This window comes from Proteus columbae (assembly GCF_009914335.1).
Taxonomy (GTDB): domain Bacteria; phylum Pseudomonadota; class Gammaproteobacteria; order Enterobacterales; family Enterobacteriaceae; genus Proteus.
In genome coordinates, this window is the sequence record NZ_CP043925.1 from 1,268,772 (window position 1) to 1,384,114 (window position 115,343).

At 37.8% G+C, this 115,343-nt stretch carries 102 protein-coding genes, 1 tRNA gene and 1 pseudogene (1 of these 104 only partly in view); 57 read left to right on the top strand and 47 right to left on the bottom strand.

Annotation, left to right across the window (positions count from 1 at the left end; all coding sequences use genetic code 11):
- Positions 1-687 carry the 5' portion of a lysine exporter LysO family protein gene (locus F1325_RS05855; protein ID WP_109373501.1) on the bottom strand. The gene continues 216 nt to the left of window position 1, outside the view, so the window shows 687 of its 903 coding nt (coding positions 1-687); it begins with the start codon at positions 685-687; its stop codon lies off the left edge, out of view.
- 343 nt (positions 688-1,030) lie between these two features.
- Here F1325_RS05855 and F1325_RS05860 point away from each other — a divergent pair, with 343 nt between their 5' ends.
- The 3 genes from F1325_RS05860 (at position 1,031) to macB (ending at position 5,883) form a co-directional block, all read left to right on the top strand.
- The gene (locus F1325_RS05860; RefSeq protein ID WP_109373502.1) at positions 1,031-2,707 is read left to right on the top strand and encodes an ATP-dependent nuclease; all 1,677 of its coding nucleotides are present in this window, start codon (positions 1,031-1,033) and stop codon (positions 2,705-2,707) included.
- 120 nt (positions 2,708-2,827) lie between these two features.
- Entirely contained in the window at positions 2,828-3,937 is a 1,110-nt protein-coding gene (macA, locus tag F1325_RS05865) for a macrolide transporter subunit MacA (RefSeq protein ID WP_160230110.1), read from the top strand.
- Positions 3,937-5,883, top strand: coding sequence for a macrolide ABC transporter ATP-binding protein/permease MacB (gene macB / locus F1325_RS05870; RefSeq protein ID WP_160230111.1), 1,947 nt, complete (start codon positions 3,937-3,939; stop codon positions 5,881-5,883). The genes macA and macB overlap by 1 nt, the downstream gene beginning before the upstream one ends.
- 137 nt (positions 5,884-6,020) lie before the next feature.
- On the opposite strand, the gene cspD is transcribed toward macB, so the two are convergent.
- Positions 6,021-6,230 (bottom strand): cold shock domain-containing protein CspD, encoded by a 210-nt coding sequence (gene cspD / locus F1325_RS05875; protein WP_109373505.1) that lies wholly within the window; start codon positions 6,228-6,230, stop codon positions 6,021-6,023.
- 288 nt (positions 6,231-6,518) lie between these two features.
- On the opposite strand from cspD, the gene clpS reads away from it, so the two are divergent.
- Positions 6,519-6,833 (top strand): ATP-dependent Clp protease adapter ClpS, encoded by a 315-nt coding sequence (gene clpS / locus F1325_RS05880; RefSeq protein ID WP_109373506.1) that lies wholly within the window; start codon positions 6,519-6,521, stop codon positions 6,831-6,833.
- 30 nt (positions 6,834-6,863) lie between these two features.
- Entirely contained in the window at positions 6,864-9,155 is a 2,292-nt protein-coding gene (clpA, locus tag F1325_RS05885) for an ATP-dependent Clp protease ATP-binding subunit ClpA (RefSeq protein ID WP_102949390.1), read from the top strand.
- Between the two features lie 122 nt (positions 9,156-9,277).
- Here clpA and infA read toward each other — a convergent pair whose 3' ends face one another.
- From infA to trxB, 5 genes are all read right to left on the bottom strand, one after another.
- Positions 9,278-9,496, bottom strand: coding sequence for a translation initiation factor IF-1 (gene infA / locus F1325_RS05890; protein ID WP_004244560.1), 219 nt, complete (start codon positions 9,494-9,496; stop codon positions 9,278-9,280).
- A 339-nt stretch (positions 9,497-9,835) separates the two neighbouring features.
- On the bottom strand, positions 9,836-10,528 hold the full coding sequence (gene aat / locus F1325_RS05895; protein WP_109373507.1) for a leucyl/phenylalanyl-tRNA--protein transferase: 693 nt from the start codon (positions 10,526-10,528) through the stop codon (positions 9,836-9,838).
- Position 10,529: 1 nt separating this feature from the next.
- Entirely contained in the window at positions 10,530-12,281 is a 1,752-nt protein-coding gene (cydC, locus tag F1325_RS05900; protein WP_109373508.1) for a heme ABC transporter ATP-binding protein/permease CydC, read from the bottom strand.
- Between the two features lie 2 nt (positions 12,282-12,283).
- Positions 12,284-14,053: a heme ABC transporter permease/ATP-binding protein CydD gene (gene cydD / locus F1325_RS05905; RefSeq protein WP_160230112.1), complete on the bottom strand. Its 1,770-nt coding sequence runs from the start codon at positions 14,051-14,053 to the stop codon at positions 12,284-12,286.
- 140 nt (positions 14,054-14,193) lie between these two features.
- Positions 14,194-15,153, bottom strand: coding sequence for a thioredoxin-disulfide reductase (trxB, locus tag F1325_RS05910; RefSeq protein ID WP_109373510.1), 960 nt, complete (start codon positions 15,151-15,153; stop codon positions 14,194-14,196).
- Positions 15,154-15,697: 544 nt separating this feature from the next.
- Here trxB and lrp point away from each other — a divergent pair.
- The 10 genes from lrp (at position 15,698) to F1325_RS05960 (ending at position 30,077) form a co-directional block, all read left to right on the top strand.
- Positions 15,698-16,192 carry a leucine-responsive transcriptional regulator Lrp gene (gene lrp / locus F1325_RS05915; RefSeq protein ID WP_004244566.1) on the top strand — a complete coding sequence of 165 codons (495 nt, stop codon included), beginning with the start codon at positions 15,698-15,700 and terminating at the stop codon, positions 16,190-16,192.
- 243 nt (positions 16,193-16,435) lie between these two features.
- Positions 16,436-20,053: a DNA translocase FtsK 4TM domain-containing protein gene (locus F1325_RS05920; RefSeq protein WP_432277995.1), complete on the top strand. Its 3,618-nt coding sequence runs from the start codon at positions 16,436-16,438 to the stop codon at positions 20,051-20,053.
- Positions 20,054-20,166: 113 nt separating this feature from the next.
- A complete protein-coding gene (lolA, locus tag F1325_RS05925; RefSeq protein WP_109373511.1) occupies positions 20,167-20,775 on the top strand; it encodes an outer membrane lipoprotein chaperone LolA in 609 nt (202 codons plus the stop codon).
- Positions 20,776-20,782: 7 nt separating this feature from the next.
- The gene (locus tag F1325_RS05930) at positions 20,783-22,132 is read left to right on the top strand and encodes a replication-associated recombination protein A (protein ID WP_109373565.1); all 1,350 of its coding nucleotides are present in this window, start codon (positions 20,783-20,785) and stop codon (positions 22,130-22,132) included.
- A gap of 118 nt (positions 22,133-22,250) precedes the next feature.
- Positions 22,251-23,540, top strand: a complete 1,290-nt coding sequence (serS, locus tag F1325_RS05935) for a serine--tRNA ligase (protein ID WP_109373512.1) — start codon at positions 22,251-22,253, stop codon at positions 23,538-23,540.
- Positions 23,541-23,798: 258 nt separating this feature from the next.
- Positions 23,799-24,830: a methionine ABC transporter ATP-binding protein gene (locus F1325_RS05940; RefSeq protein ID WP_244185061.1), complete on the top strand. Its 1,032-nt coding sequence runs from the start codon at positions 23,799-23,801 to the stop codon at positions 24,828-24,830.
- A 1-nt stretch (position 24,831) separates the two neighbouring features.
- The gene (locus F1325_RS05945) at positions 24,832-25,518 is read left to right on the top strand and encodes a methionine ABC transporter permease (protein ID WP_109373513.1); all 687 of its coding nucleotides are present in this window, start codon (positions 24,832-24,834) and stop codon (positions 25,516-25,518) included.
- Between the two features lie 52 nt (positions 25,519-25,570).
- Entirely contained in the window at positions 25,571-26,395 is an 825-nt protein-coding gene (locus F1325_RS05950; RefSeq protein ID WP_109373514.1) for a MetQ/NlpA family ABC transporter substrate-binding protein, read from the top strand.
- A gap of 256 nt (positions 26,396-26,651) precedes the next feature.
- Positions 26,652-27,701 (top strand): ureidoglycolate dehydrogenase, encoded by a 1,050-nt coding sequence (allD, locus tag F1325_RS05955; protein WP_160230114.1) that lies wholly within the window; start codon positions 26,652-26,654, stop codon positions 27,699-27,701.
- Between the two features lie 252 nt (positions 27,702-27,953).
- Positions 27,954-30,077: a pentapeptide repeat-containing protein gene (locus F1325_RS05960; RefSeq protein WP_160230115.1), complete on the top strand. Its 2,124-nt coding sequence runs from the start codon at positions 27,954-27,956 to the stop codon at positions 30,075-30,077.
- A 107-nt stretch (positions 30,078-30,184) separates the two neighbouring features.
- Here F1325_RS05960 and F1325_RS05965 read toward each other — a convergent pair whose 3' ends face one another.
- The 5 genes from F1325_RS05965 to ycaO all read right to left on the bottom strand — a co-directional run bounded on the left by F1325_RS05965 (position 30,185) and on the right by ycaO (position 37,849).
- Positions 30,185-31,081, bottom strand: a complete 897-nt coding sequence (locus tag F1325_RS05965) for a BPSS1780 family membrane protein (RefSeq protein ID WP_109373517.1) — start codon at positions 31,079-31,081, stop codon at positions 30,185-30,187.
- 298 nt (positions 31,082-31,379) lie between these two features.
- Entirely contained in the window at positions 31,380-32,120 is a 741-nt protein-coding gene (gene pflA / locus F1325_RS05970; protein WP_160230116.1) for a pyruvate formate lyase 1-activating protein, read from the bottom strand.
- 107 nt (positions 32,121-32,227) lie between these two features.
- Positions 32,228-34,510: a formate C-acetyltransferase gene (gene pflB / locus F1325_RS05975; protein ID WP_160230117.1), complete on the bottom strand. Its 2,283-nt coding sequence runs from the start codon at positions 34,508-34,510 to the stop codon at positions 32,228-32,230.
- 54 nt (positions 34,511-34,564) lie between these two features.
- Positions 34,565-35,419, bottom strand: a complete 855-nt coding sequence (gene focA / locus F1325_RS05980; protein WP_100159566.1) for a formate transporter FocA — start codon at positions 35,417-35,419, stop codon at positions 34,565-34,567.
- A 672-nt stretch (positions 35,420-36,091) separates the two neighbouring features.
- Positions 36,092-37,849, bottom strand: coding sequence for a 30S ribosomal protein S12 methylthiotransferase accessory factor YcaO (gene ycaO, locus F1325_RS05985; RefSeq protein ID WP_109373519.1), 1,758 nt, complete (start codon positions 37,847-37,849; stop codon positions 36,092-36,094).
- A 230-nt stretch (positions 37,850-38,079) separates the two neighbouring features.
- Here ycaO and ansB point away from each other — a divergent pair, with 230 nt between their 5' ends.
- Positions 38,080-39,117 carry an L-asparaginase 2 gene (gene ansB / locus F1325_RS05990; protein ID WP_109373520.1) on the top strand — a complete coding sequence of 346 codons (1,038 nt, stop codon included), beginning with the start codon at positions 38,080-38,082 and terminating at the stop codon, positions 39,115-39,117.
- A gap of 70 nt (positions 39,118-39,187) precedes the next feature.
- Here the strand turns inward: ansB and F1325_RS05995 are convergent, their stop codons facing one another.
- Complete coding sequence (locus F1325_RS05995) at positions 39,188-40,621, bottom strand: MFS transporter (RefSeq protein ID WP_160230118.1); 1,434 nt, start codon at positions 40,619-40,621, stop codon at positions 39,188-39,190.
- A gap of 136 nt (positions 40,622-40,757) precedes the next feature.
- Between F1325_RS05995 and serC the strand changes: the two genes are divergently transcribed.
- The 11 genes from serC to kdsB all read left to right on the top strand — a co-directional run bounded on the left by serC (position 40,758) and on the right by kdsB (position 54,168).
- On the top strand, positions 40,758-41,846 hold the full coding sequence (gene serC / locus F1325_RS06000) for a 3-phosphoserine/phosphohydroxythreonine transaminase (protein ID WP_109373522.1): 1,089 nt from the start codon (positions 40,758-40,760) through the stop codon (positions 41,844-41,846).
- Positions 41,847-42,042: 196 nt separating this feature from the next.
- Positions 42,043-43,329: a 3-phosphoshikimate 1-carboxyvinyltransferase gene (gene aroA, locus F1325_RS06005; protein WP_109373523.1), complete on the top strand. Its 1,287-nt coding sequence runs from the start codon at positions 42,043-42,045 to the stop codon at positions 43,327-43,329.
- Between the two features lie 312 nt (positions 43,330-43,641).
- Positions 43,642-44,328 carry a (d)CMP kinase gene (cmk, locus tag F1325_RS06010; protein ID WP_098943727.1) on the top strand — a complete coding sequence of 229 codons (687 nt, stop codon included), beginning with the start codon at positions 43,642-43,644 and terminating at the stop codon, positions 44,326-44,328.
- 173 nt (positions 44,329-44,501) lie between these two features.
- Complete coding sequence (gene rpsA, locus F1325_RS06015; protein WP_006537421.1) at positions 44,502-46,175, top strand: 30S ribosomal protein S1; 1,674 nt, start codon at positions 44,502-44,504, stop codon at positions 46,173-46,175.
- A 64-nt stretch (positions 46,176-46,239) separates the two neighbouring features.
- On the top strand, positions 46,240-46,527 hold the full coding sequence (gene ihfB / locus F1325_RS06020) for an integration host factor subunit beta (protein WP_006537420.1): 288 nt from the start codon (positions 46,240-46,242) through the stop codon (positions 46,525-46,527).
- A 430-nt stretch (positions 46,528-46,957) separates the two neighbouring features.
- Entirely contained in the window at positions 46,958-49,309 is a 2,352-nt protein-coding gene (locus F1325_RS06025; RefSeq protein ID WP_348272621.1) for a DNA internalization-related competence protein ComEC/Rec2, read from the top strand.
- Positions 49,310-49,345: 36 nt separating this feature from the next.
- Positions 49,346-51,091 (top strand): lipid A ABC transporter ATP-binding protein/permease MsbA, encoded by a 1,746-nt coding sequence (msbA, locus tag F1325_RS06030; RefSeq protein ID WP_109373525.1) that lies wholly within the window; start codon positions 49,346-49,348, stop codon positions 51,089-51,091.
- Positions 51,088-52,077, top strand: a complete 990-nt coding sequence (gene lpxK, locus F1325_RS06035; RefSeq protein ID WP_109373526.1) for a tetraacyldisaccharide 4'-kinase — start codon at positions 51,088-51,090, stop codon at positions 52,075-52,077. Before msbA ends, lpxK begins: the two co-directional genes overlap by 4 nt.
- A gap of 514 nt (positions 52,078-52,591) precedes the next feature.
- Complete coding sequence (locus F1325_RS06040; protein WP_023581324.1) at positions 52,592-52,807, top strand: cold-shock protein; 216 nt, start codon at positions 52,592-52,594, stop codon at positions 52,805-52,807.
- A 415-nt stretch (positions 52,808-53,222) separates the two neighbouring features.
- Complete coding sequence (locus F1325_RS06045) at positions 53,223-53,402, top strand: Trm112 family protein (protein WP_004244593.1); 180 nt, start codon at positions 53,223-53,225, stop codon at positions 53,400-53,402.
- A gap of 4 nt (positions 53,403-53,406) precedes the next feature.
- On the top strand, positions 53,407-54,168 hold the full coding sequence (gene kdsB, locus F1325_RS06050; RefSeq protein WP_109373527.1) for a 3-deoxy-manno-octulosonate cytidylyltransferase: 762 nt from the start codon (positions 53,407-53,409) through the stop codon (positions 54,166-54,168).
- Between the two features lie 84 nt (positions 54,169-54,252).
- Here kdsB and elyC read toward each other — a convergent pair whose 3' ends face one another.
- Positions 54,253-55,083: an envelope biogenesis factor ElyC gene (elyC, locus tag F1325_RS06055; protein WP_109373528.1), complete on the bottom strand. Its 831-nt coding sequence runs from the start codon at positions 55,081-55,083 to the stop codon at positions 54,253-54,255.
- Between the two features lie 375 nt (positions 55,084-55,458).
- Between elyC and cmoM the strand changes: the two genes are divergently transcribed.
- The 8 genes from cmoM (at position 55,459) to F1325_RS06095 (ending at position 67,334) form a co-directional block, all read left to right on the top strand.
- A complete protein-coding gene (gene cmoM, locus F1325_RS06060; protein ID WP_109373529.1) occupies positions 55,459-56,232 on the top strand; it encodes a tRNA uridine 5-oxyacetic acid(34) methyltransferase CmoM in 774 nt (257 codons plus the stop codon).
- Between the two features lie 9 nt (positions 56,233-56,241).
- Positions 56,242-57,564, top strand: a complete 1,323-nt coding sequence (mukF, locus tag F1325_RS06065; RefSeq protein WP_109373530.1) for a chromosome partition protein MukF — start codon at positions 56,242-56,244, stop codon at positions 57,562-57,564.
- Positions 57,545-58,276, top strand: a complete 732-nt coding sequence (gene mukE, locus F1325_RS06070) for a chromosome partition protein MukE (RefSeq protein ID WP_109373531.1) — start codon at positions 57,545-57,547, stop codon at positions 58,274-58,276. The genes mukF and mukE overlap by 20 nt, the downstream gene beginning before the upstream one ends.
- Positions 58,273-62,733: a chromosome partition protein MukB gene (gene mukB / locus F1325_RS06075; protein WP_109373532.1), complete on the top strand. Its 4,461-nt coding sequence runs from the start codon at positions 58,273-58,275 to the stop codon at positions 62,731-62,733. Before mukE ends, mukB begins: the two co-directional genes overlap by 4 nt.
- Before the next feature lie 226 nt (positions 62,734-62,959).
- Positions 62,960-63,673 carry an acid phosphatase AphA gene (gene aphA / locus F1325_RS06080; protein WP_109373533.1) on the top strand — a complete coding sequence of 238 codons (714 nt, stop codon included), beginning with the start codon at positions 62,960-62,962 and terminating at the stop codon, positions 63,671-63,673.
- A 353-nt stretch (positions 63,674-64,026) separates the two neighbouring features.
- Entirely contained in the window at positions 64,027-65,754 is a 1,728-nt protein-coding gene (ldtD, locus tag F1325_RS06085; protein ID WP_109373534.1) for a L,D-transpeptidase, read from the top strand.
- 343 nt (positions 65,755-66,097) lie between these two features.
- A complete protein-coding gene (locus F1325_RS06090; protein ID WP_099074987.1) occupies positions 66,098-66,646 on the top strand; it encodes a YcbK family protein in 549 nt (182 codons plus the stop codon).
- 37 nt (positions 66,647-66,683) lie between these two features.
- Positions 66,684-67,334 (top strand): MBL fold metallo-hydrolase, encoded by a 651-nt coding sequence (locus F1325_RS06095; protein WP_109373535.1) that lies wholly within the window; start codon positions 66,684-66,686, stop codon positions 67,332-67,334.
- A gap of 152 nt (positions 67,335-67,486) precedes the next feature.
- Here F1325_RS06095 and F1325_RS06100 read toward each other — a convergent pair whose 3' ends face one another.
- The 4 genes from F1325_RS06100 to pncB all read right to left on the bottom strand — a co-directional run bounded on the left by F1325_RS06100 (position 67,487) and on the right by pncB (position 73,355).
- Positions 67,487-68,677, bottom strand: coding sequence for an amino acid aminotransferase (locus tag F1325_RS06100; RefSeq protein WP_109373536.1), 1,191 nt, complete (start codon positions 68,675-68,677; stop codon positions 67,487-67,489).
- A 377-nt stretch (positions 68,678-69,054) separates the two neighbouring features.
- A complete protein-coding gene (locus F1325_RS06105; protein ID WP_280115821.1) occupies positions 69,055-70,143 on the bottom strand; it encodes a porin in 1,089 nt (362 codons plus the stop codon).
- A gap of 340 nt (positions 70,144-70,483) precedes the next feature.
- Positions 70,484-71,884 (bottom strand): asparagine--tRNA ligase, encoded by a 1,401-nt coding sequence (gene asnS, locus F1325_RS06110; RefSeq protein WP_160230120.1) that lies wholly within the window; start codon positions 71,882-71,884, stop codon positions 70,484-70,486.
- 256 nt (positions 71,885-72,140) lie between these two features.
- Positions 72,141-73,355 (bottom strand): nicotinate phosphoribosyltransferase, encoded by a 1,215-nt coding sequence (gene pncB, locus F1325_RS06115; RefSeq protein ID WP_109373539.1) that lies wholly within the window; start codon positions 73,353-73,355, stop codon positions 72,141-72,143.
- A 340-nt stretch (positions 73,356-73,695) separates the two neighbouring features.
- Between pncB and pepN the strand changes: the two genes are divergently transcribed.
- The 5 genes from pepN (at position 73,696) to F1325_RS06140 (ending at position 80,269) form a co-directional block, all read left to right on the top strand.
- Entirely contained in the window at positions 73,696-76,311 is a 2,616-nt protein-coding gene (gene pepN, locus F1325_RS06120; protein ID WP_160230121.1) for an aminopeptidase N, read from the top strand.
- Positions 76,312-76,515: 204 nt separating this feature from the next.
- Complete coding sequence (gene pyrD / locus F1325_RS06125; RefSeq protein ID WP_099074980.1) at positions 76,516-77,526, top strand: quinone-dependent dihydroorotate dehydrogenase; 1,011 nt, start codon at positions 76,516-76,518, stop codon at positions 77,524-77,526.
- Between the two features lie 218 nt (positions 77,527-77,744).
- The gene (locus F1325_RS06130) at positions 77,745-78,296 is read left to right on the top strand and encodes a cell division protein ZapC (RefSeq protein WP_109373541.1); all 552 of its coding nucleotides are present in this window, start codon (positions 77,745-77,747) and stop codon (positions 78,294-78,296) included.
- A gap of 376 nt (positions 78,297-78,672) precedes the next feature.
- Positions 78,673-79,998 carry a colicin E3/pyocin S6 family cytotoxin gene (locus F1325_RS06135; RefSeq protein WP_160230122.1) on the top strand — a complete coding sequence of 442 codons (1,326 nt, stop codon included), beginning with the start codon at positions 78,673-78,675 and terminating at the stop codon, positions 79,996-79,998.
- Positions 79,999-80,011: 13 nt separating this feature from the next.
- A complete protein-coding gene (locus F1325_RS06140) occupies positions 80,012-80,269 on the top strand; it encodes a colicin E3-like toxin immunity protein (protein WP_160230123.1) in 258 nt (85 codons plus the stop codon).
- Positions 80,270-80,577: 308 nt separating this feature from the next.
- Here the strand turns inward: F1325_RS06140 and F1325_RS06145 are convergent, their stop codons facing one another.
- A complete protein-coding gene (locus F1325_RS06145) occupies positions 80,578-81,735 on the bottom strand; it encodes a YcbX family protein (RefSeq protein WP_109373543.1) in 1,158 nt (385 codons plus the stop codon).
- Positions 81,736-81,843: 108 nt separating this feature from the next.
- Here F1325_RS06145 and rlmKL point away from each other — a divergent pair, with 108 nt between their 5' ends.
- From rlmKL to F1325_RS06180, 7 genes and pseudogenes are all read left to right on the top strand, one after another.
- A complete protein-coding gene (gene rlmKL / locus F1325_RS06150) occupies positions 81,844-83,958 on the top strand; it encodes a bifunctional 23S rRNA (guanine(2069)-N(7))-methyltransferase RlmK/23S rRNA (guanine(2445)-N(2))-methyltransferase RlmL (protein ID WP_160230124.1) in 2,115 nt (704 codons plus the stop codon).
- A 6-nt stretch (positions 83,959-83,964) separates the two neighbouring features.
- Positions 83,965-85,893 carry an ABC transporter ATP-binding protein gene (locus F1325_RS06155; protein ID WP_109373545.1) on the top strand — a complete coding sequence of 643 codons (1,929 nt, stop codon included), beginning with the start codon at positions 83,965-83,967 and terminating at the stop codon, positions 85,891-85,893.
- A gap of 85 nt (positions 85,894-85,978) precedes the next feature.
- Positions 85,979-87,268, top strand: coding sequence for a membrane integrity-associated transporter subunit PqiA (gene pqiA / locus F1325_RS06160; RefSeq protein WP_109373546.1), 1,290 nt, complete (start codon positions 85,979-85,981; stop codon positions 87,266-87,268).
- Entirely contained in the window at positions 87,261-88,913 is a 1,653-nt protein-coding gene (pqiB, locus tag F1325_RS06165; RefSeq protein WP_160230125.1) for an intermembrane transport protein PqiB, read from the top strand. Before pqiA ends, pqiB begins: the two co-directional genes overlap by 8 nt.
- Positions 88,913-89,485, top strand: coding sequence for a membrane integrity-associated transporter subunit PqiC (gene pqiC / locus F1325_RS06170; RefSeq protein ID WP_109373548.1), 573 nt, complete (start codon positions 88,913-88,915; stop codon positions 89,483-89,485). Before pqiB ends, pqiC begins: the two co-directional genes overlap by 1 nt.
- A gap of 670 nt (positions 89,486-90,155) precedes the next feature.
- On the top strand, positions 90,156-90,326 hold the full coding sequence (gene rmf, locus F1325_RS06175) for a ribosome modulation factor (protein WP_023581348.1): 171 nt from the start codon (positions 90,156-90,158) through the stop codon (positions 90,324-90,326).
- A 283-nt stretch (positions 90,327-90,609) separates the two neighbouring features.
- Positions 90,610-90,813 (top strand): annotated as a pseudogene (locus F1325_RS06180) (zinc ribbon domain-containing protein); the annotation flags it as partial.
- A gap of 266 nt (positions 90,814-91,079) precedes the next feature.
- Here the strand turns inward: F1325_RS06180 and fabA are convergent.
- Together fabA and F1325_RS06190 are read right to left on the bottom strand one after the other, a co-directional pair.
- Positions 91,080-91,598, bottom strand: coding sequence for a bifunctional 3-hydroxydecanoyl-ACP dehydratase/trans-2-decenoyl-ACP isomerase (fabA, locus tag F1325_RS06185; protein WP_023581351.1), 519 nt, complete (start codon positions 91,596-91,598; stop codon positions 91,080-91,082).
- An 83-nt stretch (positions 91,599-91,681) separates the two neighbouring features.
- Positions 91,682-93,424 carry an AAA family ATPase gene (locus F1325_RS06190; protein ID WP_109373550.1) on the bottom strand — a complete coding sequence of 581 codons (1,743 nt, stop codon included), beginning with the start codon at positions 93,422-93,424 and terminating at the stop codon, positions 91,682-91,684.
- Positions 93,425-93,785: 361 nt separating this feature from the next.
- Between F1325_RS06190 and matP the strand changes: the two genes are divergently transcribed.
- Entirely contained in the window at positions 93,786-94,247 is a 462-nt protein-coding gene (gene matP, locus F1325_RS06195) for a macrodomain Ter protein MatP (RefSeq protein ID WP_160230126.1), read from the top strand.
- 179 nt (positions 94,248-94,426) lie between these two features.
- Here matP and ompA read toward each other — a convergent pair whose 3' ends face one another.
- Positions 94,427-95,518, bottom strand: a complete 1,092-nt coding sequence (gene ompA, locus F1325_RS06200; RefSeq protein ID WP_109373551.1) for a porin OmpA — start codon at positions 95,516-95,518, stop codon at positions 94,427-94,429.
- A 349-nt stretch (positions 95,519-95,867) separates the two neighbouring features.
- Complete coding sequence (gene sulA / locus F1325_RS06205; RefSeq protein ID WP_109373552.1) at positions 95,868-96,419, bottom strand: SOS-induced cell division inhibitor SulA; 552 nt, start codon at positions 96,417-96,419, stop codon at positions 95,868-95,870.
- A 229-nt stretch (positions 96,420-96,648) separates the two neighbouring features.
- Here sulA and F1325_RS06210 point away from each other — a divergent pair, with 229 nt between their 5' ends.
- The gene (locus F1325_RS06210) at positions 96,649-97,257 is read left to right on the top strand and encodes a TfoX/Sxy family DNA transformation protein (RefSeq protein ID WP_109373553.1); all 609 of its coding nucleotides are present in this window, start codon (positions 96,649-96,651) and stop codon (positions 97,255-97,257) included.
- A 70-nt stretch (positions 97,258-97,327) separates the two neighbouring features.
- On the opposite strand, the gene yccS is transcribed toward F1325_RS06210, so the two are convergent.
- Positions 97,328-99,496, bottom strand: coding sequence for a YccS family putative transporter (yccS, locus tag F1325_RS06215; protein WP_109373554.1), 2,169 nt, complete (start codon positions 99,494-99,496; stop codon positions 97,328-97,330).
- Between the two features lie 114 nt (positions 99,497-99,610).
- Between yccS and helD the strand changes: the two genes are divergently transcribed.
- Entirely contained in the window at positions 99,611-101,662 is a 2,052-nt protein-coding gene (gene helD / locus F1325_RS06220; RefSeq protein ID WP_160230127.1) for a DNA helicase IV, read from the top strand.
- 2 nt (positions 101,663-101,664) lie between these two features.
- Here the strand turns inward: helD and F1325_RS06225 are convergent, their stop codons facing one another.
- Positions 101,665-102,123: a methylglyoxal synthase gene (locus tag F1325_RS06225; RefSeq protein WP_075673145.1), complete on the bottom strand. Its 459-nt coding sequence runs from the start codon at positions 102,121-102,123 to the stop codon at positions 101,665-101,667.
- 137 nt (positions 102,124-102,260) lie between these two features.
- Here F1325_RS06225 and F1325_RS06230 point away from each other — a divergent pair, with 137 nt between their 5' ends.
- On the top strand, positions 102,261-102,674 hold the full coding sequence (locus tag F1325_RS06230; protein WP_109373556.1) for a CoA-binding protein: 414 nt from the start codon (positions 102,261-102,263) through the stop codon (positions 102,672-102,674).
- Positions 102,675-102,753: 79 nt separating this feature from the next.
- Here the strand turns inward: F1325_RS06230 and hspQ are convergent, their stop codons facing one another.
- Positions 102,754-103,074 carry a heat shock protein HspQ gene (gene hspQ / locus F1325_RS06235; RefSeq protein WP_006537351.1) on the bottom strand — a complete coding sequence of 107 codons (321 nt, stop codon included), beginning with the start codon at positions 103,072-103,074 and terminating at the stop codon, positions 102,754-102,756.
- Positions 103,075-103,271: 197 nt separating this feature from the next.
- On the opposite strand from hspQ, the gene F1325_RS06240 reads away from it, so the two are divergent.
- Positions 103,272-103,553, top strand: coding sequence for an acylphosphatase (locus F1325_RS06240; protein ID WP_109373557.1), 282 nt, complete (start codon positions 103,272-103,274; stop codon positions 103,551-103,553).
- A gap of 34 nt (positions 103,554-103,587) precedes the next feature.
- On the opposite strand, the gene tusE is transcribed toward F1325_RS06240, so the two are convergent.
- On the bottom strand, positions 103,588-103,917 hold the full coding sequence (gene tusE / locus F1325_RS06245) for a sulfurtransferase TusE (RefSeq protein WP_023581360.1): 330 nt from the start codon (positions 103,915-103,917) through the stop codon (positions 103,588-103,590).
- Positions 103,918-104,099: 182 nt separating this feature from the next.
- Between tusE and F1325_RS06250 the strand changes: the two genes are divergently transcribed.
- Both F1325_RS06250 and F1325_RS06255 read left to right on the top strand, forming a co-directional pair.
- A tRNA-Ser gene (locus F1325_RS06250) sits at positions 104,100-104,187 on the top strand.
- Positions 104,188-104,352: 165 nt separating this feature from the next.
- Entirely contained in the window at positions 104,353-105,537 is a 1,185-nt protein-coding gene (locus tag F1325_RS06255) for a tyrosine-type recombinase/integrase (protein ID WP_109849951.1), read from the top strand.
- Positions 105,538-105,540: 3 nt separating this feature from the next.
- On the opposite strand, the gene F1325_RS06260 is transcribed toward F1325_RS06255, so the two are convergent.
- From F1325_RS06260 to F1325_RS06335, 17 genes are all read right to left on the bottom strand, one after another.
- Positions 105,541-105,747 (bottom strand): helix-turn-helix transcriptional regulator, encoded by a 207-nt coding sequence (locus tag F1325_RS06260; RefSeq protein ID WP_063693452.1) that lies wholly within the window; start codon positions 105,745-105,747, stop codon positions 105,541-105,543.
- 29 nt (positions 105,748-105,776) lie between these two features.
- Positions 105,777-105,971: a hypothetical protein gene (locus F1325_RS06265; protein WP_098943689.1), complete on the bottom strand. Its 195-nt coding sequence runs from the start codon at positions 105,969-105,971 to the stop codon at positions 105,777-105,779.
- Positions 105,972-106,055: 84 nt separating this feature from the next.
- Positions 106,056-106,658, bottom strand: coding sequence for an MT-A70 family methyltransferase (locus F1325_RS06270; protein WP_160230128.1), 603 nt, complete (start codon positions 106,656-106,658; stop codon positions 106,056-106,058).
- Complete coding sequence (locus tag F1325_RS06275; protein ID WP_109849925.1) at positions 106,645-106,956, bottom strand: DUF2591 family protein; 312 nt, start codon at positions 106,954-106,956, stop codon at positions 106,645-106,647. The genes F1325_RS06270 and F1325_RS06275 overlap by 14 nt, the downstream gene beginning before the upstream one ends.
- On the bottom strand, positions 106,949-107,134 hold the full coding sequence (locus tag F1325_RS06280; RefSeq protein WP_109849926.1) for a hypothetical protein: 186 nt from the start codon (positions 107,132-107,134) through the stop codon (positions 106,949-106,951). Before F1325_RS06280 ends, F1325_RS06275 begins: the two co-directional genes overlap by 8 nt.
- Before the next feature lie 92 nt (positions 107,135-107,226).
- Entirely contained in the window at positions 107,227-108,501 is a 1,275-nt protein-coding gene (gene dcm, locus F1325_RS06285) for a DNA (cytosine-5-)-methyltransferase (RefSeq protein ID WP_109849927.1), read from the bottom strand.
- Positions 108,502-108,573: 72 nt separating this feature from the next.
- A complete protein-coding gene (locus F1325_RS06290) occupies positions 108,574-108,849 on the bottom strand; it encodes a hypothetical protein (protein ID WP_109849928.1) in 276 nt (91 codons plus the stop codon).
- Positions 108,842-109,102 (bottom strand): hypothetical protein, encoded by a 261-nt coding sequence (locus F1325_RS06295; RefSeq protein ID WP_109849929.1) that lies wholly within the window; start codon positions 109,100-109,102, stop codon positions 108,842-108,844. The genes F1325_RS06290 and F1325_RS06295 overlap by 8 nt, the downstream gene beginning before the upstream one ends.
- Positions 109,102-109,383: a hypothetical protein gene (locus F1325_RS06300; RefSeq protein WP_109849930.1), complete on the bottom strand. Its 282-nt coding sequence runs from the start codon at positions 109,381-109,383 to the stop codon at positions 109,102-109,104. The genes F1325_RS06295 and F1325_RS06300 overlap by 1 nt, the downstream gene beginning before the upstream one ends.
- 72 nt (positions 109,384-109,455) lie before the next feature.
- Complete coding sequence (ssb, locus tag F1325_RS06305; protein WP_160230129.1) at positions 109,456-109,983, bottom strand: single-stranded DNA-binding protein; 528 nt, start codon at positions 109,981-109,983, stop codon at positions 109,456-109,458.
- Positions 109,983-110,594 carry an ERF family protein gene (locus F1325_RS06310; protein ID WP_109849932.1) on the bottom strand — a complete coding sequence of 204 codons (612 nt, stop codon included), beginning with the start codon at positions 110,592-110,594 and terminating at the stop codon, positions 109,983-109,985. The genes ssb and F1325_RS06310 overlap by 1 nt, the downstream gene beginning before the upstream one ends.
- 1 nt (position 110,595) lies before the next feature.
- Entirely contained in the window at positions 110,596-110,916 is a 321-nt protein-coding gene (locus F1325_RS06315) for a hypothetical protein (protein ID WP_109373564.1), read from the bottom strand.
- On the bottom strand, positions 110,913-111,065 hold the full coding sequence (locus tag F1325_RS19120; RefSeq protein ID WP_164530398.1) for a hypothetical protein: 153 nt from the start codon (positions 111,063-111,065) through the stop codon (positions 110,913-110,915). The genes F1325_RS06315 and F1325_RS19120 overlap by 4 nt, the downstream gene beginning before the upstream one ends.
- A complete protein-coding gene (locus tag F1325_RS06320) occupies positions 111,062-111,337 on the bottom strand; it encodes a hypothetical protein (RefSeq protein ID WP_098943682.1) in 276 nt (91 codons plus the stop codon). The genes F1325_RS19120 and F1325_RS06320 overlap by 4 nt, the downstream gene beginning before the upstream one ends.
- The gene (locus F1325_RS06325; protein WP_160230130.1) at positions 111,328-111,504 is read right to left on the bottom strand and encodes a hypothetical protein; all 177 of its coding nucleotides are present in this window, start codon (positions 111,502-111,504) and stop codon (positions 111,328-111,330) included. The genes F1325_RS06320 and F1325_RS06325 overlap by 10 nt, the downstream gene beginning before the upstream one ends.
- A gap of 88 nt (positions 111,505-111,592) precedes the next feature.
- Positions 111,593-111,820 carry a hypothetical protein gene (locus tag F1325_RS06330; RefSeq protein ID WP_098943681.1) on the bottom strand — a complete coding sequence of 76 codons (228 nt, stop codon included), beginning with the start codon at positions 111,818-111,820 and terminating at the stop codon, positions 111,593-111,595.
- A gap of 88 nt (positions 111,821-111,908) precedes the next feature.
- Positions 111,909-112,133, bottom strand: coding sequence for a hypothetical protein (locus tag F1325_RS06335; RefSeq protein WP_138158020.1), 225 nt, complete (start codon positions 112,131-112,133; stop codon positions 111,909-111,911).
- 80 nt (positions 112,134-112,213) lie between these two features.
- On the opposite strand from F1325_RS06335, the gene F1325_RS06340 reads away from it, so the two are divergent.
- Positions 112,214-112,588, top strand: a complete 375-nt coding sequence (locus F1325_RS06340; protein ID WP_098943679.1) for a hypothetical protein — start codon at positions 112,214-112,216, stop codon at positions 112,586-112,588.
- A gap of 199 nt (positions 112,589-112,787) precedes the next feature.
- On the opposite strand, the gene F1325_RS06345 is transcribed toward F1325_RS06340, so the two are convergent.
- The gene (locus tag F1325_RS06345; protein WP_420094321.1) at positions 112,788-113,015 is read right to left on the bottom strand and encodes a hypothetical protein; all 228 of its coding nucleotides are present in this window, start codon (positions 113,013-113,015) and stop codon (positions 112,788-112,790) included.
- 520 nt (positions 113,016-113,535) lie between these two features.
- Here F1325_RS06345 and F1325_RS06350 point away from each other — a divergent pair.
- Positions 113,536-113,730: a DUF2767 family protein gene (locus tag F1325_RS06350; RefSeq protein ID WP_098943677.1), complete on the top strand. Its 195-nt coding sequence runs from the start codon at positions 113,536-113,538 to the stop codon at positions 113,728-113,730.
- A gap of 155 nt (positions 113,731-113,885) precedes the next feature.
- Here the strand turns inward: F1325_RS06350 and F1325_RS06355 are convergent, their stop codons facing one another.
- The gene (locus F1325_RS06355; protein WP_231039483.1) at positions 113,886-114,173 is read right to left on the bottom strand and encodes a DUF3024 domain-containing protein; all 288 of its coding nucleotides are present in this window, start codon (positions 114,171-114,173) and stop codon (positions 113,886-113,888) included.
- A gap of 62 nt (positions 114,174-114,235) precedes the next feature.
- Entirely contained in the window at positions 114,236-114,946 is a 711-nt protein-coding gene (locus tag F1325_RS06360) for a LexA family protein (protein ID WP_098943676.1), read from the bottom strand.
- Between the two features lie 95 nt (positions 114,947-115,041).
- Between F1325_RS06360 and F1325_RS06365 the strand changes: the two genes are divergently transcribed.
- Positions 115,042-115,227 carry a Cro/CI family transcriptional regulator gene (locus tag F1325_RS06365; protein ID WP_088495874.1) on the top strand — a complete coding sequence of 62 codons (186 nt, stop codon included), beginning with the start codon at positions 115,042-115,044 and terminating at the stop codon, positions 115,225-115,227.
- Positions 115,228-115,343: the final 116 nt, after the last annotated feature.

Here is a 115,343-nt window from a genome sequence, read left to right on the forward strand (position 1 = left end):
ATTAAAGAAAGCGGTACTCCCGATAACGGGACCAAATGCATCTGTTAAGACAATGCCTGATAAAGAATACCAGCCATAACCAGATGCTATTGCTAACCCCATTTTCAAAGGTAATCCCAGAAAATAAGCGGCTAAAGCTCCACCTGCAAGGGCGCTAACGCCCATTACTACCGCTACTGTTGTGCCTCGACGGTTAATTAAAATTTGTTTTGGGCTCATTCCGCTATTACGCAATTGTAACCCTACTAACCAAAGTAAGAAGATAAGCGCGCCTTGGCTGGCATGAGAGGCGTAATGAAAAATTGACCAGCCAGTTAATCCCACAAAAAAACCCACAACGACAACACCGCATAGTTGCAGTGATTCGAGCACCATTTTGATGCGTGATGGAGGCTTGGATTGCTTATGAGCAGGCACATGCCAAGGATCTTTTTTATCGAGTAACCATAAGAACACTAAGTTTGCGCCAAAGGTACATAAAAAGAAAACACTGGCATAAGCAAGAATGGAGACTAAGTTTTCACCAATATTATCTAGCATGGCTAAACTAACGCCCATTAGAAATAGGATAACGTAAACCATCGCGCTAAGTAGGCGGTTTGCTAGATGAAGCAATGGGCGATTGTTTAACTTAATCAAATACCCTACAAAAAGTGGAAGTAGGATAATCAATAACCCTGACAGCATTTCTATTCCTTACTGAGTGTGCTCAAATTATAAAATAAACTAATAACGTGAATTGGATTATAACATTTACTTATGATGTTGTGGATACAGAAATTAAGATAAGTCTAAAATATTTATTAAGGGTAATGAGCCTACCACGTTTAGGTGTAAGAGGCTTTAATTGTTTGAAATGCGAACGATTTGGGTATATATCGAATAGTTGAGTAAATTTTATTACGGCGCGCTTTAACTGTGATATTAATGAAAACATCCATTAAGTGAAATTATTAGCTGATTAAGCATAAAATTAAGATAGAAAGCATAAAATAAAACCAGAGCTTAGTCATAACTTGCGAGGGAATTTATGTATTTAGAAAGAGTGGAAATAGTTGGATTCCGTGGACTTAATCGTCTCTCATTACCTCTTGATATGAATACAGTCTTAGTGGGTGAAAATGCGTGGGGTAAAAGCTCATTACTTGATGCATTAACACTCAGTTTAGGTATTGAAACCTATCAATATGCATTTACACCTGAAGATTTCCATCGTTTGCCGAATGAACCTGAAGAAAACGGCAAAAAAAGCCTACAAATTATTTTAACTTTTACCGAATCTCGCCCTGGACGTCATCGTTCTTATCGTTTCCATAAAATAGCGCCTGTATGGGTTGAAAATGGTGATGACCTTAAACATATTTATTACCGTATTAGTGCTGAATTAGATGAGCAAAAGAATGTAAAAACATTCCGCTATTTTCTTGATAAAGAAGGAAAGCAAATTCGCTTACCTAATGGACAAACTCAAGAAATCATTGCAGAGATCGTGAGGCTTTATCCTGTTCTTCGCTTACAAGATGCGCGTTTTGTTCGCGATCTTGCCTCTGACGTTATCGATTCTCACAACAGCCCTCATCGAGAAGCGTTTAATAATAAAATGAGTGAGTTAACCAAAGCGTTAGTCAAAAATCCTGACGAGTTGTCAGATGAGGATTTACGTGAAGGTCTTGATGCAATGCAACAACTGTTAGGGCACTATTTTGCAGATCACGGCTCGTTGCTGTTTAAATCTCGCTCTCGCCATAGCAAAGTCAACGAGCCTCATGTACGCGGCTGGCATGCGTTAGAAAATATCAATAAAGTGTTGGCAAAACCCAATCAGAGAAGTATTCGATTAATTATCTTGGGGATGTTTTCTTCTATTTTACAGTCTCGTGGTAGTGTTGCGCTGGATCCGTATGCAAGACCTATCGTGATTGTTGAAAACCCAGAAACGCGTTTACATCCTATTATGCTTTCGGTGGCTTGGGGATTACTCAACCTTTTCTCATTACAACGGATCACAACCACAAACTCAGGTGAACTGCTTTCACTAGCACCGTTGCAGAGCGTTTGCCGTTTAGTGCGTGATACCGATAAAGTTGCTGCTTACCGTGTTGGAGGTCAGCAACTACATTCTGATGAAGAGCGGCGTATCTCATTTCATATTCGTTATAACCGACCCTCTGCGTTATTTGCGCGTTGTTGGTTATTGGTAGAAGGTGAAACAGAGATTTGGTTAATGAACGAATTGGCAAGGCAATGTAATTATTTCTTTGAAGCGGAAGGAATAAAAGTCATTGAGTTTGCTCAATGTGGGCTTAAGCCATTATTAAAGTACGCAACTTATATGGGGATAGAATGGCATACCTTAGTGGATGGTGATGAAGCGGGTAAGAAATATGCCGCTACCGTTAAGGATTTTGCGTTAAAAAGCAATGATGCAGAGCGTGATAGATTAACGAAGCTTCCTGCGTTAGATATGGAACACTTTTTATACAAAGAAGGCTTTCGCAATGTATATCATGATGTCGCTGGTGTGCCAGATAATGAAAAATGGCCAACTCGACGCGTGATCATTAAAGCAATTCAACGTTCATCCAAGCCTGATCTCGCACTAATGGTGGCTAACAATGCGGCTCAACGTGGAGTAGATTCCATCCCTTCAATACTGAAAAGTATGTTTTCTCGTGTTGCATGGCTTGCCCGAGGCAAAGCGAATTAATTAAGTTCGCCAATGAGTGAATTATTGCGTATTTACTGATCTTAATATTGAGTTGTGGCATTAAGTTGCAACTCAATCTCACGGCTTTTATTTAGTCTTATTGTATTAGAAGGATATTTTATGGCTTTTTTATCTTTAAAAAAGCAAGGGAAAGTGATCACCCTTATTTTGATTATTGTGGCAATTGCGATGTATTTTTTCTGGCCGAAAGAAAACACACCTACCTATCAAACTCAAACAATTACACGCGGTGATCTGGCAAAAGAAGTGACCGCAACAGGTAAGCTTGATGCTGTGCGTAAAGTTGATGTAGGTGCGCAGGTTAGTGGTCAGCTACAAACTTTATATGTAAAAGAAGGGGATGTCGTTAAAAAAGGTGATTTATTGGCGATTATTGATCCTAAAAAAGCGCAAAATGACGTCATTGAATCTCAAGAAACAAACAATGAATTAAAAGCCAACCTTCAACAAGCACAGGCTGAATTGCGCTTGGCACAATTGACATATCACCGACAATTAAAGTTGATTGCTACCCATGTGATTGCACAAGAAGAGCTTGATCGCACTAAAACCGATGTTGAAGTGAAAAAAGCACGCATCATCACTTATGAAGCGCAAATTAAAAAGAACCAAGCGACCTTAGATACAGCAAAAACAAATCTGCAATATACGCGTATTACTGCACCTATGGATGGTGTTGTCACGTTTATTAAAACCCTTGAAGGTCAAACGGTGATTGCAGCGCAAGAAGCGCCGACTATTTTAACTTTAGCTGACTTAGACACAATGCTAGTAAAAGCAGAAGTATCAGAGGCAGATGTTATCTATTTAAAACCTGATCTCAGCGCCTCTTTTACCGTTCTAGGTGCGCCAGATAAAGCCTTTAGCGGTAAGTTAAAAGATATTTTACCCACACCTGAAAAAATTAATGATGCCATTTTTTACTATGCGCGTTTCGAAGTGCCTAATGACCAACACTTATTACGTTTACAAATGACGGCACAAGTTAAAATTCTTATTGAAAATAAGAAAGATGTGCTTCTCGTCCCGCTTTCTGTATTAGGTGATGATGCTGGAATTAATGAATATTATGTTGATGTATTGGTTAATGGTCAGCCAGAAAGGCGCACAGTAAAAATAGGAATGCGTACTGATGTTTATGCAGAAGTTCTCAGCGGATTGAAAGAAAACGATGAGGTTATTCTGGGTGAAACCTCAGGAGAAGCATAATGCCTGCATTATTAGAGCTCAATGAGGTTAGCCGTTTATATACTAATGGTGAAGAAGAGACCGTTGTTCTCAATAAAGTCTCATTAACGATTAATGCAGGAGAAATGGTGGCGATTATTGGCGCTTCTGGCTCCGGTAAATCGACTTTAATGAATATTTTAGGCTGCTTAGATAAACCAAGTAGCGGTGAATATAAAGTTGCAGGTCAAAGTGTTGCGAAAATGGAAGGAGATCAGCTTGCGGCATTACGCCGTGAGCATTTTGGTTTTATCTTCCAACGCTACCATTTAATATCGCATTTAAGTGCAGAACAGAATGTTGAAATTCCTGCAATTTATGCAGATAAAAATGCTTCTCAAAGAAAAGAAAGGGCTCGTGAATTATTAACGCGCTTAGGATTAGGTGATCGCGTTGATTATCGCCCTAATCAACTCTCTGGCGGTCAGCAACAACGTGTAAGTATCGCTAGAGCATTAATGAATGGTGGGGAAGTCATTCTTGCCGATGAGCCGACAGGAGCATTGGATAGCCATTCTGGTAAAGAGGTGATGTCTATTCTTAAGCAATTAAATGAACAAGGGCATACGGTTATTATCGTAACCCATGATCCTTTAATTGCGGCACAGGCTGAGCGAATTATAGAAATAAAAGATGGTAAGATTATTAATGATAATTACCATCAAATAACAGCAAATAAAGTTAAAAAAGAGACAACCGCTGTTTTAGCTTCTTCGTATTTAGGGCAAATATTTGGGCGTTTTACACAAGCACTAGATATGGCTTGGCGTGCAATGGTTGTGAATAAAGTACGCACTTTGCTAACGATGCTCGGCATTATTATTGGTATAGCCTCTGTCGTCACTATTATTGTGATTGGTGATGCAGCTAAAAGCATGGTGCTGGCAGATATAAAAGCTATTGGCTCTAATACTATTGATATCTATCCTGGGAAAGATTTCGGCAGTGATTCGCCTGAAGATAGGCAATCATTAACTATCCAAGATGTCTATGCACTTAAGCAACAATCCTACATACAAGCGGTGACACCACAGGTGCAATTTAGTACGCGATTACGTCGTGGAAATCAAGACTCACCTGCCACTGTTGCGGGTGTCAGTGATGATTATTTTTCTGTCTATGCCATGAAATTCGCTCAAGGACATTCATTTACACCTGATATGATCCAACGGCAAGCTCAAGTTGTAGTGATTGATCAAAATACATTACGCCGATTTTTTCCTACTAAAAAAGAGGTGATTGGTGAGCAAATTATTATCCGTAATATTCCCTCTACGATTATAGGGGTGGTTGCTGAACAAAAATCGAATTTTGGTGATAATAAGTCATTACGAGTATGGGTACCTTACAGCACATTAAATAGCCGAATTTTAAATCGGGCTTACCTTGATAACATCACAGTAAGGGCGAAAGAGGGCTATGATGCGAGTGTGGCAGAGCAGCAAATACTTCGCTTATTAACGATTAGACATGGTAAGAAAGATATTTTCACCTATAACATCGACAGCTTGTTGAAAGCTGCTGAAAAAACCACACAGACAATGCAACTGTTTCTGACATTAGTTGCTGTTATTTCGTTGGTGGTTGGCGGGATTGGTGTAATGAATATTATGTTGGTTTCCGTGACTGAAAGAACACGAGAAATAGGAATTAGAATGGCGGTTGGTGCCAGAGCGAGTGATGTGATGCAACAATTCCTGATCGAATCGGTTTTAGTTTGTTTAGTGGGTGGATTATTAGGCATTGGTCTTTCATTTGGCATCGCAATGGTTGCCAGTGTGATGTTGCCTGATTGGCATTTTGTTTTCCAACCTATTGCCTTAGTCAGTGCGTTTATCTGTTCAACTGCTATTGGAATTATTTTCGGATTTTTACCTGCAAGAAGTGCGGCAAAAATGAATCCAATAGATGCTCTCGCGAGAGAATAACGCAAGCCATAAGATAAAAGCCCTTAATATAAAGGGCTTTTATTTGAATGAATTAGGCATTCTTTTAAATTAAAAGTATCGAACTGCATTGTGTAAAAGGTATTTTTATTAGGTTTATCTATACTGTCAATTATCCTCTATTCAATAATAGGAATGATAAGGTCAGCATGATCACCTTTAGGTCCTTTTATCGTGCTATAATTAACTTTCTGTCCCGCTTTAAGTGTGCGGTAGCCTTCCATTCTAATTGTTGAATAGTGGGCAAAAATATCTTCTCCACCATTTGCTGGGGTAATAAAACCAAAACCCTTAGCATTATTGAACCACTTTACTGTACCTGTCTCCATACTTAGCTTCTCTCATATACTTGTATTTATTTGTTTAACATCACTTTCAGTATATTTACTGAGCTGTTCATAAAACATACTCTATTTTATTGTTTAAGTCGTCAAGAGGTGAAGGGGATAGAAAGTGTTTCAATGAGGCGAAATTTTGATGTAGCTAACGCTTTGTTATTTTTTGGATGTAAAAAGAGGGAATAAAAAAGCGTTGATAGGCAGACTTTCCTGTGAGATGGTAAACTAAATGTCATAATTGAAAGTGACGTTTAACAAAACTATGAGTAATGCAAAACAATGGGTCAGTTTGATTTTTTAACAGAAACCACGTTAAGGGATGATGTTCATCAGCTAAATGAGCCACCAGCAATGTATAAGGTGATCTTGAATAATGATGATTACACCCCCATGGATTTTGTTGTAGAAGTGCTTACGATGTATTTTTTCCTTAGCGAGGAAAAAGCAACGCAAATTATGTTGGACGTTCATCATAAAGGAAAAGGAGTTTGTGGGGTTTATAGTGCGGATATTGCCGAAACAAAAGTGGCTCAAGTTAATCTGTATGCGAGAGAAAACGAATACCCACTTTTGTGTACTCTTGAACAGGCATAATCCGGTTAGTCTTTTAAGGAGGAGGTGCTTATGCTTAATCACGAATTAGAGCTGAGTCTTAATGTTGCATTCGCGAAAGCCCGTGATAACAGACACGAATTTATGACTGTAGAGCACCTGTTGTTGGCGCTATTAAGTAATAAATCGGCACGCGAAGCATTGGAAGCTTGTAAAGTCGATCTAGCAGTCTTACGCGAAGAACTTGAAGTCTTTATTCGTAAAACAACCCCAATTCTGCCTGAAAATGTGGACAGAGAAACACAGCCAACGCTGAGTTTTCAGCGTGTATTACAGCGCGCTGTTTTTCATGTTCAATCATCAGGCAAAAATGAAGTCTCTGGCGCTAATGTGCTGGTGGCTATTTTTAGTGAACAAGAGTCTCACGCAGCTTACTTATTACGTAAACACGACGTTAGTCGCCTTGATGTCGTTAACTTTATTTCTCATGGCATTTCAAAAGAAGATCAACAAAACGAAGATCTTTCTGACATGAATGATATGAACGCACAATCTCAACAAGAGATGCCTCAAGGTGACGATCATATGGATAATTTTACCACTAACCTTAATCAGTTAGCGCGCCAAGGTAAAATTGATCCCCTAATTGGGCGCCAAGCTGAATTAGAAAGAACAATCCAAGTGTTATGCCGCCGTCGCAAGAATAACCCATTATTAGTGGGCGAATCGGGTGTCGGTAAAACAGCTATCGCAGAAGGGCTTGCATGGCGTATTGAGCAAGATGATGTGCCTGATGTGATGAAAGGTTACACGATTTACTCACTCGATATTGGTTCGCTATTAGCGGGAACAAAATATCGTGGCGATTTCGAAAAACGGTTTAAAGCATTACTGAAAACCCTAGAAAAAGATGAAAAAAGCATCTTATTCATTGATGAGATCCACACCATTATTGGTGCAGGAGCAGCATCGGGGGGACAAGTTGATGCTGCAAATTTAATTAAGCCTTTACTGTCAGGTGGTCGAATTCGCGTTATAGGCTCTACGACTTATCAAGAATTTAGCAATATCTTTGAAAAAGACAGAGCACTTGCGCGTCGTTTCCAAAAAATTGATGTGACTGAGCCATCTCCAGATGAGACGGTTTTGATCATCAAAGGATTGCGCCAAAAATACGAAGCGCACCATGATGTACGTTATACCAATAAAGCGATTCAGGCCGCGGTGGACTTATCAGTTAAATACATCACCGATAGACATCTACCTGATAAAGCTATTGATGTCATCGACGAAGCAGGTGCAAAAACACGTTTAGTTGCACCAAGCAAACGTAAGAAAACCATTAATGTCTCTGATATTGAGTCGGTCGTGGCTAAAATTGCACGAATTCCTGAAAAAACAGTTTCTAGCAGTGATAAATCAATGCTGAAAAATCTCGATAACCAATTAAAAATGTTGGTATTCGGTCAGGATCAAGCAATCCATGCCTTATCTGAATCGATTAAGATGAGCCGTGCAGGATTAAGCCAAGATAATAAACCCGTGGGGTCGTTCTTATTTGCTGGCCCTACGGGGGTAGGTAAAACGGAAGTCACTGTACAGTTAGCAAAAGCATTAAATGTAAAACTGTTACGTTTTGATATGTCGGAATATATGGAAAGACATACGGTCAGTCGTTTAATTGGTGCTCCTCCTGGTTATGTTGGTTTTGATCAAGGTGGATTATTAACAGACGCTGTCATTAAAAACCCATATTCTGTTGTGTTACTTGATGAAATTGAGAAAGCACACCCTGATGTATTCAATATCCTGTTACAGGTAATGGATAACGGTACATTAACTGATAACAATGGACGTAAAGCAGATTTTCGTAATGTTATTTTAGTGATGACAACCAATGCGGGTGTACGTGAAACTCAACGTAAATCGATTGGGTTTACAGAGCAAGATAACAGTACTGATGCGATGGTTGAAATCAAAAAAGCCTTCTCACCAGAGTTCCGTAACCGTTTAGATAGTATTATTTGGTTTAATGCCTTATCACCAGAAATTATATCTATGGTGGTGGATAAATTTATTGTCGAACTGCAAGTGCAGTTAGATGATAAAGGGGTATCGCTAGAAGTTAGCCAAGAAGCACGTCAATGGTTATGTGATAAAGGTTATGACAGAGCGATGGGCGCAAGGCCAATGGCGCGTGTTATTCAAGAAAACTTGAAAAAACCATTAGCTAACGAGATTTTATTTGGTTCTCTTGTTAATGGTGGTTCAGTTTCTGTAACACTAGATAAGCTGGCAGGCAAATTGAATTATGAGTTTGTTAGCCAAGAAAAACTAGCCAAGAATGAAGATACCGTTATCTAAGGATAGCGGTTAATCTCACTAAGCTATAAAAGCATACACCACAGGTGAGCATCAATAAATGCCTTGCCTGTGGTGTTTTTTTCACCCGTTATATGACCATAGCGGGAGAGAACAGATTGGGATCAACGGCTACGGAAGATGATACGGCCTTTGCTCAGGTCATATGGGGTCAGCTCAACGGTAACCTTGTCGCCTGTCAGGATACGAATATAGTTTTTACGCATTTTTCCTGAGATATGAGCGGTAACGACGTGTCCGTTTTCTAATTCAACGCGGAACATCGTGTTTGGCAGAGTATCCAGTACAGTGCCTTGCATTTCAATGTTGTCTTCTTTGGCCATCTAATCCTCTAAGTTTTAATAACCATATTTTTTAAACGGCAAGATAATGCCGAAAATATTGTCCTATGTAAAGGAATGTTATTGGATAGCAATGGTGTTCACCTTGCTATTGCACTTAACATCCTTACCGCAACTTGCGTTTTACTTTGCTAAAGTAAAAGTAATAACAGAAGTCGTAATTCTTTATTTTGTGGTATTTGTAGCAATAAAATAACAGCACCCAAACCACATAATGGGTGTGTAAGATAAAATTTTTGTATAAACCTTTTTGCATAAATAACAGAATGGCATTCTCGATTCTGTCTTAAATAAGAAGGGCTTTACAAAAACAAGCAGTGATTATAATTCCAACGATTGCTGATACCAACACTTTTTATCAATAATCACTTTTTTCCAACGAGATAACGCAACTAAATAATGTTCACGAGAGATCTCAGTGGCACCTAACGAGGCAGTATGAGAGTTTAGCACCTGACAATCAAATAGTTGACCCCCATAACGAAGAAAATGGTTATAAAAAGCAATAAAGGCACATTTAGATGCGTTATCTCTACGGCTAAACATAGATTCGCCACAAAAAACGGCACCCATGTTTACACCATATAATCCTCCAACGAGTTCATCACCTTCCCAAACCTCAACAGAGTGAGCCTCACCTAGTTGATGAAGCCCTTCATAGCCTGTTTTTATATCAGGGCCTATCCACGTACCTTCTTCACGTACAGAACAAGCCTCAATAACTGAAGCAAAGGCATGATTTAACGTGATTTTATAAGGCTGGTGCCGAATAAATTTACGTAAACTGCGCCCAATATGCAAATCACCAGCCGGTAAAACGGCCCTTGGATCAGGTGACCACCAAAGTGGTTCTTCATAAGGAAAGTACCAAGGGAAAATACCTGATTGATACGCAACACGTAATCGTGAAAGGGAGATTTCTCCCCCTATCGCTAATAAACCATTAGGCTCTTTTAAAGCTAAGTGAGGCTCTGGAAAATCTAAATCATTATCATCCAATTGAAACAACGGCATATTATGCCTCGTGCGTTGGTGTTAATAGAGCCTGTCTTTGATGAAATTTAGCATAATGCCCTTGTTGTTGTAACAACGAAGCATGAGTGCCTGTTTCAACGATTTTTCCGCCATCCATAACGCAGATTTTATCCATTTTATCTAAACCGTGAAGTCTGTGTGTGATCATTAATACAGCTTTACCTTGGCAATGCTGATGCAAGAGCGCAAGGATCTGTTGTTCTGTATCGGCATCAAGGCCTTCTGTTGGCTCATCAAGCAATACAAGAGGTGCATTATGGAGTAGGGCTCTTGCAAGTCCTAAACGTCGCTGTTCGCCACCAGAGAGCTGTCTACCACCATCACCCATCCATGCATTTAAGCCTTCATCATTTTCAAGTAACTGCCCAAGACCAACTTGCTGAAGAACATGTTTAAGTTCTTCATCTGTTGCCTGTTCTTTGGCCATCAATAGATTTTCTCTTAATGTGTGGCTAAAGACATGAACGCGTTGAGGGACAACGGACATCATTGAACGTAATGTCGCTTCATCATAATCAGCAATAGGCAAATTATTTAAACTGATAGTACCGTGAGTCGGATCAAAAGCCCGATTGATCAACTGCAACAGAGTCGATTTACCACACCCTGTTTTTCCTAGTAATGCAATGTGTTGTCCTGCTTCAATCGTTAAATCAACGTGATTGATGACTTGCATTGGTTGGGCTGGATAAGTAAAGCAAATATCGCGCATTGTAAGTGTGGCACGATTGTTTGTTTCTCCTCCTTTTTCAGGAAAAGTGACATCCGGTTTTTGCTCAATTAAATGAGAAATACGAGTTGCTGATGTCATTACTTGACCTAAATGCTGGAAAGCAACAGTAACAGGCGCTAAAGACTCAAATGCTGCCAATGCACAGAACGTAAATAAGGCAATTAACGCTTCTGGCATAAAACTATTGTCGATACCATCAGCCGCAAGCCATAAAATTAATGTTGCTGTTAGACCTGATGCGAGGATCATCAATGATTGCGATAAACCAGTTAAGTTTGCTTGTTGTGCTTGTCTACGCAGCCATTTAGCTTCAAGTTGCGCCAGATTTTGTCTAAAACGAGGTAATGCGCCAAAAACAGTTAGTTCGGCTTGTCCTTGCAACATGCTGGTTAATACTGTGCGGTATTGACCTCGTAAATCGGTGAGATCACGACCAATAGGTTTACCCGCGTAGTAGAATACGAAAGGCAAAACAATCAGCAAGGTAAGCATAATGCCACCTAGCGTATTGGCTAAACGTGCATCGATTAAACCAAGGCCAAACATAATTGTCATAATGACAACAAAAGCGGCAATGATAGGGGAAATAACGCGAATATAAAGATGATCGAGCGTTTCAACATCAGCAACTAAGCGGTTTAGTAACTCACCTTGACGAAAACGTGCAATTCCACCTGGTGAAAGAGGGAGGATCTTTTTAAAGGTGAATACACGTAGGTGCGATAATACGCGAAACGTTGCGTCATGGCTGACAAGCCTTTCAAAATAACGACCCGCAGTACGAAAAATTGCAGCACCTCGAACACCCGCAGCGGGTAGCATATAATTAAAACTATAAATACCCGCAAAACCCGCAAGAGACGTACCTGCTAAAAACCAGCCCGATAGTGTTAAAAGACCAATACTCGCCAGTAAAGTCAGAATTGCAAGAATAATCCCCAGCAATAACATAAACCAGTGACGGCGATAGAGCGCAAGAAAAGGAAGCAATACTCTCATGATTAAAGTTCCTCTTTACGATGAGCAAGAAGGCGAGCAAAAGTGCCGTTCTGTTGGCTTAATGATGCATAAGTGCCAGTTTCAATAATCTGACCTTTTTCCATCACCCAAATTTGGTCGTAACCCAATGTTTCTTCAAGTAGATGGGTAATAAGCAAGGTTGTTTGATTTAATGAAGCGTTATTAAGCGCATGCATGACACGTTGTTCACTATGAGAATCAAGGCTTGCTGCTGGTTCATCTAATAACAAAAATTGACAAGGCGACAATAAAGCACGAGCAACAGCAATACGTTGAGCCTGACCAACAGAAAGGCGTGCAGCACTATCACCAATAATCGTATTTAAGCCGTCAGGTAACTCATTAATAAAATCGCTGACATACGCTTTTTCAATGGCAAGATTGATTTGTTCATTGCTGGCATTAGGATTACTTAAGCGAATATTATCTAGCAAGGTTTGTTCTGGTAAATTAGGATTTTGACCAACCCAGCTTAAACATTGACGCCATGCTTCAGGCGAGAGTTGCGTCAATTCAACGCCATTAACTTTTAATGAGCCACGATAAGGTAAAAAGCCGAGTAGCGCATTTAATAGCGAGCTTTTGCCTGCACCACTTAGACCCACAATCGCAATTCGTTGATTAGGGTTAATGATAAAGTTTAATGGACCTGCGAGTTTGACACCTTGATGAGATAGAATTTCTAGTTCATGAGCTGTAATCTCAATACTTTCTGTTGTATTGATGCGCTCATTACCTGTGAATTGTGGTTTTTCACCATCAGCTTCTAAAAATTCAACCAGAGATTCTGCGGCGCCAATGGCTTGAGCTTTGGCATGATAGTAAGTTCCTAAATCACGCAAAGGTTGAAAAAATTCAGGGGCTAAGATCAGCGCTAAAAAGCCTGAGAATAGTGTGACACCTAAGCCATAACTACCGAAATTAAGTTCACCTAAGTAAGAAAAACCAAAGTAAACAGCCACAACAGCGATAGAAACAGCGGTAAAGAATTCCAATACGCCTGACGAAAGGAATGCCATTCTTAGCACTTCCATTGTACGTTTGCGGAAATCTTCTGTTGCTTCTGTGATTTGTTTAACTTCTGCATTACCACGGTTAAATAACCGTAATGTATCTAGCCCTCTTAATCTATCAAGGAAGTTACCACTTAAACGACCTAATGCGAGGAAGTTTCTGCGGTTAGCATCTGCTGCACCTAATCCAACTAATGCCATAAATAGCGGGATCAGTGGGGCGGTGAAAAATAGAATCAAGGCAGCAGCCCAGTTAACAGGGAATATGGTGATAAGGATAAGGATAGGCACAATAGTAGAAAGATACATTTGCGGAATATAACGCGCATAGTAATCTTGCATATCTTCTATTTGCTCTAGAATAATTGTTGCCCAACTCCCTGCGGGTTTGCCTTTAACCCAAACAGGACCTAGCTCTTCAAGTTTATCAAGCACAATTTTACGAATTTGTTGCCTGACCGCCATACCACATCGATAACCTACACGCTCTCTTATTGCCATCACTACAGCGCGTAAGATAAAAATACCAATAAGGGTGAGAAAGGTAGGTATATGCATATCACGACTCAGACTGTCCATGATAAATGCTTGAAGTAAAACAGCTAATAACCATGCTTGTGCAATAATTAATAAACCGCTTACAACACCTAGGATCATTGATAGCCGTAGCCATCGGCGGGCTGGAGCACTTTGCTGTTTCAGCCATCGAACCAATTCACTTTGTTTAGTTTTATCCATAAGAAAAGATTCAAATTTGCAGGTGAGATACACAGTATCAAAAGGCCAAGGGTAAGTAGTTATACGCTTTGGCAACCAGGTTAGTATGTTACATGGTAAAAGGCGCTACTGAAATAGCGCCTTGAAGGGAAGTGATGATTTTAGTTGGATTTTAGTGCGTCTAAGTAACGTTCTGCATCTAAAGCAGCCATACAGCCTGTACCTGCGGAGGTAATTGCTTGACGATAAATGTGATCCATTACGTCACCTGCTGCAAAAACACCCTCGATAGAGGTTTGTGTTGCATTACCTTGAGTTCCTGATTGTACTTTGATGTAACCATTGTCTAATTCTAATTGACCATCAAAAATAGCGGTATTAGGGCTATGTCCAATAGCAATAAAGACACCCATAACCTCTAATTCTTCGGTTTTATCGCTCTTAGTATCTTTTAAGCGAACTTTAGTTACACCCATATCATCGCCAAGAACTTCGTCTAAGGTGCGATCAGTATGCAAAATAATATTGCCACTGTTGACTTTGTCCATTAAACGGTTAATTAAGATTTTTTCAGAACGGAAAGAATCACGGCGGTGGATCAGATGAACTTCTGATGCGATATTCGCTAAATAAAGAGCTTCTTCCACAGCGGTATTTCCGCCACCGACAACAGCGACTTTCTGGTTACGATAGAAAAATCCGTCACACGTTGCACAAGCCGAAACGCCTCGGCCTTTAAAAGATTCTTCTGAAGGTAAACCGATATAACGTGCAGAAGCACCTGTTGCGATAATTAATGCATCACAAGTGTATTCTTGTTCATCACCAAATAGGCGGAATGGACGGTTTTTCAGATCGACTTTATTAATATGGTCAGAGATAATCTCTGTATTAAATTTTTCAGCGTGCTGAAACATGCGGTCCATTAATCCAGGACCTGTTAACCCTTCTGGGTCACCGGGCCAGTTTTCGACTTCTGTTGTTGTTGTCAGCTGACCGCCTTTTTCAACACCCGTAATCAGTACTGGTTCTAAGTTTGCTCTTGCAGCATAAACGGCGGCGGTATAACCCGCAGGGCCTGAACCTAAAATAATAAGTTTGCTATGTTTGATGGTGCTCATGTATACCTCATCTCTGATTAGGCGTGATGCGAATTGAGGGATTGTAGGAGAAATAAGACGTTAAAAAAAGCCAATGACGAGAAATAGACATAATATTTTAGCTATTTTAGCAATAGTTAATACTAATATAGTTTAATAATTATAGAGTTATATTGGGCTAACATCATCGAATTAACCTGAAACATTTTGCTTTACAATTGATGTTTATCTTGCGTATATAGAGAATAACATAGCGCCTTGTTCTGATTTTTACTCATTTGCTTTGACAATCCGCTGTACATTTGCGAAAACATGATTGTTAAAGATAATTATCCTCGGATGTTGTACGTATTATTTTTTAGACAGACAGGGCATAGGATAGTTACTTTGCGATATTTGCTAATGAGTATTTGGATAAAATAGAACTTTTATCTGGCATCAAAAGAAAATAGATTGGTAGTTTGCTCTGACCGTTTGATACCGAAGTTTCGACAGTGATGCTGAAGGTGTACAGGTATGGGTATAGGAAAATAAAGTAAGAGAAAAAGAGAAAGAGAGTATAGAGATGATTGATAATAAAAAACGTCCGGGTAAAGATCTTGATAGAATAGACCGGAATATTCTAAATGAGCTTCAAAAAGATGGTCGTATTTCAAACGTTGAGCTATCTAAACGTGTAGGTTTATCACCAACACCTTGTTTAGAGCGTGTACGTCGTTTAGAACGCCAAGGATTTATTTCTGGTTATACTGCACTGTTAAACCCACATTACTTAGATGCATCATTACTAGTATTCGTGGAAATCACATTAAACCGTGGTGCACCAGATGTTTTTGAACAATTCAATATGGCTGTTCAAAAACTTGAAGAAATCCAAGAATGCCATTTAGTTTCTGGTGATTTTGACTATCTGTTGAAAACTCGTGTACCTGATATGTCCGCTTACCGTAAATTACTCGGTGAAACACTGTTACGTCTTCCAGGTGTTAATGACACACGTACATACGTGGTTATGGAAGAAGTTAAACAAAGTAACCGTCTTGTAATTAAAACTCGCTAAGCCAACTTAATAGGTTGGTGCAAAGCAGGAAAAAGTTAGGTACACTCCTGTTTATGCATACAGTTTCAACGCTGGGATATCTCAGCGTTGTTCCGTTTTAATTCACCCTAAGTTAAACCTGGAGAGCCCTCTTTGAGCCAGGAATATACAGAAGATAAAAATATTCGTTTAACAAAGATAAGCAACCGTCGCCGTATTTGGGAGGCTATTCTCATCCTCATCGGTATTGGCGCTGTCTTTTTAATGGTTTCATTACTTAGCTTTCATCCCTCTGATCCTAGCTGGTCACAAACCACTTGGAATGAGCCTATTCAAAATTTAGGCGGTAGTATCGGAGCATGGTTAGCTGATATTCTATTTTCTGCATTTGGTTTACTTGCCTATGCAATTCCTGTCGTCGTGGTTTTTGGGTGCTGGAATTCTCTACGCTACCAACAAAACCGTGAATACACCGACTTCTTTTCCCTTGCACTACGCACGATTGGTGCTTTGGCTCTGATCTTTACCTCTTGTGCATTGGCTGATCTTAATTTTGATGATATCTATAATTTCAGCTCTGGTGGTGTTATTGGAAGTTTGTTTAGCAAAGCCCTATTACCGTGGTTTAATGTTTTAGGTGCTACTCTTGCCCTGTTATCTGTTTGGGCTATTGGCTTTACACTGTTTACCGGCTGGTCTTGGTTAACAATCACAGAAAAGATTGGTGCCGTTATTTTGGGAAGTGTTGGTTTTATTACCAATAGAGGCCAAAATGAAGCTGATTACGAGGATGAAGAAGAGGAAGATGATACTCAAGACGTTGTTACAGAATTAGCTGAAAATTTAAATCAAAAAGAAAATCAGCAATCTGAATTAGCAACAGAAGAGAGTGATGATATTTTATTTTCTGCGCCTTCAGCACTTGAGCTAGCTCGTCAGCAAGAGATAGACACATTACAAGTTAAAGCAGAACAAGAAGATGATTTGCTATCTTTCTCTGCAACAAATGACATAGCAGATGAACATGCGCAAACATTGACGCAAGCTGATCCTCTTGTGCCAGCAACGGTTTCACAACCAACTCATACAGAGGAAGAGCCAGAACATTACCGTTTTGATATTCCAGAAGCATTTTTGAAAAAAGAAGCTCAATCAGAAGTCAATGCTCCTTCAAGTTTCGCTTACTCAATACCAGAAAAGAATATACCTTCTGTGATGCCGTTTGATAATGAACCTATGGCACAGCCATCGTCCGTATCAACAGATAGTGTAATGCCTGCAGGCAGAGCTGAACCTACATTCTCGTTAGCACCTGATACAGACTCTTTAACACAAGCAGCTACAGTGGCAGCAACTAGTGCTCTTGTTAGTCATGGCTCTCAAGTTAAACAAGGATTAGGCCCTGAATTACCACGCCCAAATCCAGTGCGATTGCCAACACGCCGTGAGCTTTATGGCATTCATATACCTTCACAACGCGAAGCTGAATTGCGTCGTCGTGAGGAAGCCGTTCAATCTGAATCTGAAGATGAGTTAGCTGATATTCAAGAACAAGCGAATTTCGAACAAGAGTTGCGTCAGCAATTCCTCGAACAGCAACGCGAACGTTATGGTGAGGACGATAGTGCTGATCCTGAAGCTATTATTGGAGCCCATCAGCCAAATATTACAACACCATTATCTTCATTTAATCATCAACAAGATGATTATCGAGATGAACCAACGGTTACCGCGAATACGTTCTCTTCCACAGAAGAGAATAACAGCGATATTGATGAAGATGAGCAATATCAGCAACAATTAGCAGCACAATTTAAGCAACAATTGCAGGATCGTTATGGTGATGATGTTTCGTTAGATGATGACGAAGATGAGGTTTTACCTCAAATATCGACATCAGCACCTTCATTGCAAGCAACAACGGGTTATCAACCTCATATTCAACATTCATTCGCTTCACAATCAGCGCAACCGACTCAAACTATTGAGAAAAAAGTTGAATACCCAGCCAGCAATGCATTTCTACAAATTTCGCCTCGTGATGAAGAAGAGGAAGAATACATCCCTAAAATTGAGTTAGAAAGAGAGCTCACAGCATTAGAGGCGTTCTCGCCAATTGATGATCTATTGGATGAAGATCCGATAGAGCCAGTGTTTACACCGATTGTTTCAGAACCTGTTACGCCACAAGTTGCACCTCAATCACGTATTGAGCCTCAGCCTAATATGGCTCAGCATTTTGCACAGCAACAGCAACAGCAACAGCAACAGCAACAGCAACAGCAACAGCAACAGCAACAGCAACAGCAACAGCAACAGCAACAGCAACAGCAACAGCAAGAATCGTTAATTCACCCATTCTTGATGCGTAATGATAGACCATTGCAGAAGCCAACAACACCAATGCCTTCTCTGGATCTGCTAACAACGCCACCAGTAGAAGATGAGCCTGTTGATATGTTTGAGCTTGAGCGTATTGGTAAACTTATTGAAGCTCGTCTTAATGATTACCGTGTTAAAGCCAAGGTGGTTGGTATTTCACCGGGGCCTGTTATCACTCGTTTTGAACTTGAACTTGCACCAGGTGTAAAAGCTGCACGTATATCAAATTTATCACGCGACTTAGCTCGTTCATTGTCTGCTATTGCGGTGCGTATTGTTGAAGTTATTCCGGGCAAACCTTATGTAGGGCTGGAGTTACCTAACAAAAAACGTCAAACCGTCTATATGCGTGAGTTGTTAGATAGCGATGCATTTCGTGATAGCCGCTCGCCATTGACTGTTGTTTTAGGTAAAGATATCGGCGGTCAGCCAGTTGTTGCCAATCTGGCTAAAATGCCTCACTTACTTGTTGCTGGTACAACAGGTTCAGGTAAATCTGTCGGTGTGAATGCGATGATTATCAGCATTCTCTATAAAGCGAAACCAGAAGATGTTCGCTTTATTATGATTGACCCTAAAATGCTTGAGCTTTCGGTTTATGAAGGTATTCCACATCTTCTAACAGAAGTGGTTACCGATATGAAAGATGCCGCAAGTGCTCTGCGTTGGAGTGTGGCTGAAATGGAACGCCGTTATAAACTGATGTCGGCATTAGGTGTGCGTAATCTTGCAGGTTATAACGAAAGAATTAAAGAAGCAGAAGCGATGGGACGCCCAATTCCAGATCCATTCTGGAAACCAACAGACAGTATGGCAACAGAAATGCCAACGTTGGAAAAAGAGCCTTATATCGTGGTTGTTGTTGATGAATTTGCTGATTTAATGATGACAGCAGGTAAGAAAGTTGAAGAATTGATTGCACGTTTAGCACAAAAAGCGCGTGCTGCGGGTATTCACCTTGTGCTTGCAACGCAAAGACCTTCCGTTGATATCATTACTGGGTTAATTAAAGCCAATATTCCTAGTCGTATTGCGTTTACTGTATCGAGTAAAATCGACTCTCGAACTATCTTAGACCAAGGTGGTGCAGAATCATTACTAGGTATGGGGGATATGCTTTATGCACCTAATGGTTTTGTACCTGAGCGTGTTCACGGTGCTTTTGTGAGTGATGATGAAGTTCATGCAGTCGCAACCGACTGGAAAGCACGCGGTCGTCCTCAGTATATTGAAGCTATTACTAAATGCAGTGAAGAAGGTGAAGGTAATAGTGGTGGTGGATATGACGATGGCGAAGAGCTTGATCCGTTATTTGACCAAGCTGTAGAATTTGTTGTTGAAAAACAACGTGTTTCTATTTCTGGAGTGCAACGTCAATTTAGAATTGGCTATAATCGTGCAGCAAGAATTGTGGAACAAATGGAAATGCAAGGTATTGTCAGTGCGCCAAATCACAACAATACGCGTGATGTCCTTTCGTCGCCACCTTCAGATATGTAATATCTTGAAAACACAGTTATCAGCTAATGAGATAGCATGATAATCTGCACAACATCATCAATAATTTATACGCCGACATTATGTCGGCGTTATCTCATGCCGAGGCTTGTAGAATGAAAAAAGTATTATTTGCAGTGTGTGCGATGACATTATTTAGTAGCCAAGCCGCTTGGGCTGATGCACGTCAGGATTTGCAACAACGATTAAATAAAGTAAATAGTTTTCAAGCAAACTTTAGTCAAACCGTGACCAGCAATGAAGGCTCACTTATCCAAAAAGGGGAAGGCAGTTTAAAAGTACAACGCCCTGATTTGTTTAATTGGCACATGACAGCACCAGATGAGAGCACGTTGATCTCTGATGGTAAAACATTGTGGTTTTACAATCCTTTTGTCGAGCAAGTTACAGCAACTTGGCTGGAAAGTGCCACAACCAATACGCCTTTTATGCTGATCGCCCGTAATGACAGTAAAGAGTGGCAAAACTATGACGTGAAACAGTCTGGTGATCGTTTTGAGTTAACACCTAAAGTAGAAAATAACTTAAAACATTTTACGATAACTGTATTACCTAACGGACAAATTCAGCAATTTGCAGCTACAGAACAAGACGGTCAAGTAAGCAATTATCAATTGACTGCACAGACTGCCGCACCAATCGATGCATCCGCGTTTCGCTTTACTCCTCCTGCGGGTGTGACTGTGGATGACCAACGTCAGTGAGGATATTTTGAGTAATTTATCACTCGATTTTTCACGCAATGAGTTCCAACCTTTAGCCGCAAGAATGCGACCTGAAACGTTGGAACAATATATCGGACAAACTCATTTACTTGCCGAAGGTAAACCATTACCTCGAGCGATTAAAGCGGGTCAATTGCATTCCATGATCTTATGGGGACCTCCTGGTACGGGTAAAACCACCCTTGCTGAGATCATTGGTCGCTATGCGCAAGCTGATATAGAACGATTATCTGCGGTGACATCGGGTATTAAAGAAATTAGAGAATCTATTGAAATTGCGCGCCAAAACCGCAATGCAGGGCGTAGAACGATCCTGTTCGTTGATGAAGTTCATCGTTTTAATAAGAGTCAACAAGATGCTTTTTTGCCTCATATTGAAGATGGCACAATCACTTTTATTGGCGCAACAACAGAAAATCCCTCTTTTGAATTAAATTCAGCATTGTTATCCAGAGCAAGAGTTTATCTATTACGTTCATTAACCGAAGCTGATATTGAGCAAGTACTACAACAAGCGCTGGACGATCCTGAACGGGGTTTAGGCGGACGTAATATTATTCTGCCAGATGATACACGCAAAATGATTGCACAATTGGTTAATGGTGATGCGCGCCGTTCATTAAATTTGCTTGAAATGATGGCGGATATCGCTGAAGTTGATAAACAAGGAAAACGAGTATTAACACCAGCATTACTGACAGAAATCAGTGGTGAACGAAGTGCTCGTTTTGATAATAAAGGTGATCGCTTTTACGATCTTATCTCTGCATTGCATAAATCAGTCAGGGGATCAGCGCCTGATGCTGCTCTTTATTGGTATGCAAGGATCATAACAGCCGGCGGTGATCCGCTTTATGTTGCTCGTCGCTTATTGGCGATTGCATCAGAAGATGTGGGAAACGCCGATCCTCGTGCTATGCAAGTGGCAATAGCTGCATGGGATTGTTTCACGCGTGTTGGTCCCGCAGAAGGTGAGCGCGCTATTGCTCAAGCAATTGTATATCTGGCTTGTGCTCCCAAAAGTAATGCTGTTTATACTGCATTTAAAGCAGCCATTGCTGATGCTAAAAGTAAACCTGATTATGATGTACCTGAGCATTTGCGTAATGCACCAACAAAATTAATGAAAGAAATGGGGCTTGGTGCTGAATATCGGTACGCTCATGATGAGCCTAATGCTTATGCTGCTGGTGAGGTCTATTTTCCTAAAGAAATGGCTGATACACAGTACTATTACCCAGTGAAAAGAGGGTTAGAGATCAAGCTTGCAGAGAAATTAGACTGGCTTGCTCAACAAGATCAAAATAGTACGACAAAACGCTATCGCAAAATGTAAAGATGCGGTAAGGTTATTCAATTATCATTAATTTCTTAACTATGCCTTGTCTCAGATATCTTTTTTATAAGATAGGAGAGAAGGTTTTTATTAATCTATCAATAAGCACAGGATAAGCATGCTCGATCCAAATCTACTGCGTAATGAGCTAGACGCGGTCGCCGAAAAACTAGCTCGCAGGGGATTCATCCTCAATGTGGAAAAAATTCGTCAACAAGAAGAACGCCGTAAGGTGTTACAGGTTGAAACTGAATCCCTGCAAGCAGAACGTAATTCCCGATCGAAGTCCATTGGTGCGGCAAAAGCGCGTGGTGAAGATATTGAGCCACTTCGTCAAGAAGTTAACCTGTTAGGTGAAAAACTTGAAGCTGCAAAAGCCGAACTTGAAGTGCTTCAAGCGGAAATTCGTGATTACGTTTTAACTATCCCAAATATGCCAGATGATGCTGTTCCAAATGGCAAAGATGACAGCGAAAACGTTGAAGTTTCTCGTTGGGGCACACCAAAAACTTATGATTTTGAATTAAAAGATCATGTGACTTTAGGTGAGCTAACAGATGGTTTAGATTTTGCTTCTGCGGTAAAAATTACCGGTTCACGTTTTGTTGTGATGAAGGGGCAAGTTGCACGTTTACATCGTGCTATTACACAATTTATGTTGGATCTGCACACAGAAGAGCACGGCTACCAAGAAATGTATGTTCCTTACTTGGTTAACCACGCAACTCTGTACGGTACAGGCCAGTTACCTAAATTTAGTGAAGACTTATTCCACACTAAACCGTTAGAAGAAGAAGCAGAAAGCCAATATGCACTTATTCCAACAGCGGAAGTGCCTGTGACAAATATGGTAAGAGACGTCATTCTTGAAGAAGACGACTTGCCATTGAAAATGACAGCTCACACACCATGTTTCCGTTCAGAAGCAGGCTCTTATGGTCGTGATACTCGTGGTTTAATTCGTATGCACCAATTTGATAAAGTTGAGCTAGTTCAAATCGCTCATCCTGAAAAATCAATGGAAGCATTAGAAGAGCTGACTGGTCACGCTGAAAAAGTGCTGCAATTGCTGAATCTACCTTATCGTAAAGTTGTGCTTTGCACTGGCGATATGGGCTTCGGTTCACGTAAAACTTACGACTTAGAAGTTTGGGTTCCGGCTCAAAATACTTACCGTGAGATCTCTTCATGCTCAAATATGTGGGATTTCCAAGCTCGTCGTATGCAAGCACGCTTCCGTTCTAAAGGTGATAAGAAAATACAACTTGTTCATACCTTAAATGGTTCGGGTTTAGCAGTAGGTCGTACTTTAGTTGCAATTATGGAAAACTATCAAATGGCTGATGGCCGTATTGAAATTCCAGAAGTGTTACGCCCATACATGAAAGGTTTAGAATATATCGGTTAATTATTATCTAATTAATTGATTATTGATAAAAGAAACCTCTGCTTAGGCAGGGGTTTTTTATTACCCGAGTAAAATATTTATCACTAATAATTTGCTTTATATTACCTATTAAACCCAAATAATTAGATTATTATAGAGTTAAAAATTAGCAAAGAGAGCATTATAAATAATTTAATTCTAAGGTATTCCATTTTTATTTTTTATATTTTCATTCCCACCTTGACAATTTCTCTCATTGACATTAATTTGGATTTCTAGATGTTTAGCCGTCTGGATTTCTATTTAATGGGTGAGTTGATTAAAATGATAACACTAAAAAATGTCAGCAAAATTTATCAGCGAGGGAAAAAGCAAACTATTGCTGTTGATGATATTAATTTGAATATTGAACAGGGAGATATCTTTGGCATCATTGGTTATAGCGGTGCTGGGAAAAGTAGCTTAATTCGTTTATTGAATCGTTTAGAGCCTGTAACAAAGGGGGAAGTGATTGTTGGTAAATACAACATTACCACCAGCAGTGAACGTGAGATCCGTAAAATCCGCCACTCAATTGGTATGATATTTCAACATTTCAATTTGCTGTGGTCACGTACAGTTAGAGAGAATATTGAATTTCCACTTGAAATTTCAGGGTTAGATAAGAAGCAACGTTTTCAACGTGCGAGTGAATTAATGGAGTTAGTTGGGCTTGCTGATAAAGCTGATGAATATCCATCAACATTAAGTGGTGGGCAAAAACAACGTGTTGGTATTGCTAGAGCGCTGGCAAATAATCCTGATGTTTTATTATGTGATGAAGCAACATCTGCATTAGATCCAAAAACAACACAAACAATTTTAGCACTGCTCGCTGAAATTAATCAAAAAATGAATATTACGATTGTGTTGATCACGCATGAAATGCAAGTTGTAAAAGCGATATGCAATAAAGTAGCCGTTATTGAGCAAGGAAAAATAATTGAACAAGGCGAAGTAGTAAAAATATTTAACCAACCAAAACATAAAGTGACACAACAGTTTTTATCACAATCAGTACATGTAACAGATAACAGTGATGATATTGAGAATATAAAGCAGCAAAGCACAGTAATAAAACTGTTACTGCAAGAAGGTAAAAAATATGACTATTTACTTTATGATTTAATTTCTAAATTTAATGATCCAGTTAATTTAATAAAAGGCAGTTTTTCACAAGAAAACGGGTTTATTTATTTACAGCTAAATAATAAATCGGATGAAATCATCCAATATCTTGAGAATAATAAATTTGATATAGCGGTCGTGTGATATGGATGAAATACAAAGTTGGTTTAATAGCTATTTACCTCATTTAAAACTCAATGTACTCGGTGAAGAAACATTAAATACATTATATATGACACTGGTTTCTGGTGCATTATCCTGCTTATTAGGGATCTTAATTGGCGTGGCATTATTTTTAACAGCAAAAGAGGGTTATAAAGAACATATTTCTATATATAGAATGCTCTCATTTATTGTAAATATTTTTAGAGCCGTTCCTTTTATTATTTTAATTATTTTATTGTTCCCTTTTACTAAATTAATTGTGGGAACCATATTAGGTGTTAATGCAGCACTACCTGCATTAGTGATTTCAGCCGCTGCTTTTTATGCTCGATTGGTTGAATTAGCATTACGTGAAGTAGATAAAGGCGTTATAGAAGCAAGTCTCTCAATGGGTGCTAATTTGCCTACACTAATATTTAAAGTGTTATTGCCAGAATCATCACCTGCACTTATTTCTGGCTTAACCGTCACGTTGATTTCTTTAGTGGGTGGAACCGCAGTTGCAGGCGCAATTGGGGCGGGTGGACTGGGCAACTTAGCTTATTTAGAAGGATTCCAACGCAGTCATCTTGATGTGGTTTGGGCTGCGACTTTAGTGATTTTATTTATTGTATTATGCATTCAGTTATTAGGAGATAGTGTTGTAAGAAATATAGATAAACGCTAATTAAAGAATTAATTCAATTAAAAATCAAATTTAAAAAAATAAGGTTATAACAATGAAATTAACAGTATTTAAAAAACTGGGATCACTGCTACTTATTAGTCTAGCACTCTCTGCTTGCAAACCATCAGATGAAAAATCAAAGAATAAATTAATTATCGGCGCATCAAGTACACCGCATGCAGAAATTTTAGAATTTATTAAACCGCAGTTAGCAAAAGAAGGGCTAGAGTTAGATATTCGAATTTTTAATGATTATATTATTCCAAACCAAGCATTAGCCGAAAAAGAATTAGATGCTAACTTTTTCCAACATGTACCTTATTTAAATAAAACACTAGCAGATCACCCTGATTGGAAATTAATTTCTGCGGGAGCTGTACATATGCATCCATATCGTTTTTTCTCGCAAAAATATAAAAGTCTGCAAGATTTACCTAATGGTGCAAAAATGATTAGTAGTAATAACTTGGCACAACATGGACATATATTAAAACTATTCCAAGATGAGGGCTTAATTAAATTACGTGATGGCATCGATCCTGATGATTCTACAATTGATGATATTGTAGAAAATCCTCGTAATATTAAGTTTTTATTTACCTATGATGGTCCATTGTTGCCACAAATTTATAAAAATGGTGAAGCAGATGTCGCTTCTATTGATGGGCACTTTGCCATTAATGCGGGATTAGACTTAACCAAAGAAGTGATTTATACAGAGCCTGCGGCTAACAGTAAGTTTGCCAATGTGGTTGTTATAAGAGAAGAAGATAAAAACGATCCACGTATTGCTAAATTAATGGTACAGCTAAAAGCGCCTGAAACCAAAAAATTTATTTTGGATACCTTTAAAGGCGAAGCAGTTCCTGTTCCATAATTAGTCTATTTTTAAATTAATGTATCAAAGAGTGGTGTAAGAGATTATGCCACTTTTTTGTTTATTATAAGAGGGATTATAAAAAGGTTTTTAATAAAGAAATGACTATTTAACAAAAATATAACGCAATCCGCCATTGGTTAAACCGATCACGGCAGATCCTATTTATGCTGTTAAATTAGACCTATCGCTCGAATTTACTTTCGTTATTTATAACATTTCTATTTAATTAGAACCCTACAAAAGAGCATATTCTATGATAGTTTCTAAACAGCAGTTACATCAATTAATCAAAAATAAATTACATCATGCAGGATTGAGTGAGCCTCATGCTGATACGGTGGCTGATGTCTTAGTCCATGCTGATGCCAAAGGTATTCATTCTCATGGTGCTGTGCGTGTGGAATATTATGCAGAGCGGATCAGTAAAGGCGGTACAAATACAGTGCCTAATTTTACTTATACTGAAACGGGGCCATGTAGCGCTGTATTTGATGGTGATAATGGAGCTGGGCATGTTGCAGCGAAAGACGCAATGGAACGCGCAATTAAGATGGCACAAGAGAAGGGAGTTGCGGTTGTTGGTGTAAGACGAATTGGTCATAGTGGTGCGCTATCTTACTTTGTTGAACAAGCATCACAAGCAGGCATGGTGGGTATTTCGCTGTGTCAATCTGATCCTATGGTTGTTCCTTTTGGTGGCTCTGAAGTCTATTACGGCACTAATCCTATCGCTTTTTCAGCGCCTGGAGTAGGCGATAAACGTATTACATTTGATATGGCGACAACTGTACAGGCATGGGGCAAGGTACTTGATGCGCGCTCGCGTCATGTCGACATTCCTGATACTTGGGCAGTTGATGAAAGTGGTAAACCTACGACAGATCCCTTCGCAGTAAAAGGTTTATTACCTATTGCGGGACCTAAAGGTTATGGTTTAATGATGATGGTTGATGTGTTGTCTGGCATTTTGCTGGGTCTTCCTTTCGGTAAACATGTCAGTTCGATGTATCACGATTTAACACAGGGGCGAGAGCTAGGCCAATTACATATTGTTATCAATCCTGCTTTCTTTACTGATGCCTCATTATTTAGAGAACATATCTCACAGGCTATGGGGGAGTTAAATGCAATTAAGCCAGCTCCTCATGTGGAGAAAGTGCTTTATCCTGGTGAGAATAGTCAAATAGAAGAACAAAGAAGCGAAAAAGAAGGTATTGAAATTGTTGATGAAATTTATAATTATTTAATATCTGATGCACTTTATAATAAATCTTATGATAATAAAAACCCGTTTGCGGGTTAATATAACATCTCAATTCTCAATAAAAAGAACAGTGGATGGTGACATCGACTGTTCTTTTTTCTTTTATATATTCACACTATAAAATTTATAATTCATTAGCCATTATGTATTTGGTTATTTTATTATAGTTAATAAATTAAAATTATCTAATTATAAAAACAACAAATCATATATTTTTAATTATATATTAATTAATAATTAAGAACAAAACGTGTGTTTTTTATTACTTTAAAATATACATTGGTGAGGGTTATGAATAATATATTTATGTATTTAAAAGTTAAAATAAAACAAGATGCGATTTTAGCAGTTGATCTCGCAGAGAAGAGTCCATCTATCCGTAATTTTAATCTTGCTAATAAAATATTAACAGTAAAATTAACAAGTGAGAAATTAAAATTAAAAAAAGATCCTAATGATACCTATCTTATTCAAGAAAAAATAAAAAATTATGAGTCTTTATTTTTAAAATTAAATGAAATTAAAATAGAATATGCGTGTGAATATAAATTTATAGTTGAATTAAAAAGATTATTAACCAATAAAAAAATAAAAAATAGTACACAAAAAAAGATCATAGGAAATTATAAAAATAGAGTGGGAATATATCAATCAACCAATAAGGATGTTAATCATTTTATAAATGAAGATTTAATGGATTTTTTATTTGAAAATAAAAAAATTAATAATGATAAATTTAATAGTTTTAACATTAAAAATGTTAATATTAATGACGCGAATATATGTTCTTCACAATTTGAAAAATGTAATATAAATGAATCAATATTTACGGATTGTAAATTAACTAAATCTTATTTTCATGCTTCAACAATAAAAAATTCAACGTTTAATCATTGTAATTTAACCAACGCTGATTTTTTATTTTCAAATATAGAAAATGTAAACTTTATAAATAGTGACTTAAGTAATGCAACAATTAAGGTAAAAAGTGCTAATTTTGAAAATTCGACACTTGATAATGCAAAAATAGAAATTGATATTGACAATATTCCTTTAATGAAAAATAAAAAAACTCTATTTGAAACCATTAGTTCAATAAATGATAAATATAATGAAATAAAAACATCATTGATGAGCGCTCTGATTTTAAAAATACAGTGTACTATTTTATATAATTATAATGGTCATGATGGTGATAATAATATAGGGTTATCAGCAGACTTTATAATAGAAAATTTATTCTCTAATCAATATTTTTGTAAAAATAAAATAATTAAAAAATTTATTGCTGATATTTTATATAGTTCCTATTTTGATGATGAATATAGTAATTCTATTGATAAATTATCCCCTGATTTTTTATCTTTTCATTTAGATCTAATTAATAATTATGACAATGATAAGCCGAAAAAATTTATGCTACAAGAAAATGATAAATTTATTAAGCTAATGGTATTATCACTTTATCATGAAAATCAAAATATTAGAGATAGAGCAAGAGTGTTATATGATAAATATCTTGATCTTGAGGAGATAAAATCTTTTGTTCAAGAAAATGATATTGATTGTGGTGATAGAAAGGTTGACTGGTATGATAAAAACAGTTTTAATTATATTTTAATAAATAACAATAAAGATAAAAAAATAATTATTAGTCATGAAGATATAGTTAATGTTTTATTTAATAATAATATGGAAACTAATACTAGTTTTACTAGGTTTTATCTTTATATTAATAATGATTGTGAGAAAATTAATAATATTAATTATTATGAGTTATTTAATGGTTTTATAATGTCAGAAATAAGTACTATACCTGATTTTGTTATTTTTACAAATTGTTATAACAAGATGGCCAATAAAATTGAATCTAATAAGTGGTTGTCATTATTTAAATCAAGTGATTTTTATGAACAATTTCACTCTGTTTTAATAGGTATGAAGCCTTTTTCTAATGAAAAGCTTATTAATATTCAAGAACAAGAAAAGTTAAGTAAAATATTTAAGCCATTTTTAAATGCTTCAGATGGTAATATTAAAAAAAGTTCTCTAACTATTGAACATTATCAAAAACTTTGTGAACTTTTTGATATTACTTTGGTAAGTAAAGAATTGAAATCTCAATATTTATTAAGTCTTTCTGCTTTAATTGTTAAATATTCATCAAGCTCTGTATTTGGCAACGATTCAGATTCACCTGAAATATTAAGAATGTATGCTTATGCTTTAATGAGTAAGGCTAATGAATTAAATCCAAAATTAATGGGAAAAAACTTTAAAGAATGGAGCGATAGATTATTAGGAATGAATAAAATGTTTCAATGTACGGATGTACTTTTTTCAATAATGAATCATTATGGAAAAGAACACTTCAAAGATATATTTTATAAAATCATACCGTTACATTGGAGATAATAATTAGTCAAAATAAGAGAAATAAAACGCACTCCAACTTTACTAATTAACTGTTGGAGTGCAAGCAAAAAACATTATTTTTTCGTTTTAATCAATTAAATCGAAGATTAACTGACTAATTTACCAATATTGGATTCAGCGGTTTTATTAAGAGAAATCGTTCCATTTCCACCATTTCCGCCAATTCCACCATTATTTCCTTGGTTGCCTACATTATGGTGATAAAAAACGTCACGATAAGAGCCATACATCGCAGTGTAAGAAAGAGGAATAGTAATTAATAACCCTAAACCAAATGGAATAATACTCACGACCAGAATAAATAGCAGTAAAATAAAGAAGAAGAACCCACCAGCTAAATTTATTTTTACTGCCGAAAGGCTCGCTTTAACAGCAGGGAGCGCTTTATAACCGTTTACTAATACCAACGCAGGGACAAACCAATATGCAGCAGTACTAATTGTACCGAAAATAGCAATAATAATGATAAATAGAGTAAAACCTGATGTGTTATCTGCCATCATTTCAGCAATAATTTCTTCAGAATAATCACTAGAAGCCGCATAGATAACGTCCATCATGGCTGCACCAGAGATAATAACCGCGAGAATAATCCCAAACAGCAAAATAAGGAAACTGATGCCGTAAGCGCCCATTATACTTAGATAGCGTTTGTTATAAAAACCAAAGAATAGATTATCAACGTCCATCCGTTGGGTTTCATACTGCTGATGGGCAATGGCAATAAGGCCTGTAGCTAATACAGTAGTAATAAAAGGTGATATGATTGGACCTATTAGCGGAATAAATCCAAGAATGGTCGATATAATAAGACTAACGATAAAGTAGATAATAATAACGCCTACCCACATCCAAAAACGTTCTTTTATTAAATCCCATCCCAGTCCTAACCAACGTACTCCGCCTGAGGCACCTCGTGCTTGAGGAATAGGCGTAAATACCTCTTGTGGCTCTGTTAGCGATGAATTATTGTCTTGTTCCATTTCCTGTACCTTAATCCCAATATCTTTAGTTTATAAATATAAGCCTTCTATAATATCTTTTTGTTTTGTTATTAATCAACTGTATTCAACTTAATATAGGTTAAGGATAATCTTAGAATGTATATTTTTACTTGTGGGGACAGATATTCTTTAATTAATACAAAATGATTTAAATAATTTAAGTTAACTTCATCTCATTAAAAAATAACTTTATTTGTTTGGGATATTTTTAATTATATGAAAACAAAAAGCAGCACTTTAATGTGCTGCTTCTTAAATTAATCTTAAGTAGAAAAGCTTAGTAGATCACTTTATGACCGTAAGATTCAAGAATTGATTTTACATTTTCCATCGTCTCTTTTGACGGTGGATGAATGCCATCTAGCTTGTATTCTTCTCCTAAAGCTACCCATTTATGTTTGCCGAGTTCGTGGTAAGGAAGAAGTTCTACTTTTTCGATATTTTTCATATCTTTAATAAATTCGCCTAAACGATGAGCAGAATCATCATCATCAGACCAACCCGGTACAACCACATAACGAACCCATGTTTTTTGGCCTCGCTTTGCTAAATAACGTGCGAATTCAAGTGTACGCTGGTTTGATACACCAACCAGTTTCTGGTGGATCTCATCGTTGATTTGTTTTAGGTCGAGCATCACTAAGTCAGTGGCATCCATTAATTCATCAATAACGGGATCATAACGACGAACAAAGCCGTTAGTATCTAAGCAGGTATGGATATTTTCTTTTTGACAAGCGCGGAACCAATCGCGCACAAACTCTGCTTGCAAAATTGCTTCGCCACCTGAAGCAGTAACACCGCCGCCAGAAGCATTCATAAAATGACGATAGGTAACCGCCTCTTTCATTAGTTCATCAACTGTGACGATTTGCCCACCATGAGTATCCCATGTGTCACGGTTGTGACAATAGAGGCATCTCATTAGGCATCCTTGAAAGAAAACAATGAAACGTATTCCGGGACCGTCAACAGTACCGCAGGATTCAAATGAGTGGATACGACCAAGTACGGACATAACAGGGTTACTCCAAAACTGTCAATAAAAAGGCCCCAAAGTAGGGGCCTTTATTCTAAGCGATTTTATCTACTTTCTCAGTAAATAAATGCATATAGTTATCTTTATTACATTGTTTGTGTAAATGTACGGGTGATAACGTCTTGCTGTTGCTCTTTAGTCAGTGAGTTAAAGCGAACTGCATAACCAGAAACACGGATAGTTAACTGAGGATATTTCTCAGGATCTTCCATTGCTTCTAACAGCATTTCACGGTTCATCACGTTGACGTTCAGGTGTTGACCACCTTCGATACCCGCTTCGTGGTGGAAGTAACCATCCATCAGACCCGCAAGGTTTGCTTTACGAACATCATCATCTTTACCTAATGCATTAGGTACGATTGAGAAGGTGTAAGAAATACCATCTTTCGCATAAGCAAATGGCAGTTTCGCAACAGAAGTCAGAGAAGCTACCGCACCTTTTTGGTCACGACCGTGCATTGGGTTAGCACCTGGTCCGAATGGTGCGCCTGCACGACGACCGTCTGGAGTATTACCTGTTTTCTTACCGTAAACAACGTTTGAAGTGATAGTCAGGATTGACTGTGTAGGTACCGCATTACGGTATGTACGCAGTTTCTGAATTTTCTTCATGAAACGTTCAACTAAGTCACAAGCGATGTCATCTACACGAGAATCGTTGTTACCAAATTGTGGGTATTCGCCATCAATTTTAAAGTCAACTGCTAAGCCGTTTTCATCACGGATTGGAGAAACTTTTGCATATTTGATTGCAGACAGTGAGTCAGCAGCAACAGACAGACCTGCGATACCACATGCCATTGTACGATATACGTCACGATCATGAAGTGCCATCAGAGCTGCTTCATAGCTGTATTTATCGTGCATGTAGTGGATAACGTTCAGCGCAGTTACGTATTGAGTTGCTAACCAATCCATAAAGTGATCCATTTGGTTCATCACAGTATCGAAGTTTAATACTTCGTCCATGATTGGAGCATGTTTTGGACCTACTTGGATTTTCAGTTTTTCGTCAACACCACCATTGATGGTATACAGTAAGGTTTTCGCTAAGTTCGCACGAGCACCGAAGAACTGCATTTGTTTACCAACAACCATTGGGCTAACACAACATGCGATTGCATAGTCATCGCTGTCGAAGTCAGGACGCATTAAGTCATCATTTTCGTACTGGATTGAAGAAGTATCGATTGAGACTTTAGCTGCATATTTTTTGAAGTTGATAGGCAGTTGTTCTGACCACAGGATGGTCATGTTTGGTTCTGGTGATGGACCCATTGTGTACAGGGTATTTAAGAAACGGAAAGTATTCTTAGTTACCAGAGTACGGCCATCTAAACCCATACCTGCTAAAGATTCTGTTGCCCAGATTGGGTCACCAGAGAACAGTTCATCATATTCAGGAGTACGTAAGAAACGAACCATACGTAATTTCATGACTAAGTGGTCAATTAATTCCTGAGCTTGTTCTTCTGTCAGTAAACCTGCTTCAATATCACGTTGGATGTAGATATCTAAGAATGTAGATACACGACCAAATGACATTGCAGCACCGTTTTGAGATTTAACAGCGGCTAAGTAACCGAAGTAAGTCCATTGTACTGCTTCTTTTGCGTTTTGCGCTGGGCGAGAAATATCGTAACCGTATTTCGCAGCCATTTCTTGGATTTGACCTAAAGCAGCGTGCTGCTCTGCGATTTCTTCACGCAGTTGGATAGTCATTTCCAGATCTTCGCCTTTTTCCATTCTTTCTTGTAAAGAGGTGAATTGGGCAAATTTATCTTTACGCAGGAACTCAATACCATACAGTGCAACACGACGGTAGTCACCGATAATACGACCACGACCATATGCATCTGGTAAACCTGTTAAGATACCAGATTTACGGCATTTCATGATGTCTGGAGTATAAACATCGAAAACGCCTTGGTTGTGAGTTTTACGGTAATCAGTAAAGATTTTTTTCAGTTCTGGGTCCAGCTCACGGTTGTAAGCGTGGCAAGAACTTTCAACCATACGGATACCACCGAATGGGATGATCGCACGTTTCAGAGGTGCATCAGTCTGTAAACCTACGATTTGTTCTAAATCTTTAGAGATATAACCCGCATCGTGAGATGTGATAGTTGAAGCAACAGAAGTATCAAAATCAACCGGCGCATGCGTGCGGTTTTCGATTTTGATGCCTTCCATAACTTGTTCCCAAAGTGTATCAGTTGCTTTAGTGGAACCTGCTAGGAAAGATTCGTCGCCTTCATATGGAGTGTAGTTTTTTTGGATAAAGTCACGAACGTTAACATTGTTCTGCCATTCACCTTCAGAAAAACCTTTCCATGCTTCAGCAAATTTTTCATTTAAATCAGACATGATACTTCTACCTTTTTACAATGGAACTTAAGAAATCAGTCATACCTGCGTGGATTAATGTTTATCGCCACGCAGATGCATTAACCAGTATACCAAACCGACTAGGACTGCTCCGCCAATAATGTTACCGATAGTGACAGGTAATAAATTGTCAGCGAGGAAATTCGAAACTGTTAAATCCGAAAATTGTTCGGGTGATGCACCTACTTTAGTCCAGAATTCTGCGGGTGCAAAATTCTTAATAACAATACCTAAAGGGATAAGGAACATGTTAGCGATACTGTGCTCAAAACCACTAGCAACGAACATACCGATAGGTAAAATTAATGCAAAGAGTTTATCAATTAGTGTACGACCTGCATAGCTCATCCAAACTGCAAGACAAACCATTAAGTTAGCTAAAATACCTAAACAAACGGCTTCAATAAAAGTGTGTTCAACTTTATGTTGTGCTGTTTGTAAGACATTAAGCCCCCAAAGCCCATTCGCTGCCATATGCTGACCTGCGAACCACATTAAGGCGACAAAAAAGAGTGCGCCAACAAAGTTACCAAGATAGACATTTATCCAGTTTGCAAACATTTTGCCCCAAGATATACGTCCAGTTGCTTTAGGAATAATAGTAAGAACAGTAGAGGTGAATAAGTCAGCGCCACAAACGACGACGAGCATTAACCCCAGAGAGAAGCAGATCCCACCGACTAATTTAGCCAGCCCAAATGGAACAGATGCGGTACCTGTAGTAGCAGTAATATAAAAAACAAAAGCAATTGATATAAACATACCCGCGGTAAATGCAGATAAGTAAGTCGTTGGAATATGTTTATTTGCTTTATAACAACATGCATCATCGGCAACTTTTGCCATATCCGCAGGTGATAATAAATTAAAAGGGCTGTCAGCTTTCATACTAACACTCTCTTATATGTTGGAATAATTATAGCACGCAATAATAGTAGCAAAGGGGCTTACTTCTAAAATTGATATGGATCATGGTCGCTCATTAGAATCCCGTTTTTAGTGCGTAAAAACCCGCTATTTTGGCTATAACTATTTGATTAATAAAATGAAAAAATTTTTTAAAAATTATCAAAAAATTTTAGACTAGCTGGATAAATAAAGTAGAAAGTAAATATAAAGTATTATTTAAACCCCGTATGTTAAGAATTAAAAATTAAATTTAACGTCTTATTTACTTTTGTCATAAATATAAACATTACTTTATTTGTGGTTAATCTTTAATGATTACTCCAGACATATACCCATTATAAAAATAAGGTTTTTTAATTTTTGAGATCTGGTTAAACAAATAGCAATTTAAACTATATTTAAGTAATATTCTTAGTGTAAAAGTTCAATATGTATTTATGGTGTCATATTAAATGCCTTAAATCGTCACTTTTGCCATATTTTGACAATTTTGTCAGATGGCAAATTTGTCATATTGACAAATCTGTCAATATATTATTTTTAGCAAAATAAAACACTCTACTTTTCAATAGAGTGTTTCAATTTAAATATGCGCTTATTATTCAGTTAAAATTAATTATTATTTAATAAATAACCTTAAACAAAATAGGTTTATTTAGTCGATTGACGTTTTGCTTTCTGTAATTTCTCATAGGCAGCAAGTAACGACTGATGAACAGGTAAATTAGCTAAATCAGGATCAATAGTTTGTAATCCGTAAAATGCTTGTTTGCCTTGTATTGCATTTAAGGCTGCTTGTAATGTTTTTTCGCCATACATACGAGAAAATGCGTACATATATTGTTCTGGTTCACGTTCAGTCTCTTGTTGTAATAATAAGAGATTGTGTAAACAGCGATAATAGTTTTGACGCTCTGGCGTAAATAAAGAAGCATTAAAGTCTTGAGTCCATTCAACCCAAACGAGCGCTTGATCAAGATCGCCCCCCGCAAGAGCTAACATTGATTTTAATTCACCTACACGCAAATGGCTCCAACCATTATCTTTACCCGGAGCAATACCAATCATCTCTCTGATACGTGTAAAGTCATCTAAACCATCTTCATCAAATTGACCAATAAGAGAAAGATACTCTTCTTTAGTGCCTTCGCTCGTTGGTAGAGAAAGAATGGTGTCACGCCAATGTACACCCATAATGTTATTGGCTAATTGTAAATCCTCAGCAGGATAAATATCAGATAAGCCCGGTACTAAAATACGGCAAGCGTAAACACCTAGGTGTGAGTAGTCCATGATATAGACATCTGCATCACACTGCTGGCAAAGTGACATTAAGGTATGGAACTCTTCTTCTGTCGTACCACTGAAGTTCCAGTCAACAAATGCGTAATCGGCATCTTTCTTAAATAGATCCCAACTAATTAAACCACTTGAATCAATAAAGTGTGTTTCAAGGTTAGTATGATCACCAACTTCTTCATCATCAAAGCTTGGCGGATTAAAGACATCGAGATCTTTAAGGCTGCGACCTTGCAATAATTCAGTGACAGTACGCTCTAAAGCCACACCAAAATCAGGGTGAGCACCAAAAGAGGCAAAACAGGTACCATTTTGTGGGTTGAATAACACGACACAAATAACAGGGAATTGACCGCCTAAAGAGGCATCAAAACTAAAGATTGGGAAACCTTCTTGCTCTAATGTTTCAATCGCTTCAATAACAGCAGGGTAGCGAGCTAAAACTTCTTTAGGAATTTCAGGTAAGCTAATTCTTTCAGTGATAATGCGATTTTTTACATAACGTTCAAAAACTTCAGAAAGCCCTTGAACTCGTGCTTCATTCTTTGTATTTCCCGCTGACATGCCATTAGAAGCATATAAATTAGCAATAATGTTTACAGGAATATAAACAGGTTTTTCATCAGATTGACGTATAAATGGCAGAGCACAGATTCCGCGATCATGATTACTTGATTGTAAATCAACTAACTCACTACCACATAATTCACCTTCAGGATCATAAAATTCGCGTAAACGCGCATCTAATAAGCCTGCGGGAACAGAATCATCTTCTGTTAGTGGGAACCATTTTTCACTTGGATAATGAACAAATTCACCTTCTGCAATATCAGCACCTAACCAGAAATCAGAGAAGAAATAATTGGTTGAAAGACGTTCAAAGTATTCGCCTAGAGCAGAGGCTAATGCCGCCTTTTTGCTGGCGCCTTTACCGTTAGTAAAACATAAAGGACAATCTTTATCGCGAATATGAACAGACCAAACGTTTGGAACAGGGTTTAACCATGAAGCTTCTTCAATGTTAAATCCTAAGTCGGTTAATTTTTGCTGAAAGCTAGCGATAGAATCTTCCAGTGCGGCATCTTTGCCAGGAATAAATGTTTGTGACATGGCAGGTTTCATCAATATTTTGCTGGTGATAGTTAGGGGGCACATGATACTGAAATCCCCTGTAATGCACTAACGATTTCTTATGACGAAAAATAACTAACTATATAGAAACCTCATTATTTATTTGATATATGAGTTTTTTTAATAAATTCGTTTGATTTATCACGGAATTGATAATTAAAAATCATCATAATTAGATTTATTTATTAATTCATAAGGGATCGAAAAAAATGATGAAGAAAACATTGCTTGCCAGTTTGTTAGCTGTAATCAGTGGTTCTGTTTTCGCTTTGCCTAATGTCACTATTCTTGCAACAGGTGGAACGATTGCAGGCGGCGGTGATTCAGCAACACAGTCTAGCTATACGGCAGGTAAATTAGGCATTGATGTGTTGATCAATGCAGTGCCTGAAGCGAAGCAAGTGGCTAATTTAAAAGGTGAGCAAGTCGTTAATATCGGTTCTCAAGATATGAATGACCAAGTTTGGTTAAAACTCGCTAAAAAAATTAATGAAGATTGCGATAAAACCGACGGATTCGTGATAACACATGGTACTGATACCATGGAGGAAACAGCTTATTTTCTTGATTTAACAACTGCTTGTAAAAAACCTGTTGTAATGGTAGGTGCAATGCGTCCTGCTACGGCATTAGGCGCTGAAGGCCCTTTAAACTTATTTAATGCGGTTGTGATTGCCAGTGATAAAGCCTCTGAAAATCGTGGTGTGTTAGTCACTATGAATAACGCGGTGATTAGTGGTAAAGACGTTGTTAAAATGAATACTACTGAAGTACAAGCATTCCAGCCTGTTAACGCAGGTGCTCAAGGTTATGTGCATAACGGTAAGGTTCATTATTATACTGCGGCATTGCCTCGTGCAGATAAAGCCGCATTTGATGTGAGCAAACTAACCGAATTGCCAAAAGTTGGTATTGTTTATAACTACTCCAATGCGTCTGATTTACCAGCAAAAGCCTTTATTGATAATGGCTACAAAGGTATTGTTAGTGCTGGTGTAGGTAACGGTAACTTATATACTGATATTTTTAATACCTTAGCTGATGGCGCGAAAAAAGGTGTTGCAGTGGTTCGTGCAAGCCGTGTGCCAGTAGGATTTACCACCCAAAATGGTGAAGTAGATGATGCAAAATATGGCTTTATCGCGTCAGAGCGCTTAAACCCACAAAAAGCGAGAGTGTTATTACAGTTATCACTGACTGAAACTCAAGATCCTGCAAAAATTCAAGAAAATTTTGAAAAGTATTAAGTTAAACTAGTCTAAATAATAACAAGGCCTCATTCGTGAGGCTTTGTTATATTAAAAAATCACATCATATTCATTGATTCTTTTTAGCGCTAGATACCACAACTTTCGCTGTAAAAAACGCCACAAACGGCGTAAAAGCAAACACAATAAACAGCCAATGTGCAGCATTTTGCGCGCCAAGAATACCTCCTGGATCTGTTAACCCTGCCATATTAACCACAGTCCCTGAAATAGATGCACCGACAGCTGTTGAAAACAATTGGATAGTGGTAATGGATGTTGCCGCTTTTTGAGCTTCTTGTCCCTGAGAAACGTGTAAAACACGGGTTAAATAATGAGGCCATGCCATACCAATTCCGGCACCTGTAAAAAAGAGAGCGATACAAATAATGATAATCTGCCCATAAGGTACGGTTAAAACATTAGAGATAAATAAACCGAGGATCACAATGGCTGAAAAATTAATCATTGGGCCAAAATGCATTAACCGCTGTGCAGTAGATTGTTTACTTGATGAAGACATAATGGCAGAGAAAGACCAACCCGCACCAACCAATGCCGCTAAATAACCTGAAAGTAGTGGGGTAACATTATGGATAATTTGCAAGAAATAGGGCACAAAGACTTCTGTTTGTACACTAATCCCTAATAAAGCCATTGTGAGATATATGGGTGCTAACGGTGCAGAAAAAGAAAATGTCCCTTTAGGAAATAAGCCATCATTTGATTTTTTATCAATATTGACTAACAGGAGAATAAAGATAAAAGCAAATACAAAGGATAAGGCGTTATATAAAATAACGTTATAAAGACTACCAATAGAAATAGATAATACAGCAAGCATTAATAAAATAAGTTGTTGATAAGGTAATGGCGTTTTCGCGACGATATTATCGGCATTATTTTCGGTAGGAAGAATAGTAAATAATAAAATAGCGTAAGGAATACCTACAAATAAAATAGACCAAAATGCACCGCGCCAAACATCATATTCAGCAAATATTCCCCCTAGTGCAGGACCTAATAGTGTCGATATTCCCCACATGCTAGACATTAATGCCATGGCTCTAGACCAAAGAGGTTGAGGAAACATCACTCGGACTAAAGAGTAAGCAAGTGCCAGCAACATTCCTCCGCCAGCTCCTTGAATAAATCGCCCTAAAAGTAATATCTGCATTGAGGGTGCTGTCGCACAAATAACAGAACCTGCTAAAAAGCAAATTGTGGCAAAAAGATAACTATTGCGGGGTGCAAGTACGCTCAGTAATCGAGAAGTTAATGCAGAAGAGAGAATTGAAGCCAGAATAAAAACAGTGGTGTTCCATGCATATAAATTAAGTCCACCAATATCACGTACAATTGAAGGTAGCGTTGTGATTGTAATATAGACATTAATTGCGTGTAATGCGACACCTCCTGCTAAAGCGAGCGATTTTAGACTATTTTTTCCATGAAGAAGCATTCCCCAGCTCGCTTCTTCTTTTTTATTTACACTCCCCGACATAAAACACTCCTAACCATTATTTTTATGTTCTGCATATTATGCGTTAGTTCACAATAATCATTGCGCCAATTTAACGGGAATGATACAACCGATAAAGGTCATTTTGTAAAAACATATTCAGATAGGGTGAATTTGAATGAGTCAGGTATATAACTTTAGTGCAGGTCCGGCTATGTTACCGGCAGAAGTCCTTCGTCGTGCAGAATTAGAATTATGCAACTGGCATGAACTTGGGCGTTCGGTTATGGAAATTAGCCACCGCAGTAAAGAGTTTCTTGAGGTTGCTCATCAGGCAGAACAAGATCTTCGCGATCTTCTCAATGTGCCAGAAAACTATAAAATTCTTTTTTGCCACGGTGGTGCTCGTGGCCATTTTGCTGCTTTACCTCTCAATTTATTAGGCGATAAAGCAAGCGCTGATTATATTGATGGTGGTTATTGGGCTAAAAGTGCAGCCGAAGAAGCTGAAAAATATTGTTCGCCGAATATCATTAAAATTAAAACAGAAGTTGATGGCAAAATTGGCGTTAAGCCAATGAAAGAGTGGCAATTAAGTGCTGATGCTGCTTATGTGCATTATTGCCCAAATGAAACCATTGATGGTATTGCCATTCATGAAGAGCCAGATTTTGATGACAGCAAAATTGTTATTGCTGACTATTCATCTTCTATTTTATCTCAACCGATAGATGTTAGCCGTTTTGGTGTTATCTACGCGGGTGCACAAAAGAATATTGGTCCTGCGGGTTTAACGATTGTCATTATTCGTGAAGATCTATTAGGTAAAGCGCGTAAAGAAACGCCTTCCGTGTTCGATTACACTGTGCTTGCTGAAAATGATTCCATGTTTAATACACCACCTACCTTTGCTTGGTATTTATCAGGTATGGTCTTTAAATGGCTGAAAGAGCAAGGTGGTTTGCAAGAGATGGCAAAACGTAACTATGAAAAAGCAGCGCTTCTTTATAGTGCAATTGATAATAGTGATTTCTATATCAATCGTGTTGCCACAGAGAATCGTTCACTAATGAATGTACCTTTCCAAATGTCTTCTCCTGAGTTGGATTCTGTATTCCTAAAAGAGGCAGAAGCACAAGGTTTAGTCGCATTAAAAGGTCACCGTGTATCAGGTGGTATGCGTGCTTCAATTTATAACGCAATGCCATTGGAAGGTGTTCAAGCATTAGTTGACTTTATGGCTGATTTTGAACGTCGCCATGCGTAATAAATAAAATTTAGAATAAGAAAGCCTGCTTAACATACAGGTTTTCTTATTTATTCAATATTCAAGATGTTAATAATTAAAATTGAATTACTTAGTGCAGAATTAATAAATAAAAATATAAGTATCTAAATAATTTTATATTTAATCAAATAACATCCCTCTTAATTTATTTGTCTATTGGAGTTTTTACCTGTTTATGGAATCGTTAACATTACAACCTATCGCTCATATCGAAGGTGTTATTAATTTACCAGGATCAAAAAGTGTCTCTAACCGTGCGTTGTTATTAGCGGCTTTAGCTAAAGGTAAAACTCGTCTAACCAACTTATTAGATAGTGATGATATTCGTCATATGCTTAATGCATTAAAAGCGTTAGGTGTGCAATATCAATTATCAAATAACAATACGGTATGTGATATTGAAGGGCTAGAGGGAAAGTTTAAAACCAATTCGCCATTAGAGCTCTTTTTAGGTAATGCAGGTACAGCAATGCGCCCATTAGCGGCTGCATTAAGTCTTGGTGAGCACGATATTATTCTTACGGGTGAACCTCGTATGAAAGAGCGTCCAATTGGGCATTTAGTTGACGCTTTACGCCAAGGTGGCGCAAAAATTGACTACCTTGAACAGGCAGATTATCCGCCAATTCGCCTATGTGGTGGTTTTTTAGGTGGTAATGTTGAGGTTGATGGGCGTGTTTCTAGCCAATTTTTGACTGCATTATTAATGACGGCACCTTTAGCTGAGCAAGATACGATTATCACCATTAAAGGCGAATTAGTATCAAAACCTTACATTGATATTACCTTAGCATTAATTAATACCTTTGGTGGAAAAATTGAAAACCAAGACTACCAACGCTTTGTTATAAAAGGTGGACAGCAATATCAATCACCAGAAAAGTACCTTGTAGAAGGTGATGCTTCATCTGCTTCTTACTTTTTAGCCGCTGCTGCCATTAAAGGTGGCACTGTACGAGTTACAGGTATAGGTAAAAATAGCTTACAAGGGGATATCCATTTTGCTTCTGTGCTTGAAAAAATGGGCGCAAAAGTACGCTGGGGTGATGACTATATAGAGTGTGAGCGTGGAACGTTAAAAGGCATTGATATGGATATGAATACTATCCCTGATGCAGCAATGACCATTGCTACCACGGCACTTTTTGCTGAAGGTGAGACTGTTATCCGTAATATCTATAACTGGCGTGTAAAAGAAACTGACCGATTAGCGGCAATGGCAGCAGAGTTACAAAAAGTGGGTGCGATAGTTGAAGAAGGGCACGACTACTTAAAAGTAACGCCACCAAAACAGTTAACCACTGCGAATATCGAAACTTATAATGATCACCGCATTGCGATGTGTTTTTCGCTGGTGGCACTTTCAGATACGCCAATTACTATTCTTGATCCAGGATGTACTGCAAAAACCTTCCCTGATTATTTTGAGAAATTAGAAACACTTTCTCAACGTAATAATTAATGTGAAAATCATTAATTAAAATGAGTCAAAATTAAATCAATTAAATCGGTAGTATTGGACTTTTTGAAGAACAATACTGCCGATTTTTTATTGTGATTAGATTAATTTTTCTAAAAAATACACTATCTCGAAAAAATAATATTAAATAAGACCCTTTAGTGCTTATCTGCTTGTTTCTTCCTATACATTGTATGCGTATAATGTCGCGCATATATTAATACTGTTTTTCTCTGTTTGAATACAATGCCTATTATATCAATGTAATAAGAGCAACAAATACAGAAATGCAGTGCCCACGAAAAGGAGAAACTCATGGCGGTTATCGTCCCTGTTATAACTGTTGATGGGCCTAGCGGAGCAGGTAAAGGAACATTATGCCAAGCATTAGCGAAAGCGTTTGGCTGGCATTTACTCGATTCTGGCGCTATTTATCGTGTATTGGCATTAGCGGCTTTACATCACCATGTTGATATCACCTCAGAAGATGCTTTAGTTCCCCTGGCTGCAAATTTAGATGTACGTTTTATTCCTAATGAGAATGGCTTAAGTGTCATTCTTGAAGGTGAAGATGTTTCAACTGAAATTCGAACAGAAACAGTTGGGAATACGGCATCACAAGCTGCGACTTTTCCTCGTGTAAGAGAAGCATTACTGCGTCGTCAGCGCGCATTTCGTACAGCGCCGGGCTTAATTGCAGATGGTCGAGATATGGGCACAATTGTTTTTCCTGATGCTCAAGTAAAAATATTTCTAGAAGCGAGTGCAGAAGAGCGCGCGCGTCGTCGCATGTTACAGTTGCAGGAAAAGGGCTTTAATGTTAACTTTGAGCGCCTTTTATCCGAGATAAAAGAACGCGATTACCGTGACCGGAATCGCGCTGTTGCGCCACTTGTTGCGGCGAAAGATGCATTAATTCTCGATTCTACAAGCTTGTCTATTGACGAAGTCATTGAAAAATCGTTGACTTATGCTAAAAAAAATCTGCAATTATCAGCGTAATTAATTTTTATTTCGTTTATACTAGGTAATTATCAAAATCGGGTTGACGTGTTAATGAAAACACAACAATGCCCGATGACCTTGTCACAAAGGATGTAACGAGGTATGTGAAACAACCCCATTCGGCCGGATGCTAAATGGACGTTAATTAAATTTACTTGAAGATCATTAACATGACAGAATCTTTTGCTCAACTCTTTGAAGAATCCCTAAAAACAATCGAAACTCGTCCTGGCGCTATCGTTCGCGGCGTTGTAGTTGCTATCGATAAAGACGTTGTTCTGGTTGATGCAGGTCTGAAATCAGAATCTGCTATTCCTGTAGAACAATTCAAAAACGCTCAAGGCGAATTAGAAATCCAAGTGGGCGACGAAATTGATGTTGCTCTGGACGCGGTTGAAGATGGCTTCGGTGAAACCGTTCTGTCTCGTGAGAAAGCTAAACGTCACGAAGCGTGGCTGATGCTGGAAAAAGCTTACGAAGAAAACGAAACTGTTGTTGGTATCATCAACGGTAAAGTTAAAGGTGGTTTCACTGTTGAACTGAACGGCATTCGTGCGTTCTTACCAGGTTCACTGGTAGACGTTCGCCCAGTTCGCGATACAACTCATCTGGAAAACAAAGAGCTTGAGTTCAAAGTCATCAAATTAGACCAAAAACGTAACAACGTTGTTGTGTCTCGTCGTGCGGTTATCGAATCTGAAAACAGCGCAGAACGCGATCAGTTATTAGAAAACCTGCAAGAAGGCATGGAAGTTAAAGGTATCGTTAAGAACCTTACTGACTACGGTGCATTCGTTGATCTGGGCGGTGTTGACGGCTTACTGCACATCACTGACATGGCTTGGAAACGTGTTAAACACCCAAGCGAAATTGTCAATGTTGGCGACGAAATCACTGTTAAAGTCCTGAAATTCGACCGTGAACGTACTCGCGTATCATTAGGTCTGAAACAACTGGGCGAAGATCCATGGGTAGCTATCGCTAAACGTTATCCAGAAGGTACTAAACTGACTGGTCGTGTAACTAACCTGACTGATTACGGTTGCTTCGTAGAAATCGAAGAAGGCGTTGAAGGTCTGGTACACGTTTCTGAAATGGATTGGACTAACAAAAACATTCACCCATCTAAAGTTGTTAACGTTGGTGATGTTGTTGAAGTTATGGTTCTTGACATCGATGAAGAACGTCGTCGTATTTCACTGGGTCTGAAACAGTGCAAATCTAACCCATGGCAGCAGTTCGCAGAAACTCACAACAAGAACGACCGTGTTGAAGGTAAAATCAAGTCTATCACTGACTTCGGTATCTTCATCGGTTTAGACGGCGGTATTGATGGTCTGGTTCATTTATCTGACATTTCTTGGAATGTTGCAGGTGAAGAAGCAGTTCGTGAATACAAAAAAGGCGACGAAATCGCTGCTGTAGTTCTGCAAGTTGATGCTGAACGTGAACGTATCTCACTGGGCGTTAAACAATTATCAGAAGATCCATTCAATAATTACCTGTCTGCTCACAAAAAAGGTGCTATTGTTTCTGGTAAAGTAACTGCTGTTGACGCTAAAGGCGCAACTGTAGAATTAGCTGACGGTGTTGAAGGTTACCTGCGTGCTTCAGAAGCTTCACGTGACCGCGTTGAAGATGCAACTCTGGTTCTGAATGTTGGCGAAGCTGTAGAAGCTAAATACACTGGCGTTGACCGTAAAAACCGCGTTATCAACTTATCTGTTCGTGCTAAGGACGAAGCAGACGAGAAAGACGCTATCGCTTCTGTAAACAACAAAGAAGAAGTTGGTTTTTCAAACAACGCTATGGCTGAAGCTTTCAAAGCAGCTAAAGGCGAATAATTTAAGTTATTAACGGAAGGCAACGTTAATCGTTGCCTATTTATCGGTAGTTTAGGGAGGTAATATGACCAAGTCTGAGTTAATCGAGAGACTTGCAGGCCTACAATCTCATCTTTCGGCTAAGACGGTTGAAGAAGCTGTAAAAGAAATGCTTGATCATATGGCTGATACTTTAGCTGATGGTGAGCGTATCGAAGTCCGCGGATTCGGCAGTTTTTCTCTACACTACCGTGCGCCGCGTACGGGTCGTAACCCGAAGACTGGTGATAAAGTAGATCTGGAAGGTAAATACGTTCCACACTTTAAGCCAGGTAAAGAGTTACGTGACCGTGTAAATATTTATACGGAATAATAACTCCTGTCGAAATGGCACGATGTTAGTTAACTTTCTCAAAAACGGTACTTAGGTGCCGTTTTTTTATTACCAATTATTATGACTTTTAGCGTATTTTCTGCTTCCTAATTTTCTTCAATCTCTGATCTTGAATTGATTGATTTGCTCTATTTACTTTATCCCACTAGTACCTACCTTTCTTACTTCTTCTTTACTACTGTATTCTGCTTTAGTTGTAATTTCTCTATTTAATTACCTGTATCACTTAGTTGTTTTGCTTTTTACGAGTTTCTTCTCAAAATTCATTGTATGCAACAAGAGATCTTTTTCTTTTCATAAAGCATCGCTAAAAAATGACCTAAAAGTCTTTCTTTAATTGAATGGTAATATCATGATATTTAAAAAATAATTGAAGGTAAGGATGCTGAAAATGATTTTATTGAATCAAATGATAAATTTTTTTGAGTTAAGGGTGTTATCAATAAAACGTAGGTACTCTCATTCAGCCTATTTTCAAAAACTCTATTTCACAAAGTTAACTTTAGATAATATTGCTTTAGCAATGATATTAGGTTGCTTGCCATTATTAGCTCAACATACACTTTTTAGCCAAACTATTTATTCTATTATTATTCTAGTTGCTCTATTTCTATTATTTTTTCCTTTTTGCTCATTCCGATTTTTAGCAATATTTCTGTTTTTCTGGGTTTATTCAAATATGGTTGCGTCATCGTTAATGACGAGAACGGAACAGTTTGCTGATAATATGGCAATATTTGAAACTAAAGTTATGGAATATCGCCAATTAGCAGATGGTAATATTATTATCAAAATACCTATTACGAAAAAAACGCTCTTTTCATCATCTGTTTATGCTAACGTGTATTGGCGAAATCCGCCTAAAAATATAGCGGTAGGGCAATATTGGAAGTTTAAGATTCAATTCAGAGCTGTACATAGCTATTTAAATGAAGGTGGGTTTGATAGCCAAAAATATGCCGTTTCTATGAAAGAAACTCTAACGGGTAAAGTGATGACGGCTAAGTTTATCCGAGATGATATATCACTGCGTACTCAGCTTATTCAGACCATCTCAGCTTATTGGCAAACAACAAAAAATAAAGGTGAAATAATTGCTTTAGTCTTAGGTGATAAGCGATATATCGAACCTGAAAAAAAAGAGCTCTATATGAAAATAGGCATTGCACATTTAATTGTGATATCGGGTTTACATATAGGTTTAGCTGCCTTTGCTGGTTGGGTTATTGCAAGAGGTATTCAATTTCTTTTTCCTATCAGATGGATTAACCCACAGTTTCCATTAGTTATAGCTTGGCTATGTGGTGTTTTCTATGCCGCGTTATCGGGTTGGGGAATACCAGCAACAAGAGCTGTTATTGGATTAACCGTTTGGGTGATTTTGCATTGGGGGAGCCGATTATTTTTACCTTGGCAATGGGCACTTTGGAGTGCTGCACTCATTCTTATTGCTGAACCTCTTTCTATACTTTCAGCCAGTTTCTGGCTCTCATTTTCTGCTATATTCGCCATCATTTTTTGGTATTGGATGTACCCATTAAAAACTAAATATAATTATCAAAAACGGTGGTTTATTTTAAGATTAGTACATTTACAATTTGGTTTATTAATTATTTTATTACCATTTCAATTATATTTATTTAATGGTGCTAATTTTTTTAGTTTTATTGTTAATTTATGGGCGGTTCCTATTATTTCTTTTATTACCGTACCATTAATAATGCTTGGATTATTGACATTTTTTCTCTCATTTTTCCAACCGATAATTTGGCATTGGGTTGATCTTTCAATTAACCTTGCTTTTTGGTGTGCTCCATTATTTTTACCATTTTGGCAAGATAGCGGCGCTATCCCCTTATTATTAGGATTTTTGGGAATTGGTATTATTTTAGTCATCAAAATGTCATGGTGGTATCATCATTTTATTTGTATTGTGGCTATTGCTACTATTTTATATTGTGAATTCGCCGCTTCTTCACGCTATCAATGGCGAATGTCTATGCTAGATGTTGGGCATGGTTTAGCGGTTATTATTGAAAAAGAAGGAGAGGCAATTATTTATGACACTGGAATACGTTGGAAAAGTGGTGGTTCAATTGCAAAAAGTGTCATTATTCCTTATTTAAAAAGCCTTCGACTTAAACCCGTTGCATTGATAATTAGTCATGATCATCTTGATCATACGGGTGGTATTAAAGATTTAATAAAAGCTTATCCTAACTTAAGCATTCGTAGTAGTTTTGACGATCCTTCGCATTTACCTTGCTTAAGCAATAAATCATGGCAGTGGAAAGAGCTTCAATTTGATGCATTATGGCCACCGAATAAATCACTTTCTCCGAAGAATAATCAATCCTGTGTAATTAATGTCAGCGATGGTAAACACAATATTCTTTTGACTGGAGATATAGAGAAAGAAGCTGAAGCTCAATTGGTAAGAGTAAAAAAAGAACAACTGAAAGCAGATGTTTTACAAGTCCCTCATCATGGTAGTCAAACATCATCCACATTGATGTTTATTCAAGCTATATCACCAAAAATTGCACTCGTTTCTGCTGCTCGTTATAGCCCTTGGCGTTTACCTTCTGATAAAGTACATCATCGCTATAAAAAAGAAGCTATTAATTGGCTAACAACCTCTATTAGTGGGCAAGTTTCTATCGAGTTTAATCAAGATATTATTGATGTATTTACCTATAGACGAGATATTTTACCTCGTTGGTATCATCAGTGGTTTGGTGTTTTGACGTTTCCCGAGTAGAATGTCCGGCTAATTATTAAAAGTTTGGTAATATATATGAATGATATAGATCTATCAACGTGGCAAACATTCCGCCGCCTATGGCCAATGATCCGACTTTTCAAAGCGGGTTTAATCACAGCTGCAATTGCATTAATTATCAATGCGGGCGTGGATGCATTTATGATTTCCTTATTAAAACCGCTTCTTGATGAAGGTTTTGGTAAAGCGAGTAATGACGTATTAAAATGGATGCCTTTTGCCGTTATTGGACTGATAGTTCTGCGTGGTATATCTAACTTTATTTCAAGTTACTGTCTTTCTTGGGTATCAGGAAAAGTGGTAATGAATATGCGTCGCCGACTGTTTTCCCATATTATGGGAATGCCGGTGAGCTTTTTCGATCAGCAATCAACAGGGACTTTACTCTCCCGTATCACATATGATTCAGAACAAGTTGCCTCTTCATCATCAGGTGCATTAATTACTGTTGTACGTGAAGGTGCTTATATCATCGGGCTATTCTGTTTGATGTTTTACTATAGCTGGCAATTGTCTCTGATCCTTATCGTTATCGCGCCTATTGTTGCTTTTGTTATTCGTTTAGTATCGACTCGCTTTAGAACGATCAGCAAACGAATTCAAAACAGCATGGGGCAAGTGACAACTAGTGCAGAACAAATGCTAAAAGGGCATAAAGAAGTTCTGATTTTTAATGGTCAAGAAGTTGAAAATAAACGCTTTAACCATGTGAGTAATCATATTCGCCGTCAAGGTATGCGTATGGTTGTTGCGTCGTCAATTTCAGATCCTATTATTCAATTGATTGCTTCTTTCGCATTAGCATTTGTCCTATATGCAGCAAGTTTCCCTGAAATTATGGATACATTAACAGCTGGTACAATAACGGTTGTTTTCTCCTCAATGGTTGCATTAATGCGTCCATTGAAATCGCTGACTAATGTGAATGCTCAATTTCAGCGTGGTATGGCCGCTTGTCAGACGCTATTTGCTATCCTCGATATGGAGCAAGAAAAAGACACAGGTAAATTAGAGCTGAAGAAACCGACTGGTGATATTGAGTTTCGTAATGTCACTTTCCAATATGTGACGAAAGATACACCAGCTTTAAAAAATATGTCATTTACTATTCCTGCTGGGAAAACTGTTGCATTAGTTGGACGCTCAGGTTCGGGTAAATCTACGATTGCAAACCTGATCACACGTTTTTATGACATTAATGAAGGTGAAATATTGATTAATGGTCATGATATTCGTGAATACACATTGAAATCTTTGCGTAATCAAGTGGCTCTGGTTTCTCAAAATGTGCATCTTTTTAATGAAACAGTGGCAAACAATATCGTCTATGCTTGTGAAGATCAGTATACCCGTGAAGATATTGAAAAAGCGGCGAAAATGGCACATGCGATGGACTTTATCCAAAAAATGGATAAAGGCTTAGATACTGAAATTGGTGAAAATGGTGTGCTACTTTCAGGCGGACAACGTCAGCGTATTGCAATTGCAAGAGCGTTATTGCGAGATTCACCAATTCTTATTCTTGATGAGGCAACATCAGCACTAGATACAGAATCAGAGCGTGCTATCCAGTCAGCACTTGATGAACTACAGAAGAATAGAACTTCTTTAGTGATTGCTCACCGTTTATCAACGATTGAGAAAGCGGATGAAATATTAGTTATTGAAGACGGTGAAATTATTGAACGCGGCGCACACCTTGATTTGATTGAGAAAAAAGGTATCTATGCTCAACTTCATAGGATGCAATTTGGCAAATGATTGAACGGATTTGGTCTGGTAAATCTTGGTTTTATATCCTATTGCTTCCATTCTCATGGTTGTATGGTGCGATCACACTGTTAAGGCGTTTTGCATATCAAAAAGGGTGGTTAGCATCATGGGAAGCCTCTGTTCCTGTTGTGATTGTTGGCAATTTAACTGCAGGTGGGAATGGTAAAACACCTGTTGTGATATGGCTTGTTGAGCAATTAATACAGCAGGGATTTAAACCAGGTGTTGTGTCTCGTGGTTACGGCGGGAAATCAGACCATTATCCATTACTTTTGACATCCGATACATCACCTTCTATGGCAGGTGATGAACCTGTATTGATTTATCATCGAACAGGTGCTCCCGTTGCGGTTGCACCTAATCGACGAGATGCAGTAAAAGCGTTATTAGCTCAATATGAGCTTGATGTGATCATCACTGATGATGGTTTGCAGCATTATGCATTACAGCGTGATTATGAAATTGTTGTTATTGATGGCCAACGTCGGTTTGGCAATGGTTGGTGGTTACCAGCAGGGCCTATGCGGGAGCGTGCAGGGCGCTTAAATTCAGTAGATGCAATTATCGTTAATGGCGGAGTAAGCCAAGGTAACGAGATAAGCATGGTGCTGGAAGGTGATATTGCTGTTAATCTTAAAACGGGAGAAAAGAAACCCGTTCAGCAAATTAAAAAGGCTGTTGCTATTGCTGGAATTGGTCATCCACCTCGATTTTTTAACTCTTTACATGAAAAAGGGATAGAGTTAATCACAACAAAAGCATTTAGTGATCATAGTGATTATAGCGCTCAAGAATTACAGGATCTAACGCCAGATTTAGAACCTCTTATTATGACAGAAAAGGATGCTGTTAAATGTCAGCATTTTGCGCAAGATAATTGGTGGTATTTACCCGTTAGCGCTGAATTAAATAGTCAATCTGTGCTAAAACAAGTCAGCAATTTAATTTACGGCTCGAAAAAAACTTGTATCTGATCTGAAACAATGATATTTATAGTGGAAATCAGGATAGCGTTACATAAAAGATTACCTACCTACAGTTGCATATCGCTTTTGTCGTAGTTCAATTTAACTCGCCATTACCCTATCTACTCAAAAGCCTTGTGTGGAGAGTTTGTGGATCTTGAATGTAGGGTTAATATTTTGTGCAGTGAATAGCGTTGGCTTTTGTGCACAATGAATGATAAAAACCATTTTTGATGGTGACTAATTATCTCTATATTCGGTTATCTTTTTTATCAGTGCGCAATAAATATCAACATGTCATCTTTTTGTCATATTGATACTGTAAATATTTATTGTGCTTTAAGATATTTATTAAGCTTAGCTATCACGATTTTGAACATTTATATTGAATAATAAAATGCACTACTTAAATTAATGTGTTCAGAATTTAATTGGGGTTTTATATAAGAAGACTTAATAAAAAGTAGGATGCATTTGTATAGGAAAATAAAACTATACAAAGAACAAAAGGAGTTTATCTATCATGACATTACAATTAAGAATGGGTCGCGTAAAATGGTTTGACAATAACAAGGGTTATGGTCTTATTGTTGCAAGAGATATTGAACAAGAAGTTTATGTCAATAAAAAAGCGATTGCCAATACAAAAAATAAAGCATTAACAGAAGGTCAAGACGTTGAGTTTTCTGTTATCAGAACAGCAGCAGGTTTAGAAGCCGCTGATGTTATTGGGTTTTAAATAAGGCTTAGCCTTGTTAAAGTTGTAGATAAAACGATAGTTTAACATCGAGATTAAATTATCGTTTATGCCTATTTTTAGGTAGGTAGGCGGAAATAGTTTACCACCAAGCTGAATAAGTAATATAAAAGAGTCATTTCGTTAATTAGAATGCAATAAAGATAATAAAAAGGTTAAATTATTATCAATAAAAGCTGAATGTAATTCTTTATTAATGATGTTGCAGACTCAACGATAAAAAGCCACACTAATGTGGCTTTTTTGTTGCTTATAGTAAAAGAGAAAATAATAAATTTATTAATAACTAAAATAATTTTCGAATTATCACTAAACGAGAGGTTTTGAGTATTAACGCTGATCCTTCCTTATGATATCCTTTTGCCATATAAAATGATTAACCCTTGAGAGGGACAAAATGGATCACCGCTTACTTGAAATTATTGCTTGCCCAGTTTGCCACGGCAAACTTATCTTTGATAAAGAAAACTCAGAGCTTATCTGCAAAATTGATCATTTAGCTTATCCTGTTCGTGACAATATCCCCGTTCTTCTGGAGAATGAAGCAAGAGAATTATCACTAGAAGAGGAAAAGTAACTTCATGTTCACGGTCATTATCCCAGGTCGATATGCATCGACCCGTTTACCAGGTAAACCCCTCGCGGATATTCATGGCAAACCTATGATTGTTCGTGTGATGGAACAGGCTATGCGCTCTGGTGCAAACCGCGTCATTGTTGCAACCGATAACTTAGAGGTTGTTGCAGCAGTTGAAAAAGCGGGCGGGGAAGCGTGTATGACTCGCGAAGATCACCATTCAGGCACAGAACGTTTAGCAGAAGTCATTGAAAAATATCAATTTGCAGATGATGAGATAATCGTTAACGTACAAGGTGATGAGCCTCTTATTCCACCCGCTATTATTGCCCAAGTAGCCGAAAATTTGGCAAATTGTGGTGCTGGAATGGCAACATTAGCAGTGCCTATTGTTGACTCAAAAGAAGCTTTTAATCCTAACGCGGTGAAAGTCGTGATGGATGCAAAAGGTTTTGCACTTTATTTTTCTCGTGCAACCATTCCTTGGGAAAGAGACCGTTTTAATTTATCACACGATGAAATTGGTGAGCATTATCTACGTCATATTGGTATTTATGCTTACCGTGCGGGCTTTATCCGTCGATATATTACTTGGGAACCAAGCCCATTAGAATCTATTGAAATGTTAGAGCAACTGCGTGTGCTGTGGTATGGTGAAAAAATCCATGTTGCAAAAGCATTAGAAGTTCCTGGTGTGGGTGTAGATACACAAGATGATCTTGTCGCAGCAAGAGCGGCATATCGAGCACTTAACCAAGAATTTTAGTCTTTGAGCGACAACAAATAATATCAACGGCACTTAATTTTAATTAAGTGCCGTTTTTGTATCAGTCAGCAAAGATATTTTTAATTATTGGCTTTTTTCTTTATCAGATTGATGATCTTCATTTTCAGGAATAGTGGCGGGTTGTCCAGTCGGTTTTATTGATTGCCACATCGATCCTAAAAACTCATACCATGCACGTTCACTATGTTGAAAATAAGTGGCGGAGGGAAAATATTTCTCCCAAGGATGTAATGGTGAAGTGATAGCCAATTGGTTAGCTGGCGCAACGATAGGGTTCATGCCTCGTGCTAAAAAGAAACGTTCAGCGCGTGCTAAATGGTTGGCAGACGTCACAAGCAAAAATGGTTTCTTACCAATTAATTTATCAACTTCATAGGCTTCTTCTTCTGTATCTTTCGGTGTTGATAGTGTGATAGTTTTATCCGCAGGTACACCTAAAGATTGTGCCACCTGAGCCGCTACCTCTGCACTACTTATCTGATTAACACCTGCACCCCCTGTAAAAATCAGTGTCGAATTGGGATTGCGGTAATAAAGTCTTACACCTTCAGCAACACGAAACAAACTATTGTTAAGAAGATTAGAACTTGGTGCCCATTCTGGGTTATAAGTAAATCCACCACCTAAAACAACAATGTAGTTCACATCTTGTTGCGAATTTTCTCGTAATTCATAACGAGCTTGATACTCTTTTTCACTTGGCATTAATAGTGTATCGGCAACAGGTTGTATGCCTAGAATAGTTAACAGAACAAGCGCAACAGTGAGTAGGCTTTTTCCGGTTTTTTGCCAACGTGTAAACCAAAGTAGTGCTAATGCAAAAAAGGCGATTAATAAGAGCAAAGGCAAGGGCATCAGAAAGCCTGCAACATATTTTTTGAGCAAAAACAGCATAAATCATCCTAGATTGAGTGAAATACATGCAATTGATAGTGAAAGTTTAGTGAAAACTAGGGGAATTCCAAGACGTTGTGTCAAAATAGCTAACACAACAACGATTCACTAAGTTTTCATCAATAGAAATAAAGAACCGTTTAATTATTTATAAAACGATAAACGTTTGAACGTTAATTTTTTCATTAATAAGCGTTATATTTGTACTGCGCTTTGCGAATAGTCTGATTCATGACTTATTTCTTTAGAGAAAACAGTCAGTATCATAGAACACTGGTAAAATTGCCGTCTTTATTTATGTACAGTGTCTCATATTTTTAAATTTATCAGAACGCAGAGAGCGCAAGTAGTAAGTTGTTATCATGAGGCGTTTTAATGTCAGATCGTAATTTTGACGATATTGCAGATAAATTCTCCCGCAATATCTATGGCACAACAAAGGGTAAAATACGTCAAGCGGTGATTTGGGAAGATTTACAACAATTATTGACCCTTTTGCCTAACCGAAGTTTGCGTATTTTAGATGCAGGTGGAGGTGAAGGTTATTTCTCTCGTCAGCTTGCTAAATTAGGACACCAAATTATCTTATGTGATTTATCACAAGAGATGCTTAATCGCGCACAAGAAGCTGCGATTGAAGAGGGTGTTATCGAGAACATGACGTTTATTTGTTGTGCGGCTCAAGAGATTAAAGAGCATATAGATGAAGGGGTTGACTTAATTCTATTTCATGCAGTATTGGAATGGATCACGGATCAGAAAGACGCCGTAAATGTTCTTACCGATATGTTGCTACCTAATGGTATCTTATCGCTGATGTTTTACAATGCGAATGGTATTGTCATGAGAAATGCGATTTTAGGAAATTTTCATCTGGCAAATCCTGAGATCCCACGTAGAAGAAAAAAATCGCTATCACCTCAAAACCCATTACAACCAGAAGATGTTTATCAATGGTTAGATGAGTTTTCGATGACAATATTGGGAAAAACGGGTGTTCGTGTTTTCCATGATTATTTGCAAAGTCGTCAGTTACAAAATAAAGACTTTCCATCGTTGCTTGCATTAGAGCAACGATATTGTCGGCAAGAGCCCTATATCAGTCTGGGGCGTTACATTCATGTCATGGCACAAAAGCGTGTAAATTAAGGATGTACTATGAGTGATTTTACCCAGACCGTTCCTGAGTTAGTGTCTTGGGCGAGAAAAAATGATTTCTCAATCTCACTGCCACCAGAAAGATTAGCTTTTTTGATGGCTGTCGCTGTATTAAACAGCGAGCGCCTTGATGGCGAAATCAGTGAAGGGGAGTTAATTGATGCCTTTAGGGAAGTGTGTAAAGGCTTCGAACAACCTGCAGAATCAATACAAGTTCGCGCGAATAATGCCATTAATGACATGGTAAAGCAGCGGCTTTTTAACCGTTTTACCAGTGAATTGGTAGAAGGTAATGCAATATACCGTTTAACCCCGTTGGGAATTGGAATTAGTGATTACTATATTCGCCAACGCGAATTTTCATCATTGCGCTTATCTATGCAACTTTCTATTGTGGCGGGTGAGCTTGATTCAGCGGCAAGCTCTGCTGAAGACGGTGGTGATGAATATCATTGGCACCGTAATGTTTTCGCGCCTCTAAAATATTCAGTGGCGGAAATTTTCGATAGCATTGATTTATCTCAGCGAATTATGGATGAGCAGCAAAATACAGTAAAAGAAGATATTGCTGCGTTATTAAACCAAGATTGGCAAGCGGCTATTTCAAGCTGTGAACAGCTGTTATCTGAAACATCTGGTACATTAAGAGAGCTACAAGATACGCTTGAAGCAGCTGGCGACAAACTTCAAGCCAATCTCTTACGTATTCAGGAAGCAAACATGAATACGGGCCATGTTGAGCAAATAGATACATTAGTATTTGAACTTCAAAGTAAGTTAGACCGCATTATTAGTTGGGGTCAGCAATCTATTGATTTATGGATTGGATACGATAGACATGTCCATAAATTTATTCGTACAGCGATTGATATGGATAAAAACCGTATTTTCTCTCGTCGCTTACGTCAATCTGTACAAAACTATTTCGACAGCCCATGGGCATTAACTTACGCTAATGCTGATCGGTTGTTTGATATGCGTGATGAAGAACTGGCTCTACGTGATGACGAAGTCACGGGTGAGTTACCCGAAGAGCTTGAATATCAAATGTTCAGTGAAGTGAACGAACAGATAGCGCAATGGGTAGAGCAAGAGCTTGCTTCTTACAAATTAGAACAACGAGCATTAGATCTCAGTTCAGTGTTAGTTGAATATCTTAATCGTTATCCGCAACAGAAACATTTCGATGTTGCACGTATTGTCATTGATCAAGCAGTACGATTAGGTGTAGCGAAAGCTGAGCTCGCAGGATTACCTGCAAAATGGTCAGAAATTAACGAATATGGAGCTAAGGTACAAGCGCATGTCATCGATACATACTGAACAATTTATGCCAGCAAAACTGGCGCAGGCATTAGCGAACTCACTTTTTCCTGAACTGGATAGCCAGTTACGTGCAGGTCGACATATCGGTATAGACTCTCTGGATAATCATGCTTTTTTGATGGATTTTCAAGATGAGTTATCAGACTTTTATGCGCGTTATAACGTCGAATTAATCCGAGCGCCAGAAGGATTCTTCTATTTGCGACCTCGTTCAACCACACTTATTCCACGCTCTGTCCTCTCTGAAATGGATATGCTGGTGGGGAAAATTCTTTGTTATCTCTACCTTAGCCCTGAGCGGTTAGCCAATCAGGGAATATTCACCGTTCAAGAGCTGTTCGATGAATTAAGAACATTAGCAGATGAAACCAAACTTTTACGTTTAGTGAATCAACGCTCAACAGGTTCTGATCTTGATTTGCAAAAATTACAAGAAAAAATAAGAACCTCGTTAAATCGTTTACGTCGTTTAGGCATGATTTCATTCTTATTAAATGATATGCAGCGTTTCTCGATCACAGAATCTGTTTTCCGTTTTGGTGCAGATGTGCGTAGTGGTGATAATCCGCTTGAGGCTCAAATGCGCATGATCCGTGATGGTGAAGCAATGGCGCTTGAAGATAGCTCAGAAACACTTAACGACGATGAAGAAAATGAAGATGAGCAATTACAATCCAGTGAAGATGATGCGGAGGGAGAAAATAAATGATTGAACGGGGAAAATTTCGCTCATTAACACTTATCAACTGGAATGGGTTCTTTGCTCGTACTTTTGATTTAGATGAGTTGGTGACTACGTTATCAGGTGGTAATGGTGCGGGTAAATCAACCACTATGGCTGCATTTATTACAGCTATGATCCCTGATCTTACTTTGCTTCATTTCCGTAATACCACAGAAGCAGGATCGACAAGTGGATCTCGTGATAAAGGGTTATACGGGAAATTGCGTCCGGGTGTGTGTTATGCCGTATTAGATGTGATCAACTCGCGTCACTTACGTGCTGTGGTCGGTGTTCGTTTACAGCAAATTGCAGGACGTGATAAGAAAGTTGATATCAAACCCTTTATGATCCAAGGGCTGCCAATGGCAGAAAACCCAACAGAAATTTTAACGCAAGCTGTTGCAGATCGCCAAGCCCGTGTTTTACCGCTTAATGAATTAAAAGAAAAAGTTGAAGCCATTGATGGGGTTGTTTTTAGACAATTTAACTCTATCACTGATTTCCACGCGGTGATGTTTGATTTAGGTGTTATTCCTAAACGTTTACGTTCAGCAAGTGATCGTGCCAAATTTTATCGTTTAATTGAAGCCTCATTGTATGGCGGTATTTCAAGTGCGATTACACGCTCTTTACGTGATTATTTACTACCTGAGAATAGTGGTGTAAGAAAAGCGTTCCAAGATATGGAAGGCGCATTACGTGAAAACCGAATGACACTTGAAGCTATTCGAGTCACTCAATCTGATCGTGACTTATTTAAGCATTTAATTACAGAAGCGACATCTTATGTTGCAGCTGACTATATGCGCCATGCCAATGAACGACGCGTTCATCTTGATGAAGCTTTAACTGTGCGCCGTGAGTTATGGAGTCAGCGTAAATCCATTAATAACGAAGCGTATCGATTTGTTGAAATGGGGAAAGAGTTAGAAGAGCAACAAGCGTTATCTTCTGATCTTGAAGCCGATTATCAAGCGGCAAGCGACCGACTAAACTTAGTGCAAAATGCGGTTCGCCAACAAGAAAAAATTGACCGCTATGTTGCTGATGTCGAAGAAATCACTTTTCGCTTAGAAGAACAAAGTGAAGTTGTTGAAGAAGCAGCTTCTAAGAAAGAAGAGCTTGAAGCGCGCGTGGAGTCTGCTGAAGAAGAAGTTGATGAACTGAAAAACCAGTTGGCAGATTATCAACAAGCATTAGACGTACAACAGACGCGTGCTATTCAATATCGTCAAGCTGTACAAGCGTTAGAGCGCGCTAAAGCACAGTGTGATATTGCGGATTTAGACGAGAAAAATGCTGATCAATGGGCTGAACGTATTCAAGCCAAAATTCAAACCATTACGCATTCATTACTCTCTATGGAACAGAAACTCAATGTTTCTGAAGCGGCTAAAACGCAATTTGATCAAGCCTATAAACTGGTAAGTTCAATTGTAGGTGAGGTTGAACGTCAAAATGCATGGGATGCGGCAAAAACAGCATTACGTGAATGGTCTTCTCATCGACATCAAGCGGATAGGGTTCATCCTATTCGCATGCAGTTGGCAGAATTAGAGCAACGCTTGCATCAACGAAATAGTGCAGAGCGCCAGCTTGAAGAGTTTAACAAACATCATGGCAAGTCGATGGAGCCTGATGATTTGTTAATTCTTCAAGATGAGTTAGAAGCCAAAATTGAAGAGCTTAGCGATTATGTTAATGAGTCTGGCGAACACCGCATGCAAATGCGCCAAGAGCTGGATCAACTTAAACAACAAATTGAAAAGCTGAAAAAACAAGCACCTGCATGGCTTGCTGCACAAGATGCGTTAACACAATTATGTGAACAGACTCGTCAATCTTTTGAAACGGGTCATCAAGTAACAGAATATATGCAACAGTTACTTGAGAAAGAGCGTGAAGCAACCGTATTACGTGATGAAACTGCAACTCGTAAACAGCAGATTGAAGCACAAATTGAACGTTTAAGTCAGCCAAGTGGTGCAGAAGACGGACGTTTAATTACATTAGCGGAACGTTTTAATGGTGTTTTATTATCAGAAATTTATGATGATATTACGTTAGACGATGCGCCTTATTTCTCTGCATTATATGGCCCTGCACGTCATGCAATTGTTGTGCAAGATCTCTCGTTGATTCAGGAACAATTAGAAACATTAGAAGATTGCCCTGAAGATCTCTATTTTATCGAAGGTGACCCACAATCTTTCGATGATAGTGTATTTAATGCTCAAGAGATGGATAAAGCGGTTCTTATCAAAAGTACTGATAGACAATGGCGTTATTCTCGCTACCCTGAAATTCCGCTTTTTGGTCGTGCTGCGCGTGAAAATCAATTAGAAATTTTATCGCGTCAGCGTGATGAACTTTCAGAGCTTTACGCAACACAAGCTTTTGATGTGCAGAAGATCCAACGTGCCCACCATGCCTTTAGTCAGTTTGTGGGACAACATATTTCTGTGGCATTTGAGGCTGATCCTGAAGAGAATATTCGCCAGCTTAATCAACGACGTAACGAGCTAGAAAGAGCGTTAGCGCAATACGAAGAGAGTACTCAACAACAGCGTCAACATTATGCACGTACTAAAGAATCGCTGAATCTTCTTAATAAACTTATTCCTCAAGTTAATATCTTGATGGATGAAACTCTGATTGATCGTGTTGAAGAGTTACGCGAAGAGCTGTATGTCGCTGAAGAGTCAATGCGTTACTTACAGCGCCACGAAAAAGCATTAGCAGCATTAGAGCCTATCGCTTCAATCTTGCAAAGTGATCCACAAGCGCATGAACAATTAGCGCAAGATTACGAGCAAGCAAAAGCAGAGCAACAACGTTATCAGCAACAAGCTTTCTTGCTGGTGGAAGTGGTACAGCGCCGCCCACACTTTAGTTATAGTGATGCCGTTGAGATTGTCAGTGAAAATAGTGATCTTAACGAGAAGCTACGTCACCGTTTAGAGATGGCAGAAACAGAACGTGCTACGGCAAGAGAACTTTATCGTCAGCAACAAGCTCAATGTGCTCAATTTAATCAAGTACTTGCCTCATTAAAAAGCTCTTTTGACACTAAATCTGAATTGCTCAGAGAGCTTGAGCAAGAGATGCGTGATACGGGTATCCAGATTGATGTTGGTGCTGAAACAAGAGCAAAAGAGCTACGTGACCAGCGCTATTCTGCGGTAAGTGCAAACCGTACTCGTATTAGTCAACTTGAGCGTGATATCGCATTGAGTGAAGCAGAGCGAGATAATCTCACCAAGAAAATTCGTAAACTTGAGCGTGATTACGTTCAAATTCGTGAGCATGTTGTGAGTGCAAAAGCGGGTTGGTGCGCGGTTATGCGATTAGTGAAAGAAAATGGTATGGAGCGTCGCTTACATCGACGAGACTTTGCTTATCTTTCTGCTGATGAGCTACGTTCAATGTCGGATAAAGCGTTAGGTGCATTACGCCAAGCGGTTGCTGACAATGAATATTTACGTGATGCGTTACGCCGCTCAGAAGATGCGAAATATCCAGATCGTAAAGTTCAGTTCTTTATTGCGGTATACCAGCATTTAAGGGAACGTATTCGTCAAGACATCATTAAAACTGATGATCCGGTTGATGCAATTGAACAGATGGAAATCGAACTTGCTCGCTTAACTGAAGAGTTAACTAGTCGTGAGCAAAAATTAGCGATTAGTTCACGAAGTGTCGCGAATATTATTCGTAAAACTATTCAGCGTGAGCAAAATCGTATCCGTATGTTAAACCAAGGTTTACAAGCAGTTTCATTTGGTCAGGTGCGAGGTGTCCGACTCAACGTCAATATACGTGAAAGTCATCAAGTGTTATTGGATGTGTTATCTGAAGAAGATAACCAGTATCAAGATCTATTTAAAAACCAAAACCTTACTTTCTCTGAAGCAATGGCGAAGCTTTATCAGCGTTTAAACCCTCAAGTGGACATTGGTCAACGTATGCCACAAACCGTGGGTGAAGAGCTGTTAGATTACCGTAATTACCTTGAAATGGATGTTGAAGTTAATCGTGGACCAGAAGGTTGGTTAAAAGCAGAAAGTGGTGCTTTATCAACAGGTGAAGCGATTGGTACGGGGATGTCAATTCTGGTTATGGTGGTACAAAGCTGGGAAGAAGAATCGCGACGTTTAAGAGGAAAAGATATCTCTCCTTGTCGTTTACTCTTCCTCGATGAAGCTGCGCGTTTAGATGCGAAATCTATTGCAACGTTATTTGAGCTTTGCGACCGTCTTGATATGCAGTTAATTATTGCGGCACCAGAAAATATCAGCCCAGAAAAAGGAACAACCTATAAATTAGTGCGTAAAGTGTTCAACGGCACTGAACATGTACATGTTGTTGGCTTAAAAGGTTTTGGTCAACAGGCTGAGAAAGATAAAATCGGATCATCAAATGTTGCTGAAATAACAGAATAATTTTATCCCATTATTAGCCTCAAAAGGGCAAGAATAAAGGCGCTGCGGGCTTATGCTTATAGCGCCTTCTTTTTTCAAAGTGTTACATAGATCAAAAAATGAAAGCAAATTAACAAAAAAATGAAATCTTAAGTGGTATAACGTGCGCCATATCTCATTTAAATGTAATCATGATGTTTATGATTGTTCCCGTATGTGATTAATATAAAAATTTAAAGGAAAAAGAATGCGTAAAGTCACGTTAGCTTTTAGTGCAATTGCTTTAGCGTTAAGCTTAAACGGCGCAGCAATGGCAAAAGTACATCTACCAGAAGTTGTTAGCCCAGGTGTTACTGTTGCACAACTTGCACAACAACAACCAATTCATTGGGTTTCTGTTGCTGATATTGAAAAAAGCCTTGCAGGTCAAGCACCGATGGCGGTTGGTTTTGATATTGATGACACCGTTCTGTTCTCAAGCCCTGGTTTCTACCGTGGTAAACTAGAATACTCTCCAAACGATTTCAGCTACCTGAAAAACCCAGAATTCTGGAACAAAATGAATAATGAGTGGGATAAATTCAGTATGCCTAAACAAGTCGGTATCGATCTTGTTCAGATGCACCTAAAACGTGGGGATACTGTTTATTTCATTACTGGTCGTACTCAAACTAAAACTGAGACTGTGACCAAATATGTACAAGAAGGCTTAAACATTCCTGCTGATAAAATGCAGCCGGTTATTTTTGCTGGTGACCAACCTGGCGCAAATAACAAAGTAAGCTGGATGCGTGATCATAAACTGAAAATTTACTACGGTGATGCTGATGCTGATATCGCAGCAGCAGATGAACTGAATATCCGTGGTATTCGTATTCTGCGTGCGGCTAACTCTTCTTACCAACCACTGCCAAAAGCAGGCCAGTTTGGTGAAGAAGTTGTTATCAATTCAGAGTATTAATCTTTACCCTTTGTTTACCTTTATTTGTAAGGCGTAGGAAACTGCGCCTTTTTCTATTTTAAAATACCTTCCATTTAAATAATCTTATTTATCTATTCACAATTCTTTATTATTTCCTGAACGCTTATTTTCAATATGTCTATTTTTTGTTCTTTTATTGTATCTTTCATTTAAATTATATATTTGAAGATAAAAGCAGCTAGATGGTCTTTTTTTGATTAAATAAAACCAAATTTCTATCAGGGGCTTACAAAACTTTAAAAATATTAGTTTATTCCTATAAAACTCTTTGCCTAGCTCATCTAATATTCTAGGATACCAAAATAATAATAAGGAATGAGGGTAGAGGATTTATGGCGCATCAACCAATTAAAAGAGCAATCGCATATTCAGTTGTTATAGGTACACTCCTTTCTGGTCATTATGCAATAGCCACAGAAACAGAGTCGGTGACTTTATCTACACCCGAAACAGAAAACGCAACATTAGTTCCTGTCACTAGTGAAGTTATGCCAGCACCTGCAATTGTGGTTATGAAGGTTCCACAATTGACTGAGTTAGCAGTAAGAACAAAACTACAATCATGGAGCTCAACGGGATATAAACCGTTATATTTAAACCAGTTAGTGAAAGTTTACCAAGCAAGTGATTTAGCATTAATCTGGCAAGATGAAAAAACAGTACAGCAATTACAGCAACAAATTGCTGAAGTGGCGATGTCGGGAACCCAACCTCAATTTGGGCAATGGTTAATACAACTAGAGTCGCCTGAATTAACAAAAGAAGCACGCGACCTTATTTTATCAGATGCTTTTTTAGGCTATATCAGTTTCGTTGAGCAAGTAAATAAATCAGGCATATCTTTACTGTATCGTGATGTGATGCAAGTATTACCATCACCAACTGATAAGTCAGTCGTGGAATTACAGCAAAATATTCAAAATAACACCTTAGGTAGCTTTGTTATTTCTTATGCACCGTCCCATCCTTATTACGCCTTAATGAAAGAGGAAGTGCGAAAGCAGTTACATAGTTCAGTTGTTTGGCCAGAAATGAAAGGAACAACATCATTAAAGCCAAATCAATCATCACAAGAAGTTGTACCGCTGAGACAGATTTTACGTAATTTAAAATTAATTCCTGAGTTGGCAGCGAATGAGCAGGAAATTGTGACAACCGTTTATGATGCGCCTTTAGTTGCGGCTGTTAAATTATTTCAAACTGCTCATGGATTAGAGCCCGATGGTGTTATTGGGCGACAAACGCGAGTGTGGTTAAATATAACACCAGCACAGCGCGCTAGCATTATGGCATTAAATATTCAACGTCTTCGCCTGACGCCAGCCATTGGTGATACTGGAATTTGGGTTAATATTCCTGATTTCTCGCTCTATTTTTATGCCAATAACGAGCTTATTCTCGACTCAAAAGTCATTGTCGGTCGCCCAGATAGAAAAACACCGATTATGAGTAGTGCACTAAATAATGTTGTGGTTAACCCACCTTGGAATGTGCCAACAAGCATGACTCGTAAAGATATTGTACCTAGAGGTAAAGCAGATCCTAGTTACTTTAGTCGTAAGGGATATACCATTTATTCAGGGTGGGGGAATGATGCTTATCCTATTAACCCTTACGATATTGATTGGCAAAATATGAGTGCTAATAACTTCCCTTACCGAATTTGGCAGGCTCCGGGACCAACAAACTCATTAGGCCGTTATAAATTTAATATGCCAAATTCAGATGCGATATATCTGCATGACACACCAAATCATTCACTGTTTTCAAAAAATATGAGGGCAATTAGTTCAGGCTGTATTCGTGTTAATAAAGCCTCTGAACTTGCTTCAATTTTATTGGGCGATGCGGGATGGAAACAAGATAGAATTGATGCGGCACTAAAACGTGGTTCAACACAATATGCGCCAATTCCTGAACGTATTCCGGTTTATTTATATTATCAAACAGCATGGGTGGCTCAGGAAAATGCACCTCAATATCGTGCAGATATTTATGGTTATGACAAAGTCACGACTAATGCACAACCTTATTTAGAGAATATTAAGAAATACTTGTAATATAAATAAATATAAATTGAATAAAGGGTAGCTAATTTGGCTATCCTTTATTTTTATATAAATCAATAAGATGAAATCACTCTCTTATGATTATTAATAGGGTAATTAAAAATATAATAAATTATAAAATATTTTTAAAATTTCTATTAAAAATAGAATGATAAAAATAGAATGATAAAAATGGAATTTAGTATAAATAACTAAACTTATAAAATTACTAATGGCATTAAATTGAAATGAAGTGTTATTTACAATACTATACAAACTGTAAGAAACAATTCGAGAAAAATATTGTCATAATAAAGGTTCTTCTTCCTGAAATAATTTTTTGAGTGCATATACTATGGATATTATTGATTCACATCGCCGTAAATGGCTGGGGCTTGGTATGGCCGCAGTGGGGTTAGGTTTATTACCTTCTCATGCTTTTGCTTCACTAGCGACACCTCGTCCAAAAATCCTTCGCTTTAATAATTTAAATACAGGTGAAACTATTAAAGCCGAGTTTTTTGATGGAAAACGTTATAATAAACATGAGCTTGCTAAACTAAATCATCTCTTTAGAGATTACCGTCAAAACAAAATCAAAACGATTGATCCTGCACTGTTTGACCAAATCTACTTATTGCAAGTGATGCTTAATAACAATAAACCCGTTGAGCTTATTTCAGGTTATCGTTCTTTAGTGACAAATAATAATCTACGTCATAGTAGTAGCGGAGTGGCAAAGAAGAGCTATCACACGCGTGGACAAGCAATGGATTTTCGTTTAGTCGGCACTGATCTTTCTAAAGTGCGTCAAGTTGCATTAAGAATGAAAGCAGGTGGTGTAGGCTATTATCCAAGAAGTAATTTTGTGCATATTGATACAGGACCTGTCCGCTCATGGTAATCTATTGAGAATTAGATAATAAAGAGTGGAGTGATTCATGATGTATCACATTGTACCTGTGACAAACTATATGCAAAATTGCACCCTTATTTGGTGTGATGAAACGAAGGAAGCAGCAATTGTTGATCCCGGTGGTGATGTTGAAACGTTAATTGCAGAAATAGAAGAACGCCAATTAACATTGACCAAAGTATTATTAACACACGGACACTTTGATCATATTGCAGGCACCTCACAAATTGTTGAGCACTTCAATGTCCCTGTTTACGGTCCTCATAAAGATGATAATTTCTTATTAGAAGAATTAGAACAACAGTGCCGTATGTTTAATTTTCCTTGCGGAAAATCATTTACACCAGATAGTTGGTTAAATGAAGGTGATACCGTCACGATAGGTAAAACAATTTCGTTATCTGTCTTACATTGCCCTGGTCATACTCCAGGACATGTTATTTTTGTTAATCATCAGAATAAACTCATCTCTATGGGAGATGTGTTATTCAAAGAAAGCATTGGTCGTACTGATTTCCCTCGTGGAAACCATGCCGATCTTATTGCTTCAATCAAAAATAAAGTATTACCTTTAGGCGATGATTATCTGTTTATTCCGGGACATGGTCCTATGTCTAATTTAGGGCATGAACGCCGATATAATCCTTTTTTACAAGATGAAATGCCAATCTGGTAATACTATAATATCCATTAATTAACGCAAAGCTCTTTATTATAAAGGGCTTTTTTTATGAATAAAAAAGTGTGGTTTATTTTTCTTTTATATCAATAAAAATGCCATGTTATTTAATAACATGGCATTTATCTTAATTACCCTTTAGAAGGCAATTAGAGTACAGCAACAATGGCTTCGCACAGTGGAACCATATTCTCAAGGGTTAAACCTGCAACGTTAATACGACCTGAACCCACGATATAAATACCATATTCAGCACGTAAACGCTCAACTTGCTCTTTATTTAAACCACTAAATGAGAACATACCATTTTGGTCGATAATAAAGCTAAAGTCTTGTTTAGCGCCTTTTTCTTGTAGTGTAGTCACTAACAATTGACGCATACGCTGAATACGTTCGCGCATGGTTGTGAGTTCTTCAATCCACTCTTCTTTTAACTCTGGGTTAGAAAGAATAGTCGTTACCACTGAAGCGCCATGCGCTGGTGGGTTAGAGTAGTTAGCACGAATAATGGCTTTTGCTTGGCTAAAGGCTTTTTCCGCAGTCTCACTGTCTTTTGTGACAATAGTACATGCGCCTACACGCTCATTATAAAGGCCGAAATTTTTAGAGTATGAACTTGCGACAATAAGCTCAGGATTTTTTTCTGTAAAGAGGCGTAAGCCTTGGGCATCTTCTTCAAGACCACGCGCAAAACCTTGGTATGCAAAGTCAAAGACAGGTAGCCAGCCTTTTTCTGCTGATAATGCTGCGAGTTGGCGCCATTGTTCTTCTGTTGGATCAATACCGCTTGGGTTATGACAGCATCCGTGGAATAACACTACATCGCCAGCCTGTGCATTAGCAAGGCTTGCCAGCATGCCTTCAAAATCTAATCCACGATTTTCTGCATCATAATAATCATAATTACAGATCTCAAGACCTGCTGTTTTGAAAATATTATTATGGTTAGGCCACGTTGGATTACTTATCCAGACACGTTTTGCTGTGGTTTGTTGAGCAATAAAATCAGCGGCGATACGTAAAGCGCCAGTACCACCCGGTGCTTGTGCTGTGCGTGCGCGCTTTTCAGAGATAATAGGATGTTGTTCACCAAACAGAAGCGCTTGGGTAACATTGCCAAATTCAGGGATACCGCTAATAGGAAGGTAGTTTTTAGTGGTTTCGTTTTCTAACAGGTATTTTTCTGCTTTCTTAACAGTGGTTAAAACAGGTGTTTTACCTGTCTCATCCTTGTAAACACCAATTCCTAAATTAATTTTGTTTTCACGAGGATCAGAACGGAAACTATCAGCTAAACCCAGAATAGGATCGGCTGGTGCAGCAATGATTTTCTCAAACATAGTGTAATTGTTCCCTAAGCTCAAAACGAAGCCGAAATATGAGTATCAAGAGTAACGCTATGAAGGCTTTTTGCCAACTGTTTGTAGAGAAATTAACAAGAAGTTGTGAACTAAGTGAGAATAAATAGCAAATCAAGATGTAAATAAGTGAATATCCTGTGATTACATTAACATGTAAAAATAATCACTAAAAAGACATAATTGTTTAGTGGGATAAACTTTTGGATAATTTGAAAAATAAAGAAAAGGGGGGATATTTTTAAGTGAATAAATAAATGGCGTGTTGTGATGGTTAAATTGTACAAATAAAAAAGCAACACCGAAGTGTTGCTTTTCAAATCAATTAACTTGATTGTTTAATTACCTATAAGCGGTAATTAGAACTGATAAGTCAGACCTAAACCAACTACGTTATCGTCGTTGATGCCCAGTTTGTTATCAGATTTGATCAGGTTGATTTTGTAATCAACAACTGCAGTCATGTTTTTGTTAAATTTGTAGAAAGAACCTACAGAGATATATTTAACTAAATCTTCGTCATTTACGCCATTAACTTGTAAGTCTTTACCTTTAGATTGAACATAACCTAAAGATGGTTTCAGACCTAAGTCAGCGAAATCATATTGTGCAGTTAACTCAACGTTTTGAGTTTTGTTAGCAATGTTTCCTTTGAAACCAGTCATGTTACGAGTTTCACCGTACATAGCTGCTAAGTAAACGTTGTTAGCTGCGAATTTACCACCAAAGTTCCATGCTTCTGCACGTTCGCCTTTAGCAGTGCTTAATTTTTGTTCTGCAGTACGAGCAGCGTTAGAATAGCCACCACCCAGTGTAACGCCCCAGCCTAACTCATAAGCTGTAGAGAAACCGAAACCGTCACCATTTTGTTTTTTGATGTCAGTACGGTCATTGTTAGTTTCTGAGTTGTTTTTACCTTGATATTGCAGAGCAAAGCTCAGACCATCAACGTAACCGAACATATCAGTGTTACGGTAAGTCAGAACGCCAGTGGTACGGCCAGTCATGAAATTGTCAGTTTGTGACATTGAGTCGCCGCCCCATAAAGGCAGAACGTCTGTCCATGCGTTGGTGTCGTAAATTACACCGTAGTTACGACCGTAATCTAATGAACCGAAGTCAGCAAATTTAAAACCAGCGTAAGCGAAACGAGCACGAGAATCAGTGTCGCCTTCAGCTTTGTTAGTACGGATTTCGTATTCGAAACGACCGAAACCAACTAAATCTTTATTGATTTGAGTTTCGCCTTTGAAACCGATACGAGCACGAGAAGCATCACCGCTTTCATTGCCACGATCTCTATCAGAGTTAGCGAAGTAATGACGAACGTCAACTTTACCGTAGATGTCTACTTTGTTGCCGTCTTTGTTATACATTTCAGCTGCGTTTGCTGCACCAGCAAACATTAAAGCTGGGATTACCACTGCAAGAAGATTGCGCTTCATCATTATTATTACCCTCATTGGTGTTATTCAGACACCTTTGCCACTGCCAGAAATAGTTTCTTAATTTTTATGGAACTATTTATGAGAGTTAAGTGTCGTCTGTGTCGGGTGACAGTGTTCCATTGGTAAAAAATTTTATCTACCCCCAATTTGCTACAAAAACGAAAAAAGTGTAACAAATTGTAACTATGTATTTCAAAGTGTGTATTTCGGGGAACTTTTGAATCAAATAACAGCCATGCATAAAAAAAGCCAACCTTGTGGTTGGCTTCTTCACTTAAGTTAAACTTGTGCAATAAAACAGCAGTGCAAATTTTTAGCTGAATACTAATTAATCACTAAATTAGAAATCAGCATTTCTTGGTGTACGAGGGAATGGAATAACTTCACGAACGTTTGCGACACCCGTCACATAAGCAACTAAACGTTCAAAGCCTAAACCAAATCCTGAGTGAGGTACGGTGCCATAACGACGCAGGTCGCGATACCACCAGTAGTCTTCTTTGCTCATTCCCATTTCGTCTAAACGTTTATCAAACATATCTAAACGCTCTTCACGTTGAGAACCACCGATGATTTCACCAATTCCTGGTGCTAATACATCCATTGCTGCAACTGTTTTACCGTCTTCATTCATACGCATATAGAATGCTTTGATGTCTTTCGGATAGTTTTTCACCACAACAGGTGCTTTAAAGTGTTTCTCTGCAAGATAACGTTCATGCTCAGAAGAGAGGTCAACACCCCAATAAACTGGGTTTTCAAATTTCTCACCACAGTTTTCAAGCACAGTAACTGCATCGGTATAATCAATTTGAGCAAAGTCAGAGGTGATAAAGTTCTCTAAGCGTGTGATAGCGTCTTTATCGACACGTTGTGCAAAGAACTCCATATCATCTTTACGCTCTGCTAATACAGCGGCAAAGGTGTATTTCAGCATTTTTTCAGCAAGAGCTGCGATATCGTTAAGATCAGCAAATGCCACTTCAGGCTCTACCATCCAGAATTCAGCGAGGTGACGACTGGTATTTGAGTTTTCAGCACGGAATGTTGGGCCGAAGGTGTACACTTTGCTTAATGCAGAGGCGTAAGTTTCACCATTTAACTGACCAGAAACAGTTAAAAACGCTTCACGGCCAAAAAAGTCTTCACTGAAATCGACTTCGCCTTTATCTGTGCGTGGCAGGTTGTTCATATCTAATGTAGAGACACGGAACATTTCACCTGCACCTTCTGTATCTGCCGCCGTAATCAGTGGCGTAGAAACCCAGAAGAAGCCTTGTTCATCGAAGAAACGATGTAGTGCTTGTGCTAATGTGTGACGAACACGAGCAACTGCACCAATTAAGTTAGTACGAGGACGAAGGTGAGCAACTTCACGTAGGTACTCAATACTATGACGTTTGGCGGCCATCGGATAAGTTTCCGGATCATCGACCATTCCTACCACAACAACATGAGTGGCTTGAATTTCAAAGTTCTGTCCCTGGCCCGGAGATTCAACAATTTTACCGGTGACTTCCACAGAACAGCCTGTGGTTAAGTGCAGCACTTCATCTTGATAATTCGGTAAATTATTATTAATGATGGCCTGTACTGGATTAAAGCAGGAACCGTCATAGACGGTAAGGAATGAGATACCAGCTTTTGAATCTCTTCTTGTACGTACCCAACCGCGAACGGTGACGTCTTCGCCAACCGCGATACGGCCTTGCAGTACGTCGACTACAGGCGCAACGATCATAAATAAATCTCTCTTCGTTTAATTAAAATAATTGTTTGGTTAATTCACTCTGCCCCTGTCGGACAGTTTTTCTATGTTACTTGCAATAGCGCAGGAAACAAGTAGGAAATTTTAGTTTAAAGAGTCAATAAAGAAGAGAAAAGCTTTTGTATAAAATAAATTGATAAAATAGGTGAAATATTGATAAAGGCAGGTGTTATGACAAAAGAAAGGGCAATTATTACCCTTTCTTTTATTAATGAAGATTTTTAGCTAATTAACAGGCCTGTTTAACAAGAGGAACGTCAAAGGCTTTTCGTAGCTTGTCAACAAAGTCATTATCGTCACAAATTGTTTTACCTGGGCTATCTGATAATTTAGCCACTGGCTTACCATTACACTCCACCAGCTTAATCACAATATTAAGAGGCGTTATTTCAGGAATGTTACAAGTGAGTCGAGTACCAATACCAAAGATTAGACGAATACGCTTATGGAAATGCTTATAAAGTACGAGTGCTTTTTGAAAATCGAGACTATCAGAAAAGACTAATACTTTACTCATGGGATCAATGCCCAATTTTTCATAATGCGCGATCGCTTTTTCACCCCATTCAATCGGATCGCCTGAGTCATGACGTAAACCTTGGTAGCTCTCTGCAAAGGCTTTATCAAAATCACGCAAAAACGCATCCATTGTAATGCAATCTGTTAATGCAATACCTAATTGATCTGGATATTCATCTAACCAAGATTGCAAGGCTGCACGTTGGCTATTTGCCAGTTCAGGGCTAATCTGCTGATGAGCTTGAAACCACTCGTGAGCTTGTGTTCCCACAGGAGCCAAATGCATACGCTCAGCTAAATGATAGTTACTTGTACCAATAAGATAAGGGAAATGATTTTTCAGCTCATCCACAATGGCACACTGCACATCATAAGAGAAACGGCGGCGAGTACCAAAATCCATTAATTTAAAATCAGCTAAGTCAATCTGTTGTTCAGCCGCATCACGGTAGAAGATGTCAATTAATTTACGTAGTTGATTAACTGCATCATCAGGCGTGATTTGAGGAGAACGAGCACGATGTACAATTTCACTCACTAAAGCTAACAAAGGAACTTCCCATAGAATAACTTCGCGCCAAGGCCCCGTTATTCTTATCGACAGTTGGTTTTCAGGTATTGTTGAAATTTGGACTTGTTCTGGTTTAAAGCGAAAATGCTTAAACCATTGCAGATAGTCATTTTTGAAAAAGGGGAGGCTCTGAAGATAGTCAAATTCTTCATTCGTTAATGACAAGTCTGCCATCATATTAACTTGATGGCGTAAGGTTGTTGCATATTCACCTAGACGTTCATCACTCCGACAGCGGAACTCAGCAACGACAGGAATATCACTATAATGGTGGTAAACCGCTTGTTGCATGTGGAGCTTATATGCATCGGTATCCAACAGTGATGTAATAATCGGTGTAGCGTCTAAAATCATAGCGCGTCAAGCATCCTCACGGAGCGTTTTTATGTCTGCTAAATCGTTAAGGTTGGAGAGTATACCCGAATATGACGACAAAGCGTCACTATTCAACAATATTTCTCTGCGACATAAAAACAAGCTGTAAAACTTAGATGAGTTTACCACGTTAAACATAATTTGGGAGTATATTAGCATCATTTACCAAATAAATTGATTACATGTATTAATAAACTATTAACATTCCGTTAACTTTTAATGGTTTCAATTGAATATTCGACTGGCTAAACAGATTTTTGACGAGTAAGCTTTGGCAATATAACCGTTAAATAGTCGTGTTAACTAAAAGGTTTTTTCTATGACACAACAAAGAATCGCGAAATTTCGCAAAGATTATCGTGCCCCTGACTACACAATCACCGATTTACATCTTGATTTTATCTTAGACAAAGAAAACACCCAGGTTACAGCGATAAGCCAATGTAAACGCCTAAACTCAGATGCGACAGCATTAGTGTTAGATGGTGAAGATTTAACATTAAAATCAATCGCAGTGAATGATGTTGCTTGGACACACTATAAAGAAGAAAACGGCAAACTCATCATTGAACAACTGCCCGAACAGTTTACATTAAAAATTGTTAATGAGATTAACCCATCAGCTAATACCGCATTGGAAGGGTTGTATGTTTCTGGTGATGCATTATGTACACAGTGTGAAGCTGAAGGCTTCCGCCATATTACTTACTATTTAGATAGACCTGATGTATTAGCTCGTTACACCACAACAATCACGGCAGACAAAAAACAGTATCCTTATTTGTTGTCCAATGGTAACCGTATTGCGCAAGGTGAACTGGATGATGGTCGTCATTGGGTAACATGGGAAGATCCACATCCAAAACCAAGTTATTTATTTGCTGTGGTAGCGGGTGATTTTGATGTGTTACGAGATACTTTTATCACCAAAAGCGGTCGTGAAGTTGCTTTAGAGCTTTTTGTTGATAAAGGTAATTTAGATCGTGCAGATTGGGCAATGACATCATTGAAAAATGCGATGGCATGGGATCAAACTCGCTTTAATTTAGAATATGATCTCGACATCTATATGATAGTTGCTGTTGATTTCTTTAATATGGGGGCAATGGAGAATAAAGGGCTGAATGTCTTTAACTCTAAATATGTGCTAGCGAAAAGTGAAACGGCAACTGACAAAGATTACTTAGGTATTGAGTCTGTTATTGGTCATGAATATTTCCATAATTGGACAGGTAACCGTATTACTTGCCGTGATTGGTTCCAGTTAAGCCTGAAAGAAGGTTTAACCGTTTTCCGTGATCAAGAATTTAGCTCTGACTTAGGCTCTCGCTCTGTTAATCGTATCAATAATGTACGAGTGATGCGTACCGCTCAGTTTGCAGAAGATGCAAGCCCAATGGCACACCCAATTCGTCCTGATAGTGTGATCGAAATGAACAACTTCTATACTTTAACAGTATATGAAAAAGGTTCAGAAGTGATCCGAATGATCCACACCTTATTAGGCGAAGAGCAATTCCAAGCTGGCATGCAGATGTATATTCATCGTCACGATGGCAGTGCTGCAACTTGCGACGATTTTATTCAAGCAATGGAAGATGCTTCTAATGTTGATCTTACTTTATTCCGTCGTTGGTATAGCCAATCAGGTACACCACAACTGACAGTTCGTGATAGTTATAATGCTAATAAAAAGCAATACACTTTAACTGTTAGTCAAATGACGCCACCGACAGCCGATCAAACTGAAAAGCAGCCATTACATATTCCATTAGATATTGAATTATATAATACCAAAGGCGATGTGATCCCACTGCGTTCACAAGGTCAAACTATTTCTAATGTATTGAATGTGGTACGTGAAGAGCAGCAGTTTGTCTTTGACGATGTGCCAGAACAACCAATCCCATCTTTATTACGTGAGTTCTCTGCGCCTGTAAAACTTGATTATCCATTTACGGATGAGCAACTCTCTTTCTTAATGAAATATGCACGTAATGCATTTTCACGTTGGGATGCTGCTCAAGCATTATTAGGTCGCTATATAAAAGAAAACGTAGCTCGAGTTCAAAAGGGTGAAATCTGCATTCTGCCTGAAATGGTGGTTGATGCTTTCCGTGCAGTATTACTTGATAAAGATATCGATCCTGCATTAGCTGCACTTATTCTGACATTACCAACAGATGTCGAAGCGGGTGAATCATTTAGTATTATTGACCCAGTTGCTATCCATAAAGCGCTTGGTTTTATTCGTAAAACACTAGCAACTGAAATGGCAGATGAGTTCTCTGCTGTTTATCATTCAATGCATATCGGTGCTTATCGTGTTAATCATGATGATATTGCAAAACGTGATTTACGTAATGTGTGTCTAGCTTATTTAGCAGTTGAAAATGAGCAAACAGGTAATCAACTTGTCGACGCGCAATATCACAACAGTGACAATATGACGGATGCACTTGCCGCATTGAATGCAGCAGTGATGGCACAGTTACCTTGTAAAGATGCATTGCTACAAGAGTTCGATGACAAATGGCATCAAGATGGTTTAGTGATGGACAAATGGTTTAGTTTACAAGCCATGAGCCCAGAAAAAGAAGTGTTACAGAAAGTACGTAGTCTGTTATCTCATCGCTCATTTACACTTGCAAACCCTAATCGTACTCGGGCGCTAATTGGTGCATTTGTGAATAATAACCCTGTGGCATTCCACGTTGAAGATGGCTCTGGTTATTTATTATTGACAGAAATTCTGACTGACTTAAATAGTCGCAATCCACAAGTTGCTTCACGCCTTATTGAGCCGTTTATTCGTTTAAAACGTTATGATGCAACTCGCCAAGATAAAATGCGTGCTGAGTTATTAAAACTGAAAGCGCTTGAGAATTTGTCTGGCGATTTATATGAGAAAATCACCAAAGCATTAGCTGATTAATATCACGTCTTATATCACTTTATGAGTGAATAAATAGTATAAAATCAGCAAGATAATCAGATCCCCAGCATAGTCTGGGGATTTTTTATGGCGAATTGTGAAATTGAAGCGTTTACTTTTCGTGCTTTTATCTATATGATGCTCGACGCTTAAATTGTCGTAGACATATCATTCCTAATACCCGATATTCTCAATGGAGATCGTATGTATTATTCCTTAGTAAGGAAGGCATTGTTTCGGCTAGATCCTGAACGTGCCCATGATTTTACCTTCCGTCAGTTAAAACGTTTATCTCATTCCCCATTTCAATTTCTTATTCAGCAGTCACTTCCTTCTAAACCTGTTTCCTGTATGGGACTCTCATTTAAAAATCCACTTGGTCTTGCCGCTGGTCTTGATAAAAACGGTGATTGTATAGATGCATTGGGTGCAATGGGATTTGGTTTTATTGAAGTTGGTACGGTGACACCACGTCCTCAAGTGGGAAATGATAAACCTCGTTTATTCCGCTTAGTGGAAGCCGAAGGCTTAATTAACCGTATGGGATTTAATAATCTCGGTGTTGATAACCTAATTGAAAATGTAAAACAATCCCGTTATGGCGGTGTACTGGGCATTAATATCGGTAAAAATAAAGATACCCCAGTAGAGCAAGGTAAAGATGACTATCTGATTTGTATGGAAAAAGTCTATGCTCATGCTGGTTATATCGCAATTAATATCTCATCACCAAATACCCCAGGTTTGCGTACATTACAATATGGTGAAGCATTAGACGATCTGCTATCAGCAATTAAAAATAAACAATTAGAGTTGCAAGGAAAATATCAAAAATATGTTCCTGTTGCAGTTAAAATTGCGCCTGATTTAACACATGAAGAATTAATTCAAGTTGCAGATAGCTTAGTGCGTCATCATATTGATGGTGTTATTGCGACAAATACCACATTAGATAAATCATTAGTGAGTGGATTAAATCATTGTAATGAAGCGGGTGGATTAAGTGGTCGTCCGGTACAATCAAAAAGTACACAAATAATCCGTCAATTAAATGAAGAATTAAAAGGTGCATTACCTATTATTGGTGTAGGTGGAATTGATTCACTAACGGCAGCTAGAGAAAAAATGGATGCTGGTGCTTCTCTAATTCAAGTCTATTCAGGATTCATTTATCAAGGCCCTGCACTTATCAAATCTATAATTAATCATATCTAAATACATTTAATAATGAGTTAGGGGCTTTTCTTCTGCCCCTAACTCGTTTATATTGCCCCTAGTTGGTTATTTTTTATTAAATTGCACTGATTGTGCTTAATTAATAGTAAAATGAATCCTGTTTTTGTTAGGTGATATTAAATATTTTATTTAGGTCATTTAATTTTGATTGTTTATCAGAGTATAAAACAGGGAATGAATCGAAGGGGGATTAATTAGTGATAATAAAACCCGATGATCGCTGGCGTTGGTATTTTGATGTTGAGCAACAAAAATTAATGCTTGATTTAGCAAATGGTATGGTTTTTCGTTCCCGCTTTTCAAGCAAAATGTTGAGTGAGAGTGCTCGACAATCAGCATCTTTTACCGTCGATGATGCAGCTCTTTATTATGGATACGATGAGCAAATTCGACAAATAGATATGCCATCAGAATCAAGAGCTGAATTAGCTTTAAATGCATTAATAGCCCATCGCTTTTTAAAGCCACTGATGCCTAAGAGTTGGTATTTTGAAGTTAACAATAATCAAATCAACCCTTATTTATCTCAAGTGGTAGAAGCCTCATTAAAAGAAGAAGGCGAAACCGCTCTTTTTTTAGTGACTGAAGTGGGGGCTCAAGCTTGTTTATGTTTATTAGCTCAACCTCAGTTAACATTATTTGACAGAACTCTTAATTTTTGTGACCCAATAAAAATTATGAATGATAGGTTAAGCAATTACCATAAAGAGTCAGAGTCAGGATCATTTTTGTACGAGAAAGTTATTTAACAAAAAGAGTAAAAAGGACTTACTCTTTTTATCGTCACTCATTATTTATAACATTCTAAAAACAAATTCACCCCAAACAATACTCCCTAAAATCAAATCTTCATTACTCTCTTTCTGTAATATTTTTCTAAAAAATAAAATGAGTTTATTGATAATTCATTATTGAGTTCTTAATAAGATAATTCTTATTAAATAAACTGTTTTATTTAAAATAAAAAAGAAGGTAAGGGAAAATTATCTTCTTTATGTCAAATGTGAGCTATAGATCAGGAGGTTTATAACACTCGTATCAAAAAACAGAATAGTCAAATAATGGTGTGTTGGTCATATTAGATCACTATCGTCATTGTATGATTTAATATAAAAAGGAATTTATATGAGTGAACGTGTCAAACCGATCGAGGTCATGAAGCGTAATATTTGCCCTGTATGTGCAAAAATAGATTGCATCTTTTTAACAAAAGATAAGCATTGTAAAGAGATGATGGATGCTTTCAGGGAAGGTGATATAACCAAAGCGATAAAAATTTATTCTCAGCGTTATCTACAGTATGCGGGGATGATGAGTGGTAGTTTAAAGAAAGCGGTTGGATCATATGATTCTATTGTTCAAATGTTAACTTCGGCACCTAAGCAGCAAATCAGTATTTCTGCTGAGTTAAATACAGCAATAACATCTGCTCAATCTACGTTAATCCCAGGAAAGAGTATCAATAAAGCTAATTTAGCCCCAGTGGCTATTTTTACTCCAGTGGTAACAACGACAAATGCAACGGTTGCATCAGAAACGTTAGGGGCTATTTTAGGTCGTGCATTAGGTTTAGGTGCAGGCCTCATGCTGTATTCTCCTCCAGTTGGAGTAGGGAGTGATAGATACCCTTCGATGATTTATCAAGAATTTCCCCAAAATAAAGAAACTGCGCTTACTGAGGCAGGTCAGAGATTAAATATTCCTAAAGAAGCGCAATTAAGAGATATTGCAAAGCAAAAAGGGATAATTAATACCTCGGCTACTGTCATTGAACAGGTAGTTAATGGAACAAAACAAATTGAGTTAGTGAAAACGAATGTACCAGTTAAAACTCGAGTAGTTGAAGCGAGAAAAACTGTTGAGAAAGGTATTTTTGCTTATACTTTACCAAATGAGAAACAAGAAAGAATTGTTCAGATTGGTAGTGCGGAGATCTTAACGGGTACTGCATTACCTCAGCCAGAAAGACATAGATATCTACTTGGCAAGGTCTATGATATTCCTAGATTTAATAACTTACCTTTAGATGCCCCCACTTTTTTTACAGAAAGTGAGAAAGAGCAGTCTTCGCTGAAAGAGCCTATAATTTTAGTGTTTCCATGGGAATTGGGAATAAAACCAATTTATTTATCGACAGGGAAAAAAGATAAACCTCGCCAAGGCGTAAAAGAGCGTGGTCATAGTTATCATCCAGCACCAAGAACTGAAGATATTAAAGGATTGGGTATTCTTAAGCCTGTCCAAGGTAAAACACCTAAACAAGGTGGAGCAGGCAAACGTAATCGCTGGAAAGGTGATAAAGGGCGAAGGATCTATGAGTGGGATTCACAGCATGGTGAGCTGGAAGGATATCGCGCTAGTGATGGACAGCATATTGGGGCATTTGATCCAAAAACGGGTAAGCAGTTAAAACCAGCAGATCCTAAACGCAATATCAAAAAATTTCTATAAGGTAGATAAGATTATGGGATTGAAATTACATACTCAGTGGTTTGATAAAAAAACAGAAGAAATTATAGGCGAGGAATACTCAAAAGATTTTGGTGATGATGATTTTTTGATTGATGAAACAATTGACCCGAAAGATGAAAATATCATTAATAATGGGGTTTTTGATTTACATGAAGATTGGGTTAAAGCTATTCAAAAGCATGTTACACATAAAATTGAATTGAATAAGTATATTTACCAAATTTCTTTCGATTACCGTGATAAATGGTAATGAACAAGCGCATATAATATTCACTTACATCATTTTAAAAGTCTCTTAACGGAGACTTTTTTTTGCACTGGAGATATCATAGAAAAATCAGTTGTTTAATAAACTAACTCGCTCATTCCCAATAAATTTTTTCATTACCTTTGTACTTAATAAGGTGATGCAGTTCTGGAAAATCATAATACTGCCAATGCAATGATATCGAGGGTGCATCAATAAACTCAGTTATATATGATTGGGGTAAAATTAATCAATTTAACATTTACTGATAACGATATATATCATACATAACTGTGTTTATATTGAGTTCTTTATTTCATTTTTTTGTTTATATCTATTTGATTTTTATTATCTTTAAGTGAAAGTTTCACATTACCTTTAGGAATGCAACTACAGGCTAAAATTTTACCTGAGCGTTTAATTGCTCCGGCTTTTAATGCATTAACATCGCCTTCATCTAATTGGATAACACAAGAGCCACAAAGGCCAGCTCGGCAACTATAAGGAATAACATAACCATTATTTTCAAGCTGTTCTAACAGGACTTCTTGGTTATTACCCTCAAAAATTTCACCGTTAAATTCAATACTGACAGTCTGTTCTTGTGCGTGTTCAACAATAGGTGTTGATTGCGTTTCAACAGGTACTGTTACAAGATATTGTTTCGCTTCTTTATAAGCTAATACCTCAACAGTATCTCCCACGCGAATTATGCCAGTTTGACGAATGATGACATTTTGACCAAAATCGACATCACCTGTTTCATCGCTACGGAATGTTTGCAGTGTTGCGAGTGGTTCTGTGTTAGGATGTTTAACACCTTTATCAATACTTATAGTGGTCATGATGCAACGGCTACAAGGTTTCATCAGGTCCATCACAACAGAGCCAACACGAATAGTCTGCCAAGTATCTTCTTCAAAAGGCTTTGCACCTGTTATGAGGATATTACCTCGAAATTGCTCAATATTAATTGAAGCGGGGCAACGCTGTTGTAAGTATTGAAATGAGGCTTCATTAATTAATAAGTAAGGGTAACCATCAGCGAAAGAAACAGCGGTTTCTGGATTCTTTTTCACTCGGCGTGTCGATTTTTCGCCTGTCCAACGAAGTTGAACATCCATTTTTAAATAACGACTGAACCACTGATTTATTTCATCTGGTGCCACATACGCGGTAAAATGGTTGCCCCAAACTTCTGTCGGTTGCAATGTGGTTTCAAAATCTTGATAGGTGATAGCAATGCCTTCACCATCAGGTGCTTGAATATAAATACCATTTGCCATGACAGTGGGAATAAAACACAGCAAAACGGGAAATTTTCGTGCCGTGATAAAAGTCCCTTCAGGGGTGGTTATCATAAAATCGCGATCAAACGTGAATCCGCTCTCACGAGCAAATGCATGAGAAAGTCGAATTCCCTTCATTGATTTAACTGGGTGTATATAAAGGCGTGAAACGTTGATCATCAGTGCTCCCAAAAAGACATTATTATTTTTTATAGCCAGTAACTTTATGACAACGTAATACAATTAGCTATAATGCCCAACAATTTTATTTTAGGTGGTAACAATATTATGCGCTCTCTGTTTGCCAGCACAGGCCGAGGTCTGGAAGAACTATTAAAATCTGAACTTGAACACTTAGGTGCTCAGGCTTGCCAGATAACACAAGGCGGTGTTTATTTTCGTGCTGATGATAAAACCATGTATCAGTCTTTACTTTGGAGCCGTTTAGCGTCGCGTATTATGTTGCCGTTAAATGAATTCAATGTTTATAGTGATCTAGACTTATATCTTGGTGTGCAGGCAATTGATTGGAGTGAGATTTTTACTGTTGATCAGACTTTTGCTATTCATTTTAATGGCACGAATGACATTATTCGCAATAGCCAATATGGTGCATTAAAAGCGAAAGATGCCATCGTTGACTCATTCCAACGTAAAATAGGGCAACGTCCAGATGTCGCTAAACAATCTCCTGATATCCGCTTAACTATCCATCTTCATAAAGAAAAAGCCTCGCTATCTTTAGACTTAAGTGGCGATGGTTTACATCAACGTGGTTATCGTGATTTAACAGGTCAAGCGCCTTTAAAAGAAAATTTAGCTGCTGCTATTATTATGCGTTCAGGTTGGAAAACTGACACACCATTAATCGATCCAATGTGTGGCTCTGGTACATTATTAATTGAAGCAGCGATGATGGCGACTGATTGTGCGCCAGCATTAAATCGTGTGCATTGGGGATTCCGTCATTGGTTAGGCCACGATGAAGCGCTATGGAAAGAAGTGACTCATGAAGCTTTTGCCCGTTTCCGTGAAGGCAAAAAGAATACAACAGCGCGTTTTTATGGCTTTGATGTTGATAGACGTGTGTTGGATATGGCGAGAGCCAATGCCCGCAGAGCGGATGTGGCTGAACTGATTACATTTGCTCACGGTGATGCAGCTAAACTGACAAACCCTGTTTCAACAGAAATAAAAGGGACAATTATCAGCAATCCACCTTATGGTGAGCGTTTAGAAAGTGAGCCTGCATTAATTGCTCTGCATAGCCAATTAGGAAGAGCGATAAAAGCACATTTCCCAGGTTGGAGATTGTCACTATTTAGTGCATCACCTGAACTGTTAAGTTGCATTCAATTACGTGCTGAACGAGAGTTCAAAGCAAAAAATGGTCCTCTTGATTGTGTACAAAAGAACTATTTACTTTCTGATACACCATCCACGATTAACACTGGACTTGCGGAAGATTTTGCAAACCGTTTACGTAAAAATGAGAAAAAACTCGCGAAATGGGCAAAACAACAGCAAATTGAATGTTATCGCTTATACGATGCGGATTTACCTGAATATAATGTTGCTGTAGACCGTTACGGCGATAAAGTGGTTATTCAAGAGTATGCACCACCTAAAACAGTTAATGAACACAAAGCCCGCCAGCGTTTATTTGATGTAATTAGCGCAACAATGGAAGTACTGGCATTACGTTCTGATCAACTGATTTTAAAAACACGCCAGCGCCAAAAAGGTAAGCAGCAGTATGAAAAAATGGCCGAAAAAGGTGATTTCTTCTTAGTTGACGAGTTTGGTGCAAAATTCTGGGTAAATCTAACCGATTACCTCGATACAGGATTGTTCTTAGATCACCGTATTGCACGAAAAATGCTGGCTGAAATGAGTAATGGAAAAGACTTCTTAAATCTTTTTGCCTATACCGGTACGGCTTCTGTTCATGCAGGAATTGGTGGTGCAAAAAGCACAACAACCGTTGATATGTCCCGTACTTATCTTGAATGGGCTGAGAAAAACTTCCAAGCGAATGGCTTATCAGGTAGACAACACCGTTTAATGCAAGCAGATTGCATTCAATGGTTAATGCAGAGCAACGAACAATTTGATGTGATCTTTATCGATCCGCCTACGTTTTCTAACTCAAAACGAATGGAAAACACCTTTGATGTACAGCGTGATCACATTGAACTAATGAAACATTTAAAACGTTTGTTGAGAAAAGGCGGAACAATTATGTTCTCAAATAACAAACGTGGATTCAAAATGGAACATGACGAGTTAGCAAAAATTGGGTTGTGTGCAAAAGAGATAACACAGAAAACATTATCACAAGACTTTGCACGTAACCGTCAAATTCACAATTGCTGGCTGTTAACTCATGCTGGTGAGGAATAATTTACAATGCCGTTAATTAGTTTGACTGGGGCTTATTTATCTTTCAGTGATGCCCCACTATTAGATAGCACCGATTTATTTATTGAAGAAAATGAACGCGTTTGTTTAGTTGGGCGCAATGGTGCGGGTAAATCAACACTATTAAGAGTGTTATCTAAAGAGCAACCTTTAGATGATGGTCAAGTTGTTTATGAGCAAGATCTTGTAACTGCTCGCTTACAGCAAGATCCCCCAAGAGATATTGAAGGCACTATTTTTGACTTTGTTGCAGAAGGCGTTGAAGAAGATGCTAAATATCTAACGGATTATCACCATATTTCTAAACTGATTGAGACAGACCCTTCTGATAAAAATCTCAATAAAATGGCAGAGCTACAAGAAGTACTTGATAGTCGTAACTTGTGGTTGCTTGATAGCCGAATTGCAGAAGTACTAGAAAAACTCGGTTTAGAGGGTGAAGCAGAGCTTTCTTCTTTATCAGGTGGTTGGTTAAGAAAAGCAGCATTAGGGCGCGCACTAGTCAGTGCACCAAGAGTATTATTTTTAGATGAACCAACAAACCACCTTGATATTGAAACGATCCTTTGGCTTGAGAAATTCTTAAAAGATTTCCAAGGAAGTATCGTGTTTATTTCCCATGACCGTTCATTTATCCGTAATATGGCAACGCGTATTATCGATCTTGATCGTGGAAAACTTTCTTCATGGCCGGGAAATTACGATAAGTATCTTGAAAGTAAAGAAGAAGCATTGCGTGTTGAAGAGCAACAAAACGCAGAGTTCGATCGCAAATTAGCGCAAGAAGAAGCGTGGATACGCCAAGGCATTAAAGCACGACGTACTCGTAACGAAGGTCGTGTAAGAGCATTAAAAGCACTACGTGTTGAGCGTAGCGAACGCCGTGAAGTGTTAGGCAGTGCTCGTATGCAGGTCGAAGAAGCAACTCGCTCTGGTAAAATTGTATTTGAACTTGAAGATGTTAATTACAGCATTGGAATGCGTAAGTTAGTTCGTGACTTTTCTGCCAAAGTACAACGTGGTGATAAAATTGCGCTGGTGGGGCCAAATGGTTGCGGTAAAACCACTTTATTGAAACTCATGTTAGGTGATTTAAAAGCAGACAGCGGACGAGTTCATTGTGGTACTAAGCTTGAAGTCGCTTACTTTGATCAGCACCGTGCGGCACTTGATCCTGATAAAACAGTGATGGATAACCTTGCAGAAGGTAAGCAAGAGGTGATGGTAAATGGCCGTCCTCGCCATGTACTTGGTTATTTGCAAGATTTCTTATTCCCACCTAAACGTGCGATGACTCCTGTTCGCGCACTTTCAGGGGGTGAGAGAAACCGTCTATTATTGGCACGTTTATTCTTAAAACCTAGTAATTTACTAATTCTCGATGAGCCAACCAATGATCTCGATGTTGAAACATTGGAATTACTAGAAGAGCTCGTTGATGCTTACCAAGGCACTGTTTTACTGGTTAGCCATGACCGTGAATTTGTTGATAATAGTGTTACTGAGTGTTGGATCTTTGAAGGTGATGGTGTTATTAACAGCTACGTTGGTGGATATTACGATGCTCAGCAACAACGAGCACAGTCGGTTTCACTAAAGAGTGAGACAAATAAATCACGCAACGCACCAGAAAAAGCTGAAAAAGAAACAAAAGTGAAAGATAGCTCTAAAAAGAACACTCGTACTAATAAGTTAAGTTATCATTTGACACGAGAGCTTGAGCAACTTCCCGCTAAATTAGAAAGCTTAGAAACGCAGTTAAGTGAATTACAAGAAGAAGTAAGTGGGGCGGATTTCTTTACTCGTCCTCATGAAGAGACAGAAAAAGTCTTAAAGGCGCTTGCTGACAAAGAACAAGAACTTGAAACGGCTTTTGACAGATGGCAAGAGCTAGAATTGATGCAAAACGGCGAATAGCCAACCGAAAACGGGGCATCACGCCCCGTTTTACTTTCTGGATTAAATATTCTTTTATTGATTATTCTAAATAAGAGGTGTCGCTGTGTGCTCTGGTCAACAACATCGTCATGAACATAAACATGAGCAAATATTATGTCCTCAGTGCGATCTGGTGGTCAGTGTTCCTGAATTAGTACAAGGAACAAAAGCAACATGCCCTCGCTGCCATACTGTGCTAACTGCACGTTGGCGCCAACCTTTTTATCAACCTGTTGCGTTAGCAATCAGCGCATTGTTTATGCTGTTAATGGCGAGCCAATTTACTTTTGTTAGTATGGAAGTGGCAGGTATTGCTAATAATGTCACACTGATGCAAATTCCAACGGTGATGTTTAGTGAAAACTACGTTGAACTAGGTGCCTTTTTCCTATTGTTTGTGCAGATTGTGCCCGCTTTTTGCATGATCGCAATCTTGCTTCTTTGCACACCTGTTAAATTACCAAGAAAGCTACAAATTTGGTTATCGCGTATTTTATTTCAACTAAAATCGTGGTGTATGGCAGAAATTTTTCTTGCAGGAATTTTAGTTAGCTTTGTAAAATTAATGGCTTATGGTGATATTGGGCTGGGGTTGAGTTTCCCACCTTATGTGCTTTATTGCTTATTTCAAATTCGTGCTTTCCAATGTCTTGATAGACATACTTTATGGGAAAAATTAGAGCCTCGTCCTGCTTATCCTGACATAGAATCGGGTAAGCCGGGATTAAAACAAGGTGTAAGATTATGTCGTTCATGTACGGCAATTTTACCTGCCGACCAATATGAATGTAGTCGTTGTGAAGTCAAAGGACATGCAAGAAGGCCGAAAAGTTTGCAATGGACAGTATCACTGTTGATTACTTCGTTGATCCTCTATATCCCCGCGAATTTATTGCCGATTATGGTGACTGAATCATTGGGTAATAACCTTTATTCAACCATTATGGCAGGGGTCATTTTGCTCTGGGAAGATGGTTCTTATCCTGTTGCAATGGTGATATTTATTGCCAGTATTATGGTGCCAAGTTTAAAAATGGTAGCAATAGCTTGGTTGTGTTGGGATGCACACAAATCTAATGGGAAAAGAGATCCTGCTAGAATGCATTTTCTCTACGAAGTTGTTGAATATGTAGGGCGTTGGTCGATGATTGACGTCTTTGTAATTGCTGTTTTAGCTTCATTAGTCAGAATGGGACGTCTGATGAGCATCTATCCTGATTTTGGTGTGGTGCTATTTGCATTGGTTGTAGTGCTAACTATGTTCTCTGCAATGATGTTTGATCCTCGGTTGACGTGGGATAAGTGTACAACCGATGATGATAAACCCACGATTAAGGAGCCTAAGGGTGACTGAAAAGAATGAAACTGCTTTAACTGAAGCAAAAATTAACAAACTAAAAAGCTGGTCTCCAGTTTGGATCATACCACTTGTCACCTTACTGATAGGTGCATGGATACTTTATTATCATTTCAGCCATCAGGGTCCAGAAGTTACATTAATTACCTATAATGCAGATGGCATTGAAGCAGGTAAAACCAAAATTAAAAGCCGCAGTGTGGATATCGGTTTAGTTGAAAGTGTCACACTCGATAGCAATTTTAGTCGCGTTATCATCACAGCGCGCCTTGATACTGGCATGAAAGAGTTATTACGTGCAGATACCGCATTCTGGGTTGTAAGACCGCAAATAGGTAAAGAGGGTGTAACGGGTTTAGGCACCTTGCTTTCAGGCGCATATATTGAGCTACAACCAGGATTAACGGGTAAAGAAGAAGATGAGTTTAATCTTCTTGATGCACCGCCACTTGCTTCGCCTGATGCAAAAGGTATTCGCATTAATTTAGTGAGTGAAAAAGCAGGTCAATTAAATGCAGGTGACCCAGTTTTATTTAGAGGTTACCAAGTTGGTTCAGTTGAAACCAGTGAGTTCAATATTGATACAAGAGATATGCATTATCAACTCTTTATCAAAGCACCTTATGACAAAATGGTGACATCTAATGTGAGATTCTGGAAAGATTCAGGTATCGCCTTTGATATGTCTTCATCGGGTGTTCGTGTTGAAATGGCATCACTTTCCACATTGTTTAGTGGTGGCGTTAGTTTTGATGTTCCAGACGGATGGTTACCAGGCGATCAAATTGCACCTAAAACAGAATTTAAACTTTACGATAATGAGAAGAGCATTCAAAACTCGCTATATACTGATTATCGCAGTTACATTATGTTTTTCTCTGATTCTGTAAGGGGATTACAGGCGGGGGCACCTGTTGAATTCCGTGGAATTCGCATGGGTACTGTTGTTCAAGTACCTTATTACACTAAAGGCATGCAACAATCACTGGATAAAGATTTTCGTATTCCAGTGCTAATTCATGTTGAACCAGAGCGTTTTGCTAATGATGTTGGTGAAAGTTTTGACTTCGTCAAAGAGATCACTTCAGCCTCTAATAATGGGCTAAGAGCCTCTTTAAAATCGGGAAATCTTTTAACTGGTGCGCTTTATATTGACCTTGATTTCTACCCTGATGCAACAAAATGGGAAGGCCCTCAAGAAGTTGCTGGTTTCCAACAAATACCGACTACAAGTTCAGGTTTAGCGCAAATTCAGCAAAAAGTCATGACATCACTTGATAAGATCAACAATCTTCCTGTTGAGCCAATGCTTAAAGAGATGACGGCAACGTTAGCTGAAAGCCAAAAAGCAGTTGCTGAAGCGAAAGAGACACTAAAAGCATTGAATACCATGATTGGTAGTGATGAATTTAGAAATCTTCCTAATGATATTCAACAGTCATTGAAAGAGATTAATCGCAGTATGCAAGGCTTCCAACCGGGCTCTCCTGCATACGGAAAAATGATTGATAATATGCAGCAGCTTGATCAGGTTTTAAGAGAGATGCAGCCTTTATTGAAAACATTGAACAATAAGAGCAACGCATTAATTTTTGAAGCGAAGGAAGGTAAAGATCCAGAACCGAAGAGGGCTGAAAAATAATGAAATACATCATTGGGGTATTTGTATTGATGCTAACGGCATGTTCAAGTCAGATTGATAAAACGTATTATCAGTTGCCCGATGTTTATCAAGGTGGCGTGTCAGAACAAGTCTCGACAACACAGTCAGCCAAGAAGCCCCAAATTTGGGTTCAGCCGATCCGTTTGTCTAATATGCTAGTTAATGCAGGAATTGTTTATCAAACGACGGATATTAACTATACCGTGGCTAACCAACATTTATGGATTAATCCACTTGATCAGCAATTACAACAGAACCTTATTTCAGGTTTAACAAAAGCATTGCCGGATACAGTTGTTGCTAATCAACCGGTTGAAGATAATCTTGCGAAATTAACCGTTACCGTTAATTACTTCCAAGGTCGTTATGATGGGCAAGTGATTATTTCAGGTGACTGGATCTACGCTGAAAATAATAAGGTTATTAATCAGCCATTTTCTTTAGTTTTAACACAAACGGAAGATGGTTATCCTGCTTTAGTGCGTACATTAGGGCAGGGATGGGAGCAAGTTGTTTCTGAGATAGCGAAAGCAATTCAAGCTCAATACTAACTGACTTAGCATTACGTTTATTTAAACCCAATATTCTCTTAAATTGTATTTAAGTTGAATATTGGGTTTTTGTTTATATCTAAAAGAGAAAAGGTGAAGAAGAGTTAAACTTGGCGTATTGCATAGCATTTTTTTAGAAGATATGTAACTTGTATTTGAAGAGTTTGAATTAATAGAAGTATGTAAGAGGTATTAATAGCTTATTTTACCTCCAATGATGGCTAATTCCTTAATAAAGCAAAGGTAATTAAAAAGAGTTTTCTACGAAAAAATAAAAATAGAGCAAAAAGTTATATTTATAAACTAAGTCTTATATTGACATAAACTTAAAAATAAACATTATTATATCTTATTTAATTTATTGATTTTCTAAGATAAAAATAAATAAAGTTGTTTTCAATTAATAATATTTATTAAATGTCAATAGTTTATGTTTTGTTTGAATATAACCCATTAAAAGAATTAGATAATATTTAAATCAAATCATTAAATAAAATAAATAATAACATTGGGTATTACATTTTTAGCTGGCTCAACATCACAAATATGACATTTGTATTAACTTCTTTACTTGCTTAAATGCGTAATAAAGCGTATCAATTTATAGTGGTTGTTGAAAAAACAATCATTATCTTTCCGCTTAAACTTAGAACGTGAGGGTTGTCTAGATATGAAAAGACAGAAACGAGATCGTTTAGCAAGAGCATTATCGAAAGGTTATCAAGCTGGTATGCAAGGTCGTTCAAAAGAACTTTGCCCTTATTTCGCCATTGATGCGCGTTCACATTGGCTTGGAGGTTGGCGACAGGCGATGGAAGATCGCCCTAGTCTGGTAAAATAAATAACCCGTCGTAGTGAAATATATCATGGCTAATTTTGAGTCCTATTGAATATTATCACTAAGATTTTACCGACAATCAAAACGAGGGTTATTTATATATTCCTATGTACATATTGAGCATAGGACAATTTGGGTATAAATAACAAACAATCAATTTGGATATAAAAAAGGCTTACATTTTTGTAAGCCTTTTTACGTTATATTGTCATTATTTTTTTATTCTGATCCATGAGAGTTTCTACGTAAACGAAATCCATAAATAGTAAGAAAAATAGCAAGTATTCACTGTTGCGGTCACAAAATGCCGGAGATGCCGTTAAATAAACGCATCTGGCAATGTCCTGAGTGCGGAGTTGAACATGATCGCGATATCAACGCGGCAATCAACATCGAACACAAGGGTATACTGGAATTACAGGCGGCGGGTCTCGTCGTCTCTGCCCATGGAGGCCAGCATAAATCCGTCGCAGAGACGGTTGCGGCCTAGGAAGTGGGAAGCCTAGCTCGACAGGGCGGGGAGCAGTCACTAGGATTACTTGTTTATCTTACATACAGCTTATCTTTCTCTCTTAAAATAAAACATTATTTTAAGAATCTAAAAGATAAACAATCGACAGCATGTATTGATAAAAACTGAGTTGAATATGATCTGTTTTTTATAAAAAAATAAATATGCTGTTATCATAGATAAAAAAATACCGTGTACTTTATGTTACACGGTATTTCTATAATAGGTTCGGGTGGTTATCTATCTTAGAATGCAGTTGTATCTTTAAATAAGCCAACTTTTAAGTCTTTTGCTTCATAAATCAGCTTACCATCAACATACACTTCACCATCGGCAATACCCATGATCAGTTTACGATTGATAACACGTTTGAAATCAATTTTATAGGTAACTTTTTTTGCTGTTGGTAATATTTGTCCAGTGAATTTAACTTCACCAACACCAAGCGCACGGCCTTTACCTTCACCACCAAGCCAGCCAAGATAGAAACCAACAAGTTGCCACATGGCATCTAGGCCTAAGCAACCTGGCATAACAGGATCATTCACGAAGTGGCAATCAAAGAACCATAAATCTGGCTTGATATCGAATTCTGCTTCGATAAAGCCTTTATTATGGGTGCCGCCATCTTCTGTCATTTTAATGATGCGATCCATCATTAGCATATTACCAGATGGCAGTGGTGGGCCATCTTGGCCAAATAATTCACCACGGCCTGAAGCAATGAGGTCTTCTTTAGAATAAGATTCGCGTTTATCAACCATTGTCTATATAGCCTTTATCAAGTGTAAGACAACAGAATAGCTTACACTTGTACGCTGAACAACTCCGATCACTTGAAACAGAATTATCTGAATAGACGTAAGAACCAAGGTAATTTAGGTCTATCCTGATTATTTGCAAGTGTTATACGATCATGAATAACAGCTAACAAGTGTGAGTCCGATTGTTCTGGTTCACATTGCTCTTCATAATATGGCTGACGAGTCAGTAACGTTATCGCTTCCGCTACATGAGTGACAGGCCAAATATGAAATTTTTCTTCTTTTACCGCTTGTTGTACATTTTCGTTGAGTACAAGATGGCGAATATTGGCAAGAGGAATAATTACGCCTTGTGCACCAGTTAGCCCTCTTTGTTGGCAGATATCAAAGAAGCCTTCGATTTTCTGGTTTACGCCGCCAATCGGTTGGACTTGACCAAATTGATCAACGGCACCTGTAACAGCAATTTGTTGATCAATAGGTTGTTGTGCCAGAGTGCTAATAAAAGCACATAATTCAGCCAGAGAGGCGCTATCACCATCAACCTCGCCATATGATTGTTCAAAAACAATCGAGGTGCTAAATGGCTGTGGTTGGTCTAAACGTAATTCTGAGTTTAAATAAGCTTGCATAATCATCATTCCTTTAGCATGAAGATTGCCACCAAGCTCAGCTTTTCGCTCAACATCTGTAAACTCACCATCACCTATATGTGCAACGCAGGTAATGCGAGTTGGTTCTCCGATTAAATCAGGATATCCAGGGTAATCCAAGACAGAAAGTCCATTGATTTGACCAACAGCTTCACCTTCTGTTTGTATCATTACTTGGTCTTGTAAAATCTCATCACGACTACGTTCTAATAAATAACTGTGTCGCCATAGGCGATTTTCTTCTGCTTTTTTTAATGCATCAGCATTTAGAGAAGCACCATGATTAAAACGTATTGCATAACGAAGCTGGCGTAAGATCCATTCTAAATCTAGGCTTAGCATCAGCTGATCTTCATGTTGTCTTGCTGCTTGTGTTAGCAAGACTTCCCAAGCATCCGCAGATAGAGAAGGGAGGCTATATTTTTGGCACAATGAATTTACAAAGCCACACCATTGAGAAAGAGCGGTTTCGTCTTCTAAATACATATCGTATTCATATTCACCATATAAAGCAGTGCTACTTAGCTCAGGCTCCATAAATTCAAGCTCTTCAAGGCCTAATCTATCACCGACTAAAATAACCCGTAAATTGAGAGGCATGCTTTCAATAGGCAAAGGCAGGGATTGATTGTCATTCCAAACAAGCCACTCAAAACGCTGCTCTTCAACCATTTTTTTAAGGCGGAACCACATTAGTGGTTGTGCAAGTAAAGATTTTATAGAGAGGACTAAAATGCCTCCATTTACTTTATGCAATAAGCCTGGGCTGAGGGTAACTTCGTCTTTATGGCAATAGAATGAACCAAAGAGTTGTTCTGGCTCTATCCATTGGCAACAAGTAATAGATTCTGATGATGAAAATGCACCTTGTACATTTTCTTGCCAGTCGATTTTATTGGTTTCTGCTTGATAGCTGCCAACAACAGGATCAGTTTTGATCCCTGATTGCGTTAATGTGTCTGTCAGCATATCAAAGTAAGCAGTAGAATCATCCGCTTTTAACAGCATAAACTGCCCTGAATCTGCATTGTTTAACCATTGCAGGCTTTCATACAGGCGAGGTTGAACCTCACGAAGTAGAGATGCAGGTAATTGAGATGCTGTTTGAAAGAAAGTTTGGTAGGAGGCGTAATCAGGACGTAACGCCTGCCATTCTAATTCGTTGTTTTTCAAGGTTACCGTTTTTATTATTGATTAGTGAAAAGAGATAATTAGATATCGTATAAGTCGATACCTATCCTGCAATAAGACGGTTCTTTAACTGTCATCAACTGCATAGGCAGGGAATATGTACCGCTACGACCTTATAATGACAGGTTAATAATTGGTCATTAAGGTTTTATGATAGCGACGCTCGATTCTATCATAACGTGCTCAGAAAACTATCCCTTATCAAGGCTTGTTATTAATTGATAAGAAAGATTATCTAAAATAACTTTGCCTATAAAATAGTCAAAAAATTTCGGTTCAGTGGCAGTATTTTTGTAAAATTGTTGATATGCTACTATATAGTTACGTTGTCACGGGGATTTGTATGAAATATCAACAATTAGAGAACCTAGAATGTGGCTGGAAGTGGGCCTATCTAGTAAAAAAACACCGTGAAGGTGAATTAATTACCCGTTATATAGAAAAAAGTGCTGCTGATGAAGTTGTCGAGCAATTGTTGCTTCTTGAATCACAACCATTAAAAGTTTTAGAGTGGATAGATTTGCATATGAATCCTGATTTATCTAATAGGATAAAGCAAACGATTAGAGCTCGCAGAAAACGTTATTTTAATGCTGAGCATCAGCATACGCGCAAGAAATCAATCGATTTAACGTTTAAAGTTTGGCAACGCTTATCTGCATTGTCACAACGAAGAGGGATCACATTATCAGAAACGATCGTGCAATTAATTGAAGACGCTGAACGAAAAGAACAATATGCATTAAAAGTGCATAGTTTAAAAGATGGACTCATTGAGTTATTAGAACGCGATAAAGAAAAATAAGTTACATTATTTTTAGCTTACTGGCTTCGACAATTTATTTGTTTTTATTGTGATATTTCATACTGGCCTGAAAACGTTCTTGTCTTTATATTTTGATCTAATTTTATCTCCATAAAAGAAAAACCCTGCCAATGGCAGGGTTTTGAATTCATCAACAGTAGATTATTCTACTATTTGAATTATTTACCAGCAGGAACAACAACTTCAGTTGTACCTTGGATTTCGATCTCAACACGACGGTCTGGCGCTAAGCAATCGATCAGAGCTGAACGAGCTTTAACGTTGTCACATGTGTTGCCAGTAACTGGGTTTTCTTTACCACGACCTTCTGCAGAGATGCTGTTTGCAGGGATACCTTTAGAAACCAGGTAATCAACTACAGATTGAGCACGTTTTTCTGACAGAGGCAGGTTGTAGTTTTGTGAACCGATGCGGTCAGTGTAACCGATAACTACTACACGACCTTGAGTTGGGTCGATGTTAGCCAGTTCATTGTACAGACCATTCAGAGCTTCTTGACCTTCAGCTTTCAGAGTAGATTTGTTGAAATTGAACAGAACGTCTGAACGCAGAGTAAAGGTTTTGTTCTCAACAACTGGTGCTGGAGCTACAACTGGTGCTGGAGCTACAACTGGAGCTGGAGTTTCTTGGTTGAAGCGGTAAGCAACACCAACACTCAGCATGCCGTTGTCTGGACGAGCATTCAGAGTACCTTTATCACCGATGTTGTTGATCCATTGATATTCAACACGGGTAGCGATGTTTGGAGTGATCGCGTATTCAGTACCTAATGCGAATACTGGAGAAACGCCAGTATCGTTATTAGAGAAACGTTCTTGGACTGGAGATGCTGAAGTAGCGTTTTTAGTTGCAGAAGAATCTGCACGCCATACCATACCACCTAAACGAGTATAAACGTCTAAGTCTTCCATTACTGGATAACTTAATTTAGTGGTTAATTGGATACCTTGAGCACGGAATGCACCGTTGTCATATGAACCTTTATAAGTCATACGACCTAACCAATCGTAACCCAGCTCAAAACCTAAGTATTGGTTGTATTGATAACCAGCAAATGCACCTGCACCTAATTGATCACGGTGAGTGTTACCATTACCGATAGAAGTACCATCGAAATGGTTGCTAGTACCTTGGTATTGAGACCAACCTAATTTACCACCGGTATACCAGGTATTGTCTTTTGGAGCTGCTTGCGCTGCAGTTGCGAAAGCTGCCACTGCCACTGCTAATGCGATAGCTGTCTTTTTCATTTTTACGCCTCGTTATCATCCAAGTTAGGCATTTGGCTTTAAGCCTTATTATTTGCCCTTGGTTAAATTATTGTTAGGAATCCAATGCTTTCATCAAATGATGATCCCGAAAAATGGGATTTAAAGCATAACCTTAACGACATAAAGTCTACAATGAACTTAAAAAGTTACAAGTAATCCTTTAAAATTCGACTTAAAATTTTAAAAAGATCCGTCTTATTCCACAATGGGAAAGATTCTGTATTTTTGTTAAATTTCTTGTAACTATATGATTTAGGTTATAAATACTTTTGACTTATCTTAAATGATACAAGGGTGTTTTGAGTATTAGGAAAACTCTTAAATTTCACTAATGGTAGTGAATTGAATGAATTTTTACGGAATTCAAATGTCGTTTAGATGTATTAGTACTTTCTAAATGGATATTTGAATTAACTTGCTGTCGCATAATAAACCCAAGGGTTTTTCCTTTACTTGCAGCAGATTCTAATCGTTTCATCTCTTCTGACGATATTTCTGGTAACCAGCCGAGCACTACACTGTAATTACCACTCATCAGTGCTTTTTCCATTAAATCAACAGTAGTTATCATATTTATATGATTTAACTGGATTATTTTGTTAAGTGGTAATCCTGCATTTTTTAACCAAGTACGATTTAGTTTTTGTTGTGGGTTTAGCCACAATAACCAACGCGATTCATGGCTATACTGTTTCAGTAATGGCAAAAGGATGTGATTAATGACGAGCGGGTTTTGGTAGAGAAGTTCACTCACCATACCTTGTTTATTATTACTATCGTAAGTCGCCACTGTTGAAGGGATAGATAGAGGTAATACCTCATTTGAGATCTCTTGGAGAATGGCGTTCTGTCTTGTCGGAGATGATGTTGAGAGTTTCATATTTACCTCGTTCTATATGTACTGTATGAATATACAGTATCTCTATATTTCGCTTAAATCAAGCTCATTTTTTTGAAAGTTCCTCTCAAATTTTATGTAAATCTCTATTTTTAAGTCGTTAACTATTGGCAATATAAAGGAAATTCTTTATTGTCCTTCTAGTTATGTCTTATGCATGTTTTTGAATTCAAAGATAAAATTTAATCTTAAAGTATGTGTTGGAGTTTCAATGTTATTTTTACCTGAGCAAAGGAAGGCTCATTTATTATCGCGTATTGCGCAATATGGAGAGTTAACAACAAAGTCTCAATTTGGTGGTGTTAGCTTAATGATTGATGATGTTATGTTTGCTATCACGTCAGATAATGAGTTTTATTTAAAAGGAAGTGGTTTTTTAGAAACTCTTTATAAGGCAACAAAAATGAGTTCCTATACCTATTTGAAAAAAGGAATTCCTATCATATTGCGTTATTACCATATAACGGATTCGCTATGGAAAAATCAGCAGAAATTAGATCAATATATTGATATGTCATATCACTACAGCATTCAAGAATATTTAGGACAACGAAAGAAGCCTTGCAGAATAAAAGACTTACCTAATCTAGGTGTGATATTAGAAAAAAGGTTGAATCAAATTGGCATTAATCAAGTTGAAGAACTGCGTTTAATCGGTGCTAAAGCGTGTTATCTAAAATTAATGCATAGCCACAATTTGAGAAATAGTGAACTTTTACTTTCATTGGCAGGAGCTATCGTTGGGTGCCATCGTTCTGTATTACCTAGTCAACTTAAAATGGAGTTATTAGATTGGTACAACGAATTATCTTTTCAATAAGATAAAAGTAATGACTGTTATTTTCTCTAATGTACTTATGGCAATTAGAGAAAATAACGTCAATATGGGACTAAACTTGGGGTTTAGGTAGGCTGTTTGATTCGCTTTGCTCAATAATTTGGATACAACTAATAATTTGTGGCAGCAAATCCAATAGTAATCGGATTTGAGTGAGTACTAATTGAATGCGAGGATTATCTGCATTAGGTAATAGGTTGATCCTTTCAATTAATTCTACATGAGATTGCTTAAATCCTTCGTCTTGTGGCGTTTTGCGACGTAAAGCAGAATCGATATAACAAACCGTATCATTAAGCAATGTAAGTACATTCTCATCTTCTATTTTTGAACGATGAACGCCAAGTGCAGAAATATAACTGAGTAAAGTGTGATTTAAGCAAAGCAACTGGAAAGCCACTTCTTGGGATGCTTGATAACTTTTTGGCTCTGATGACATGTTTGAGATCAGTGATGCTAATTCACCATCACTGCTATGAGCATTTCGACGAGCAATTCGATAACTCAAGCTATTATCTTTTCCTTGGTAATATTGAATAAGGATGGCATCAAGATAATAGCAGTTATTCGTCATTGTTTTTTGAATAACAACGGGCAGTTGACGGAATTTCCAATCAGGCCAAATAAAGCTAACAGCAAACCATGCTATGGCACAGCCAATTAAGGTATCGATAATACGAGGAAGGGCAACATCATAACCTTCACCAAGCAAATTGAAGCTTAATAAAACCAATAAAGTAATAAATAGTGTGGCATGTGCATATTGTATGGTTCTAAATGCGAAAAAGAGCGTACCTGTTATCACAATTAAAACAAGTTGCCCTTCAATTGAAGGAACAAAATATAAAATAGGGAAGCCAATTAAAATACCAATAATAGTACCACTTACTCGTAAGGTAAGACGTCGGCGAGTGGCATTGTAGTTAGGTTGGCAAACAAACAGACTGGTGAGTAATATCCAATAACCTCTGTCTAATTGGAAGAATTGAATAATGGCATAGCCAATACATAAAACGAGTGACATCCTAACGGCATGTCTAAAAAGCGCCGATTTAGGTGTAAGGTGTTCTTTTATTCTTAGTGCAATATCGCGCCATCCAGTTAAACCATCATCAGAAAGTTGCGTTTCTTCCTTTTGGTCGTGGGATATTTGGTATTGCTCTGTACTAATACTTCGTAAAAGCGCATCAATACCTTGAAGATTTTGCAGTAAATTATTTAAAGGCGTTATTAATTGTGGCTCTGAAGTTGTATTTTTTAAATGATTTAATGCATTCTCTAAATAATTTATAGCACGTTCTAATGAAGGGTTATGCTGATATTTTTTATGCCAAAGAATAGATTGTGCAACTTGTTCACAAGCTCGTGCCTGCATAGAAAGCAAACGTTGAAAACGAAATAACACATCACTATGTCTCAATTCATTACTTAATAGTTGGTATTGGACATGCGACGAACTTGCTCGCTCATGAATATCTTGAGCAACAAAATAGTAATGAAGAGTGAAACGGCTACTACGTTGGCCTCTATCACCTTTTAATCGACTTAATAATGTAACTTTAGTTTGGTTCATCGTGTCAATTAATTGGCTATTTGCCATTGCTAAATTATAAAGCGAATGTTGATAGTCATCTTCGATATCAGGATCAAATAATGTCGCTTTAGCTTCGAGGTAAGTGGCAAGTTGTTGGTAGCAACGAGTTAAATTGTCCTGAACTGGGCGAATAGGGAATAATAAGTGACCAACTAATGTTAATGAGTTATACCAAATAGCGCCTAACAGTAATAAAACGGGTTGTTCATACCATTCAGGGAAAATAGGCATACCGAGCATAGTATAAATTGCGATTAATAAAGCACCAAACGCAATGGTTGCGTACCGTTGGCCTAAGGCGCCTAATAAAATAAATCCCCAGGTAGAAATGGCTAAACCACAAAAGAATAAAATAGGATATGGGTAAAGTAATCCTATTGATGCTGAAGCAAGAAGAAAACAGCATAAAGTGATAACAAGGTTTTTTAAACGGCCAACAAGCCTATCATCTAAGTCAGTTAATGCCGCTGCAACCACTCCTAAAGTTAGTGGAATTGTGTATTTAGGCTCTTGCCCTAAAATCCAAGGAAACAAAGTCGTTCCTGTAAGCGCGATTATTATGCGAATATAATATAAAAAGTGGCTATTATAGATAAATCGGCGGGCGCCATTTAGCAAAGTGAACACAAAAAGCCCTTAAATAAACAAGATGAAGATAATTACCTCTTAGAATATAGGGTTTATCACCGATTAAAAAGAGCTTAACAACAGACTATTTGTTATTTATTGCAGGAATTACGTATGGAACTGAAATCCACCCCGATGGGACAACGTTTAGCACAGCATCCTTATAATAGAGTCAAATTGTTAAATGCTGGCATTGAAGTCAGTGGTGAAAAACATCAGTATTTAATTCCTTTTAACGAATTGATTAATATTTTCTGTAAAAAAGGAATTGTGTGGGGGGAATTAGAATTTTTATTGCCTGAAGATAAAGTTGTTCGATTGCATGGAACAGACTGGGAAGAAACTCAGCAATTTTATCGTTATCTTTATCAATCATGGCAAAATTGGAGTAAAGAAATGAGCGAAATAAGTGCTCAGGTGCTTGAAAAGCAACTCCATAATATTAATGAAATCACTCAATCAAATAGATGGATAAAAAAGTCTAATCTTGTTGAGATCCAACAATCTATCAAAGAAAGCTTTTCTGCTATTCCCCTTCCTCTTGAACGCCTTACTCAATTTGATAATTGCCATACTCTTTATCAGCAATGTTTAGAATGGTTAAAGCAAGGTGAAGCACTTATTAATAAAGAAAATTCTGAATGGGTAACTCAAATATTAAATGAGCATGCGGAATTTTTTAATACGATTGAATCATTGCCATTAAATGAATCGCAGTGTCGTGCTGTGATTAATGGTGAAGAAAATACTCTTGTTCTTGCTGGTGCGGGCAGTGGTAAAACATCAGTATTAGTTGCGAGAGCAGGCTGGTTATTACGTCGTCAATTAGCACAGCCAGATCAAATCTTATTACTTGCTTTCGGTCGTAAAGCCGCACAAGAAATGAATGAAAGGCTTTCTAGTCGTTTAAATGCCGATATTATGGCAAAAACGTTCCATGCACTGGCATTATCTGTTATTCAACAAGCGACTAAAAAACAACCCAAAATTAGTGAGCTTGAAATAAATAGTGAAAAAAGAAGAGCGCTATTATTAGGTGAGTGGCGAGAGCAATGCCAACAGAAAAAAGCACAAGCAAAAGGGTGGCGAGAGTGGTTATCTCAGGAGTTAGAGTGGGATATTCCTGATGGTGAGTTTTGGCATGATAAAAAATTAGAAAATCAAGTTGCCGTAAGATTAGAGCGTTGGATTGGTTTATTAAGGATGCAAGGTGGTAGCCAAAAATCTCTGATTGAAAGTGTACAACCCGAATATACAGAAGCCTTTAAAAAATATTTAAAATTATTATCTCCATTATTAAAAGCTTGGAAAACTGCATTAAAAGAGGAAGATGCGATCGATTTTTCGGGCTTATTACATCAAGCTATCAATCTTATTGAAAAAGGGCGTTTTATTAGTCCCTGGAAACATATTCTTGTTGATGAATTCCAAGATATTTCTCCATTAAGAGCTTCATTATTAACCGCATTAAAACAGCAAAATAAACAAACATCTCTATTTGCAGTAGGAGACGATTGGCAAGCCATTTATCGTTTTAGTGGCGCAGAATTATTATTAACGACTTCTTTCCATCACTCTTTTGGTGAAGGTGCTGAATGTGCATTAGATACGACTTATCGTTTTAATGACACGATAGGAAATGTTGCCAATACGTTTATTCAACAAAATCCAGCTCAATTATCTAAACCTTTAAATAGTTTAGTGAAAGGTAATAAAAAGTCAGTTGTGCTGTTATCTGATGATCAACTTGAAAATCTATTAAATAAAATGAGTGGTTACGTAGAAGAAAATGAAACTATCCTTTTACTCGCTCGTTATCACTATTTAAAACCAGAATTATTAAAAAAAGCGAAAACACGTTGGCCTAAATTAGATCTACAGTTTATGACTTTTCATGCTTCAAAAGGGCAACAAGCGGATTACGTTATTATTTTAGGTTTACAAGAAGGTAAAGACGCTTTTCCAGCACCAGCAAGAGAATCGATTATTGAATTGGCATTACTGCCTAGTGTTGAAGATTATCCTAATGCAGAGGAGCGACGCTTAATGTATGTCGCTTTAACAAGAGCAAAAAAACAAGTATGGCTATTATTTAATAAACAACAGCCATCTTGTTTTGTTTCAGAACTAAAATCTCAAGGTGTGCCTATACAGCGAAAACCTTAGGACTATTTTAATCTCTCTTTTAAATAACCTTCATAATCTGGAATTTTAATTGTAGATTCTTGTGAAAAGAGAGGTGATGAAATTAAAAAATTCGCAGTTGCACGATTTGTTGCAACTGGGATGTTCCAAACTGTAGCTAAGCGTAGAAGAGCTTTAACATCGGGATCGTGCGGAACAGCATTTAATGGATCCCAAAAGAAAATCATAATATCAATTTTCTTTTCAGCGATCATTGCACCTATTTGTTGGTCGCCACCCATAGGACCACTTAGCATTTGAGTAACAGTAAGGCCAGTGTGGTGATTAATTAAATTACCAGTAGTTCCTGTTGCAAATAACTTGTGTAGAGACAGTTGTTCACGATTATTTTCAACCCATTCCAGTAATGAGCTTTTACAGTGATCATGGGCAACAAGCGCGATATTTTTTTCTTTTAAGAGCGTGCGGTCAATTTGTTCCATTTGATACCTTTAAAAATAAATATAGTAATTATTCCAGTTTTCAAAATACCTTTTTTTTATCTTAGAAGCTATGAACAGATCAAGATACTATGATGTATCATAATATTTTCAATCTTCATGATGAACGGAGTAGATAAATGGTGGATTCAGATATTTATGACATTTTAAGAAGCGTTAAAACCATTGCGCTTGTTGGTGCGAGTAATAAAGAAGATCGCCCAAGCTATAAAGTCATGAAATTCTTATTAGAACAAGGCTATGATGTTATTCCTGTCAATCCAGGTATGTCAGGGCAAACCTTATTGGGGCAACCATGCTATGCCTCATTAAAAGATATTCCTGTTGCTGTTGATATGGTTGATGTGTTTCGTCAATCTGACGTAGCATTAGAAATTGCGCAAGAAGCCATTGAAATTAATGCCAAAGTATTATGGTTACAGATTGGTGTTATTAATGAAGATGCTAAAAATTTAGCCGAAGATGCAGGGTTACGTGTGGTAATGGATCGTTGTCCAAAAAAAGAAATTGAAGCACATGGTCTTCCTTGGTAATACGCCAAAATAAAATCGCCGAAAACAAATTCGGCGATTATCATTTCATTCAGATTACTGGTTATGTAGATTAATTGGGTTAATTTCTTAATCGTGGTGCCTGTAATTGGCTACGAATTGACTGTGATAACTCATCCAATGAGTCATTATCTAAGTGTTCATCTGAAACTTCATAGGTTATCTGCGCTTCAGCAAGATAAGTATGAACAGGTTGTCCTTCATCATCTTCCATCACAACATGGTACCAAGGTGCTGCTCGCAAGGTCACATTAGATGCAATATCATCCTCATTAGGTTGATCAAGGGAATATTCAGCATCCACATCGACAACAACGCCTAAGTAGCCGAGTAATTTATGTCTAACTTGCTGTCCTATCCCAAATTTGCTGGCGGTCATCATAGTATCACCTCCATAATAGCCTTGCTTATTGGTTACATATATGAGGTCACAAAGTGAAATTTCAAGGGTTTGAAAAAATATAATCCTTTGCTTTCATTATGAATAAAAAACCTCACAAAATCAGATTATCTATTGTATAAAGAAAAGACAATAACCTAGACAGAATTTTTATTTGAAGAGGGTTACTAGAAGGGCATATGAAAATCGGTAGAGAATATATTATTCAAGGACGTGTTCAAGGTGTTGGTTTTCGTTTTTTTACTTATCAGTGGATGAAAAAACAGCCAATAACAGGGTATGTTTGGAATCGTGATGATGATAGCGTGGGAGTAAAGGCTTTTGCGGAAGAAAATGCATTAAAAGAATTTGAAGATTGGTTAGAAGCTGGTGGTCCAAGAAGTGCCAAAATTACATTTTGGTCAGCGACATCTTGTGAATATGAACCAATGGCAGACTTTTCAATCCGCCATTATGAGTAATATTATTTTAATGATCTTTTATCGAAAGATAATATTAAATACATTTAACGGGTTTTGGTAAACCAGCAAGTTTTGTCGCTTGTTTTGCAGGGCCTTTAGGAAACAAACGATAAAGATAACGGCTATTTCCTTTTTCATCGCCATATTTTTGTGCAAGCGCTTTTACTAACATCCGAATAGCAGGGGAGGTATTAAATTCTAAATAAAACTGGCGAACAAAACGGATAATCTCCCAATGTTGTTCTGTAAGCTCAATTTCTTCTAGTTCAGCTAATGTTGGAACCATATCTTCATTCCACTCATTGCTATTTTTTAAATAACCGTGACTATCTGTCTCGATTTCTTTTCCGTTAAATACAAACATGTGCGTAGCAACCAATCAAAAATAATACCGCTAATTTAGCAAAAATAAGGAAAATACCCAAGTAGAACCCATAAATCGTTGATAAATTAAGCCATTGACTTGTAATGCGTTTAATTTTACGGCAAACAGTACAATAAGGGCTTTACAACATAAGCCTAGGTGTTTATATTGCTCCCCATTGCGGAGGGGTGGCCGAGCGGCTGAAGGCAGCGGTCTTGAAAACCGCCGATGGGAAACCATCCGAGAGTTCGAATCTCTCCTCCTCCGCCATCTCAACATCTCCTAGCGTCTCCTGAAGTCTCCTAATCCCAGTAAAATCAAACCTTCGTACTAAATCATTGTCTCCTGAAGTCTCTTTATGTCTCTTGAAAGCTCCATTTTTTTGGGGTACAAATGGGGGGACATTATACCCCCTTAATATTTAATACCCCCAATATGAAACTAACAGTTAAGCAGGTTGATAGCAGTAAGCCAAAAGAAAAGGACTACAAACTATTCGATGGAGGAGGTTTATATCTATTAGTTACAAAATCAGGAAGTAAATATTGGAGATTAAAATACCGTATAGATGGCAAAGAAAAAGTTCTAGCTATCGGTGTCTACCCAACAATAACTCTAGCGGAAGCCAGAAAGAAAAGGGATGACGCAAAACGGCAGTTATCTGATGGCGTTGATCCTAACAAGATAAAGAAGGATAAGAAAAGGGATTCAAAGTTTGATGGAAGCAATACATTTAAAAGCATTGCTCTAGAGTGGTATGAGGGAAGAAAAGACCGATGGTCTGAGGGTTACCGTAATGACATGATGGAGGCATTTGAAAATGATGTTTTCCCATACATTGGAGATCGCCCAATAGCAGAGATTAAACCTCTCGAATTGCTGGAAGTGCTTTCAATAATGGAAAAGCGTGGCGTTACAGAGAAATTAAAAAAAGTTCGTCAGCGCTGTGGTGAGGTTTGGAAATACGCCATCATCACTGGACGAGCTGAATATAACCCTGCACCAGATTTAGCCAGCGCGTTTATTCCACATCAACGAGAAAATTATCCATATTTATTGGCTGATGAATTGCCTGAGTTTTTATCTTCAGTAGACAAGTATCAAGGAAGTCAGATCGTAAGAACTGCTTTAAATATATTAATGCTTACCGGTTTAAGACCAGGAGAGTTAAGAAAATCAGAATGGTCATTTATAGATTTTGAAAGCAAAACATGGAAGCTACCAGAAAAAATAATGAAGATGGGCAGGGTGCATGTTGTGCCAATGTCAGATCAGGTAATTTCTTTACTACGTCAAATACAGCCAATATCTGGTGATTATCAGTATATCTTCCCTAGTCGAACTAATCATAAGAAACATTTGTCTGAAATGGCAATAAATACAATGATTGGCAGAATGGGTTATAGAGGAAGGGCCACTGGTCACGGATTTAGACATACCATGAGTACAATATTGCATGAGAAAGGATTTAATACAGCGTGGATAGAGTTACAACTTGCTCATGTTGATAAAAACTCTATCCGTGGCACTTATAACCATGCGCTGTATTTGGAGGGTAGAAGGGAGATGATGCAGTGGTATGCTGATTATATAGATGAGCTGAGAAGTAAAAAGAAATAAAATTCAATTGAGGGTATTTTCAGGGCAACGAGCATTATTAATTCGTTGCTCTATCCATTCATCCACTTCGCTTTCAATAAAACGAACCGAACGTGATCCTATTTTTACCTGCTTTGGAAACTCTCCTTTATCTATTAATTTGTAAGTCCATGACTTGCTATATCCCGTTCTATCTAAAACTTCATCCAAGCGTAATAATTTATATTCCATCTTTCTCTTCCTTTTGTAATTTCGTAATACTATCCATTCTTCCGTTTATATTGCTCATGATCATCACCACAATCTTTACTGCAATATGCACTATTAGGTGCAACAGGTTCTTCGTGACACCAAATACACATTCCGTTATGAGATTTAATTGCTGGTTTACGATTTGATAATGATGTTTGAATATGTAATTCGTTTATTTCATTTGCTGAGTCAATAATATCCATAATTACGCTTGTCTTGTTTCAATTAAATAAATAAGTACACATAATGCTATTAGCCCTGCAAGTTCAGTAAATGTCATAATTCATCTATATTAATTTAATGCTTCCTTCTACTTGGTTGCCATATACATCCCAATCACCATATTTCTCTCGTGCAAATAATTCGAGTCGAGGAACATCTCCGTATAATTCTTCTAACCTATAATGTATTTCTTTTGGCTTTTCGCTATGCTCACCAAGACATGAATAAATAACTTGCCTAACACTTGCAGACTTACGAGGTAATCCATTATCTCTTGTGGCTATTAAACACATTTCAATATTTTGACGAGTGTAATTACCGCAATTAATCTTCGTCTTATTGTTTAATATTTCCATAAAGTCAAAGAAATCTTCTGGTGGTTTTTTATTTATTCTATCTCCTGCATTTTTATTTAATTTCACCCATGCGAACCCGAACATGTTTTTAACTTTAAAATCCCATGCTTCGGTTAATTTAATTGCTTCGAGTGCAAAGTTTCCGGTGTACCACATAAACAGTACGGCATTTTTAGAGGAGTGTTTTTCTATTGGTAATCGAGAGAGGGAATATAAATCGGTGGTGTTGTAATGATTATCTGCTGCGCCATTTGAAACTTTGTTATTGTAAGACCAAGGTGGATCGCACAATATCAAGTCATATTTTTTCATTCTTCGCATCCTTAATCATTAAGAATAATTCCATAGCGCCACGGTATAAGCTTTCACGCTCAACCTGACCAACTGAACCATGGCAGCACATCCAGCCACCTGAGCTTTTAATCATCGATATTTCATTCTCAATAATAATCGGCATTGCGTCAGTAGGGTTATTGCATGGGTCGAAAGTCCGATAGCCGCTATCCATATAAGCTAATACAGATTCTTCCGTTAATAAGCATTTCTTCTTTAACCTTGTAGCAACTAATTCATTAATTTGAAGGTCGGTGTACTTATTATAGCTATTCATTGATTATCTCCCAATATTCGCAAATTCCTTTCCTGATAATTCCACCTGCTTCTAAATGACCAATTACACAACTAACCTGACTTTTAGAGTATTCAGGACTACATAAGTAATATAATTCAGCCTTTGTCAATTTGTTGTATTTTAGAAGATTAATTATTTCCTCTTTTAATTCATTCACCTCTCATCACCTCACCACAAATAATAGTTAAATCCCTCACTGACATTAAATATTCAGCGCGTTTATTGTATTTCGATTGCGTATATAAATTCTCAGATATTGGCATTACATGATTGTTCGTAATTAACAACAGGACGAATAGCTTCGTATTTATTTTCTCTGTATGCACATTTAAATATGTGAGCAATAACATCAACAGTCCAAGCATTGCCATAGCATTTATATGATTGTGAGTTTGAAACTATATTTTCACACCAGCCATCGGGGAATGTTTGTAATCTAGCGCATTCTGTCGGTGTTAATTTTCGATAATGACAGTTACTAATAGAATCCCATTCATGTCTATCATAAGAGTTGCGCCCAGATGAGCGAACAGTTTTACTCTTATTTCTAATTGCAACTTTCGGCTCTCTATGACCGCCTTGGCATGTGGATAGCGTTGGAGCCTTTCCTGCATCGGAATAAATGCGTTTTATCTGTTCATTACCTTTAATATCTGTGGCATTAGCAACATGAATTAATCCGTCCTTGGATTGCTTAACGTGCTCCCTTGGTTCGCATGCCCTATAAACAACAACATTGTCTTTTTGAACGGTAGTTAATGTATTTGTTTTTTCATCATTTCTTAATTCTAATCTCTGAGTGGTAAGTCCTGCTGTTTTTATTTTATGGTCTTGTCTTACTCCATTAATAATATAACGACCTCTAATTGCACCACAAAAAACAACTTGTCGCCTAGATTTATTAAAGTACTGACTTAAATTTGTTCCTTTCGAGTAATTGGCATCAATACAATATGACTTTTCTTTATTGGTAATGCTGTCATCATCAATAATATCTTTTAGTAAAATACCTTTATCTTCTGGTTGGCTAATTTCAAAATTAGTCCAATAATAACGTTGTCTATTTTGTGCTGATAATAATGAACTATTAATAAGAGTTTTATTTACATAACCTAATGCACGTTCGGTATGAAGCGTTATATATTCCTCAAACTCTTTTTTCATTTTTACATTTTCGAGCATAAATTTAGCGTCTGGATTATTTTCTAATACGTGACTCATTATATCTAATGTCGTCCAGAATAATTTACCGCGCTCATCTTTATCGCCTAATTGCTTACCAGCTAAACTCCACGACTGACAAGGGAACCCCGCAGTAACTAACCCAACACTTGACCAGTCAATACCCCACTCACGCCAATTATTAACGTCACCTAACTGGATATTATCTGGATAATGAAATTCAGATACTTTATTTGCAAACTTATCTATTTCAGCGATGTAATATTTATCAAATTTAATCCCAGCGCGAGACAATGCTAATCGACCAGCGGATATTCCATTGAACAAACTTAAATATATCATTTGGGTTTCCTATAAACGTGCAGAACCCTGTATTAGCATGAGTAATACATATCCGATTATTTGCATGGTTATTTAATCTAAAATAAATAGAGGGTAAATATCATCCTTTATTTCTGGGTTTTTAGTGTTAAATCCTATCCAATTATTTAATATTGTGTGAGATACAGTTAAATCTAGTGGTCTTTGCATTCCTGTATGTCTGGCAAATACTACGGGTTCTAAATTATTAATTCGCTCTATTTCATTACAAACTTCAATTATTTCTTGCCAATTATGTTCATCAATACCTTCGCCTGAGTTTATTTTGTTTTTTAAATGTTTTGCCATTTCTAATATATTTTTATCCATTTTTAATTTTCACTCCGCTATCTAATAAAGCGATTTCACATGCTGATATTCCACTGTTATATCCGTCAGTAAAATAATCATAATTACCTTTATTCCTTTCTCTTATCGGTAAATTTAGTAATAATGATTCGCGTGATGCTTGCCATACAATAAATAATTGTGCTTTAACGAATGAAATAAGTTTTTCATCGTAGTTATAACCTGAATACTGATTGTTAAACCACGATTCAAATTGCATCCTTGATTTATCCATCACTCCACCTTTTGGGCTGAAAATGTTGGTTCAAACTCACGCTTAACCTCAAATATCCCTAGGTATTCATCGTCAATCCAGAGCATAAATAAGCATGGAAATCTGCTCTCCCATCCGTCACAGTCAGCGTGATAATATTCTGCACATGCTTCAATGCAGGATTCTAGGTCATCATCAGCACTGAAATTATGATCATCTGGTAATTCATATCGGAGGTTATTAGTAATTTGTGATGGAGTTTCGTCTTTACTTCTTGTTGTATAAAATTGAACTATTGCCATTATTCATTTCTCTGCTTGCATCCCTGCGAGTTAAATTAAGCTGTCCGTAGCTTTCATACTGATATTACTTGGTTAAATCACATAAATAGTGTGGCGTGGGTAGGGGTGTCCAATTGGCGCGAATGGAATGTCGTCTTCTTGAAAATCCATCGGTGGTTGACTCTGTGGTGCTTGATGTTGTGCTGGCTTCTGTGGTTGCTGTGGTTGACCCCATCCTTGATTTTGTTGTGGACTCTGCCTACCTGCCTGATTGTTGTTACCTAACATTTGCATTGAACCATTAATATTCACTACAACTTCCGTGCTGTATCTATCTTGTCCATTTTGATCTTGCCATTTACGTGTTTGTAATTGACCTTCGATATAGACTTGTGATCCTTTACGCAGATATTCGCCAGCAATTTCGGCGAGCTTTCCAAATATCACAATTCTATGCCATTCAACACGTTCCTTGGTTTCACCTGATTGTTTATCTTTCCATGAATCGCTGGTGGCTAATGTAATATTAGTGACCGCATCGCCATTTGGGAGGTAACGCATTTCAGGATCTTGACCTAGATGTCCTATCAATAAGACTTTGTTTACACCTTTACTTGCCATTACATCTTCTCCAATTCTGATTTTCTGATGTTATATACTTCCTTTGCTTTTGATTGTTCAGGCGTTTTTCTGAGTAACTTCCATGTTTCACCAAATTCTTTTTTCAAAATATTGAGATCTGTAATAGCCATTGCTGAATTAGTAAAATCTTTCAATATTTGATCTGGTGTTCTCGGTGCTACATTGTGGACTTCTGCATCCGCATCGATTGCCGTTTCTTCAGTTGGTATACAAAATGTTTGGAAAGCTGCGTATTTATATGCAATAGACATGGCTTTATTTGTGGCTTTGTCTCCGCTATCCATTGCTTCACCATAAGTCACAACCGTGTGTTTGCTTCCATCTTCAACAGAAACAAATTCAAACTCAGCTTTCACTACGACATAAAATAACAAGCCACCTCTTTGTGTTTGTCTTTCCGTGACGGTACGTTCAATGATCCGTGGAAGAATAAGCAACCCATGCTTAACTAGAGCAGGAGCGAGAGCGTTATATACCGCGTCAATTCCTCTGAACATAAATCCTTGTTGTTGATTTACACTTCCTTTTTTAATGCCCGTTTCAGCCATTTCTCTAGCAACATTACTAATAGCTTTGTATACAGCTGTCATATTAATCCCCTAAATATTGACCTTGACGGCGATCACTTCCGTAGTAATCGACTTCAAATTTATTACTAGGCGTATATGTCCTTTTTGAATCTCGTTGGGCTTGAATATGCTCAGGAAGAGGAGGGTGATTTTTCGATGTGTTCAAGTTCATGTGTAGCAATTCCATTGCTAATCGTTTTTCCCTATCTGGCACACTTGTATTCGGCAATTGACCGTCAATCATTGCAATTGCCTTAGCGAGAGCCTCTTCTCTATTTTTTTCTAACTGTGATGTTAATCGAGGGTATTTTTTTGTTGGGCAGAAATGAGAGATATTGTTCATTGAAAATCTCCCTGAAAGTCCTTCATTGGCAATGACAATCCTTGCCGTCCTAACACTTCCGTTTGATACATAAATTCATCGAGCTCGCGTTCCTGCGATTCTTTGCACCTCCTGCGCAATTCTTCTAACCATTGTTGATGGTCTGTCACGCAACCCTCCTGAAATACAACTCATTGAGTATCTTTGCAACCACTTCCCCTCGTCCTGAGAGATGAATAGCCGTAGCAAGTGACTTTTCATCATATTGACTGATTATGTAATCAACGACTTCTGAGGGGGCAGGTTGGTAATATTGGGTAAGTTCTCCAAATGATTCGGTTTCAATGTGGACATCGTTGAGATTCTGAAAGGTTATTTCCGTGCCATTATTTCGGTTTCTGCTCGTCATATCGGCATAGGTGTAACGTATAGTTAGTGACATACTTTCCTCCCATAAGCTTTCATTTGTAATTGACTTGCTAATCGCCAAATATTTTTGTTATTTGTAGAGACGGCTATCCTTGCAGCTTGACGAGCAAGTTGTAAAAAAGGTGTAGAGATACTCACCGCCATGCCGTCACGCATAGCGCTGTAATAGTTAGTTTTCATGGTGACCTCGCTAGATGAGCGATAAGGTGGTTATCTGGTGTTGGCGAAGTGAAGGTGTATTAATTTATTTTTAATGATTTGAATTTTATTAGTGTGTTATTTTATTGAGCAATGTGTTTATAGCAGCTTTTTTAAATGATGATTTAATTGAATTTTCTCCAACTAAATTATCTGAGAAGTTACTTAGTAATATAGCTAATTCTGGTGCTTCTTCATGAGCGTATACTTGTGTTTTTACTTCAACATGTGGTGATTTAATTTTATGGTCTAAAGTTAATTTCACATTAATAACGACACTGGTTTCTTGTTTCATCATTTTTATTTCCTTTTAATGAATATAATTAATTACGAAATATTTTGTTTATATATCTAAATATATGGTGGGTTATTGTTGAGCGAGAGCTTTAGAGTTTTGCTACAACTTCGTCATAATTGACTTCAAAGTCTTCGCAGGTTTCTTTCAAGTCGTTAAAGTTAATTGCGTGATTTAAGGCGCTAACTTCATCCTGAGTTAGTTGTTCATCTCGGTAATCATTAAATCCAACTGATAACAATTTACCGCCTAATATCTCTGTTCCTGTATTAACAGACGGCTCCTTACCATCTTCATACTCAACTACGAATGTCATTTTACTCATGTCATACATCCTTCGTTATTAACTAACATACTGATATACTCCATTTAACTTAAATAAATGGATTTGTTTTCATGAAATTAATTACTGTTGCTGCGCTTTTATTCACAACATCTGCAATAGCTGATAATCAGTGCAAGCCAGATGATATTTGTTTGTCTTTCAAAACTAGTAAAGGTGAGCTTTTTATTGCATGTAAAAATATAGAATCAGCAGAAATTGACTCTCATATACAAGAAAATGATTCCTTGAGAATTAGACTTAAAAATGATACTGGTCTGAGTAATTTTTCTGTTAAAAATATCGGTCAAATAGCAGATATTAATATTAACGGAGTCAAGTATACTCAGGCTGTCATCACATCTCGTATGGATACTTCTATTAGAGTTACAGTAACTTCAAGTCCTAACTTTCAATTAGTAGACGATTTGATAAGGTGTATTAATTAAACATGACGCTAGTAGCCTGAATACTCACGAAGTGCGTCTACTATTTCATCACATTCAACAATTAGACTAATTTTTGAATTATCATCACACTCTTTTAACCGACCAAGTTTGATGGATTATTTTCTCAACATCTTTGCTTGCCATTCTGGATTGTAACTATCTGGAGTTTTAATTCCCATCTCTATCTCCTATCTATTAATCAACGTGCCGTAACCCCGAATTCACTGCTCGGCTGTTTTGTTTTAACTCCTGAAAATACTGCTACATTAGGTAAGCAACAGTTATCTGCTGAGTCATAAACTTTAGTACTACGAATTGAAATTGCTTTTTCAACCCTACTAACTGGTTTGCGTGTTAGTGATAAAGTAGGGCGCTTTATTTCTTCTTTTGGCTTGCCATGAATGGCAACTTTTAACTGTTCATTCATAGCATATGCGTTTTGTAATTCCGTTCTACGGTCAGCTCTGCGACTTCTAGCGCAGTTATATCCGCGAATACACATAATTACCACCTCCGAATAAGTTTTGGTGATTGGTGGTAGGTGCTGATCTCCTACTTTCGGTGTTACGTCATGCGACTTATTGAGTTATTGCCGATCCCTATATTGCTAATCAGCTTTATCATTCACCAATCCAAAAACTTACTGTTTTTGGTTTGCGCATTTTTCAGCGCGTTCTGTTAAAGAGCGAACATCCTGTTTATCTATGGCTTCTTGCCTTTGGTATGTTAAATATAACCAGCGGTGATTTACAGGTCAACACCGCGGGTAATTAAAATATAACTAGCGGTGTTAATTTATTGTATTTCCAGATAATTTATTTTCAAAAAAATCTCAAGTTGGAATGCAGATCACTTTAATAGACAAACCTCAGTGCAGAAAACAAACAAAAATGTTTATGTGCATATCCAGTAGAGTGTTATTGTTTAAATATTGAACGGAGGTGTGTATGAATATTGAAAGAGATGCTATTTATGAAAGTGTATGCCAAGTTGTAGGAAGGTCTGTAATGTTATTAAACGAAAAAGGTTACCGCATTACACATAAGAATATCTCAGCAATTTTAGAAGAGCAGCGTGTAAATGAAGAGAGTAAACATATGATTGCTATTTATAGTATAGCTATTGATTTGATTGATAAATAAGTGAAAAAGAAGCCCCCATGGGAGGGCTGGGCATTAGTAATTAATCTTCATCTTCAAACAAGCAGTTATATTCACTATAAGCCATTAATTCTGGATAATATACAAGGCCAGCTTTTTCTTGAATAGATTATATTGTCGTTGAGCATACTCAGTTACTAACCAAAGAAATATCCGCAAACATTTTCTTCTACTAATTGAATTGCATCAGAGAAGCTACCTAACATTTTTTCATCGTAGTGGTGCCAGTTGCTATTTTTATCCATCCAAAGCAGAGACCATGAACTAGAATGCCTATTATATGTTATTTTTGCTATTGGTTCTTCTACTTTGCCATCACTCCATATTAGTTGTCTAATTTCAAAGATAATTACTGAGTCGTCCTCGATACGATACTGTAGATCTAATTCATCTCTCAGGTGCTCTGCTGGGCGGCGTTTTTCCATGAAAAACTCCATACACCGTCTAATATTTGCTATCTCAATATTGTTAAACGCCATACTCCCTCCTAAAACGTGTCGTCAGGCCATTGTGACTTGATTACCTTACCTATGATTGTGCAATTCCCATTAATGGGGATCAGGTCATAGCGTGGGTTTAATGGCTCTAGATACTCAATCCCGCCTTCTCTAATAAGTCGTTTGAATGTAAATTCATCATTCAGTAAACGAGCAACACAGAAATCTCCGAACTCGACTTCTTCTTCAGGATCTACCAGAATTAGCATTCCTTCTGGAAAACTTGGCTTTCCTCCAGGTGGGGCTGTCATTGATTGCCCTTCAACTTCTAACCAGAAAGCGCGCTCACTAGCTTTCTTAGCTGTCGGTATCCAATACACAGCATCTTTCTGAGTGTATGAGTTAAATTCTGTTGAGAAAGCGCCAGCTTGTACCTTTGTAAATAGAGGGTACTGGTATTTTTCATTCATACTTGGTGTTTTTAATGGGCTGACAGCTTTAAACATACCTCTAATTTCTTTGGCTAGAGATGGGCTAAATTCATCAACAGTGACTTGCAATGCTTCTGCTAGCTTAGCTGCATTCTCTATATTTAATGCATTTACGCCATTCAATAATTGAGCAATGGCACTTTGCCCCATGCCGATTGAATCACCAAGGGTTTCTTGTGACAAGCTGAGCTCTTTCTTTTTTGCCTCAAATATATTTTTTAGGCGAAGAGCGTCAGCTTTTTGTTCATCTGTGATCGGTTTTTTTTTCATACTGCAATTTTATTACCAAATGGAATATTTACCAATCACCGCAGGTGTTGACTATTTTATCACTTGCGGTAATAATGATTAAAAAAGGAGAAACTATGGAAAAAGTCCCTCTTACTAAATTTGCTACTGAGCTAGGACAACACAAAACGGCTGAATTGTTAGGTGTTAGGCAAAGCGCAATAAGTAAAGCAATTTTAAAGAAAAGAAATATTTTCATTATCAGAAAACAAGATGGAACAGTTGAGGCTGAAGAAGTTAAGCCGTTTCCATCAGGAAAATAAGTATCATCCTGCTCTTTAACAGCTCTGCGCTGAAAAATGCGCACCTAAACAATCCGCTCATATGGAATGAGCCACGGATCATTATTGTCCCTTAGTTAACTCATAAGGACTCTAAA

Bases quoted from the DNA above. Each gene is read 5' to 3' on its own strand.
- msbA (WP_109373525.1), top strand. From the start codon at position 49,346: ATGAATGATATAGATCTATCAACGTGGCAAACATTCCGCCGCCTATGG.
- helD (WP_160230127.1), top strand. From the start codon at position 99,611: ATGGAACTGAAATCCACCCCGATGGGACAACGTTTAGCACAGCATCCT.
- F1325_RS06270 (WP_160230128.1), bottom strand. From the start codon at position 106,658: ATGAAAAAATATGACTTGATATTGTGCGATCCACCTTGGTCTTACAAT.
- hspQ (WP_006537351.1), bottom strand. From the start codon at position 103,074: ATGATGACCGCCAGCAAATTTGGGATAGGACAGCAAGTTAGACATAAA.
- serC (WP_109373522.1), top strand. From the start codon at position 40,758: ATGAGTCAGGTATATAACTTTAGTGCAGGTCCGGCTATGTTACCGGCA.
- F1325_RS06290 (WP_109849928.1), bottom strand. From the start codon at position 108,849: ATGGATAAAAATATATTAGAAATGGCAAAACATTTAAAAAACAAAATA.
- F1325_RS06145 (WP_109373543.1), bottom strand. From the start codon at position 81,735: ATGATCAACGTTTCACGCCTTTATATACACCCAGTTAAATCAATGAAG.
- ihfB (WP_006537420.1), top strand. From the start codon at position 46,240: ATGACCAAGTCTGAGTTAATCGAGAGACTTGCAGGCCTACAATCTCAT.
- ompA (WP_109373551.1), bottom strand. From the start codon at position 95,518: ATGAAAAAGACAGCTATCGCATTAGCAGTGGCAGTGGCAGCTTTCGCA.
- kdsB (WP_109373527.1), top strand. From the start codon at position 53,407: ATGTTCACGGTCATTATCCCAGGTCGATATGCATCGACCCGTTTACCA.
- fabA (WP_023581351.1), bottom strand. From the start codon at position 91,598: ATGGTTGATAAACGCGAATCTTATTCTAAAGAAGACCTCATTGCTTCA.
- F1325_RS06240 (WP_109373557.1), top strand. From the start codon at position 103,272: ATGAAAATCGGTAGAGAATATATTATTCAAGGACGTGTTCAAGGTGTT.
- F1325_RS05945 (WP_109373513.1), top strand. From the start codon at position 24,832: ATGGATGAAATACAAAGTTGGTTTAATAGCTATTTACCTCATTTAAAA.
- F1325_RS06025 (WP_348272621.1), top strand. From the start codon at position 46,958: ATGATAAATTTTTTTGAGTTAAGGGTGTTATCAATAAAACGTAGGTAC.
- allD (WP_160230114.1), top strand. From the start codon at position 26,652: ATGATAGTTTCTAAACAGCAGTTACATCAATTAATCAAAAATAAATTA.
- pepN (WP_160230121.1), top strand. From the start codon at position 73,696: ATGACACAACAAAGAATCGCGAAATTTCGCAAAGATTATCGTGCCCCT.
- aphA (WP_109373533.1), top strand. From the start codon at position 62,960: ATGCGTAAAGTCACGTTAGCTTTTAGTGCAATTGCTTTAGCGTTAAGC.
- sulA (WP_109373552.1), bottom strand. From the start codon at position 96,419: ATGAAACTCTCAACATCATCTCCGACAAGACAGAACGCCATTCTCCAA.
- F1325_RS06335 (WP_138158020.1), bottom strand. From the start codon at position 112,133: ATGACATTCGTAGTTGAGTATGAAGATGGTAAGGAGCCGTCTGTTAAT.
- F1325_RS06100 (WP_109373536.1), bottom strand. From the start codon at position 68,677: ATGTTTGAGAAAATCATTGCTGCACCAGCCGATCCTATTCTGGGTTTA.
- F1325_RS05920 (WP_432277995.1), top strand. From the start codon at position 16,436: ATGGTTTCATTACTTAGCTTTCATCCCTCTGATCCTAGCTGGTCACAA.
- F1325_RS06255 (WP_109849951.1), top strand. From the start codon at position 104,353: ATGAAACTAACAGTTAAGCAGGTTGATAGCAGTAAGCCAAAAGAAAAG.
- F1325_RS06345 (WP_420094321.1), bottom strand. From the start codon at position 113,015: ATGAATGAACAGTTAAAAGTTGCCATTCATGGCAAGCCAAAAGAAGAA.
- F1325_RS05965 (WP_109373517.1), bottom strand. From the start codon at position 31,081: ATGGAACAAGACAATAATTCATCGCTAACAGAGCCACAAGAGGTATTT.
- F1325_RS06325 (WP_160230130.1), bottom strand. From the start codon at position 111,504: ATGAAAACTAACTATTACAGCGCTATGCGTGACGGCATGGCGGTGAGT.
- F1325_RS06265 (WP_098943689.1), bottom strand. From the start codon at position 105,971: ATGGATATTATTGACTCAGCAAATGAAATAAACGAATTACATATTCAA.
- F1325_RS06295 (WP_109849929.1), bottom strand. From the start codon at position 109,102: ATGGATAAATCAAGGATGCAATTTGAATCGTGGTTTAACAATCAGTAT.
- cydC (WP_109373508.1), bottom strand. From the start codon at position 12,281: ATGAGAGTATTGCTTCCTTTTCTTGCGCTCTATCGCCGTCACTGGTTT.
- ssb (WP_160230129.1), bottom strand. From the start codon at position 109,983: ATGGCAAGTAAAGGTGTAAACAAAGTCTTATTGATAGGACATCTAGGT.
- F1325_RS05950 (WP_109373514.1), top strand. From the start codon at position 25,571: ATGAAATTAACAGTATTTAAAAAACTGGGATCACTGCTACTTATTAGT.
- F1325_RS06360 (WP_098943676.1), bottom strand. From the start codon at position 114,946: ATGAAAAAAAAACCGATCACAGATGAACAAAAAGCTGACGCTCTTCGC.
- F1325_RS06090 (WP_099074987.1), top strand. From the start codon at position 66,098: ATGGATATTATTGATTCACATCGCCGTAAATGGCTGGGGCTTGGTATG.
- rlmKL (WP_160230124.1), top strand. From the start codon at position 81,844: ATGCGCTCTCTGTTTGCCAGCACAGGCCGAGGTCTGGAAGAACTATTA.
- mukB (WP_109373532.1), top strand. From the start codon at position 58,273: ATGATTGAACGGGGAAAATTTCGCTCATTAACACTTATCAACTGGAAT.
- cmk (WP_098943727.1), top strand. From the start codon at position 43,642: ATGGCGGTTATCGTCCCTGTTATAACTGTTGATGGGCCTAGCGGAGCA.
- F1325_RS06210 (WP_109373553.1), top strand. From the start codon at position 96,649: ATGTTATTTTTACCTGAGCAAAGGAAGGCTCATTTATTATCGCGTATT.
- lolA (WP_109373511.1), top strand. From the start codon at position 20,167: ATGAAAAAAGTATTATTTGCAGTGTGTGCGATGACATTATTTAGTAGC.
- ldtD (WP_109373534.1), top strand. From the start codon at position 64,027: ATGGCGCATCAACCAATTAAAAGAGCAATCGCATATTCAGTTGTTATA.
- aroA (WP_109373523.1), top strand. From the start codon at position 42,043: ATGGAATCGTTAACATTACAACCTATCGCTCATATCGAAGGTGTTATT.
- ansB (WP_109373520.1), top strand. From the start codon at position 38,080: ATGATGAAGAAAACATTGCTTGCCAGTTTGTTAGCTGTAATCAGTGGT.
- F1325_RS06105 (WP_280115821.1), bottom strand. From the start codon at position 70,143: ATGATGAAGCGCAATCTTCTTGCAGTGGTAATCCCAGCTTTAATGTTT.
- mukE (WP_109373531.1), top strand. From the start codon at position 57,545: ATGTCATCGATACATACTGAACAATTTATGCCAGCAAAACTGGCGCAG.
- macB (WP_160230111.1), top strand. From the start codon at position 3,937: ATGCCTGCATTATTAGAGCTCAATGAGGTTAGCCGTTTATATACTAAT.
- elyC (WP_109373528.1), bottom strand. From the start codon at position 55,083: ATGCTGTTTTTGCTCAAAAAATATGTTGCAGGCTTTCTGATGCCCTTG.
- pyrD (WP_099074980.1), top strand. From the start codon at position 76,516: ATGTATTATTCCTTAGTAAGGAAGGCATTGTTTCGGCTAGATCCTGAA.
- F1325_RS06300 (WP_109849930.1), bottom strand. From the start codon at position 109,383: ATGGCAATAGTTCAATTTTATACAACAAGAAGTAAAGACGAAACTCCA.
- dcm (WP_109849927.1), bottom strand. From the start codon at position 108,501: ATGATATATTTAAGTTTGTTCAATGGAATATCCGCTGGTCGATTAGCA.
- F1325_RS05860 (WP_109373502.1), top strand. From the start codon at position 1,031: ATGTATTTAGAAAGAGTGGAAATAGTTGGATTCCGTGGACTTAATCGT.
- clpS (WP_109373506.1), top strand. From the start codon at position 6,519: ATGGGTCAGTTTGATTTTTTAACAGAAACCACGTTAAGGGATGATGTT.
- rpsA (WP_006537421.1), top strand. From the start codon at position 44,502: ATGACAGAATCTTTTGCTCAACTCTTTGAAGAATCCCTAAAAACAATC.
- F1325_RS06355 (WP_231039483.1), bottom strand. From the start codon at position 114,173: ATGGAAAAACGCCGCCCAGCAGAGCACCTGAGAGATGAATTAGATCTA.
- F1325_RS06225 (WP_075673145.1), bottom strand. From the start codon at position 102,123: ATGGAACAAATTGACCGCACGCTCTTAAAAGAAAAAAATATCGCGCTT.
- macA (WP_160230110.1), top strand. From the start codon at position 2,828: ATGGCTTTTTTATCTTTAAAAAAGCAAGGGAAAGTGATCACCCTTATT.
- matP (WP_160230126.1), top strand. From the start codon at position 93,786: ATGAAATATCAACAATTAGAGAACCTAGAATGTGGCTGGAAGTGGGCC.
- serS (WP_109373512.1), top strand. From the start codon at position 22,251: ATGCTCGATCCAAATCTACTGCGTAATGAGCTAGACGCGGTCGCCGAA.
- ycaO (WP_109373519.1), bottom strand. From the start codon at position 37,849: ATGTCACAAACATTTATTCCTGGCAAAGATGCCGCACTGGAAGATTCT.
- clpA (WP_102949390.1), top strand. From the start codon at position 6,864: ATGCTTAATCACGAATTAGAGCTGAGTCTTAATGTTGCATTCGCGAAA.
- mukF (WP_109373530.1), top strand. From the start codon at position 56,242: ATGAGTGATTTTACCCAGACCGTTCCTGAGTTAGTGTCTTGGGCGAGA.
- pncB (WP_109373539.1), bottom strand. From the start codon at position 73,355: ATGATTTTAGACGCTACACCGATTATTACATCACTGTTGGATACCGAT.
- F1325_RS06155 (WP_109373545.1), top strand. From the start codon at position 83,965: ATGCCGTTAATTAGTTTGACTGGGGCTTATTTATCTTTCAGTGATGCC.
- lrp (WP_004244566.1), top strand. From the start codon at position 15,698: ATGATTGATAATAAAAAACGTCCGGGTAAAGATCTTGATAGAATAGAC.
- F1325_RS06095 (WP_109373535.1), top strand. From the start codon at position 66,684: ATGATGTATCACATTGTACCTGTGACAAACTATATGCAAAATTGCACC.
- F1325_RS06330 (WP_098943681.1), bottom strand. From the start codon at position 111,820: ATGATGAAACAAGAAACCAGTGTCGTTATTAATGTGAAATTAACTTTA.
- F1325_RS06135 (WP_160230122.1), top strand. From the start codon at position 78,673: ATGAGTGAACGTGTCAAACCGATCGAGGTCATGAAGCGTAATATTTGC.
- F1325_RS06230 (WP_109373556.1), top strand. From the start codon at position 102,261: ATGGTGGATTCAGATATTTATGACATTTTAAGAAGCGTTAAAACCATT.
- cspD (WP_109373505.1), bottom strand. From the start codon at position 6,230: ATGGAGACAGGTACAGTAAAGTGGTTCAATAATGCTAAGGGTTTTGGT.
- F1325_RS05960 (WP_160230115.1), top strand. From the start codon at position 27,954: ATGAATAATATATTTATGTATTTAAAAGTTAAAATAAAACAAGATGCG.
- F1325_RS06275 (WP_109849925.1), bottom strand. From the start codon at position 106,956: ATGAATAGCTATAATAAGTACACCGACCTTCAAATTAATGAATTAGTT.
- F1325_RS06040 (WP_023581324.1), top strand. From the start codon at position 52,592: ATGACATTACAATTAAGAATGGGTCGCGTAAAATGGTTTGACAATAAC.
- F1325_RS06320 (WP_098943682.1), bottom strand. From the start codon at position 111,337: ATGTCACTAACTATACGTTACACCTATGCCGATATGACGAGCAGAAAC.
- cmoM (WP_109373529.1), top strand. From the start codon at position 55,459: ATGTCAGATCGTAATTTTGACGATATTGCAGATAAATTCTCCCGCAAT.
- lpxK (WP_109373526.1), top strand. From the start codon at position 51,088: ATGATTGAACGGATTTGGTCTGGTAAATCTTGGTTTTATATCCTATTG.
- F1325_RS06260 (WP_063693452.1), bottom strand. From the start codon at position 105,747: ATGGAATATAAATTATTACGCTTGGATGAAGTTTTAGATAGAACGGGA.
- F1325_RS05995 (WP_160230118.1), bottom strand. From the start codon at position 40,621: ATGTCGGGGAGTGTAAATAAAAAAGAAGAAGCGAGCTGGGGAATGCTT.
- aat (WP_109373507.1), bottom strand. From the start codon at position 10,528: ATGCCGTTGTTTCAATTGGATGATAATGATTTAGATTTTCCAGAGCCT.
- pqiC (WP_109373548.1), top strand. From the start codon at position 88,913: ATGAAATACATCATTGGGGTATTTGTATTGATGCTAACGGCATGTTCA.
- F1325_RS06315 (WP_109373564.1), bottom strand. From the start codon at position 110,916: ATGAACAATATCTCTCATTTCTGCCCAACAAAAAAATACCCTCGATTA.
- tusE (WP_023581360.1), bottom strand. From the start codon at position 103,917: ATGTTTGTATTTAACGGAAAAGAAATCGAGACAGATAGTCACGGTTAT.
- rmf (WP_023581348.1), top strand. From the start codon at position 90,156: ATGAAAAGACAGAAACGAGATCGTTTAGCAAGAGCATTATCGAAAGGT.
- F1325_RS06350 (WP_098943677.1), top strand. From the start codon at position 113,536: ATGAATATTGAAAGAGATGCTATTTATGAAAGTGTATGCCAAGTTGTA.
- F1325_RS06365 (WP_088495874.1), top strand. From the start codon at position 115,042: ATGGAAAAAGTCCCTCTTACTAAATTTGCTACTGAGCTAGGACAACAC.
- F1325_RS06340 (WP_098943679.1), top strand. From the start codon at position 112,214: ATGAAATTAATTACTGTTGCTGCGCTTTTATTCACAACATCTGCAATA.
- cydD (WP_160230112.1), bottom strand. From the start codon at position 14,053: ATGGATAAAACTAAACAAAGTGAATTGGTTCGATGGCTGAAACAGCAA.
- F1325_RS05940 (WP_244185061.1), top strand. From the start codon at position 23,799: ATGTTTAGCCGTCTGGATTTCTATTTAATGGGTGAGTTGATTAAAATG.
- F1325_RS06045 (WP_004244593.1), top strand. From the start codon at position 53,223: ATGGATCACCGCTTACTTGAAATTATTGCTTGCCCAGTTTGCCACGGC.
- asnS (WP_160230120.1), bottom strand. From the start codon at position 71,884: ATGATCGTTGCGCCTGTAGTCGACGTACTGCAAGGCCGTATCGCGGTT.
- F1325_RS06140 (WP_160230123.1), top strand. From the start codon at position 80,012: ATGGGATTGAAATTACATACTCAGTGGTTTGATAAAAAAACAGAAGAA.
- focA (WP_100159566.1), bottom strand. From the start codon at position 35,419: ATGAAAGCTGACAGCCCTTTTAATTTATTATCACCTGCGGATATGGCA.
- trxB (WP_109373510.1), bottom strand. From the start codon at position 15,153: ATGAGCACCATCAAACATAGCAAACTTATTATTTTAGGTTCAGGCCCT.
- infA (WP_004244560.1), bottom strand. From the start codon at position 9,496: ATGGCCAAAGAAGACAACATTGAAATGCAAGGCACTGTACTGGATACT.
- pflA (WP_160230116.1), bottom strand. From the start codon at position 32,120: ATGTCCGTACTTGGTCGTATCCACTCATTTGAATCCTGCGGTACTGTT.
- F1325_RS06310 (WP_109849932.1), bottom strand. From the start codon at position 110,594: ATGACAGCTGTATACAAAGCTATTAGTAATGTTGCTAGAGAAATGGCT.
- pflB (WP_160230117.1), bottom strand. From the start codon at position 34,510: ATGTCTGATTTAAATGAAAAATTTGCTGAAGCATGGAAAGGTTTTTCT.